The 88,023-nt window shown below is 64.7% G+C and carries 75 protein-coding genes (1 of these 75 running past the window's edge); 39 read left to right on the forward strand and 36 right to left on the reverse strand.

Annotated elements, in window-relative coordinates; all coding sequences use genetic code 11:
• From LQD11_RS05960 to lpxA, 4 genes are all read left to right on the forward strand, one after another.
• Positions 1–270, forward strand: the 3' portion of a protein-coding gene (locus LQD11_RS05960; protein WP_008932283.1) for an OmpH/Skp family outer membrane protein. It extends 264 nt beyond the left edge of the window; 270 of the gene's 534 nt are visible here — the last part of the coding sequence; the start codon falls outside the window, past its left edge; it ends in the stop codon at positions 268–270.
• A 15-nt stretch (positions 271–285) separates the two neighbouring features.
• Entirely contained in the window at positions 286–1,344 is a 1,059-nt protein-coding gene (gene lpxD / locus LQD11_RS05965; RefSeq protein ID WP_238616711.1) for a UDP-3-O-(3-hydroxymyristoyl)glucosamine N-acyltransferase, read from the forward strand.
• Between the two features lie 96 nt (positions 1,345–1,440).
• The gene (gene fabZ, locus LQD11_RS05970) at positions 1,441–1,887 is read left to right on the forward strand and encodes a 3-hydroxyacyl-ACP dehydratase FabZ (RefSeq protein WP_371200091.1); all 447 of its coding nucleotides are present in this window, start codon (positions 1,441–1,443) and stop codon (positions 1,885–1,887) included.
• Entirely contained in the window at positions 1,884–2,675 is a 792-nt protein-coding gene (gene lpxA, locus LQD11_RS05975; RefSeq protein ID WP_238616712.1) for an acyl-ACP--UDP-N-acetylglucosamine O-acyltransferase, read from the forward strand. Before fabZ ends, lpxA begins: the two co-directional genes overlap by 4 nt.
• Before the next feature lie 105 nt (positions 2,676–2,780).
• On the opposite strand, the gene LQD11_RS05980 is transcribed toward lpxA, so the two are convergent.
• From LQD11_RS05980 to LQD11_RS06010, 7 genes are all read right to left on the reverse strand, one after another.
• On the reverse strand, positions 2,781–2,945 hold the full coding sequence (locus LQD11_RS05980) for a hypothetical protein (protein WP_238616713.1): 165 nt from the start codon (positions 2,943–2,945) through the stop codon (positions 2,781–2,783).
• Positions 2,946–2,955: 10 nt separating this feature from the next.
• Positions 2,956–3,822: a PH domain-containing protein gene (locus LQD11_RS05985; protein WP_238616714.1), complete on the reverse strand. Its 867-nt coding sequence runs from the start codon at positions 3,820–3,822 to the stop codon at positions 2,956–2,958.
• A gap of 89 nt (positions 3,823–3,911) precedes the next feature.
• Positions 3,912–4,181 carry a hypothetical protein gene (locus LQD11_RS05990; RefSeq protein WP_238616715.1) on the reverse strand — a complete coding sequence of 90 codons (270 nt, stop codon included), beginning with the start codon at positions 4,179–4,181 and terminating at the stop codon, positions 3,912–3,914.
• On the reverse strand, positions 4,156–6,018 hold the full coding sequence (locus tag LQD11_RS05995; RefSeq protein WP_238616716.1) for a Na/Pi cotransporter family protein: 1,863 nt from the start codon (positions 6,016–6,018) through the stop codon (positions 4,156–4,158). Before LQD11_RS05995 ends, LQD11_RS05990 begins: the two co-directional genes overlap by 26 nt.
• Positions 6,015–7,208 (reverse strand): lipid-A-disaccharide synthase, encoded by a 1,194-nt coding sequence (gene lpxB / locus LQD11_RS06000; RefSeq protein WP_276315666.1) that lies wholly within the window; start codon positions 7,206–7,208, stop codon positions 6,015–6,017. Before lpxB ends, LQD11_RS05995 begins: the two co-directional genes overlap by 4 nt.
• Positions 7,201–8,295: a DegT/DnrJ/EryC1/StrS family aminotransferase gene (locus tag LQD11_RS06005; RefSeq protein ID WP_238616717.1), complete on the reverse strand. Its 1,095-nt coding sequence runs from the start codon at positions 8,293–8,295 to the stop codon at positions 7,201–7,203. Before LQD11_RS06005 ends, lpxB begins: the two co-directional genes overlap by 8 nt.
• Positions 8,296–8,350: 55 nt before the next feature.
• Positions 8,351–9,313: a Gfo/Idh/MocA family protein gene (locus LQD11_RS06010; RefSeq protein WP_238616718.1), complete on the reverse strand. Its 963-nt coding sequence runs from the start codon at positions 9,311–9,313 to the stop codon at positions 8,351–8,353.
• 115 nt (positions 9,314–9,428) lie between these two features.
• Between LQD11_RS06010 and rnhB the strand changes: the two genes are divergently transcribed.
• The 7 genes from rnhB (at position 9,429) to recD (ending at position 25,433) form a co-directional block, all read left to right on the forward strand.
• Positions 9,429–10,034 (forward strand): ribonuclease HII, encoded by a 606-nt coding sequence (gene rnhB, locus LQD11_RS06015; protein WP_238616719.1) that lies wholly within the window; start codon positions 9,429–9,431, stop codon positions 10,032–10,034.
• A gap of 135 nt (positions 10,035–10,169) precedes the next feature.
• Complete coding sequence (gene dnaE / locus LQD11_RS06020) at positions 10,170–13,685, forward strand: DNA polymerase III subunit alpha (protein WP_238616720.1); 3,516 nt, start codon at positions 10,170–10,172, stop codon at positions 13,683–13,685.
• An 88-nt stretch (positions 13,686–13,773) separates the two neighbouring features.
• Positions 13,774–14,730, forward strand: a complete 957-nt coding sequence (gene accA / locus LQD11_RS06025; RefSeq protein WP_238616721.1) for an acetyl-CoA carboxylase carboxyl transferase subunit alpha — start codon at positions 13,774–13,776, stop codon at positions 14,728–14,730.
• A 25-nt stretch (positions 14,731–14,755) separates the two neighbouring features.
• Positions 14,756–16,024 (forward strand): tRNA lysidine(34) synthetase TilS, encoded by a 1,269-nt coding sequence (tilS, locus tag LQD11_RS06030; RefSeq protein WP_238616722.1) that lies wholly within the window; start codon positions 14,756–14,758, stop codon positions 16,022–16,024.
• Positions 16,025–16,076: 52 nt separating this feature from the next.
• On the forward strand, positions 16,077–19,547 hold the full coding sequence (gene recC, locus LQD11_RS06035) for an exodeoxyribonuclease V subunit gamma (protein WP_238616779.1): 3,471 nt from the start codon (positions 16,077–16,079) through the stop codon (positions 19,545–19,547).
• Between the two features lie 10 nt (positions 19,548–19,557).
• Complete coding sequence (gene recB / locus LQD11_RS06040; RefSeq protein WP_238616723.1) at positions 19,558–23,325, forward strand: exodeoxyribonuclease V subunit beta; 3,768 nt, start codon at positions 19,558–19,560, stop codon at positions 23,323–23,325.
• Positions 23,316–25,433: an exodeoxyribonuclease V subunit alpha gene (gene recD, locus LQD11_RS06045; RefSeq protein WP_238616724.1), complete on the forward strand. Its 2,118-nt coding sequence runs from the start codon at positions 23,316–23,318 to the stop codon at positions 25,431–25,433. Before recB ends, recD begins: the two co-directional genes overlap by 10 nt.
• 169 nt (positions 25,434–25,602) lie before the next feature.
• On the opposite strand, the gene LQD11_RS06050 is transcribed toward recD, so the two are convergent.
• Complete coding sequence (locus LQD11_RS06050) at positions 25,603–25,959, reverse strand: 2Fe-2S iron-sulfur cluster-binding protein (RefSeq protein WP_200176023.1); 357 nt, start codon at positions 25,957–25,959, stop codon at positions 25,603–25,605.
• A 39-nt stretch (positions 25,960–25,998) separates the two neighbouring features.
• Positions 25,999–26,283 carry a 2Fe-2S iron-sulfur cluster-binding protein gene (locus LQD11_RS06055; protein WP_090209413.1) on the reverse strand — a complete coding sequence of 95 codons (285 nt, stop codon included), beginning with the start codon at positions 26,281–26,283 and terminating at the stop codon, positions 25,999–26,001.
• A gap of 386 nt (positions 26,284–26,669) precedes the next feature.
• On the opposite strand from LQD11_RS06055, the gene dacB reads away from it, so the two are divergent.
• The 3 genes from dacB (at position 26,670) to LQD11_RS06070 (ending at position 30,690) form a co-directional block, all read left to right on the forward strand.
• Positions 26,670–28,100: a D-alanyl-D-alanine carboxypeptidase/D-alanyl-D-alanine endopeptidase gene (gene dacB, locus LQD11_RS06060; RefSeq protein ID WP_238616725.1), complete on the forward strand. Its 1,431-nt coding sequence runs from the start codon at positions 26,670–26,672 to the stop codon at positions 28,098–28,100.
• A 117-nt stretch (positions 28,101–28,217) separates the two neighbouring features.
• Positions 28,218–28,493 (forward strand): late competence development ComFB family protein, encoded by a 276-nt coding sequence (locus LQD11_RS06065; RefSeq protein ID WP_008932304.1) that lies wholly within the window; start codon positions 28,218–28,220, stop codon positions 28,491–28,493.
• Positions 28,494–28,503: 10 nt separating this feature from the next.
• The gene (locus LQD11_RS06070) at positions 28,504–30,690 is read left to right on the forward strand and encodes a YgiQ family radical SAM protein (RefSeq protein ID WP_238616726.1); all 2,187 of its coding nucleotides are present in this window, start codon (positions 28,504–28,506) and stop codon (positions 30,688–30,690) included.
• Here LQD11_RS06070 and LQD11_RS06075 read toward each other — a convergent pair.
• A complete protein-coding gene (locus LQD11_RS06075; protein ID WP_008932306.1) occupies positions 30,687–30,872 on the reverse strand; it encodes a PLD nuclease N-terminal domain-containing protein in 186 nt (61 codons plus the stop codon). The genes LQD11_RS06070 and LQD11_RS06075 overlap by 4 nt on opposite strands.
• A 159-nt stretch (positions 30,873–31,031) precedes the next feature.
• Between LQD11_RS06075 and LQD11_RS06080 the strand changes: the two genes are divergently transcribed.
• On the forward strand, positions 31,032–31,232 hold the full coding sequence (locus LQD11_RS06080) for a tautomerase family protein (RefSeq protein WP_238616727.1): 201 nt from the start codon (positions 31,032–31,034) through the stop codon (positions 31,230–31,232).
• An 8-nt stretch (positions 31,233–31,240) separates the two neighbouring features.
• Positions 31,241–31,492, forward strand: a complete 252-nt coding sequence (locus LQD11_RS06085; protein ID WP_238616728.1) for a hypothetical protein — start codon at positions 31,241–31,243, stop codon at positions 31,490–31,492.
• Positions 31,493–31,505: 13 nt separating this feature from the next.
• On the opposite strand, the gene LQD11_RS06090 is transcribed toward LQD11_RS06085, so the two are convergent.
• Both LQD11_RS06090 and LQD11_RS06095 read right to left on the reverse strand, forming a co-directional pair.
• Positions 31,506–32,288, reverse strand: coding sequence for a ParA family protein (locus LQD11_RS06090; protein WP_008932309.1), 783 nt, complete (start codon positions 32,286–32,288; stop codon positions 31,506–31,508).
• A gap of 102 nt (positions 32,289–32,390) precedes the next feature.
• Complete coding sequence (locus LQD11_RS06095; protein WP_238616729.1) at positions 32,391–33,224, reverse strand: tetratricopeptide repeat protein; 834 nt, start codon at positions 33,222–33,224, stop codon at positions 32,391–32,393.
• A 401-nt stretch (positions 33,225–33,625) separates the two neighbouring features.
• Between LQD11_RS06095 and phoB the strand changes: the two genes are divergently transcribed.
• From phoB to ppx, 6 genes are all read left to right on the forward strand, one after another.
• Positions 33,626–34,318, forward strand: coding sequence for a phosphate regulon transcriptional regulator PhoB (gene phoB, locus LQD11_RS06100; RefSeq protein ID WP_238616730.1), 693 nt, complete (start codon positions 33,626–33,628; stop codon positions 34,316–34,318).
• 9 nt (positions 34,319–34,327) lie between these two features.
• Positions 34,328–35,695: a phosphate regulon sensor histidine kinase PhoR gene (phoR, locus tag LQD11_RS06105; protein ID WP_238616731.1), complete on the forward strand. Its 1,368-nt coding sequence runs from the start codon at positions 34,328–34,330 to the stop codon at positions 35,693–35,695.
• Positions 35,696–35,789: 94 nt separating this feature from the next.
• Positions 35,790–36,470: a TIGR00153 family protein gene (locus LQD11_RS06110; protein ID WP_238616732.1), complete on the forward strand. Its 681-nt coding sequence runs from the start codon at positions 35,790–35,792 to the stop codon at positions 36,468–36,470.
• A 34-nt stretch (positions 36,471–36,504) separates the two neighbouring features.
• Positions 36,505–37,755, forward strand: a complete 1,251-nt coding sequence (locus LQD11_RS06115) for an inorganic phosphate transporter (RefSeq protein WP_238616733.1) — start codon at positions 36,505–36,507, stop codon at positions 37,753–37,755.
• Between the two features lie 34 nt (positions 37,756–37,789).
• Positions 37,790–38,323 carry a SixA phosphatase family protein gene (locus LQD11_RS06120; RefSeq protein ID WP_238616734.1) on the forward strand — a complete coding sequence of 178 codons (534 nt, stop codon included), beginning with the start codon at positions 37,790–37,792 and terminating at the stop codon, positions 38,321–38,323.
• A 97-nt stretch (positions 38,324–38,420) separates the two neighbouring features.
• Positions 38,421–39,920, forward strand: coding sequence for an exopolyphosphatase (gene ppx, locus LQD11_RS06125; protein ID WP_238616735.1), 1,500 nt, complete (start codon positions 38,421–38,423; stop codon positions 39,918–39,920).
• A 3-nt stretch (positions 39,921–39,923) separates the two neighbouring features.
• Here the strand turns inward: ppx and ppk1 are convergent, their stop codons facing one another.
• The 4 genes from ppk1 to LQD11_RS06145 form a co-directional block, all read right to left on the reverse strand.
• Positions 39,924–42,002, reverse strand: coding sequence for a polyphosphate kinase 1 (gene ppk1 / locus LQD11_RS06130; protein WP_238616736.1), 2,079 nt, complete (start codon positions 42,000–42,002; stop codon positions 39,924–39,926).
• Between the two features lie 25 nt (positions 42,003–42,027).
• Positions 42,028–42,963, reverse strand: coding sequence for an ornithine carbamoyltransferase (gene argF, locus LQD11_RS06135; protein ID WP_238616737.1), 936 nt, complete (start codon positions 42,961–42,963; stop codon positions 42,028–42,030).
• A gap of 10 nt (positions 42,964–42,973) precedes the next feature.
• Positions 42,974–44,152, reverse strand: a complete 1,179-nt coding sequence (locus tag LQD11_RS06140; RefSeq protein ID WP_238616738.1) for an acetylornithine transaminase — start codon at positions 44,150–44,152, stop codon at positions 42,974–42,976.
• Between the two features lie 239 nt (positions 44,153–44,391).
• The gene (locus LQD11_RS06145; protein ID WP_238616739.1) at positions 44,392–44,976 is read right to left on the reverse strand and encodes a superoxide dismutase; all 585 of its coding nucleotides are present in this window, start codon (positions 44,974–44,976) and stop codon (positions 44,392–44,394) included.
• Positions 44,977–45,199: 223 nt separating this feature from the next.
• Between LQD11_RS06145 and LQD11_RS06150 the strand changes: the two genes are divergently transcribed.
• Positions 45,200–45,568 (forward strand): arsenate reductase, encoded by a 369-nt coding sequence (locus LQD11_RS06150; RefSeq protein WP_276315667.1) that lies wholly within the window; start codon positions 45,200–45,202, stop codon positions 45,566–45,568.
• The gene (hslO, locus tag LQD11_RS06155; protein WP_238616741.1) at positions 45,565–46,422 is read left to right on the forward strand and encodes an Hsp33 family molecular chaperone HslO; all 858 of its coding nucleotides are present in this window, start codon (positions 45,565–45,567) and stop codon (positions 46,420–46,422) included. The genes LQD11_RS06150 and hslO overlap by 4 nt, the downstream gene beginning before the upstream one ends.
• Before the next feature lie 3 nt (positions 46,423–46,425).
• On the opposite strand, the gene LQD11_RS06160 is transcribed toward hslO, so the two are convergent.
• Entirely contained in the window at positions 46,426–48,057 is a 1,632-nt protein-coding gene (locus LQD11_RS06160) for an inorganic phosphate transporter (protein ID WP_238616742.1), read from the reverse strand.
• Positions 48,058–48,183: 126 nt separating this feature from the next.
• On the opposite strand from LQD11_RS06160, the gene LQD11_RS06165 reads away from it, so the two are divergent.
• The 3 genes from LQD11_RS06165 to LQD11_RS06175 all read left to right on the forward strand — a co-directional run bounded on the left by LQD11_RS06165 (position 48,184) and on the right by LQD11_RS06175 (position 50,164).
• Positions 48,184–48,708 (forward strand): retropepsin-like aspartic protease family protein, encoded by a 525-nt coding sequence (locus LQD11_RS06165; RefSeq protein WP_238616743.1) that lies wholly within the window; start codon positions 48,184–48,186, stop codon positions 48,706–48,708.
• A 58-nt stretch (positions 48,709–48,766) separates the two neighbouring features.
• Positions 48,767–49,552, forward strand: coding sequence for an alkaline phytoceramidase (locus tag LQD11_RS06170; protein ID WP_238616744.1), 786 nt, complete (start codon positions 48,767–48,769; stop codon positions 49,550–49,552).
• 132 nt (positions 49,553–49,684) lie between these two features.
• The gene (locus LQD11_RS06175; protein WP_238616745.1) at positions 49,685–50,164 is read left to right on the forward strand and encodes a DUF456 domain-containing protein; all 480 of its coding nucleotides are present in this window, start codon (positions 49,685–49,687) and stop codon (positions 50,162–50,164) included.
• Between the two features lie 29 nt (positions 50,165–50,193).
• On the opposite strand, the gene LQD11_RS06180 is transcribed toward LQD11_RS06175, so the two are convergent.
• From LQD11_RS06180 to LQD11_RS06195, 4 genes are all read right to left on the reverse strand, one after another.
• Positions 50,194–51,273: a sulfate/molybdate ABC transporter ATP-binding protein gene (locus LQD11_RS06180; RefSeq protein ID WP_238616746.1), complete on the reverse strand. Its 1,080-nt coding sequence runs from the start codon at positions 51,271–51,273 to the stop codon at positions 50,194–50,196.
• Between the two features lie 47 nt (positions 51,274–51,320).
• Positions 51,321–52,208: a sulfate ABC transporter permease subunit CysW gene (gene cysW, locus LQD11_RS06185; RefSeq protein ID WP_238616747.1), complete on the reverse strand. Its 888-nt coding sequence runs from the start codon at positions 52,206–52,208 to the stop codon at positions 51,321–51,323.
• A gap of 18 nt (positions 52,209–52,226) precedes the next feature.
• The gene (cysT, locus tag LQD11_RS06190) at positions 52,227–53,060 is read right to left on the reverse strand and encodes a sulfate ABC transporter permease subunit CysT (protein WP_238616748.1); all 834 of its coding nucleotides are present in this window, start codon (positions 53,058–53,060) and stop codon (positions 52,227–52,229) included.
• A 93-nt stretch (positions 53,061–53,153) separates the two neighbouring features.
• Positions 53,154–54,176, reverse strand: a complete 1,023-nt coding sequence (locus LQD11_RS06195; protein WP_238616749.1) for a sulfate ABC transporter substrate-binding protein — start codon at positions 54,174–54,176, stop codon at positions 53,154–53,156.
• A gap of 466 nt (positions 54,177–54,642) precedes the next feature.
• Between LQD11_RS06195 and LQD11_RS06200 the strand changes: the two genes are divergently transcribed.
• Positions 54,643–56,187, forward strand: coding sequence for a sigma-54 interaction domain-containing protein (locus tag LQD11_RS06200; RefSeq protein ID WP_238616750.1), 1,545 nt, complete (start codon positions 54,643–54,645; stop codon positions 56,185–56,187).
• Between the two features lie 9 nt (positions 56,188–56,196).
• On the opposite strand, the gene LQD11_RS06205 is transcribed toward LQD11_RS06200, so the two are convergent.
• The 11 genes from LQD11_RS06205 to LQD11_RS06255 all read right to left on the reverse strand — a co-directional run bounded on the left by LQD11_RS06205 (position 56,197) and on the right by LQD11_RS06255 (position 67,818).
• Entirely contained in the window at positions 56,197–58,683 is a 2,487-nt protein-coding gene (locus LQD11_RS06205; protein WP_238616751.1) for a cation-translocating P-type ATPase, read from the reverse strand.
• A 42-nt stretch (positions 58,684–58,725) separates the two neighbouring features.
• On the reverse strand, positions 58,726–61,272 hold the full coding sequence (gene mgtA, locus LQD11_RS06210) for a magnesium-translocating P-type ATPase (RefSeq protein ID WP_238616752.1): 2,547 nt from the start codon (positions 61,270–61,272) through the stop codon (positions 58,726–58,728).
• A 15-nt stretch (positions 61,273–61,287) separates the two neighbouring features.
• Entirely contained in the window at positions 61,288–62,991 is a 1,704-nt protein-coding gene (locus LQD11_RS06215; RefSeq protein WP_238616753.1) for a lysylphosphatidylglycerol synthase domain-containing protein, read from the reverse strand.
• Positions 62,988–63,239 carry a glycosyltransferase gene (locus LQD11_RS06220; protein WP_238616754.1) on the reverse strand — a complete coding sequence of 84 codons (252 nt, stop codon included), beginning with the start codon at positions 63,237–63,239 and terminating at the stop codon, positions 62,988–62,990. The genes LQD11_RS06215 and LQD11_RS06220 overlap by 4 nt, the downstream gene beginning before the upstream one ends.
• 153 nt (positions 63,240–63,392) lie before the next feature.
• Positions 63,393–63,788, reverse strand: coding sequence for a hypothetical protein (locus LQD11_RS06225; RefSeq protein WP_238616755.1), 396 nt, complete (start codon positions 63,786–63,788; stop codon positions 63,393–63,395).
• 47 nt (positions 63,789–63,835) lie between these two features.
• Positions 63,836–64,120, reverse strand: a complete 285-nt coding sequence (locus LQD11_RS15565) for a DUF3240 family protein (protein ID WP_276315668.1) — start codon at positions 64,118–64,120, stop codon at positions 63,836–63,838.
• A gap of 114 nt (positions 64,121–64,234) precedes the next feature.
• Complete coding sequence (locus LQD11_RS06235) at positions 64,235–64,549, reverse strand: PepSY domain-containing protein (protein WP_238616757.1); 315 nt, start codon at positions 64,547–64,549, stop codon at positions 64,235–64,237.
• A 168-nt stretch (positions 64,550–64,717) separates the two neighbouring features.
• On the reverse strand, positions 64,718–65,290 hold the full coding sequence (locus LQD11_RS06240) for a cytochrome b/b6 domain-containing protein (RefSeq protein WP_238616758.1): 573 nt from the start codon (positions 65,288–65,290) through the stop codon (positions 64,718–64,720).
• A 64-nt stretch (positions 65,291–65,354) separates the two neighbouring features.
• On the reverse strand, positions 65,355–66,041 hold the full coding sequence (locus LQD11_RS06245) for a response regulator transcription factor (protein ID WP_238616759.1): 687 nt from the start codon (positions 66,039–66,041) through the stop codon (positions 65,355–65,357).
• Complete coding sequence (locus LQD11_RS06250) at positions 66,022–67,410, reverse strand: sensor histidine kinase (RefSeq protein WP_238616760.1); 1,389 nt, start codon at positions 67,408–67,410, stop codon at positions 66,022–66,024. The genes LQD11_RS06245 and LQD11_RS06250 overlap by 20 nt, the downstream gene beginning before the upstream one ends.
• Positions 67,411–67,506: 96 nt before the next feature.
• Positions 67,507–67,818, reverse strand: coding sequence for a PepSY domain-containing protein (locus LQD11_RS06255; RefSeq protein WP_008933013.1), 312 nt, complete (start codon positions 67,816–67,818; stop codon positions 67,507–67,509).
• Positions 67,819–68,001: 183 nt separating this feature from the next.
• On the opposite strand from LQD11_RS06255, the gene LQD11_RS06260 reads away from it, so the two are divergent.
• The 8 genes from LQD11_RS06260 to LQD11_RS06295 all read left to right on the forward strand — a co-directional run bounded on the left by LQD11_RS06260 (position 68,002) and on the right by LQD11_RS06295 (position 74,873).
• A complete protein-coding gene (locus LQD11_RS06260) occupies positions 68,002–68,742 on the forward strand; it encodes a tellurite resistance TerB family protein (protein WP_238616761.1) in 741 nt (246 codons plus the stop codon).
• A gap of 128 nt (positions 68,743–68,870) precedes the next feature.
• On the forward strand, positions 68,871–69,239 hold the full coding sequence (locus tag LQD11_RS06265; protein WP_238616762.1) for a hypothetical protein: 369 nt from the start codon (positions 68,871–68,873) through the stop codon (positions 69,237–69,239).
• A gap of 42 nt (positions 69,240–69,281) precedes the next feature.
• Complete coding sequence (locus tag LQD11_RS06270; RefSeq protein ID WP_238616763.1) at positions 69,282–70,799, forward strand: DUF1538 family protein; 1,518 nt, start codon at positions 69,282–69,284, stop codon at positions 70,797–70,799.
• Positions 70,796–71,143, forward strand: coding sequence for a P-II family nitrogen regulator (locus tag LQD11_RS06275; protein ID WP_238616764.1), 348 nt, complete (start codon positions 70,796–70,798; stop codon positions 71,141–71,143). The genes LQD11_RS06270 and LQD11_RS06275 overlap by 4 nt, the downstream gene beginning before the upstream one ends.
• Before the next feature lie 57 nt (positions 71,144–71,200).
• Positions 71,201–72,184: an MBL fold metallo-hydrolase gene (locus tag LQD11_RS06280; RefSeq protein WP_238616765.1), complete on the forward strand. Its 984-nt coding sequence runs from the start codon at positions 71,201–71,203 to the stop codon at positions 72,182–72,184.
• A 99-nt stretch (positions 72,185–72,283) separates the two neighbouring features.
• On the forward strand, positions 72,284–72,610 hold the full coding sequence (gene arsD / locus LQD11_RS06285) for an arsenite efflux transporter metallochaperone ArsD (RefSeq protein WP_238616766.1): 327 nt from the start codon (positions 72,284–72,286) through the stop codon (positions 72,608–72,610).
• Positions 72,607–74,319 (forward strand): arsenical pump-driving ATPase, encoded by a 1,713-nt coding sequence (gene arsA / locus LQD11_RS06290; RefSeq protein WP_238616767.1) that lies wholly within the window; start codon positions 72,607–72,609, stop codon positions 74,317–74,319. The genes arsD and arsA overlap by 4 nt, the downstream gene beginning before the upstream one ends.
• A gap of 71 nt (positions 74,320–74,390) precedes the next feature.
• On the forward strand, positions 74,391–74,873 hold the full coding sequence (locus LQD11_RS06295; protein ID WP_238616768.1) for an arsenate reductase ArsC: 483 nt from the start codon (positions 74,391–74,393) through the stop codon (positions 74,871–74,873).
• On the opposite strand, the gene LQD11_RS06300 is transcribed toward LQD11_RS06295, so the two are convergent.
• Positions 74,833–75,345 (reverse strand): aldo/keto reductase, encoded by a 513-nt coding sequence (locus LQD11_RS06300; RefSeq protein ID WP_338081475.1) that lies wholly within the window; start codon positions 75,343–75,345, stop codon positions 74,833–74,835. The two genes, LQD11_RS06295 and LQD11_RS06300, sit on opposite strands and share 41 nt — an antisense overlap.
• Positions 75,346–75,397: 52 nt before the next feature.
• Positions 75,398–75,634 (reverse strand): hypothetical protein, encoded by a 237-nt coding sequence (locus LQD11_RS06305; RefSeq protein WP_238616769.1) that lies wholly within the window; start codon positions 75,632–75,634, stop codon positions 75,398–75,400.
• A 764-nt stretch (positions 75,635–76,398) separates the two neighbouring features.
• On the opposite strand from LQD11_RS06305, the gene LQD11_RS06310 reads away from it, so the two are divergent.
• Entirely contained in the window at positions 76,399–77,439 is a 1,041-nt protein-coding gene (locus LQD11_RS06310) for an efflux RND transporter periplasmic adaptor subunit (protein WP_420828253.1), read from the forward strand.
• Complete coding sequence (locus LQD11_RS06315) at positions 77,436–80,600, forward strand: efflux RND transporter permease subunit (protein WP_238616770.1); 3,165 nt, start codon at positions 77,436–77,438, stop codon at positions 80,598–80,600. The genes LQD11_RS06310 and LQD11_RS06315 overlap by 4 nt, the downstream gene beginning before the upstream one ends.
• Here the strand turns inward: LQD11_RS06315 and LQD11_RS06320 are convergent.
• Both LQD11_RS06320 and LQD11_RS06325 read right to left on the reverse strand, forming a co-directional pair.
• On the reverse strand, positions 80,587–81,438 hold the full coding sequence (locus LQD11_RS06320) for a universal stress protein (protein WP_238616771.1): 852 nt from the start codon (positions 81,436–81,438) through the stop codon (positions 80,587–80,589). The genes LQD11_RS06315 and LQD11_RS06320 overlap by 14 nt on opposite strands.
• Before the next feature lie 19 nt (positions 81,439–81,457).
• Positions 81,458–82,951 carry a SulP family inorganic anion transporter gene (locus tag LQD11_RS06325; protein ID WP_238616772.1) on the reverse strand — a complete coding sequence of 498 codons (1,494 nt, stop codon included), beginning with the start codon at positions 82,949–82,951 and terminating at the stop codon, positions 81,458–81,460.
• A gap of 425 nt (positions 82,952–83,376) precedes the next feature.
• Between LQD11_RS06325 and LQD11_RS06330 the strand changes: the two genes are divergently transcribed.
• The gene (locus LQD11_RS06330) at positions 83,377–88,023 is read left to right on the forward strand and encodes an acyl-CoA dehydratase activase-related protein (RefSeq protein WP_238616773.1); all 4,647 of its coding nucleotides are present in this window, start codon (positions 83,377–83,379) and stop codon (positions 88,021–88,023) included.

Genomic DNA, 88,023 nt, shown 5'->3' on the forward strand with positions numbered 1-88,023 from the left:
CGCGCCGAACTTGAGCGTGAATTCCGTACCCGTTCCCGGGAGTTCACCCGCGCCCAGGACATGTTCCAGGAAGATCTGAATGTGCGGCGCAACGATGAACTGGCCCGGCTCCAGCGCCTGGTGCACAACGTGATCATGGAGATTGCCCGTGCCGAAAACGTGGACCTGGTGGTCACCGAGCGCACGGTCCTGTACGCCAGCGACCGTATCGATATCACCGGCAAGGTTCTGGAAGAGCTCCGCCGCCAGCATCAAAGAGCCCGCCGCTGATCCGGGGCGGAAGTGATGTCGGTTTCACTGAAAACACTGGCGCGGGCCATCGGCGCCGATCTGCACGGAGCCGGCATTGATGCCGGTGAACGTGTCCTGGACAGCGTGGCCCCGCTGGGCGATGCCGGTCCCGGTCAGCTGTGCTTCATGACCCATGATCGCTACCTGCCCGAGCTCCGTCGGACCCGGGCGGGAGCGGTCATCCTCAAGCCCGCGCATCTGCCCGAGTGCCCGGTGCCGGCCCTGGTCTGCGCCAATCCGCACCTGGGATTCGCCCGGGCGGCGGCCCTGTTGCATCCCGAGCCCGTACCCGAACCCGGCATTCATGCCAGTGCCGTGGTCAGTCCTCGGGCCAGGATTCATCCCTCGGTCAGTGTGGGGCCGCAGTGTGTCGTGGCGGCGGGCGTGCAGCTGGATGCCGACGTGGTGCTGGGTCCCGGCTGTATCATCGGCGAGAATGCCCATGTGGGCGAAGGGACCCGGATGCTGGCCCGGGTGACGGTGGGTGCCCGTGTCAGGATCGGTCGGCGAGGATTGCTGCACCCCGGGGCAGTGGTGGGTTCGGAGGGGTTCGGCTTTGCGAAGGACGGCGAGGCGTGGATCCGGGTGCCGCAGGTGGGTACGGTGATCATCGGTGACGACGTGGAGGTGGGGGCCAACACGACCATCGATCGCGGTGCGCTGGAAGATACCGTGATCGAGGACGGGGTGAAACTGGACAACCTGATCCAGGTGGCCCACAACGTGCATATCGGTGCCCACACGGCCATGGCCGGGTGTGTGGGGATCGCCGGTAGTGCCCGCATCGGCAGGCGTTGCTCCATTGGCGGGGGGGTCGGCATTGCGGGCCACCTGGAAATCGCCGATGGGGTGACGGTGACGGGCATGACCCTGGTGAGCCGTTCCATCTCAGAGCCCGGTGTCTATTCCTCGGGTGTGCCGTTCTCACCGGCACGGGAATGGAATCGCAGCCTGGCGCATTTGCGGCGACTCGATACCCTGTCACGGCGCGTCAAAGTCCTGGAAGAGCGGGCATCACGCCAGGGCGCCGGGGCTGACTCTGATAACGAATAATCGGTGGTTCGCAGGCAACGCGCAGGGTGGATCTGCAGGGGGCCTGCGAACGAATGACCCTATAAAGTACAAATAAGGAATGACAACTTGGATTCCATGAGCATACACGAGGTGCTGCGCTACCTCCCCCATCGTTTCCCGTTTCTGATGGTGGACCGGGTGACCGATCTCAAACCCGGTGAATATCTGGAGGGCATCAAGAATGTCTCCATCAATGAACCCTATTTCCCGGGTCATTTCCCCATCCGCCCGGTCATGCCGGGTGTCCTGATCCTGGAAGCCCTGGCTCAGGCCACGGGTCTGCTGGCCTTCAAGACCCAGGAACACCGGGGCGAGACCGACAAGCAGCAGCTGTATCTTTTCGTGGGCATCGACGAGGCCCGTTTCCGTCGCCAGGTGGAACCGGGTGATCAGCTCCATCTGCGGGTGGAACTGCTGCGCGTGGTGAGGGGTATCTGGCGCTTCAATGCCGAGGCCAGGGTGGACGGTGAAGTGGTGGCCACCGCGACGCTCATGTGCGCCGGGAAGGATCTGGAGTCATGATCGATGCCCGTGCCGTTGTAGACCCGGGGGCACGCATCGAGGAAGGAGTGCAGATCGGGGCCTTTTCGATCATTGGCCCCGAGGTGAGTATCGGCAAGGGAACCTGGATCGGACCCCATGTGGTGATCACCGGCAAGACCCGTATCGGCGAGGACTGCAAGATTTATCAGTTCGCGTCCCTGGGGGAGGCGCCCCAGGATCTGGGCTACCGGGATGAGGCCACCGCCCTGGAAATCGGTGATCGCACCGTGATCAGGGAGTACGTCACCATCAGTCGCGGTACCCCCAAGGGCGGTGGCGTGACCCGGGTGGGTTCCGACAATCTGATCATGGCCTATGTCCATATCGCCCATGACTGCCACGTGGGCGATCATGTCGTCTTTTCCAACGCGGCCTCCCTGGCCGGGCATTGTCAGGTGGGGGACCGGGCCGTGCTGGGGGGGTTCACCCTGGTTCACCAGTTCTGTCGGGTGGGCTCCCATGCTTTTACCAGCATGGGTGCGGCCCTGAACCGGGATCTGCCGCCCTATTGCATGGCTTCCGGCAATTACGCCCGTGCCGTCGGCATCAACAAGATCGGGCTCCGGCGTCGCGGTTTTTCCGGGGAGACCATCCGTGCGCTGCAACGGGCATTTCGGCATCTGGTGGACGGTCGGGACCGGCAGCAGGGCCTCGAGGCCGTGGCGCCACTGGCGGAGGTGCACCCGGAAGTGGCGGATTTCGTGGCATTTGTGCGGGAAAGTCCCCGCGGCATTCTGCGCACCGATCGGCGCCGTTCCACGGACTGACCGGCACCGCCTTCGCGGGCAAGGCCCGCTCCCAGGGTCACCCGTGTGAGTGTGACCCCGTGGGAGCGGCCCTGGCCGCGAATCAGCGCAGGCGCCGAGCAAACTTCAGGGCTCCCCGGACTCCCGTTTCAACGTCACATCCACGATTCTCACCTGCCTGATCGCCTCGATCTCATGGTCGGCGAACCACTGCTCCGCCAGCTTGCGAATGTCACCCAGACCGACCTTGGACAGGTCGATGTCCAGTTCCACGGTCACTTCCACTTTCACGGCGCACCCCTCAGAATGAACTGGTGACCACCCGACCGGACGGGTCCAGCATGTCACGCAAGGTTTCCGGATCTGCAATGCCGGGCAGCTTCAGACTCTGGCCACCATGGCAGATGATGCCCACCTTGCCGTAGCCGAGCAGACGACCCAGCCAGCTTCGGTAAATCCCCGCCGCCTTGATCTCGCCCAGTTCCATGACCCGGGTGCGGCGCAGCAGCGTGCCGGTCACGGTGATCATGCGCCGATCGGTGATGGAGACCTCCGTGTTGAGAAAAATGGCCAGTGCCCGGGCCATCATGCCCGGCAACACCGCCAGGTAGATGATGGCGGCGATGACCTCGCCCCCCAGGCCGAAGGGACCCAACACCAGCAGCAGGCACAGGGTCACGAGCTGGATCGGGGGCAGGAAGATGGCCCAGTGGGTGTCGGCCTGGAATACCAGGTGTTCTTCCTCGTCCAGCACGGTTTGGGTTACGTCCGCGCGCCCCAGGGAAAAGGACAGGATGGCCATGATGATGGCCGGCGGCAGCAGCAGGGTGCCGGCCACCAGCAGGGTGGTCCCGAGCGGGGTGCCGAAGAAATTCACCCCGGCAAAGAGGTTGATTCCCGCCGCCACGAGCACCCCCGCCGCGGTGAAATTGAGGCGGCGTTTCCAGCGTCTTTCGTTGCGCATGCGTTCGCAGCGATGTCGGGGCCACCAGCGCACCAGCAGGTTGATGAGGGTGACGGGAAACAGAATGATGAACAGGGTCAGGGAGATCAGCGCCCCTTGTCCCAGCAGGACCATGGATCCCATGAGGCTGGCCAGGGAACTCAGGGCCAGGGTGATGGGAATCCAGCGGGGAGATCGGGTGGTGTCCTTCGTTGTCGTACTCAAGTTGAGGCTCCAGTTAGGCACGATGGGACCCCGGACCGGGTCGAGCCTTCATTTTGCCTGATATCCGGCCCCGATGCCCATGCCCGGGATCAGGAGGGAGATGGATTCTGCGTGCGCCCCTTGAGTTCCCGCACCCGCTCCACGCCCTTGCGGCGCTGGGCGTAGATCACCTGCAGTTTCTGCGCAATCTCCTCATGTTCATCGCCCGGCGGTGTCTGTTCCAGCCTGGCGGTGAGATCCCGTTCCTTGGCCTTGAGTTTCTTCAACACCTTGCGGATGGATTTGAGTTCCTCACGCTGGGCGGTCTGATCCGCGCTGAGAAAACCGGCCAGCCTAGCCAGCAGTTTTTTCGTTTTCATCAGTGTGCGTCCGAGTCCTGGGATTGGAATTGCCCCCGGCCATCCGCGCAATATCCTGTTCATTCAGTGCCAGCTGACCTTCGGCGGACTGTTCCGCCCGCGTGGGAGGAAGCAGCAGTGCATGGCTGGCCTCGATCAGGTTCGAGCAGATCTCGAAGGCGTAGTTCTCGTCGTTCATCATCGACGTGGCGATGGAGGAGGACAGGCGTCTGCCACGGATCAGCTCATTGAGGTCCGCCGTGAAGCTGCGGCCGGATTTCTGCACCGACAGCTTAATGGCATCCAGTGACAGTCTGGTGACAGTCTCCGGGTCCTGGGTCCGGAGCTGGCGGATTTCCCGCAGTACCCTGGCAATCTGCAGTCGGATCACGTCATAGCGCTCCCGGATCAGCGGATTGGCGGAGAGACCGTGGCGGGAGAGGTTCTTTTGCAGGTGCTTGGTGGCCTTCACCGCCTCGACGATGTCACGACTGGCCTGTTGCAGGTCGTAGAGCTGTTCCACCGACTGTTGGGACAGCTCCCGGCCCTGGATTTCGCTGATGAAGGCGATGATGTCGCTGTGCAGGCTCTTGATCTTTGCCTCATAGACGTCGTCCACGTCCAGCGGGATGATGCGACGGGTATTTTTCACCGCGTCAGCCAGGGATTGATCCGAGTCGATCACGGAACGGCGCAGGCTGACCCCGTGGGCGATGAGGTCATGGGCGTTGTCATAGAGATGCCCCACCTCCTTGCGCAGGGCGCTGATGGCCGTGGCCGGTGTTTCCAGGGCACCGGGATAGAGATACAGGGGTTTTTCCCTGGATTTCGGGGCCGGATTCACATACTTGATCAATGCTCGCTCCAGTACGCCGGTGAAGGGGGCCAGCAGGATGACGCCCAGCAGGTTGAACAGGGTATGGAACAGGGCCAGCTTGAGCAGGTATTCATCGTCGGCCAGCCCGATCAGGGCGCCCAGGTGGTCCACTGCCCAGGCCATCTGTCCGATGAAGACGATGGCCACGGTCGCCGTCATGACGTTGAACAGGACATGGGCAATGGCCAGGCGCTTGCCGCCCAGGTTGGCGGTCATGCCGCCGATGGCGGTGGTGATGGCACTGCCCAGATTGGCGCCGATGGCCAGGGCCAGGGCGCTGTCATAGCTGATCTGACCGGTGGCCAGGGCGGTGATGATCACCAGCAGGGTGGCGTGGCTGGACTGCATGATCACCGTGATGAGCATGCCGATGCCGGTATAGAGCAGCACCCCCAGGATGCCGGGAATCACGTAGCCGGAGAGATCGAAGGCCCCCTGGAAGGCTTCGAAGCCTTCCTTCATGTAATGGATGCCCAGGAACAGAAAGCCTACTCCCAGGGCCAGGTAGCCGATACCCTGCAAGACCTTGGAGCGCTGCAGCAGGAGGATGACACCGACAACCAGGGCGGGCATGGCATAGCCGGCGATGTCCACTCGCAGGCCCAGGCCGGCAATCAGCCAGGCCCCGGTGGTGGTGCCCAGGTTGGCCCCCATGATGACACCGATGCCGGCCGCCAGGGTGATCATCTCGGCACTGACGAAGGAAATGGTGACCAGCGACACCAGGGTACTGGACTGCATCAGGGTGGTGCTGGTGATGCCGAAGGCGATGCTTTTCCAGAGCCGGTTGGTGGACGCCCGCAGCACCTGTTCCAGGGTGCCGCCGGTAAAGGCCTTGAAGCCCTTTTCCAGCGACAGCATGCCGAACAGGAACAGCGCCACCCCGGCGGCGATTTCCTTGAAGTCCGGACTGACCCAGAAGCCGTAACCCAGGATCAGCAGGAGCAGGGGCAGCGGGGCCTGGCGCCAGAACCGGATCAAGGGTGTCGCACCTCCCCGTCAACGGTGTCGAGCAGACGACCATGGTCGATCAGTTCCAGGGCCATCCTCGCCACCTTCCCGGAGCCGCCGCCTTCTCCCAGGCGTTCCCGTACCTCGCCCAGGGCATTTACCACCGAGCGGTGATAATCCTCGTCCATCAGCAGTCGCTCCACTTCCGCGCCGATGTTCTCCGCCGTGGCGGCATCCTGCACGAACTCCCGCACCACCGCGCGACCGGCGACGATATTGGCCAGGCCGATATGGGGAATCAGGATCAGGCGGCTCAGAATGGCGTGGGTGATGGGAGAGACCCGGTAGATGATGGCCATGGGGGTCCTGAGCAGGGCCGCTTCCAGGGTGGCCGTGCCGGAGGCGATGATGAGGGCGCGACTGACCGCCATGACATCATAGGTTTGCCCGCTCACCAGCCGGATGTCCAGGGACGGGTCCAGATGGGGTGCCACATCGCCGGCCACGTCCACGCCGGGGGCGAGGGGCATCACGAAACGGATATCGGGATGCCGTCGGCGCAGCCACCGGCAGGTTTCCATCATGATGGGCAGGTGGCGTCGCAGCTCCCCGCCACGGCTGCCGGGCAGCAACGCCAAGGGGGGATGGTCCGGGTCCAGACCCAGGTCCGCCAGGATCTTGTCCGGGGCGGCGGAGGGGTGGACCACGTCCACCAGGGGATTGCCCACATAGCGGACCGGGATGCCGTAACGCCGATAGACGTCCACCTCGAAGGGAAACAGCACGGCCATGGCATCGATCACCCGGCCGATGCGTTTCACCCGATGGGGGCGCCAGGCCCAGATCTGGGGGCTGACGTAAAACAGCACCCGGATGCCCAGGGCCTTGGCGGCCCTGGCCAGACGCAGGTTGAATTCCACGTAGTCCACCAGCACCAGCAGGTCCGGCGGGTCCGACCGCAGATGTTGCTTGAGGGTTTCCAGGGCCCGGCGGATATCCCGGTACTGGGCGATCACCTCCCACAGGCCCACCACCGCCAGACGTCCGGCATCCACGATCAGTTCCACCCCGGCCTCGCGCATGGCGCCGCAGCCCATGCCGGTATAGCGATTGCCGGGACGCAGGCCTTCCATGGCCCGGACCATGTTGGCGGCATGCAGGTCGCCGGAGACTTCGCCGGCGACAACCATCACATGCAGCGGTGTGTTCGAATCAGTCAAGGGCCCCCCGGATGATATCGGTGATCCGCACCAGATCCTCGTCACGGATCTCGGGATAGATGGGCAGGGACAGGCAGCGCTCGGTGACGGATTCGGTCACCGGCAGGTGGATCTGGGCGCAGCTATCGCCGAAGGCCTTCTGGCGATGCAGGGGGATGGGGTAGTACACGGCGCAGGCGATCCCGGCCTGCTGCAGGGCCTGCATGACGGCGTCCCGGCGGTCCGTTAGCAGGGTGTATTGATGAAACACGTGCACACCCAGGCCGTCCTCGAAGGGCGTGGTCACCGGTGTATCGGCCAGCAGTGCGTTGTAGCGGTGGGCGGCCCGGCGCCGTTCCTGGTTGAAGCGGTCGATGTGCTTGAGCTTGACCCGCAGGATGGCGGCCTGGATCTCGTCCAGGCGACTGTTGTAGCCGATGATGTCATGGTGATAGCGCACCCGGCTGCCGTGGTTTCTCAGGGTCCGTAACTGGTCGGCGTGCGCATCGGAACTGGTGGTGATCAGGCCGCCGTCACCGTAGCAACCCAGGTTCTTGCTGGGGAAGAAGCTGAAACAGCCGAAGGCGCCGGTGGTGCCGGTCTGGGCGCTGTTCACGGTGGCGCCGAAGGACTGGGCGCAGTCCTCCACCAGGATCAGGTCATGGGCCTTGCACAGGGCCTGGAGCCGGGGCAGGTCCGCCGGCTGTCCGAACAGGTGAACCGGCATGATGGCCCGGGTGCGTTCGTTGATGGCCGCCTCCACCTGGGCCACGTCGATATTGAAGGTGCGCGGATCGATGTCCACGAACACCGGCACGGCCCCCACATAGCGGATGGCCTCGGCGGTGGCGATGAAGGTGAAGGCGGTGGTGATGACCTCATCCCCCTCGCCGATACCGGCGGCGGCCAGGGCCAGATGCAGGGCATCGGTGCCGGAGGCGCAGGTGATGGCATGGGGCGTGCCCAGGTAGTCGGCCAGTTCCTGCTCCAGGCTCTGCACGTTGGGGCCCAGGATGAACTGGGTGTTTTCCAGGACCTGGGCGATTCCCGCGTCGATCTCGTCCTTCAACTGGTGGTACTGGGTCTTCAGGTCGACCATTGGAATCATGGTGTGATTTTTCCTTGCTTGAATGAATACGGTCTGTGCGGGAAGGGGGAGGGCGTCAATCGCGCCGGTCGCGCATGGGTGACCCCTGTCGGACCAGTTCGCTGATGCGGATGGCCGTTTCCAGGGCGCGCTGGCCGTCCTCGCCGGAGACCACCACCGGGGTGCCCTGCTGGATCGCGTCCAGGAAGGCGATGATCTCCGCCTTGAGGGCATCGCCCTCCTCGAAGAAGCTTTCCTCGCTGATGACCTCGGGGATGCCCGGGAACATCTCCTTGTCGCCCAGTCGATGCACCGACAACCCCCGGTTCTGGAAATCCACCGAGACATAGGCATTTTTCTGGAAGATGCGCATCTTGCGCTCGGTCTTGAGGCTGACCCGGCTGGAGGTGACATTGGCCACGCAGCCGCTTTCGAACTCGATGCGGGCGTTGGCGATGTCGATGGCGTCGGACAGGACCCGGGCGCCGCTGGCGGCGAGGGATTTCACCGGCGAGCGTACCATGTCCAGGATGATGTCGATGTCATGGATCATCAGGTCCAGCACCACGTTCACATCCGTGGCCCGGGGCTTGAAGGGGGCCAGGCGGTGGGATTCGATGAACAGGGGTTCGCCGCGTCGATCCGCCAGATCCATCAGGGCGGCGTTGAAGCGCTCCAGGTGTCCCACCTGCAGGATCACGCCCCGTTCCCGGGCCAGCCGGTTGAGGGCGGCGGCTTCCTCCACGGTGGAGGTGATGGGCTTTTCCACCAGCACGTGGGTGCCGTGTTCCAGGAAATCCTGGGCCACGGGAAAGTGCAGGGTGGTGGGCACGGCAATGCTGACGGCATCCACCTGGCCAAGCAGTTCGCGGTAGTCGGTGACGGCGCGACATCCGCATTGTTCGGCCACGGCGGCGGCGGTCTCGGCACTGGCGTCGGCCACCGCCACCAGCTCTGCATTGGGAAGGGCGGCGTATTTCTGGGCGTGGAACTTGCCAAGATAGCCGACGCCGATCACGGCGCATCGTGTGGAGGTCATGGGCGGTCCCGGTGGCTTGGTGAGCGGCGCGGCACGGGCCGGTGGCCCTGATGAGGTGCGCCTTGATAGCATGTCGTGCCTTCATTTTACTCCATGCATGGTGGGAACGACATCAATGACGCTTGATCCGGTGAACCTGGCCCAGGGGCCTGACGTGGCGGGTGTGGACGAAGTGGGCCGTGGTCCGCTGGCCGGCCCGGTGGTGGCGGCGGCGGTGATCCTGGATCCCGCCCGTCCCATCGAAGGATTGAAGGATTCCAAGGCCCTGAGTCCGGCCCGGCGCGAGGCCCTGGATGCACTGATCCGGGAACGGGCCCTGGCCTGGTCCATTGCGGTCTGCGGCCCGGCGGAGATTGATGCGCTGAACATCCTCCAGGCCAGCCTGCTGGCCATGCGTCGGGCGGTGGAGACCCTTGCCGTCGCGCCGGCCCTGGCTTTGGTGGACGGCAATCGCTGTCCGGAAGCGATGCCCTGTCCGGCCCGGGCGGTGGTGGGGGGGGACAGGACCGTGGCGGCCATCAGCGCGGCGTCCATCATCGCCAAGGTCCATCGGGATGCCCTGATGGTGGCCCTGGATGCCGAGCATCCCGGCTACGGGCTGGCGGGTCACAAGGGTTATCCCACTCCCGTGCATCTGGAAGCCCTGACCCGCCTGGGGCCGAGCCCCTGTCACCGGATGAGCTTTGCTCCGGTACGGCGGGCGGCCTGCCAGGCGTCCTGAATCCGTTATTCCCGCGCAAGCGGGAATCCATCGGCCGGTCACGGAGTGAAGCATCCTGGTCGGAAATACCTTTAACGCCCTTCCCCTGCTATCTTGTCCCCCCATGCCTGCTTCATGCCTCCAGATATCACAGCGATGACCCAGCCTTTCGTTCACCTCCACCTGCATTCCGAGTTTTCCCTCGTGGACGGCCTGGTCCGGGTGGGGCCGCTGGTCGCCGCCGCCAGGGGCGCGGGGATGCCCGCCTGCGCGGTGACCGACCAGAACAACCTGTTCGCCATGGTCAAGTTCTACAAGGCGGCCCTCAAGTCCGGTGTCAAGCCGATCATCGGCGCTGACCTGTGGGTGACCGCCGGCGAACCCGGTGAACCGCCCACCCGGCTGGTGCTGCTGTGCCAGAACGATCCGGGTTACAAGCGCCTCACCCGCCTCATCAGCCGGGGTTATCAGGAGGGCCAGCAGAGCGGCACGCCGATCCTGGAACGCGAGTGGTTCACCCGCGAGGCCTGCGAGGGTCTGATCGCCCTGTCCGGCGGCCGGGAAGGGGAGGTGGGCAGGGCCCTGCTGTCCAGAGACCCCGATACGGCCGGGCCGGCCTGCGATTTCTGGTGTGATGTCTTCCCCGGTCGCTTCTACCTGGAACTGATCCGCACCGGCCGGGAGGGGGAGGAGGATTACCTGCACGCCGCCGTGGCCCTGGCGGCCGAACGGAACCTGCCGGTGGTGGCCACCAACGATGTGCGTTTCATCAGCCCCGACGATTACGATGCCCATGAGGCCCGGGTCTGCATCCACGAGGGCCGGGTTCTGGACGACCCCCGACGGCCCAGGCTCTACAGCCCTCAGCAATACCTCAAGACCCCGGAGGAAATGGCGGAACTCTTCGCCGACATCCCCGAGGCCCTGGCCAACACGGTGGAAATCGCCCGTCGCTGCAATCTCGTCCTGACCCTGGGGGAGAACTATCTGCCGGAATACCCCATCCCCGCGGGCATGACCACGGACGAGTATTTCCGCCAGCTCTCCCATCGCGGACTGGACGAGCGCCTGGTGCGCCTGTTCCCGCCGGACACCCCGGACCGGGAGGAAAAGGAGAAGACCTACCGGGCCCGTCTGGACGTGGAACTGGACGTGATCTGCCAGATGGGATTCCCCGGCTACTTCCTCATCGTGGCGGACTTCATCCAGTGGGCCAAGGACAACGCCGTGCCGGTGGGACCGGGGCGAGGCTCAGGGGCCGGGTCTTTGGTGGCTTATGCGTTGAAGATCACCGATCTGGACCCGATCCGCTACGAACTGCTGTTCGAGCGATTCCTCAATCCGGAGCGTGTGTCCATGCCCGACTTCGATATCGACTTCTGCATGGAGAAGCGGGACAGCGTGATCGAATACGTGGCCCGGCGCTATGGCCGCGACAAGGTTTCCCAGATCATCACCTACGGTACCATGGCCGCCAAGGCCGTGGTGCGTGACGCCGGTCGCGTGTTGGGCCATGCCTATGGCTTCGTCGATCGCATCGCCAAGCAGATCCCGTTCGAGATCGGCATGACCCTGGACAAGGCCCTGGAGCAGGAGGAGGACCTGCGCCGCAGTTACGAGGAGGACGAAGAAGTCCGCGGCCTCATCGACCTGGCCCGCAAGCTGGAGGGGGTGGCCAGAAACGCCGGCAAGCATGCCGGGGGCGTGGTCATCGCCCCCACCACCCTGACGGATTTTTCCCCCTTGTTCTGCGAACCGGGCGGGCAGGGGGTGGTGACCCACTTCGACAAGGACGACGTGGAGGCCATCGGCCTGGTGAAGTTCGACTTCCTGGGCCTGCGCACCCTCACCATCATCGACTGGGCAGTGCAGACCATCAATGCCCGCCGGGCAAAGGCCGGCGAACCGCCCCTGGACGTCAACGACGTGCCCCTGGACGAGGACGGCACCTTCGGTCTGCTCAAGCGTCAGGAAACCACGGCGGTGTTCCAGCTGGAATCCCGCGGCATGAAGGACCTGATCAAGCGCCTGCAGCCGGACAACTTCGAGGACATCGTCGCCCTCGTGGCCCTCTACCGGCCCGGCCCCCTGCAGTCGGGGATGGTGGACGACTTCATCAACCGCAAGCACGGCCGCGCCAGGGTGGAATACCCCCACCCGGCCCTGGAGCCCATCCTGCGCCCCACCTACGGGGTCATCCTCTATCAGGAACAGGTGATGCAGATCGCCCAGGTGCTGGCCGGCTACAGCCTGGGCGGCGCCGACCTGCTGCGCCGCGCCATGGGCAAGAAGAAGCCCGAGGAGATGGCCAAGCAGCGGGAGATCTTCCTGACCGGTGCCGTGGCGCAGGGGGTGGAGGAGGCCACCGCCAGCTACATCTTCGACCTGATGGAAAAATTCGCGGGTTACGGCTTCAACAAGTCCCACTCCGCCGCCTACGCCCTGCTGTCCTACCAGACCGCCTGGCTTAAATGCCATTACCCGGCCGCCTTCATGGCGGCGGTGCTCTCCGCCGACATGGATCACACCGACAAGGTGGTGAACCTGATCGAGGAATGCCGCTGCATGGACCTGGCGGTGATCCCGCCCGACGTGAACACGTCAAGCCATGAGTTCACGGTGCGGGATGACCGGACCATCGTCTATGGCCTGGGGGCCATCAAGGGGGTGGGGGAGTCGGCCATCCAGGTGCTCATCGACAGCCGTCGGACCGATGGCCCCTTCGCCTCGCTGGACGATCTGTGCGTGCGGGCGGATTCCCAGAAGATCAACCGTCGCACCCTGGAGGCCCTGATCCGGGCCGGTGCCCTGGATTCCATCGGCCCCAATCGGGCGACCCTGATGCACAACCTGCCCCTGGCCATGTCCCGGGCCGAGCAGCACCGCCGGGACCAGAGCATGGGGCAGGGGGATCTGTTCGGCATGGCGCCGCCGCCGGAAGTGGAGGCGGTGGCTACCCCCGTGCTGCCGGAGTGGGAGGAAGACATCCGGCTGCTGGCGGAGAAGGAAACCCTGGGGCTCTATCTCACCGGTCATCCCATCACCCGCTACGAGGCGGAGCTGCGCCGCATCACCGGCAAGCGCATCGCCGATCTGCTCTCGGACCTGGCGGACAGCGCCCCCGGGCAGGGGACCGGAGAGACCCAGGGTCGGGGTCGGCAGCGGGAGCAGAATGCCCTGATCGCCGGTCTGGTGGTGGGCATCCGCCTGCGCAACGCTCCGTCCGGCCGCATGGCCTTCCTGACCCTGGATGACCGCAGTGGTCGTATCGAAGTGGGACTGTTCGGTGAGGATTACCGCCGTTTCCAGAGTCTGCTGGTGAAGGATCGCCTGCTGGTGGTGGAAGGCGGCGTGGGCATCGACGAATTCAGCGGCGGCGTGCGCATGCGCGGTCGGCAGGTGATGGACCTGGACCAGGCCCGGGAGCAGTTTGCCAAGCGGGTGGATCTGACCCTCAACGGCGGCACCGACCCGGCGCTGGTGGAGGCTCTGCAGGAAAGCCTGACGCCGTTCCGGGACGGTCCCTGTCCGGTCTTCGTCAACTACAGCAACGGCCGTGCCCGCGCCCGTTTCCGGCTGGGTGATGCCTGGCAGCTGCGCCCCACCGAGGAACTGGTGCAGCGACTCCGGGGCCTGCTGGGGGAGGAGGCCGTGCAGATTCACTATCGTTAGCCTCGCGGGGCTGCCTGCACAGGGCTGTCCCCAAACCGCCGGCCGTGTAGAATGGCCCCTTTCCCAAAACCGACCCAGACCAGCGCCGATGAATCCGGATTTCCTTGAATTTGAGCAACCGATCGCCGAACTGGAAGCCAAGATCGAAGAGCTTCGTTATGTCAGTGATGATGCCGAGGTCAACATCCAGGACGAGATCACCCGTCTCGAGTCCAAGTGCAAGAGTCTGACCGAGTCCATCTTCGCCAAGCTCAACCCCTGGCAGATTTCCCAGCTGGCCCGGCATCCCCGGCGCCCCTATACCCTGGACTATGTTGCCCACCTGTTCACGGACTTCGAGGAACTGCACGGGGATCGGGCGTTCGCGGATGATCCGGCCATCGTTGGCGGCGTGGCCCGGTTCGAGGGGCGGCCGGTGATGGTCATCGGCCATCAGAAGGGTCGCGACACCAAGGAAAAGATCCATCGCAACTTCGGCATGCCCCGGCCGGAAGGCTATCGCAAGGCCCTGCGACTGATGCAGATGGCGGAACGCTTCTCCCTGCCCATCTTCACCTTCATCGACACCCCCGGCGCCTATCCCGGCGTGGGCGCGGAAGAGCGTGGCCAGAGCGAGGCCATCGCCCGCAACCTGCTGGAGATGTCCAGATTGCGTACCCCCATCATCTGCACCGTGATCGGCGAGGGGGGGTCCGGCGGCGCCCTCGCCATCGGCGTGGGCGACAAGGTGCAGATGCTCCAGTACAGCACCTATTCGGTCATCTCTCCGGAGGGGTGTGCCTCCATTCTCTGGAAGAGCGCGGAGAAGGCCGCCGATGCCGCCGAGGCCATGGGCATCACCTCTGCCCGCCTCAAGGAACTGGGCCTGATCGATGCCATCCTGCCTGAACCCCTGGGCGGCGCCCACCGCGATACCGTGGCCATGGCCGACACCTTCCGCGCCGGCCTGCTGGAAGGCCTGGATGAGCTGCAGTGCATGGACATCGATGCCCTGGTGGCCCGTCGCCACGGGCGGATCATGCAATACGGCCAGGTGAAGGAATAATCCCTGCCCGATCCTTCATCCCGCCGTGCTGGACACCCTTGCCGCCGCTCTCGAACGCCTGCCGCCGGCCCCCTTCTGGCTGATCGGCCTGAGCGGCGGCCTGGATTCCCATGTCCTGCTTCACGGCCTTCATGCCCTTTCCGGGGCGCGTACCTTGCCTCCTCTGGCCGCCGTGCATGTCCACCACGGCCTGAGTCCCCACGCCGACCGTTGGCAGACCCACTGCGAATCCCTCTGCCGTGACCTGAGCATCCCCCTGCGGGTCCTGGTGGTGGATGCCCGGCCCGCCACCGGCGAGAGTCCCGAGGCCGCGGCCCGCGCCGCTCGCTACCGGGCCATCGCCGACGCCATGGAACCCGGTGCGATCCTGCTCACCGCCCATCATCGCCGTGATCAGGCCGAGACCCTGCTCCTGCAGCTTCTGCGCGGCGCCGGTCCCGCCGGGCTGGCCGCCATGCCCCGGCTCAAGCCCTTTGGCCCCGGCTGGCAGGCCCGGCCGCTGTTGGATCTGGACCGGGACACCCTCGCCGATCATGCCCGCAAGGCCGCCCTGACCTGGGTGGAAGACGACAGCAACGCGGACCCGCGCTTTGACCGCAACCTGCTTCGGCAGTCGGTCATGCCCCGGCTGCGGGCACGTTGGCCGTCCCTGGATGCCACCTTGTCCCGGGCCGCCCTGTTGCAGGCGGAGGCACAGGATTTGCTGGCCGAGCGGGCCAGGGAAGACCTGGAGCAGGTGCGGGGGCGTGTGCCGGGCACGCTCTCGGTGGCCGGTCTGGCCGGGCTGCGTCGTCCCCGGCTGCGCAACGCCCTGCGGGGGTGGTTGCAGGACAAGGGTCTGCCCATGCCGGGGCGTGCCCGACTGGAGAGCCTGATCGAACAGATGCTCAAGGCCGGTTCCGACGCCGGTCCCCGGGTGGCCTGGGAGGGAGCCGAGGTCCGCCGCTACCGGGATGATCTGTATGCCATGCGGCCGCTGGTGCCGGTGGATGCGGGGCGGGTGTGGCAGTGGACGCCCACCGCGCCCCTGCGGTTGCCCGAGTTGGGCATCACCCTGGATCCCGCCATTCTGCGGTCGCACTGGGCACTGGATCCGTCCACCCTGACGGCGCCGTTGACGGTACGTCTCCGGCGGGGCGGGGAGGTGATTCGCTGGCGCGGTCAGACCCGTTCATTGAAAAAACTGCTCCAGGAAGCGGGGATTCCGCCCTGGGAGCGTGATCGGTTGCCGCTGATTCATGTCGATGAGCAACTGGTGGCGGTCTGGGGTATGCTGCCGGGATCCCAGGACTGAACCACGGCAACGGAGTCTCGCCTTGACCGCAGCCCCCATCAACCCCGGTTTCATGGTGGTCCACGGCAACCGCCTGGAAGACCTGCGCGCCCTGGCCGTGGAATGGATGCGTCGCCACCCCCTGGCGCCGCTGGAAAACGAGACCATCCTGGTCCAGAGTAACGGCATCGCCCAGTGGCTCAAGCTGGCCCTGGCGATGGACCCGGACGGCCCGGAAGCCGGCATGGGCATCGCCGCCGCCCTGGATGTCCAGCTGCCCGCCCGCTTCCTCTGGAACGCCTATCGGGCCGTCCTCGGCGCCGAGGCCGTGCCCACCGAATCCCCCTTCGCCAAGGACCCGCTCACCTGGCGCCTCATGCGCCTGTTGCCCGAATGCCTGGAACAGCCGGCCTTCGCCCCCCTGCGCCGATTCCTGACCGATGATGCGGACCTGCGCAAGCGCCACCAGCTGGCCCTGCGCCTGGCGGACCTGCTGGACCAGTATCAGGTCTATCGGGCCGACTGGCTGGACGACTGGGCCGCGGGCAGGGACCAGGCGCGGGATCCTCGGGGCGTGCTGCGTCCCCTGGACGGGGAGGACAGCCGCTGGCAGCCGGCCCTGTGGCGCGCCCTGATCGAGGATATGCCCCCCGATGCCCGCAGCCTGAGCCGTGCCGGGGTGCATGTCCGGTTCATGGACCGGGTCCGTGCCCTGGAGGCCCGTCCCCCCGGTTTGCCGCGGCGGGTGATCGTGTTCGGCATCTCCTCGTTGCCGGCCCAGACCCTGGAGGCCCTGGAGGGATTGGCCCGCTTCAGCCAGGTGCTGCTGTGCGTGCACAATCCCTGTCGCCATTACTGGGCCGACATCATCAGCGACAAGGACCTGCTGCGTGCCCGGCGTCGCCGTCAGTCCCCCAAGGCCGGTATGCCCGATGTCATCGCCGAGGAGGACCTGCACAACCACGCCCATCCCCTGCTGGCGGCCTGGGGCAAGCAGGGGCGTGACTACATCCGTCTGCTGGATGAGCACGATGATCCCGGTCACTACCGCAGTCTGCTGGAGTCGCTGCCCTGGCAGCGCATCGACCTGTTCGAACCCCGGGGAGGCGAAACCCTGCTGCAGCAACTGCAGGATGACATCCTCGATCTGTGCCCTCTGGCGGAGACTCGCGACCATTGGCCCCCGGTGGATCCGACGGAAGATGATTCCATCCGCTTCCATGTGGCCCACAGTCCCCAGCGGGAAGTGGAGATCCTCCATGACCAGCTGCTGGCGCGGTTTTCCCGGGACCCGAGCCTGCGGCCCCGGGACATCATCGTCATGGTCCCCGACGTGGACCGGTATGCGCCCCACGTCCAGGCGGTGTTCGGCCAGACCCGCCCGGATGATCCCCGTCACATCCCGTTCTGTTTCTCCGACCAGGCCCGGCGGGGGCGGGACCCCTTCCTGATGGTGCTGGAACAGCTCCTGCGCCTGCCCGAGTCCCGACTGTCGGTGAGCGAACTGCTGGACCTGCTGGATCTGCCGGCCCTGCGCGACCGCTTCGGCATCGGGCAGGGGGATCTGCCGCGCCTGCGGGCCTGGATCGAAGGGGCGGGCATCCGCTGGGGCTTGGACGCCCGGCAGCGCTCCGCCCTGTCCCTGCCGGAAGGGCTGGAGCAGAACACCTGGCGCTTCGGCCTGCGGCGCATGCTGCTGGGCTATGCCGCGGGCAGTCCAGGCCCCTGGCGGGAGATTGAGCCCTACGACGAGATCAGCGGCCTGGATGCCGCCCTCATCGGTCCTCTCCATGCCTTGCTGGAGGCCCTGGACCAGGCCTGGCGGAGTCTTGCCGAACCGGCCACGCCGTCGGTCTGGGGGACACGCCTGCGCACCCTGATGCAGAATTTCTTCGCCCCCGCGCAGGAGCGTGAGCAGCTCATGCTGCGGCGCATGGACGAGGCCCTGGAGCATTGGGAAACCCTGTGCGAAACGGCGGGCATGGTGGAGGCCCTGCCGCTCACCGTGGTGCGGGAGCACTGGCTCGGTACCCTGGACGAGTCCCACCTGTCCCAGCGCTTCCTGTCCGGGGCGGTGACCCTGTGTACCCTCATGCCCATGCGCGCCATCCCGTACCGGGTGGTCTGTCTGCTGGGCATGAACGACGGCGACTATCCCCGTGCCCATGTTCCCATGGATTTCGATCTCATGGCCGGAGAGCACCGCCCCGGCGACCGCTCGCGCCGGGAGGATGACCGCTACCTGTTCCTGGAGGCCCTGCTGTCGGCCCGGGATCACCTTTATATCAGTTGGGTGGGACGGGGTATCCGCGACAATGCCTTGCAGCCACCGTCGGTATTGGTGAGCCAGTTGCGGGATCACCTGGCCGCCGGCTGGTGCCTGCGGGGCGAGGGCAATAATAACGGGGAAGCCCTGCTCAAGGCCCTGACCACCGACTACCCGTTGCAGCCCTTTGGCCGGGCCTATTTCCAGGGCGATGACGACGGACGCTTCACCTATGCCCGGGAGTGGGAAGCCCTACATGTCGGCGTGGGGGCGGGCCTTGCCCGCGAACGGCAATTTCCCCGCCAAGGGGAAGCACTGCCCCCACCGATACTGGAAGAGGCACTGCCCGCCGAAGACCTCGCAGCCTTTCTCAAGGACCCGGTGCGCAGCTTTTTCCGCCACCGCCTCAAGGTCCACTTCGACGAGGCACCGAGTGCCGGCGAAGACCAGGAGCCTTTCGTTCTGGATGGCCTGGACCATTGGCAGGCCTTGGATCATCTGCTGGGGGCAGCCCTGGCGGACGATGCCGATCCGGAGCAGGCCGCCGAGCGCCTGGAGACGGCCTTGATCGGCTGGCAGCGCAGCGGCCGGCTGGCCCTGGGAGAGATCGGGCGCCAGCAGGCCGACCATCTGCGGGCCGAGGCGATGAACCTGGTCGTCACCTGGCAGGCAGCGGTCCGGGCCTGCCCCCGGCGGTTGCCGCGCCCGGAACTGCTGCGTTTCGAGCACGAGGGCCGGGTGGTGGAAGGCTGGCTGCCCCGATTGCGTCTGGACGCGGCCGGGGAACGGGTGCATCTGTTGTACCGGGCCGGTACCTTGAGGGCAAATGTCAATCCCTTCAAGCGTCTGGACCAGACCTGCCTGGCCTGGGTGCAGCACCTGATGGCCCATGCCCGGGGACTCACCCTGCGCACGATGATGATGGGGCTGGACGACACCCTGTGCCTGGACCCGCTGCCGGCACAGGAGGCCCGGGACCATCTGCACACCCTGCTGCGGGCCTGGGAAACGGGAATGACCCGCCCCCTCCCGGCCTACTGCCGGGGCAGCAGTGCCTGGCTGGATGCACTGGAGCGGGACGGCAAGGACCCGGAAGAGATCCTGACCCGGGTCCATGAAGGGGACGGGTTCAGGGGGGGCGCGGTGGACCAGGACCCCTGGCTGGCCCGGGCCTGGCCGGATACCCGATCCCTGCTGGCCCAGCCGGATTTCCCGGCCTGGGCCCGCGACCTCTACGGCCCCCTGAGCCGGGCCGCCTATCTGCTGGGCAAGGATTGAGGCCTATCCCATGTCCCATGTCCAGGTTCTGGATCCCCTGCATTTTCCCCTTCACGGCAGCCGCCTGATCGAGGCCAGCGCCGGCACCGGCAAGACCTTCACCATTGCCGCCCTCTATGTGCGGCTGGTGCTGGGCCATGGCGGGGCGAACGCCTTTCCCGAGCCTTTGCTGCCGCCCCGGATCCTGGTGGTCACTTTCACCGAGGCGGCCACCCGGGAGTTGAGGGAACGGATCCATGCCCGGCTGATGGAAGCGGCCCGGGTGTTTCGTGACCCTCTCGGACGGTCGCCGGATGCGTTCCTGTCGGCCCTGCTGGCGGATCATCCCGACGCGGCTGAACGCGCCCAGGCGGCCCGCCGTCTGGAGCAGGCGGCCCAGTGGATGGACGAGGCGGCGGTATCCACCATCCATAGCTGGTGTTACCGGGCCCTGCGGGAACACGCCTTCGACAGCGGCAGTCTGTTTACCCAGAACCTGGCGACGGATCAGTCCGAACTGCTGGCCGAGGCGGTGCGGGATTACTGGCGCACCGTGGTCTATCCCCGCGGCGCGGCCGATTTCGGCCTGCTTCGGCAGGTGCTGGGTGACGGGCCACAGGCCCTGCTGCCCATCCTCTCACGGTTGCTGGCGGGAGATCCGCCCCAGGATGAGCCGGGTTGCCTGGACGGGATTCTGGCGGCGCGGGTGTCCCTGCTGGAACGCCTCAAGGCCCCCTGGCGGGATGACTTCGACACCCTGGCGGATCAGTTCCGCCATGGCCTGTTGCCCGTGCTCAACGGCAACAAGTATCGCAATTCCGATCGTCTGCTGGCGTGCATGCGCCAATGGGCCCAGGAACCGTCCCGGTTGCGCCCCGAGCCCCCGGGCAGTCAGGACCCGCTGGAACAGCTCAGCCGGTCCGGCATGAATGCCCGGCTCAAGAAGGGGGGCAGCCTGCCTGCTAATCTCCACCCGGCCTTTGAGCTGCTGGAGCAGGCGGATGAACTGGACCGGGATCTGGCCGCCGAGGTGCTGGGTCACGCGGCGGCCTGGGTGCAGCGGCGTTTTCGCCAGGCCCAGCGCCGTCGGGCCCAGCTGGGCTTTGATGATCTGCTGACCTGCCTGCGGGACGCCCTGGACGGACCCAACGGTGATCGTCTGGCCGTCACCCTGCGCCGTCAGTTTCCGGTGGCCCTGATCGACGAGTTTCAGGATACGGATCCGGTGCAGTACCGCATCTTCGAGCGGGTCTACGACCTGGCGGCGGGCACGCCGGATGCCGGGCTGTTCCTGATCGGTGATCCCAAGCAGTCCATCTATGCCTTTCGCGGCGCCGACATCCATACCTACCTCAAGGCTCGCCTGGCCACCCGGGGGCGTCATTACACCCTGGGTGTCAATTATCGTTCCACCGAGGCGGCGGTGGCCGGTTTCAACCGGCTGTTTGCCCTGGGAGAACGGGAGCATCCCCGGGGGGCGTTCCTGTTCCGGCCCGACCGGACCGCGGACAATCCGGTGCCCTTCCTGCCGGTCCGGGCCCGTGGTCGCGACACGCGCCTGCAGGTGCAGGGCCAACCCCTGCCGGCCCTGACCCTGTGGCATCTGGAGGGCGATGACACCCTGGGCAGACAGGCCTACATGGATACCATGGCGGTACGCTGTGCCGGGGCGATGGCGGACCTGCTGGCGGCCGGTCGCACCGGCGGGGCGGGTTTCACCCACCCCGCCGACCCGGACAATCCCGGTTTCACCCCCCTCAAACCCCGGGACATGGCGGTGCTGGTTCGGGACCGGGGCGAGGCCAACCTGATCCAGGCGGCCCTGCGTGCCCATCAGATCCGCAGTGTCTATCTCTCCGACCGGGAGTCGGTCTATCTCAGCCCGGAGGCGGGCGACCTGCTGCGCTGGTTGCGGGCCTGCGCGGAGCCGGAATCCGACCGTCTGCTGCGGGCGGCCCTGGCCACCCCGCTGCTGGACCTGTCCCTGACGGAACTGGACGCCCTCAACCAGGATGAACTGCATTGGGAACGCCGGGTGGAACAGTTCCGCGGCTACCGCCGGTACTGGCGCAGCCAGGGCGTGCTGCCCATGCTGCGGCACCTGATGCATGACTTCGAGCTGCCCCGGCGCCTGTTCAGTCAGCCCTTCGGCGAACGCCGGCTCACCAACCTGCTGCACCTGAGCGAGCTGCTGCAAGCGGCCGCCACGGAGCTGGAGGGAGAGCATGCCCTGATCCGCCATCTGGTGGAGCACCGGCAGGCGGACCGGCAGGCCGCTGAAGAGCAGATCCTGCGCCTGGAAAGTGACGAGGATCTGGTGAAGGTGGTCACCATCCACAAGTCCAAGGGGTTGCAGTATCCCCTGGTGTTCCTGCCCTTCATTGCCGGTTACCGGCCCGGCAACGGCGGCAAGCCGCCCCTGATCTACCGGGACGGTTCGGGGCGACGGGTGGTCAGTTTCACGCCCTCCCCGGAGGACCTTGAGCGGGCCGACGAGGCCCGTCTGGCGGAGGATGTGCGTCTGCTCTATGTGGCGGTGACCCGGGCCTGTCATGCTTGTTGGCTGGGGGTGGCGCCGGTCAAGGATCGCAGCCGGGACGGTGGTTTTCATCGCAGCGCCCTGGGCAGCCTGCTCGGGGGCGGCAAGCCCGTCGCGCCGGCCGAACTGCGTGCCCGGCTGGAAGCCCTGCGGGCCGATGATCTGCTGCCCACGGATATGTCATCGGTGCAGGCGCCGCCCATTGATGAGGTGATCCGGATCATGCCCGCCCCACCGGTGCCGGTGATTGCACCGGGCCTTCCGGAGCGGGCGCCGGTCACGGCGGGCATTCGCCCGGCCCGGCGGCCCCTGCGCCCGGCCCGGGAACATTGGTGGATCGCCAGTTACAGTGCATTAAGGCTCGTCGGCCAGGACCATCCGGTGCCGCGCCCCGATCCGGAGTCGGCCCAGGAGGAGCGTCTGCGGGAGGCCGTCGACGAGGCCGGATCCCCCCCTGCCGCGCCACCGGCCCGGAATGGCGCGGATACCCCGACGCAATCCCCATCCCCGGTGGTCGCGCCACCGGCGGATTTCCCCCGGGGTCCCGAGCCCGGCACCTTCCTCCACGGCCTCCTGGAGTGGATGGCCCGCACCGGCTTCGAGACCCTGGCCCGGGACCCGGCACCGCTGAGGGAACTGGTGGCCCGGCGCTGTCATCACCGGGGCTGGGAGCGCTGGATCGATCCGATTGACCAGTGGTTGCGGGATCTGCTGCGGCTCCCCCTGCAATGGGAGCCGGGCGGTGCGCCCCTGGTCCTGGGGCAACTGGCCCACTGTCAGGCGGAAATGGATTTCTGGTTCCAGGCCGGGCAGGTGGACACCCGGAGCCTGGACCGGCTGGTGACCCGTCATACCCTGGACGGCCGCCCTCGGCCGGCCCTGCTGCCGGATACCCTCAACGGCATGATGAAGGGTTTCATCGACCTGGTGTTCGAACACCAGGGGCGCTATTACGTGGCGGACTACAAGTCCAATTGGCTGGGGGATACGGCCGGCGCCCATGGCCCCGAAGCCCTGGCCGGCGCGGTGGCCGCCCGACGTTACGATCTCCAGTACAGCCTTTATTGTCTGGCGCTGCACCGGCTGCTGCGGGCGCGGTTGCCGGACTATGACTACGAACGGCACATGGGGGGCGCCCTGATCTTCTTCCTGCGCGGGCTGGATGCCGACGGCGGCGGGATTCACTTCGAGCGTCCGGACGCCGGCTTCATGGACGCCCTGGACGGCCTCTTTGCCCGGCGGGAGCAGCGATGCCCATGACACCGCAGACATTGCTGACCCACTGGCCGTCGTTGCGAACCCTGCTTGATCAGTGGACCGAACGGGGTTGGCTGCGCCCCCTGGACCGGGCCCTGGCGGTCTTTCTGCACGAACAGGTGCCGGATACCCCGCCGCTGGTGCTGTTGCTGGCGGCCCTGGCCAGCCACCAGCTGGGGCGTGGGCATGTCTGTCTGGACCTGGCGGCCCTGCTGGCGGACCCGGACCTGAGTCTGTCCCTGCCGCCGGAATCGGACGACGGGGTGTTGCCGCCCCCCCGTCCTTCCTGGTGTCTGGCGGGACTGGTGCTGCCGACCCTGTATCAGGCCCTGGCGCAGGTCCCGTCACTGGTGGCGGCGGGCGCGGGCACCACGCCCCTGGTGCTGGACGGGCAGCGTCTGTATCTGCGGCGCTACTGGCAGTACGAGCAGGGCATCGGGCAAGCCATCGGTGAACGGCTGGCAATGGGGGAAGGGCTGCGCCAGGCCCTGTCCGGCGAGCGCATGCGTCACTGGCTGGATCGGCTGTTCGGCCCGGTGGGGCCCGATGCCCCCGACTGGCAGCGTATCGCCTGTGCCCTGGCCGCCGGTGGCGCCTTTGCGGTCATCACCGGCGGGCCGGGCACGGGCAAGACCACCACGGTGGTGCGTCTACTGGCCCTGCTGCAGGCCCTGCATCTGTCGGGGCAGACGGAGGGCCAGCCCCTGCGCATCCGCATGGCCGCCCCCACGGGCAAGGCGGCTGCCCGGCTCAACAGTTCCGTGGCCGGCCGGGTGGGGGCGCTGCCCTTGCCGGATGATGACCTGGGTCGGCGTATCCGCGCCGCCATTCCCACCCAGGTCACCACGGTGCACCGGTTGCTGGGTAGCCGGCCCAACAGTCGCCATTTCCGCCATCATGCCCGCAACCCCCTGCCGGTGGATCTGGTGGTGGTGGACGAGGCCTCCATGATCGATCTGGAACTGATGAGCCAGCTGGTACAGGCGCTGCCGCCGGAGGCCCGCCTGATCCTGCTGGGGGACAAGGACCAGCTGGCCTCGGTGGAGGCGGGCGCGGTGCTGGGTGAACTCTGCGACCGGGCCGACGGCGGTCACTACTCATCCAGGATCCGGGACTGGTTGCACGGGGTCAGCGGTGAAGCATTGCCCCCCGCCATGGTGGATAGCACGGGCCGGCCCCTGGATCAGCACATCATCATGCTCAGACAAAGCCACCGCTTCGGCGCCGACAGTGGCATCGGGCGTCTGGCCAGGGCGGTCAACGGGGGGGATCCGGCCCAGGTGGCGGCGGTGTGGGACGGTGGGGACCGGCTGCCGGACCTGGCCCGGGTACCGTTGCGCGGTGACGGTGACAAGGCCCTGGAGCAGGTGTTGATCCAGGGAGGCGGGGATCTGTTCCAGGATGATGGGGCAGGGCAGGGGGAGCGGCCCCGAGGCCATGCCCACTATCTGACCGTGATGCGCGACACCGATCCCGGTGACGGTGCCTGTCGCGAAGCGGTGGATGACTGGGCCGGACGCATCCTGGGCGCTCAGGCCGAATTTCAGTGCCTGTGCGTAATCCGTGGCGGACCCTGGGGCGTGGAACAGATGAATCATCGCATCGCCCAGGCCCTGGGCAGGGTGGGTCTGCTGGCGCCGGAAGGGGTCTGGTATCCCGGGCGGCCGGTGATGGTCACCGGCAATGACTACGGCCTGGGGCTGATGAACGGGGACATGGGCGTTGCCCTGTCCATGCCGGATCCGGAAGCCCCGGACGGCCGGGTATTGCGGGTCGCCTTCCCGGCGGCGGACGGCAGCCCACGGGTGCGCTGGATTCTGCCCAGTCGCCTGGGGCAGGTGGAAACCGTGTTCGCCATGACGGTGCACAAATCCCAGGGGTCCGAATTCCGCCACACCGCCCTGGTCCTGCCGGACGCCCCCAGCCCCATCCTGACCCGGGAACTGATCTACACCGCCATCACCCGCGCCAGTCGGTGGTTCAGCCTGTTGATGCCCAGGGCGGGCATTCTGGAAGCGGGGGTGAAACGGCGGGTGCTTCGAAGCAGCGGACTCAAGGGGGCGCTGCTATCCACAAAACCTGTGGAAAACTCTGTGGAAACCATGTCATGAACCCGTCAAAACCCCCGTCCGGGCATGGGTTCAAAACAGATTGGCCAGAAAATGACCAGTGGGAAATTCAAACGACTCAACGGATTAGCATTTCCTCCGCTGTCGGAAATGTCAAGTCTTGACAATGGGTTGGCCCCGGTAAAAGCGCCGGGGCCTGTGCACAATCTCCCTAGCTGACGCCGTATTCCACCAGCAGGTCCTCGTCCCTGACGATCATCTGGCAGGCCAGACGCCATTGGGAGGGGATGTCGTCCACGGACATCTGCTCGATGTCATCGCTGCTGAGCTTGCCGAGTTGTTGCAGCACCGTCTGTTCCTTGGCGGTCAGCGGGCCACCCTTGGGGGTCTTCTTGTCCAGGTGGGTGACCTTGATCAGGCAGGTTCCGCATTCGCCATCCTGGCAGTCGAAGTTGATGGGCAGCTTGTTTTCCCGGGCGATCTTCAGGATGGTTTCGGTATGGCTACCGGCGACCGCGTACACGGTCTTGTCCTTGTAGTCCGGATGGGTGAAGGTGATGTTGGGCATGGGTGTGATCTCCTCAAGGTGATGAAACTGGATGCCGGATCAGACCGGGCGCACGGTGGCGTCACCGAGCACCTGGGCCTGGCAGGCCAGTCGCTGGTGCCGACCGGCGTTGTTTTCCCGCAGTACCTTGTGTTCCACCACGGAGGGTTCGGTGAGATTGTTCCAGCCTTCCTCCACTTCCATCAGGCAGGTGCCGCAATCACCTTCGCGGCAGCCATAGATGATCCCCGAGCCCACCTTTTCCGAGATTTCGATCACCCGCACCCCGACCGGGGCACTCACGGTGAGATTGATATCCTTGAACGTCAGTTTGGCCTTGGCCACGGTGCATTCTCCTCATTGTCGTCATGTCATGGCGAATCACTCGCAGCCGGGTTGAAGCAATATTTGTACCGTGGTCTTTTTGTTGTGTCTTTTTTATTATTTTTATTGATTTTCAATAATTTGTGTTTTTTTTAGTGAGCTTGGGCAAGACCCGGCGTATGTGAGCTTCAAGACAACCCGGATATTTGTCAGTGTTCTGACCCCGTCATTCCCGCGCAGGCGGGAATCCAGTGCCTGTCCAGGACTACGAATTCTGGGCTCCCGCTTTCGCGGGAGTGGCGAGGGGGGGAGCGACAATGGGAAGATGTCGATAGAGTTGCACTGCACAAGACTGTCCATATACGCTCCGGCCCATGTTCCCTCCCCTGTACCGAAGATCCTCCGCCATGTCGCTTGCCCGTGTCCTGGTATCCCTGTGTCTGTGTGTGTTCATGATGGCGGAGGCGGCGGCCCAGCCGCTGCCGCCCCAGGTGCAGCGACTGCTGGAGCAGTACCGGGTTCCCGCCGAGGGCATCAGCGTCCTGGTGCAGCCGGTGACGGGGGGCGCCCCGTTGCTGGAACACCGGGTGGATGTGCCGCGCAATCCCGCCTCCGCCATCAAGCTGGTGACCACCTATGCAGCCCTGGAAGTGCTGGGTCCGGCCCATACCTGGCAGACGGAAATCCATACCTTTGCCCCGGTGGTCAATGGCACCCTGCAGGGGGATCTCTACATCCGCGGCGGGGGAGACCCGTTTCTGGTGGCTCAGGAGGTATGGAAGATGGCCGGTGCCCTGCGCCGCACCGGTATCCAGCGCATTCAGGGCGACCTGGTCTTCGATCTGAGTCACTTCGACATCCCCCGCGAGGATCCCGGCGCCTTCGACGGCCAGCCCTTCCGGGCCTACAACCAGCCGCCCCATGCCTTGCTGATGAACTTCAATGCCATCAGCTTCCAGTTCCGTCCGGCCGAAGACGGGCGCTCCGTGCAGGTGGCAGTGGATCCACCACTGGCGGATCTGCGCCTGGACAACCGCCTGCGATTGGGTGGACAGTCCTGCGGCACCTTTCCCCAGGGCGTCGGCTTTCATGTGGCCCGGGAACAGCCAGTGCCCCGGGTACTGTTGGAAGGGGAGTTCCCCAGGGGCTGTGAGGACGTGAGTCTGCTGCGCACCGCCCTGCCGCCGGAAGAATATGCCTACAGTCTGTTCACGGAACTGTGGGGGCAGTGGGGGGGCACCCTGGAAGGGGGGTGGCGGCTGGGCCGGATCCCCGATCCCACGTCCCGTCCACGGGTGGTGCACCATTCCCCGCCGCTGGGGGATCTGATCCGACCGGTGAACAAGCACAGCAACAATGTCATGACCCGTCATATGAAGCTGGCCCTGGGGGCCCACCGGTATGGCGGTCCGGCCACCCTGGAAAAGGGCTATGCCGCCATTCGGGAGGTTCTGGAACGGGAAGGGATCGACACCCGGGGGCTGGTCATGGACAACGCCGCCGGTCTTTCCCGCACCAACCGGATCACGGCCCGCCAGCTGGCGGGGGTGCTCATGGCCGGACGCCGGAGTGCCTACATGCCGGAGTATGTCTCGTCCCTGGCCCTTTCGGGCATGGACGGCACCCTGCGTCGCCGCTTCGTGGGCCAGCCCGAGGCCGGGCGGATGCACCTGAAGACCGGTTACATCAATGGTGTGTCTTCCGTGGCCGGGTATGTGCGCACCGCCGGTGGACGCGATCTGGTGGTGGTGGTCTTGATCAATCATCCCAACGCCCACCGCTGGGCCGGTCTTGAGATCCAGGATGCCCTGCTGCGCTGGGTGTATCGTCAGGGGTAATGACACGGTCGTATGAGCCGAGCCTGATATCTACGCCGTTGAAGCTGCGCTACTATCCGGGTAACCGGCGGATACCGGTTGGCCCCATGCCTGATTGCGTTTCTGGAGGAACTCCCAATGATCGGCGGTATTCAAAACTACTACGAACACTTGGTGTACGACCGTATCCGTCACGTCCTGCTGGAGTCCGGTGATCCGCTGGATACCGTGCACATGGACGACCTGGCCTGCGTGGCCCTCAATCGCCTGCCGCCCCGTTACCTGAGATTTTCCGTGGATCTCACCACCCGCCTGACCGACGAGGACTGGGACGTGATCAACCGCCAGGTCAACGAGGCGGTGGACTATGCCTTCCGTACCACTCACCGGCGCCAGGAACTGCGCGAAACCTGACGATTCCTAGATGACCCCCTCTGCCGTCTTCAGACCGCTTTTTTCCTACCGCCCCTACTGGGCCGCACGCTTCGGCGTCGCGCCCTTCCTGCCCATGTCCCGGCACGAGATGGATCAGCTGGGCTGGGACAGCTGTGATGTGATTCTGGTGACCGGTGATGCCTATATCGATCATCCCAGCTTCGGGGTGGCCATCATCGGTCGCCTGCTGGAGGCCCAGGGTTTCCGGGTGGGGGTCATTTCCCAGCCCGACTGGCGTTCCTCTGAGCCTTTTCAGGCCCTGGGCCGGCCCAATCTGTTCTTCGGCGTGACCGCGGGCAACATGGATTCCATGGTGAACCGCTATACCGCCGACCGCCGCCTGCGCAGCAACGATGCCTACAGCCCCGACGACGAGGGTGGCCGGCGGCCGGACCGGGCCGTGATCGTCTACAGCCAGCGGGTGCGGGAGGCCTATCGCGACGTGCCCGTCATCATCGGCGGGATCGAGGCCAGTCTGCGACGGGTGGCCCACTATGACTACTGGTCCGACAAGGTCCGCCGCTCCGTATTGCTGGACTCCCGGGCCGATCTGCTCATCTACGGCAATGGGGAGCGTGCCCTGGTGGAGGCGGCCCATCGTATCGCCAGGGGGGAACACCCCAGAGACATGAAGGATCTGCGCGGCACCGCCTTCTTGCTGGATACCCCGCCGGGAGACTGGCATGTGCTGGACTCCACTCTGGTGGACCGGCCCGGGCCGGTGCAGCGACATCGGGACCCTTACTGCGAGGAGATTCCGGAGCAGTGCGGCCCGGGTCAAGCCGTGGCCTGGGGCAAGGCCGCCGGTGCCCAGGTCATTCGCGTCCAGCGGCGTGCCTTGACGGCCCACCCCCGGGAACGGACCGTCATCCGTCTGCCCGACTGCGACACGGTGCAGGATGACCCGGTGCTCTATGCCCACGCCTCGCGCCTGATCCACCTGGAAACCAATCCGGGCAATGCCCGTGCCCTGGTGCAGGGACATGGGGACAAGGACCTGTGGATCAATCCGCCGCCGATTCCCCTGAGCACCATCGAGCTGGATCAGCTGTTTGACCTGCCCTTTGCCCGCGCCCCCCATCCCGCGTATCGGGGGGCGCGCATCCCGGCCTGGGAGATGATCCGGTTCTCGGTGAACATCATGCGTGGCTGCTTCGGCGGCTGTACCTTCTGTTCCATCACCGAACATGAGGGGCGCATCATCCAGTCCCGCTCCGAGGACTCCATCGAACGGGAAGTGGACGAGATTCGGGACAAGGTGGAGGGATTCACCGGGATCATCTCGGACCTGGGCGGGCCGACGGCCAACATGTACCAGCTCGGATGCAAGGACAAGGCCATCGAAGCCCATTGCCGCCGTCTGTCCTGCGTGCATCCCCGCATCTGCCGCAATCTGAATACCGATCACGGGCCGCTGATCCGGCTGTATCGTCGTATCCGCCAGCGTCCCGGGGTGAAGAAGGTGCTGATCGCCTCGGGGTTGCGTTACGACCTGGCCCTGGAGTCGAAGGAATACATCCGCGAACTGGTCACCCACCATGTGGGCGGGTATCTGAAGATCGCTCCGGAGCATACCCAGCCCGGCCCCCTGTCACGGATGATGAAGCCGGGCATCGAGGTGTACGAGCGGTTTCGGGCGCTGTTCGAGCGCTTCAGCCGGGAGGCGGGCAAAGAACAGTATCTGGTGCCGTATTTCATCGCCGCCCATCCGGGCACCACCGATGAGGACATGCTGCATCTGGCCCTGTGGCTCAAGCACAACGGCTTCCGTCTGGATCAGGTCCAGGCCTTTCTGCCGGGTCCCATGGCCCTGGCCACCGCCATGTATCACGCCGAGCGAGACCCGCTCAAGCCGGTGACCCGGGGCAGTGAACGGGTGTCGACCGCCAAGGGATTGCGTCAGCGCCGGCTGCACAAGGCATTCCTGCGCTACCACGATCCGGAAAACTGGCCACTGTTGCGGGAAGTCCTGCAGCGCATGGGGCGGGCCGACCTGATCGGCAACGGCAAGCGCCACCTGGTGCCCCGGTTCCAGCCAGCGGGAACCGGAACCACGGGGGAGGGGCGTCGGCGACCGGTACAGGCCGCCGAGCGCCCCGCGTCGCGGCGCAAGAGTCCCCGCGGTCCGGCACCGGATCGCGGTGCGGTGGCCGGCCGTACCCGCAAGCGTCGTTAACGCCCCGCCTTGGGTCCCAGCAGCAGCCAGAGGATGAAGCCGATGACCGGCAACAGTAGCAACAGGACGATCCAGAGCACCTTGGCCCCGGTGCCCGCACGGCTCTGAATGGTGCTCACGATTGCCCAGATGACGGCGATCAGCAGGATCAGGCCCAAAAGACCGGTGACTTCAAAGCCCATAAACACCTCCGTTGCATGGATGGAAAGAGACGTTCCCCTGCCACCATACCCGGACCGTGTTGCTCTGGCCAGACTCCGCCGCCGTTGGCATCATGGCGTTGATGCCGGTATCCTCGCCGATGACAGGCGTTTGATTCATCAAGCAGCGGAGTCCAGTCCATGCCCTATGTCAACATCAAGATCACCCGTGAAGGCGCCACCCCGGAGCAGAAGGCCGAGTTGATCCGCGGCGCCACCCAGTTGCTGGTGGATGTGCTGGGCAAGAACCCCAAGACCACGGTGGTGGTCATCGATGAAGTGGACACCGACAACTGGGGCATCGGCGGCGAGACCGTGACCGTGCTTCGTCGGCAGGGCTGAGGTGGATCATGCGGCACCCGTTCAAGCGTTCGGGCAGTGCACCGGGTCCCGGGGGACGCCGGAAGAAGACCGACATGGGTCTGGTGCTGGTGGGGCTTTTGCTGATCGGCGTGGGCCTGTTCACCCTGCTGGGCGGGGAGATCTGGATCAGCCGCCTGACCGTGGGGGAAGGGCAGGGCATCGGCGGAACCGCCGCCCTGGTGGTGGGCGGCATCTTCATCGGCCTGGGGGCCTTCTTCCTCAAGGAATCCCGCAAGTAGCGAGTCCGTCGTTTCAGGCGTGACCGTTGAGCAGTCGGTACAGGGCCTGATACTCGGCGGTCAACTTGTGGTTGGGCGCCAGATGGATCATGGGGCGGGCATGCTGGTGGGATTCACGGATCTTCACCGAGGCCGACAGGTAGGTGGCCAGTACCGGCAGGTTCTCGCTGATCAGTTCGTCCACCAGCGCCCGAGGTAGGTTGGCGCCGGATTGGAAGTGATTGACGATGATGCCTTCCACCTGCAACCGGTCATTGTGGTCTTCCTGGATCTCCCGCACGTTGTCCAGCAGCTCGTACAGGGCGCGGCGGGAAAAATCGTCGCAGTCGAAGGGAATCAGGCAGCGTTCCGAGGCGATCAGGGCTGAACGGGTGAAGAAGTTCAATGCCGGCGGGGTGTCCATGTAGATGCAGTCATAATCCCCGGCGATGGCGTCCAGGGCGTCGCGCAGCTTGTAGATCTTGTAGCGGGACTCCAGCTTGGTTTGCAGGTTTTCCAGTTCCCGGTTGGCGGGCAGGATGCTCAGGTTCTCGAACGGGGTGGGACTGACGAACTGGGCCAGGGAGGCGGTGCGTCCGGTGAGCCGCATCAGGCCCAGGGTGGAGGCAAAGAAGTCCGCCATGGTGTGCTTGCAGGTATCGGCGGCCTGTCCCATCAGGTAATGGCTGGAATTGCCTTGGGGGTCCAGGTCGATGACCAGCGTCCGCAGGCCGTGACTGGCGCTGATGGCCGCCAGGTTGCAGGTGATGGTGGACTTTCCCACCCCCCCTTTCTGATTGAAGATCACGCGTCTCATGTACTGCTCCCAACCGGAATGGCGCATGGACAGGGTGTCCATGCCTCAGTTGGTGGGGCAGTTTAGACAAAGGCGCCCCCGGGGTCGAGGACTGTCGGACCCTCAGTCCGGCTGTCCATGGGACAGCGCCCAGGTCACGGCCCGGCCCCGGCCCTCCTGGATCTGCTCCGGCGTGGCCCGGGATTCCAGCGTCCGGCGCAGTTCCATCCCCAGTTCGTCGCCCCCCGCCGCCGCCAGATTCGACCACTGGATGGCGGCCACGGGGTCGGCGGTCACGCCCCGACCTTCCGCGTGCATCATGGCCAGCCAGGCCTGCATGCGGGGGTGACCCTGGTGAGCACCCTCATGGGTGTAGTGGAAGGCCTTGTCGTCATCCGCCGTCACGCCGCCGATTCCCTCGATATAGAGTCGTGCCAGGAAATACAGGGCCAGCACTTCACCGGCTTCCATGGCCGGCAATAGCAGGGCCTCCGCTGCCAGGGCGAGATCCGGATCGCGTCCTCCGAGGGCGTCGGCGATCCAGATGGAGGCCAGCGCCACCCGGGCGGGCGCATGCCCTTGGTCGATGGCGTATCGAAACCAGTCTTCCGAGGTTTCCCGGTCCCGTGGGACCAGTTCGCCCCTCAGATGGATCCAGCCCAGATGCATGGCATAGGGCAGGGCGCCCGCACGGGCGGCCTGGCCGTACCAGTACACCGCCTGTTCACCGTCGGGTGCCGTTCCGTGACCGTGTTCGAACAGCCATCCCAGGTAGGCCATGGCGGTGGGTGAACCCTGCTCGGCGGCCTGCATGAACAGGGCTCTGGCCTGATCATGGGCCGGCGGGTCCTGCGCCAGGTACTGATGGGCCTGTGCCTCTGGATCCGGATCCGGTGCCGGATTTGCCGAAGCGGCGCTGGTCGACAGCAGCAACAGGGTTAAAAGCAGGATGCGCATGGCGTTCTCTTGAGGGTCTGATAATGTCATTTCGTGCCGGAGTGAAAATCCTGGGCTCCCGCTTTCGCGGGCGCGACGACCCACCGTCGGCGGGAGTGCCGATCCATCATCGGCGGTAGCGCCGACCCGTGAGGGAGCGGCCCTGCCCGCGAGGCCCGTCATTCCCGCGCAGGCGGGAATCCAGTTTTCGAGCCATTCAGAGAATGGTTTTGCCTCCGGTCATTCCCGCGCAAGCGGGAATCCACTCCTTAACGGATTCGTCACTTTAATCCTGCAATGTGTCCGTGGCATGACATCCCGAAAAGGGGGGGCGGTGGCCGCAGTCATTGTAATGTCACCGTCATGTCATAAATTCTCGTTGTAATAGCCGCGTCAAAGACAGGCTGAAGGATGATGAACACATGACCGAGAAGACCATATTGTTGGTCGAGGACGAGCCGGCCATTCGCGAGATGGTGGGTTTTGCCCTGTCACGGGCCGGATTTCGCATGGTGGAGGCCGGTGATGCCAACGAGGCCCATACCCGATTGGCGGAACGGTTGCCGGATCTGGTGGTGGTGGACTGGATGCTCCCCGGCACCAGCGGCATTGATCTGGCCCGACGTCTCAAGCGCGAGGAATACACCGCCGAGCTGCCCATCATCATGCTCACCGCCCGTGGCGAGGAGGACGACAAGGTGGGGGCTCTGGAGGCCGGCGTGGATGACTACATCACCAAGCCGTTTTCCCCCCGGGAGCTGGTGGCCCGAATCAAGGCGGTATTGCGGCGCAGTATCCCGGAGGAACAGTCCAGACCCATCACCGTGGACGGCCTGACCCTGGACCCTTCCAGTCACCGGGTGACCGTGGACGGTGAGGCCCTGGAGATGGGACCGACGGAATTTCGCTTGCTTCACTTCTTCATGACCCATCCCGAGCGGGTTTATTCCCGTTCCCAGTTGCTGGACCGGGTCTGGGGGCGCAATACCTATGTGGAGGAGCGCACGGTGGACGTCCACATCCTGCGCCTGCGCAAGGTGCTGGCCCCGTCCGGCTGCGACCGTTTCGTGCAGACGGTGCGCGGTGCCGGCTACCGTTTTTCCCTGCAGGCGTAGGCCCGGCCCATGCTCCTGGATTCCCGTTCAGGCAGTCCGTGGAAGGTGGAATTCTGGCGCCTGTCCGGTTTCATTCTTGCCGGTCTGGTGCTGGGTGCCCTGTTCGGTCACCTGGCCTGGATGCTGGTGCTCGCCTTGTCCGCCTATACGGGCTGGCAGTTGCGTCAGTTGCACCGTTTCCATCGCTGGATCCAAGTGGGCAAGCGATCCGAGCCGCCCCATGCCAGCGGGGTCTGGGGTGATCTGATCTACGAGCAGTACCGGCTTTACCAGCGCAACCGGCGGCGCAAGAAGAAGATCGCCAAGCTGCTCAACCGCTTTCATGAGTCCAGTGCCGCCATGCCGGATGCCACGGTGATCCTGGGTAGCCGCTTCGACATCGAGTGGTTCAACGGCGCCGCCATCAGTCTGCTGGAACTGGAGTCCCCCCGGGATATCGGTCGACGTGTCACTAATTTGCTGCGTCATCCCGAGTTTGTCCGCTACATGTACTCCGGCGATTACAGCGACGCGGTGGAGTTCCCCCGCGGTCCGGACGAGCGGGTCATGCTCTCTGCCCGCATCGTGCCCTACGGTGACAAGCAGTTCCTGCTGTCGGTGCGGGACGTCACCCGTCTGCACATGCTCGAATCCATGCGTCGCGACTTTGTCGCCAATGTCTCCCATGAGCTGCGCACCCCGCTCACGGTCATCGCCGGTTATCTGGAAGCGCTGGCGGATGAAGACTCTCTGGAGCCGGAGATCCGGCGCTCCCTGCGTTCCATGGAGTCCCAGGCGGTTCGCATGCGGCGCATTATCGAGGATCTGCTGACCCTGTCCCGACTGGAGACCCGGGACACCGCGGCCACCGCGCAGTCACCGGTGAGCGTGCCCGCCCTGATTCACGGCATCGAGGAAGAGGCGCGCATGCTGATCGGGGAGCGGGGGCAGCATCTGACCTTGGAGGTGGACGAGGGTCTCTGGTTGCGAGGGTCCAATACCGAGCTGCACAGTGCCTTTTCCAACCTGGTCACCAACGCGATCAACTACACGCCCGATGGCGGCACCATCAGCGTGCACTGGCACGAAGATGAGCATGGCGCCCGTTTCCAGGTCCGGGATACCGGTATCGGCGTCCCTCCCCAGCATGTCCACCGTCTGACGGAGCGCTTCTATCGGGTGGATTCGGATCGCAGTCGCAACACCGGCGGCACCGGACTGGGTCTTGCCATCGTCAAGCATGTGCTGCAGCGTCACGGCGCCCGCCTGCAGATCGAGAGCACGCCGGGGGAGGGGAGCACCTTCACCTGTCATTTCGGGCGTGACCGGATCGTGCGGCGCGGCAGTGAGGCCGCCCGGGCAGAGCGGGCCAAGGAGGTATCGGACGGATCAATATGAATATTTCATGACAGCGATGTGAATGCGGGATCTGAAACTCCCGTCCGGCGTCATAATTCCGTTACAATCGCTGTTTTCCAGGTCTGGTCACCCCATGCCTCCAAAGAGTTATTTTTTCGATCTGTTCGGTAAGTCACCGGTCCGTCCCCTGCAGCTTCATGCCGAAAAGGTGCAGGCCTGTGTGGCTGAACTGCCTGCCTTCATGGAGGCGGTCATGGCTCAGGACTGGGAACAGGCCGAAGTCCGGCGCAATCGCATCGCCGAACTGGAACACGAGGCGGACCTGCTCAAGAAAGATCTGCGTCAGCACCTGCCCAAGGGCATGATGCTGGCCATGTCACGCCGGGACATCCTGGAAACCCTCACCGTCCAGGACGGCATCGCCAATACCGCCAAGGACATCGCCGGCCTGATCCTGGGCCGCCGGATGACATTCCCCGACAATCTCCACCCCCTGCTGAGGGATTTCCTGAGCCGCTGCTCCGAGGCGACCCGCAAGGCCTCCCAGGCCGTGCATGAACTGGAAGACCTGGTGGAGACCGGCTTTCGGGGGCATGAAGTGGATGTGATGGAATCCATCCTCAAGGAGCTCGATACCATCGAGCACGATACCGACCGGATCCAGATCCGGGTCCGTGCCGAACTCTTTGCCATGGAACGGGCCCTGCCGCCGGTGGATGTGATCTTCATGTACCGGATCATCGACGAGATCGGTGACCTGGCCGACCTGGCACAGCGGGTCGGTAGTCGCCTGCGACTCATGCTGGCCCACTGATCCCCTTCAGACCTGCAAAAAAACTGACAATCCTATGGAATACGCGACGCTATTCATCGTCCTGGCGTGCATCTTCGGCTTTTTCATGGCCTGGGGTGTGGGCGCAAACGACGTAGCCAATGCCATGGGCACCTCGGTGGGATCCCGTGCCCTGACCATCAAGCAGGCGGTGATCATCGCCGCCATTTTCGAGTTCGCCGGCGCCTGGCTGGCGGGTGGGGCGGTGACCCAGACCATCCGTTCCGGGATGCTGGACGCCAATCTACTGGCGGGGACACCGGAGATCCTGGTCTTCGGCATGCTGGCGTCCCTGCTGGCGGCGGGGACCTGGTTGCTGGTGGCCTCCATCTTCGGCTGGCCGGTGTCCACCACCCATTCCATCGTAGGTGCCATCATCGGCTTTGCCATCGTGGCCATCGGCATGGAAGCGGTGCAATGGGGCAAGGTGGGCGCCATCGCCATCAGTTGGGTCCTGTCGCCGGCCCTGTCGGGAGTGGTCGCCTTCGTCCTCTTCCGCAGTGTCCAGATCCTGATTCTGGACACACCCAATCCCCTGGACAATGCCAAGCGCTACGTTCCCTACTACATTTTCCTCGCCGCCTTCTTCACCGCCCTCATCACCCTGCTCAAGGGGCTGACCCATCTGGGGATGGACCTCACCACCTTCCAGAGTTACGGCATCGCCGCCGCCTTTGCCCTGATGACGGCGGGCCTGGGACTGCTGGCCATCCGCCGCCTGCGTTTCGACCCCGCCGATGACCGGGACTTCCATTTCAGCAACGTGGAAAAGGTCTTCGGCGTCCTGATGCTGGTGACCGCCTGCGCCATGGCCTTCGCCCATGGTTCCAACGACGTGGCCAATGCCGTCGGTCCGCTGGCGGCGGTGGTCAGCGTGGTGCAGAGCGGGGAAGTGTCTGTGCATACCCCCATGCCCATGTGGATTCTGCTGCTGGGTGGGGTCGGCATCGTGTTGGGTCTGGTGACCTACGGCCATCGGGTGATCGCCACGGTGGGCACGGGCATCACCCAACTCACCCCCAGCCGCGGCTTTGCCGCCACCCTGGCGGCGGCCATGACCGTGGTTCTGGCCTCCGGCACCGGGCTGCCCATCTCCACCACCCATACCCTGGTGGGTGCCATCCTGGGGGTGGGTCTGGCGCGGGGGATTGCAGCCATCAACCTGAGCGTGGTGCGCGCGATCTTCATGTCCTGGATCATTACCCTGCCGGCCGGGGCACTGCTGTCCATCCTCTTCTTCTTCATCATCCGGGCTGCTTTCAGCTAGGCTGGTCCCAGGCACTTGCAAGGGAGATCAATCCATGCCGCAGATGAAGACAGGCCATCCGCTTCGCCATCTGGTCCTGGTGCGCCACAGTCAGGCCGGTGATGCCGCCGAGTTTGCCGCCACCGGCCAGGGGGATCACCTGCGCCCCCTGACGCAAGAGGGTATCAGCCGCATGCGTCGAGCCGCTCGGGGCCTGCACCGTTTGGTGGAAGGGCCGGTGGGCATCGTCACCAGCCCCTATAGCCGGGCGGCCCAGACCGCCCAGATTCTGCACGAAGTGTTCCCCGACGCCGAGATCGCGTCCGCGCCGACCCTGATTCCCGAGGCGGACCCGATGCAGTTCGCCGACTGGGTGCACGAACAGTCCTGCCCGCCGACCCTGCTGGCGGTGGGGCACGAACCCCACTTGTCCCTGCTGGCCGGCTGGCTGTTGGCCGGGGAGCGGCGATCGCTGGTGCGAATGAAAAAAGGCGGGGTCTGCTGCCTGGACGTGAGCCTGGGCATGCAGCCGGGGCGTGCCACGCTCCACTGGCTGCTGACCCAGGGGCAGTTGCGCAAGCTGGCCTGACAGGCTCGCCCGGCTGTTATCCTCCCGACATGTTCCCTTGCTAGACTCGACCCCTTGAGGGGCGATCATCGAGGCCCCGCAAGAGAGGGAGATTTTCATGTTCCGACGCCGTAAGCCCCCCGAGACCGTCGCCGCCGTCGATCTGGGTTCCAACAGCTTTCACATGATCGTGGCCCGCGTCCGTGACGGCGAAGTGCACATGCTCGACCGTCTGCGGGAGTCCGTGCGTCTGGCCAGCGGTCTGGACAACCGTGGCTTCATCGGTCCCGAGGCCGTGACCCGGGCCCTGGACTGTCTGCAGCAGTTCGGCCAGCGGGTACGTGACCTGCCTTTGGGCAGCGTGCGCGCCGTGGGCACCAACACCCTGCGCAAGGCACGCAACGCCGAGGAGTTCCTGGAACTGGCCACCCGTGCCCTGGGGCATCCGATCGAAGTGATCGGCGGTCGCGAGGAAGCCCGCCTGATCTATCTGGGGGTGGCCCACAGCCTGGCGGATGACGGCGGCCGGCGGTTGGTGGTGGACATCGGCGGCGGCAGTACGGAGCTGATTCTGGGGGAGCGCTTCGAACCCAGTCACACCGAAAGTCTGCACATGGGGTGTGTGAGCATGGGGCGGCTCTATTTTCCCAAGGGCATTATCACCGAAACGGCTTGGCGTGCGGCCGAGATCGGTGCCCGGTTGGAGCTTCAACCCATCGAGGAAACCTACCGGCGTGTGGGCTGGCAGGAGGCCCTGGGGGCTTCGGGCACCATGCTGGCGGTGGACAGGATCATGCGGGAGCAGGGGTGGAGCCGGGAGGGCATCACCCTGGAAGGGCTGCACCTGCTGCGTCAAGCCCTGATCAAGGCCGGGGACATGGCCAAGGTGGAACTCAAGGGCCTGAGCGAGGAGCGGCGCCCGGTGCTGCCCGGCGGAGTCGTGGTGCTGATTTCGGTCTTCGAGGCCCTGGGCATCGGGCAGATGCGGGTCTCTGATGGCGCCCTGAGGGAGGGGTTGGTCTATGACCTGTTGGGGCGCATCAGTCATGAGGACGTTCGCACCCGTACCATCGACGGGATCATGAAGCGCTTTCAGGTGGAGCCGGATCATGCCCGGCGGGTGGAGCAGACGGCCCTGCGGCTGCTGGATCTGGTGGCGGAGACCTGGGGACTGGATCAGGACCATGCCGACAGCCTGGCTTGGGCGGCGCGTCTGCATGAGCTGGGGTTGTCCATCTCCCACAGCCAGTTTCACAAGCATGGGGCCTATATGGTGGAGAATGCGGACCTGTCCGGCTTCACCCTGGAGGGGCAGCGGCGGATCGCCTTGCTGGTGCGTGCCCATCGGCGCAAGTTTCCCGTCAAGCTGTTTGACGATCTGCCCATCCTGGAGCGTCGTCCCATGCTGCGTCTGGCCGTGTTGCTGCGTCTGGCGGTATTGCTGCACCGATCCCGCACGGACACGGTGCCGGCCCTGGACGGGCTCAAGGCGAAGGATCAGGGTCTCAAGTTGCGGTTTGCCCCGGGTTGGCTGGAGGCCAATCCCCTGACCCGGGCGGATCTGGAGCGGGAGTCAGGCCACCTCAAGGCCGCCCAATTCAAACTCAAGGTGGAGTGAAGCTCAGCTGGTGAGCTTGCCGAGCAGTTCATCCTGGGCCGAGCGGGGCTTGTGGTTGGAGGCCGCCTTCAGACGCCGGTAGCTGCCGTCCTGCTGCAGCGCCCAGGCCTGGGTGTTGTCCGAGATATAGGCCAGCAGGGATTCCTGCAGCACCCGGTCCCGCAACTCCGGCACCTCCACCGGAAAGGCCACTTCCACCCGGCGGAAGAAATTGCGTGGCATCCAGTCGGCACTGGACAGGAAGATCTCCGGTTCACCGCCGTTCTGGAAATAGAACACCCGGGAATGCTCCAGAAACCGCCCCATCACCGAGCGTACCCGGATATTGTCCGAAATCCCCGGCACCCCGGGCCGCAGGCAGCACACCCCACGCACCACCAGGTCAATTCGCACCCCTGCCTGGGAGGCCCGGTACATGGCCTGGATCAGCCTGGGCTCGATCAGGGAATTCATCCGGGCCAATACCCGGCCGGGCTTGCCCGAGCGCACATGCTCGATCTCCCGCTCGATCCGTTCCAGCATCCCCGAATGCAGGGTGAACGGGGCCTGCAACAGCTTCTTCAGCTTGGACACCTTGCCCAGGCCCGTCAGCTGCTGGAAAACCTTGTGTACGTCCTCGCCGATCACCTTGTCGGCGGTCAGCAGGCCGTAATCGGTATAGGCCCGGGCGGTCCCCGCGTGATAGTTGCCGGTACCCAGATGCACATAGCGCCGGATCCGATCCTTTTCCCGGCGCACCACCATGGCCAGCTTGGCGTGGGTCTTGTAGCCCACCACCCCGTAGGTCACGTGGGCACCGGCATCCTGCAGACGGTTGGCCAGCTGGATATTGGCCTCCTCGTCGAACCGGGCGCGCAACTCGATCACCACCGTGACCTCCTTGCCCGCCTGGGCGGCCTGCATCAGGATGTCCACCAGTTGGGAACGCACGCCGGTACGGTAGAGGGTCTGCTTGATCGCCAGCACGTCCGGGTCCCGGGCCGCCTGGCGCATGAATTCCACCACCGGCACGAATGACTGATAGGGATGGTGCAGCAGCACATCCCCGCGCCGGATGGTGTGGAAGATATCCGCCGACCCGGTCAGGACCGGGGGTAGGGCGGGCACGAAGGAGGGGTACTTGAGATCAGGGCGTTCCACCAGTTCATGCACGGCCATGAGCCGGTTCAGGTTCACCAGTCCATTGACCTGGTAGAGGTCGTCCGGTCCCAGCTTGAACTGGCGCAGCAGGAACTCCGCCACCTTGGTCGGACAGTTGTCCGCCACTTCCAGCCGTACCGCTTCGCCGTAATTACGCTGGGGCAGTTCCCCTTCCAGGGCCATCAGCAGGTCGTCGATCTCCTCCTCGTGGACAAACAGATCCGAGTTGCGGGTGAGCCGGAACTGGTAGCAGCCGGTGACCGTCATGCCCTGGAACAGCTCGCCCACGTGGGCGTGGAGGATGGAGGATAAAAAGACGAAATCATAGTCCCCCTTGGCGATTTCCCGGGGCAGGCGGGCCAGGCGAGGCAGGGAGCGCGGGGCCTGGACCACGGCCATGCGGCTTTCCCGACCGAAGGCATCCTTGCCTTCCAGGGTGACGATGAAGTTGAGGCTCTTGTTGAGGATGCGCGGGAACGGGTGGGCCGGGTCCAGCCCCAGCGGGGACAGCACCGGCAACAGCTCACGGTCGAAGAAATCCTTGACCCAGGCGGCCTGTTCGTCGCTCCAGTGAGTGCGGCGCACGAAGTGGATGTTTTGCTCGGCCAGGGCCGGGATCAGGATGTCGTTGAGGGTGGCGTATTGATCGTCCACCAGTGTGTGCGCCAGCTGACCCACCCGGGTCAGCTGTTCGGTGGCGCTGAGTCCGTCCGGCCCGGGAGTGTTCACTCCAAGCTGTAATTGCTGCTTGAGTCCCGCCACCCGGATCTCGAAGAACTCATCCAGATTGGTGGACGAGATGCACAAAAAGCGCAGCCGTTCCAGCAGCGGGATGGTTTCCTGTTTGGCCAGTTCCAGAACCCGCTGATTGAAGGCCAGCAGGCTCAGCTCACGGTTGAGGTAAAGTTCCGGATTGGTCAGGTCGATCTCGGTCTCGGTCATCCGCACAGTCTATCCCATCAGTAAGTCATTCCTGTGACAACGCCTGCTGTCTGCCATTGCCCACCAGCAGGAATTCCATCAGCGCCTTCTGGGCGTGCAGGCGGTTCTCGGCCTCGTCCCAGACCACGCTTTGCGGGCCTTCCAGTACCTCGGTGGAGACTTCCTCTTCCCGGTGGGCGGGCAGGCAGTGCATGAACAGGGCATCCGGCGCGGCCCGGGCCATCAGGGCGGCATTGACCTGATAATCCCCGAAGGCCCGACGGCGGGCGGCCTGTTCCTGTTCCTGCCCCATGCTGGCCCAGACATCGGTGACGATCAGATCGGCCCCTTGTGCTGCTGCCATGGGGTCCCGCACGATGGCGGCGCTGCGGCCGGCGGCGGCCAGGATCACCGGGTCCGGATCATAGCCTTCCGGAGAGGCAATGCGCAGTTCAAACCCCAGACGCTCGGCGGCGTGGATGTAGCTATGGCACATGTTGTTGCCATCCCCCACCCATACCACCGTGCGACCGGCAATGTCGCCCCGCAGTTCGAACCAGGTCTGCAGATCCGCCAGCAGCTGGCAGGGGTGTTCCAGGTCGGTGAGACCATTGATCACGGGCACCCTGGCGTTGGCGGCGAACCGCTCCACCTTCTCATGTTCGAAGGTGCGGATCATGACGATGTCCACCATGCGGGAGAGGACCCGGGCCGAGTCCTCGATGGGTTCGCCCCGACCCAGCTGGGTATCCTTGGGCGACAGGAAGATGGCATGTCCTCCCAGTTGTTGCATGCCCACTTCGAAGGAGACGCGGGTACGGGTGGATGATTTCTCGAAAATCATCGCCAGGGTCTTGCCCTTGAGGGGTTCGTAGGCCTCGCCCTGCCGCAGTTGCGCCTTCATCTGCATGGCGCGGTGGATCAGGTGACGCAGTTCCTCGGTGGACAGGTCCAGCAAGGACAGAAAGTGACGCACAGCCATGGGCATTTCCTCAGGCGGCCTGGGCCGCGAACCGTTCCACCAGGTCAGAGACGATATCCACGATCTGGTCCGCCTCGGGCCGGTCGATGATCAGGGGCGGCAGCAGACGAATGACCCGCTCCGCGGTGACGTTGATGAGGAGGCCGGCCTCCAGGGCCAGGCCCACCAGCTCGGCGCAGGGACGATCCAGCTCGATGCCCAGCATCAGGCCCTTGCCGCGGATGTCCCGCACGGCGGGGTGCCGGCCGAGGCGATTCCGGAAGGCCGCCACCAGAGACTGCCCCATGGTGTCGGCATGCGCCAGGAGGGCCTCTTGCTCCAGGGTGTCCAGCACCGCCAGGGCGGCGCGGCACACCAGGGGATTGCCGCCGAAGGTGGTGCCGTGGGTGCCGGGGGTGAACAGGTCGGCGGCCGCGCCCGCCGCCAGGGTGGCGCCGATGGGGACACCGTTGCCCAGGCCCTTGGCCAGACTCAGCACATCCGGGGTGATGCCTTCGTGCTGGAAAGCGAACCAGGTCCCGGTACGGCCGATGCCGGCCTGGATCTCGTCCAGCATCAACAGCCAGCCGGCGCGGTCGCAGAGCGTCCGTAGCCCCTTGAGATACCCTTCCGGGGGAATGCGGATGCCGCCTTCGCCGGTGATCGGCTCCACCAGGATGGCCACCACGTCCGGGTGATCCGCCAGGACTTCCACCGCCGCCAGATCACCGTGGGGCACGCGGATGAAGCCTTCCACCAGGGGGGCGAAACCTGCCTGAATGCGGGCATTGCCGGTGGCGGTCAGGGTGGCCAGGGTGCGGCCGTGGAAGCTGCCTTCCATGACGATCACGGTGGGGCGGGCGATGCCCTTGTGATGGCCATGCAGGCGGGCCAGCTTGATGGCGGCCTCGTTGGCCTCGGCGCCGGAATTGCAGAAGAAGGCCCGATCCATGCCGGCCAGCGCGGTCAGGCGCTCGGCAAGTCGGGTCTGTTGGGGAATCTCGTAGAGATTGGAGGTATGAATGAGTTGTCCAGCCTGTTCGCACAGGGCTTGGGTCACGGCCGGATGGGCATGACCCAGGCCGCAGACGGCGATGCCGGACAGGGCATCCAGATAGCGCCGGCCCTGATCGTCCCACAACCAGGGGCCCTCTCCCCGTACGAAGGCAACGGGTTGGCGCTTGTAGTTCCGCATGAGGGCGTCTGACATTCGGCTTGCTCCCCTCCAAAAACGAAAAAAGGCAGCCCATGGCTGCCGGCTGTTCACGGGCGCTCGGGGCGCCGGTTAGGTAATGACTGAAACGCCCATCATACGATGCCCTGACGTGGGGCGCAAAGGCCTTGGCGTCGTCATGGATATGGTGAACCCGGAAAGCCCGCGCCCACGGAAAGATGCGTGGGCGCGGGCCTGTCCGCGAATGGGGGTTACCGGACTGGTGTCCTGGTCTTTCAGCCGAAGTTGTCGGCGACGAAGTCCCAGTTCACGACATTGAAAAAGCCCTCAATGTACTTGGGCCGGGCATTGCGGTAGTCGATGTAGTAGGCATGTTCCCACACATCCATGGTCAGCAGCGGGGTTTTGCCGGCCTCGGTGATCGGAGTGGCGGCATTGCTGGTGTTGACGATCTCCAGGCTACCGTCGGCATTCTTCACCAGCCAGGTCCACCCGGAGCCGAAATTGCCCGCGCCGGCGGCGGCAAACTTCTCCTTGAATTCGGCAAAGGAACCGAAGGCGGTGTTGATGGCCTCGGCCAGGGCGCCGGTGGGCTCGCCGCCGCCGTTGGGGCTCAGGCAGTTGAAGTAGAACGTGTGGTTCCAGACCTGGGCGGCATTGTTGAAGATGCCGCCGGCAGGGGCCTTTTTGACGATCTCTTCCAGGGACAGGCTTTCGAACTCGGTGCCGGTGATCAGCTTGTTCAGGTTGGTGACATAGGTCGCATGGTGCTTGTCGTGGTGGAACTCCAGGGTCTCGGCGGAGACGTGGGGTTCCAGGGCGTCCTTGGCGTAGGGCAGTTCAGGCAGTTGGTGCGTCATGGCGATGTTCTCCTTGTGACTGCCTCGGGCAGTTCATGTTTTGGAAAGAGTCTAAACATAGGGCACAACCAGGGTACAATGCAAACCTTGACCGTTTGCGTCGGGTCATGCAAGCCCGGGTCGGCACAGGCAAGATCCAGACCGTACATCGGGCCACCACAGACGGGGCCGGTCCCGCTAGAATAGCCCCTTTGATTCACTCATCAGGAGCTTGTTCGGCCACATGTCAGGTTTGAATGCACCGCATCCATGTCGCATCTACGGCATCAGGAACTGCGACACCATGAAGAAGGCCCTGGTCTGGCTGGACAATGCCGGAATCGCCCATGAATTCGTCGATTACAAGAAAGCCGGTGTCGTTGCCGACAGACTGCCGCATTGGTGTCGCCAGGCGGGCTGGGAAACGTTGATCAATCGTCGCGGCCTCACCTGGCGCCGCCTGGACGAGATGGAGCGGGAAGGTCTGGACGAGACTCGGGCCCGTGAACTGATGACACGGCATCCCACCCTGATCAAGCGACCGGTGCTGGAATGCGGGGAGACGGTTCTGGTGGGATTTGATGCCGAACGGTATCGGGAGGTTTTGTCGTGAGCCTTGATGTATTGCAGCGTTTCCTGCTGGACGATCTGGACATCCGGGGGGCGGTCGTCCGCTTGGGGCCGGTATGGCGGCGGATCATCGCCGATCGCCACTATCCGGAGCCGGTGAACCGGTTGCTGGGCGAGATGTGCGTCACCTCCCTGTTCGTCACCGAAGCCCTCAAACAGCCCGGCCGTGTGACGTTCCAGGTCCGTGGTACCGGGCCGGTCTCCCTGCTGGTGGTGGACTGTGACGAGCGCCTCAACCTGCGTGCCCTGGCCCAGTCCGGCGATGACATCGAGCAAGGTACGGCCCGCACGCTGCTGGGAGACGGTCAGCTGGTGCTGTCCCTGGACTTGCCCAGCATGCGTCAGCCCTGGCAGAGCGTGGTGCCGTTGGAGGGGGAGGGCATCGGTGACATCTTCGAACATTACCTGAGCCTCTCCGAACAGTTGCCTTCAAGACTGTTCCTGGCGGCCACCGCCGAAGGGGCGGCGGGCCTGTTCCTGCAGAAACTGCCCGCCGCGGACACCCGTGACCCCGACGGTTGGAACCGTGTCGAGCAATTGGCCGCCACGGTGACCGACGACGAACTCATCAGTCTGGCCCCGGATGCGCTGCTTTCCCGCCTTTTCCCGGAAGAGGTGGTCCGTATCTTCGATGCCCGCACAGTGATTCACGAGACCCCCGAGGACTGGGACAAGGTGCGCGCCATGCTGCGTTCCCTGGGACGGGAGGAAGTGGAGTCGGTGTTGCAGGAGCAGGGCGCCGTGATCGTCCGGGACGACCTGGCCAACCGGGAATATCGGTTGGATCGGGACGCCATCGCGGCCATCTTCGATGAGGCACCGCCCACGCTGCATTAAGCCTTAGAGCATGTACCCTCGAATGGTGAAGAACAGGAACGCCGCAATCAGGGCCGTCGAGGGGACGGTGATCACCCAGGCGGCGACAATCCGGATCACCAGGGACCGCTTGACCAACTCCTTGCGATAAAGCTTGCGAATGCGCTTTCTTTCCCGCTTCGAGATGACGGTGGCCTCGGTTCGCGCCCGGTTCTTCGCCTTGAGTGCTTTGAGCATGATGCCGCGCTCGCGGATGTCGGCTGCCTTGAATGCGCGCATGAAGCGGTCGAGGGATTCCCGTTCCTCGTCCGCATGGTGTTCCCGTATCTCTGCAAGGATCTTGTCGTAGTTTGTTTTCAGGTACTCGCGCAGGAAACCGACCCCCATGACCGCACCAACGGCCACGTGCGTCGTACTCACGGGGAGACCGAGTTCGCTGGCAATCAATACGGTGATGGTCGCGGACATCGCAATGCAGTAGGCCCTCATCTGGTCCATTTCGGTGATTTCGCTGCCGATCGTGCGGATGACGCGGGCACCGAACAGCCACAGACCCACCGCCAGGCCCAGCGCCCCGATCACCATCACCCAGAGCGGGATGGGGGCCGCCTGGGTGATTTCCGCGCCACCGGTACGGGTGACCTCGACGATGGCGGCCAACGGACCAATCGCGTTGGCGACGTCGTTGGATCCATGGGCAAAACTCAGCATGGCGGCGGCAAAAATGAGCGGAATGTTGAATAGTCGGTTCACCCCCGTCTTGCTGTTTTCCACTTCTCCGATGCGAGTCAGCAGCGCCTTGACCAGTGCATAGGTCAGGAGTGCGACAACCATCCCGACGATCACCGCCGTGTGCAGATCCACTTTCATGATCCGGCTGAAGCCCTTGAGCATCATGTAGACGCCGAAGACGCCGCCCATGAATGCCACCAGCACCGGCACCCAGCGCATGGCGGCCGCATTCAGATCGGACTGGTAAGTGATGGTTCGCTTGATGACATACAGAAGGAAAGCGGCAATCCCCGCGCCCATCATGGGCGAGATGACCCAACTCATCACGATACGACCGATCACATCCCAGTTGGCGATGGCAAAGCCCGCCGCGGCGATGCCGGCACCGGCCACGGCACCCACGATGGAATGCGTGGTCGATACCGGAGCCCCCATGGCGGTGGCAATGTTGATCCAGATGGCGGCCGCAAGCAGTGCCGCCATCATCACCCAGAGGAACGTGTCCGGGTTGGCGATCATTTCCGGATCGATGATGCCGCTGCGGATGGTGTTCACCACCTCGCCACCCGCAATGATGGCGCCCATTGCCTCGAACACGCCGGCGATGGCTAGCGCCCCGAGCAAGGTGATCGCGCCGGAACCCACCGCGGGACCTACGTTGTTGGCGACATCGTTGGCGCCGATGTTCATCGCCATGTAAGCCCCGATGATCGCGGCGAACACGACAAAACCCGCGCCGGCGGCTTCACCCAGCGTCAGCTTGGCATAGACCGCGACTCCGATCAGGAAGAGGATGGCAATGCCAAAGCTGATCGATCTTCCCAGTCCGGATTCTCCGGCATGCTTGCTTCCGTCTTGCCCACCGACGAGGGGTGGCTGCAAGCCGCCGTCCCCGGTGCCGTTCGCTGATGAAGTGTTGGCCATGCTCGGATCTCCCCATGCCTTTGCTGTTTTCCGTCGACGCCGCTCGGCGACGCCCTTGCATCAAGGTGGCACTTTGTAACGGGATTGTTATCCTTTTGGCAACTTCCATCCGTGAGCAGGGCCGTCATGAACAACGATCAATCCGCACGTCGTGCCGGCTGGATCATGCTGGCGTTGTTCTGGATGCTGGTCTTGGCGACCGGCACGTGGTTCTACCATGGGGTGCTGGAGCGACAGCACAATCCCAATCTGCACCTGCTTGGTGATGCCGGTGAGCACGGTGCGGGCATCGTCCTGCACCGGAACCGGTCAGGACACTACCTCGCCACCGGGCGGATCAATGGCGAGCCGGTGCATTTCCTGTTGGATACCGGCGCCACCTATGTGGCCGTGCCCGCCTCCCTGGCGGAGCAGTTGGGTTTGCAATCCACCGGCAGGGCTTGGTTCGAGACCGCGAATGGCCGCGTCCAGGGCGATCTTACCGTGCTGGATGAGGTACGCCTTGGGGATGTCGTGGTACACCGGGTCCGGGCCGTCATCATGCCGGACATGAGCGGCGACAGGGCGCTTCTGGGGATGAGCTTTCTGAATCATTTCGACATTCGCGTCCGCGACGGGCGCATGGAACTCTCGCCCCCTGGAAGTCTTTGACCGGGTGCGCAAGAGAGATTGAGCACCGAGGCTCGGGCCGCGGGAGTATGCTGTCCCCATGAGGATGCACTGGCGCACGGGTCTTCTGCTGGGAGTGGGGTTTCTGGTCGTGACGGGCTTTCTCGCCCTGCCACCCATCCCGCAGCCCGAGAGCTACCATGATTTCGCGGCCGACAGGACCTGGCTGGGTATCCCGAACTTCCCTGACGTGGCCTCCAATCTGGCCTTTGTGGTGGTGGGCGTACTGGGAGTGATCTGGGTGGGCCGTCATCCTCACCGGTTCCGCGAGGCGCGACAGTCCTGGCCCTATCTGGCCTTTTTCAGCGCCGTGATACTGGTGGGCATCGGCTCGGGTTACTACCACTGGGCCCCGGACCATGGGCGGCTTTTCTGGGACCGTCTGGCCATGAGCCTGGCTTTCATGGCCATCCTGGCCGCCATCATGTCGGATCGGCTCGCTGATCAGCGGATCATGGTGGTTCTGCCGGTGTTGCTCGTGTTCGGTGCCATGGGCGCCATCCACTGGTACTGGACCGAACTTCAGGGAGCCGGGGATCTGCGCCTCTACATGCTCACCCAGGCCCTGCCTCTGGTCCTGGGGATGTTGCTGGTGCTGCTCCATCCCGGCGCCTACACCCGCGACGCGGATCTGCTGGTGGCAGCCGGTTGGTATCTGCTGGCACTGGCTGCCGACAGGCTCGACCATCCCATCCATGAGCTCACCGGTGGAGTCCTGAGTGGCCACACCCTCAAGCACCTCCTGGCCGCCCTGAGTGTGTACTGGGTCCTGCGCATGCTGCGTCGCCGTCGGTGGCGCCCCTTTCGTCCAGCTCCGGATCAATGATGATGCTGTTCGAAAGGCATTGGGCCTGCCGTTGGCATCAAGTTTTTCAGAAGTAGGGCCAGGGCAGGGTGGAAACCTCAGGGGCTGGTGTACGATTGACCCGGTACACCCCTATCCACTGATAGCCTCCCCATGCTTGCCATTACCTGGTTCCTTGCCGTTCTGCTCATCATTCTGGGGCTTGTGGGACTTGTCCTGCCGGCGTTGCCGGGTCCGTTGCTCTTGTTTGCCGGTTTGTGGACCGCGGCCTGGGCGGAGGGGTTCGCCCACGTGGGTACGAAAACCTTGATCGTGCTGGGTCTGCTCGCGGCCCTGGCCTTTCTGGCGGACTTTGTGGCAGGTGCCTTCGGTGCCCGGCGCTATGGGGCATCCGGCCGCTCCATCCTCGGAGCCACCCTGGGAGCCGTGGTGGGGATGTTTTTTGGACTCATCGGTTTGTTGCTGGGTCCGTTTCTGGGTGCCGTGTTGGGTGAGCTGTCGGCCCGTCGCGACTTGGTGGCCGCTGGGCGTGCCGGTTGGGGGGCCACCCTTGGGCTGATATTGGGTACCGCCGCCAAGCTGGCTCTGGGCATTACCATGGTGGCGTTGTTTTTGGCAGTGCGGTTCTTATAGGGATGGCGGCCCACCCGACAGGCCCGCAATCAGCCGGTGGCCCGCGTGCCGTTGTCCATAAAGACGCGGCTGTTGAGGGGCCGCACCCAGGTGTCCGAGCCCCGGGACAAGCCCAGGGACCTGAGCCGGCTCTTGGGCAGCTCGGCGTGGATCAGGTCCTTGCCGCCCGCCACCTTGAGTTCGAGGCGGGCAGTTGGCCCGACCACCGTGATGCCTTCGATCACGGCCGCCAGTGCGCCTTGTGCGCTGCCGTCCGGCAGGATCTCGATGTCGTGGGGACGGACATAGGCCAGTCCGTGGCCTTGCGGCTGATCTTCCGGTGTTGAAGTGGGCAGGGCCAGATCGCCGATGCGGGCCTGTCCGTCCTGGACCCGGGCGTGGAACAGGTTGACCTGGCCCAGGAAGCTGAACACGAAGGGATTGGCGGGGTGATCGTAGACTTCCTCGGGGGTGCCTTCCTGTTCCACCCGGCCCTGGTTCATCACCACGATCCGGTCCGATACCTCCAGAGCCTCTTCCTGGTCATGGGTGACGAACACACTGGTGAGATGGATCTCGTCGTGGAGGCGGCGAAGCCAGCGCCGCAGTTCGGCGCGCACCTTGGCGTCCAGTGCGCCGAAGGGTTCATCCAGCAGCAGCACCTTGGGTTCCACCGCCAGGGCGCGGGCCAGGGCGATGCGCTGCCGCTGTCCGCCGGAGAGCTGGGAGGGAAGGCGGTTGGCGGTCCAGTCCAGCTGTACCAGTTCCAGCAGGCGCATGACCCGTGTCCGGATCTCGGCCTTGCCGGGTCGCAGACGCCGGGGTTTGACGGTGAGGCCGTAGGCCACGTTGTCGAACACGGTCATGTGCTTGAACAGGGCGTAATGCTGGAACACGAAGCCGACGCCCCGCCGACTGACGTGGACATCGGTGGCATCCTCGCCATGGAAACGGATGCGTCCCGAGTCGGGAAATTCCAGGCCGGCGATGATGCGCAGCAGGGTGGTCTTGCCGGATCCGGAGGGACCCAGCAGGGCGGTGAGCTGACCCTCGGGAAGGGACAGGCTGACGTCGTCCACGGCCACGAAATGGCCGTAGCGCTTGTTGATGTGTTCGATTTCAATGCTCATGGGCTGTCCGCGGGATGTGGTCTGTCTGAAAGTGAAAAGGGTCGGGGTCACGCTGCTGCCTGGTGGCGTTGGCGTTCGTCACGCCACTCCACCAGGCTCTTCACGGCGATGGTGACGATGGCCAGCCCCGCCAGCAGGGAAGACACGGCAAAGGCGGCGGTGAACAGATACTCGTTGTAGAGCACCTCGATGTGCAGGGGCATGGTGTTGGTCTCGCCGCGGATGCGTCCGGAAACGATGGCGACGGCACCGAATTCCCCCATGGCCCTTGCGTTACACAGGATCACCCCGTAGATCACCCCCCATTTGATGTTGGGCAGGGTGACGCGCCAGAAGGTCTGCCAGCCGTTGGCGCCCAGGGTGAGGGAGGATTCCTCCTCCTCCTTGCCCTGTTGCTGCATGAGGGGGATCAGTTCCCGGGCCACGAAAGGCATTGTGCCGAAGGCGATGACGATGATGATCCCCGGCACGGCGAAGATGATGCGCAGGTCATGTTCCGCCAGCCAGGGACCCAGCCAGCCCTGACTGCCCAGCAGGATGACGAAGATCAGGCCCACCACCACCGGGGAGATGGCAAAGGGCAGATCGATCAGCGTGATCAGCACGGATTTGCCGCGGAACTCGAACTTGGCAATGGCCCAGGCGGCCATGACGCCGAACGCCAGGTTGAGCGGCACCACGATGGCCACCACCAGCAGGGTGAGGCGGATGGCGGCCAGGGCATCCGGTTCGGTGATGGCGGCGTACCAGACCTGCAGACCCTGCTCGAAGGCGCCGTACAGCACCACGGCCAGGGGCAGGACCAGAAACAGGCCCAGAAAGGTCAGGGCGATGCCGATGAGCAGGCGGCGGATCCAGGCCGGCTCTTCCGTGGCCCGTTGCCAGGCGGGGGCCTCGGAAGACAGTGGGGGAATGGGGGAGGCAAGGCTACTCATGGGATCTCTCCGGCGGGGTCAGCGGCGGGTGTGGCGGGCGGTCCACCACTGCAGGGCATTGATCAGCAGCAGCAGTACGAAGGCGGCCAGCAGCATCACGGTGCCGATGGCGGCCGCGCCGGGATAGTCGTACTGCTCGGCCTTAGCCACGATCAGCAGCGGCGTGATCTCGGTGCGAAACGGCAGATTGCCGGCGATGAAGATCACCGAGCCGTACTCTCCCAGGGCCCGGGCGAAGGCCAGGGCAAAGCCGGTGAGCAGGGCGGGCAGCAGGGCCGGCAGGATCACCCGCCGCAGGGTGGTCAGGCGGTTTGCGCCCAGAATGGCGGAGGCCTCTTCCAGTTCCCGGTCCAGGTCTTCCAGTACCGGCTGCACGGTACGCACCACGAAGGGCAGGCCGATGTAGGTGAGGGCCACCACCACGCCCAGCTGGGTATAGGCCACGCGCAGACCCAGGATCTCCAGGTATTGCCCCACCCAGCCGGTGGAGGCGTACAGGGTGACCAGGGCGATGCCGGCCACGGCGGTGGGCATGGCAAAGGGCAGATCCACCAGGGCGTCGATCACCCGCTTGCCGAAGAACCGGTAGCGCACCAGCACCCAGGCGACGATGGCGCCGAACACCAGGTTCAACAGGGCGGCGATCAGCGAGGCGCCGAAGGACAGCTTGTAGGAGGCCACCACCTGCCGGTGGCTGACGGCCTGCCAGAAATCCGCCCAGCTCATCTGGGCGGTATACAGCAGGAAGGCGCCGATGGGGATCAGCAGGATCAGTCCCAGGTAAAACAGGGTGAAACCCAGGGTGATCCCGAACCCGGGAATCACGCTGGGTTGTCGCAAGGCCAGTGTCATCACTCACGCTCCATGAGATAAGGTTTGATCGGATCCCATCGCCCATCAGTGGGCCGGTCCCCGCGTGGGAGCCGACCCACCGGCGAACCGGTGTCAGTGGATCTCGGCCAGAATGCGGTCGAACACCCCGCCGTCGTTGAAATGGGTGTCCTGGGCATTGCGCCAGCCGCCGAACCAGTCATCCACGGTGTGCAGCTTCACTTCGGGGAAACGGTCGGAGAACTCCGCCAGGATCCCGGGATTGGAGGGGCGGTAATAGTGTTTGCCCGCCAGCCGCTGGGCCGTCTCGCCATACAGGAACTCCAGGTAGGCCTGGGCGGGTTCGCGGGTGCCCTTGCGGTCCACGTTGCGATCCACCACGGTCACCGGCGGTTCGGCCAGGATGCTCACCGATGGCACCACGATTTCGTACTGACCCCGACCCAGCTGTTCCACGGCGAGGAAGGCCTCGTTCTCCCAGGCGATGAAGACATCGCCGATGCGCCGCTGCACGAAGGTGTTGGTGGCGCCGCGGGCCGCGGGATCCAGCACCGGCACATTGGCGTAGATGTCGCGTACGAATTCGTAGGCCTTCGCCTCATCGCCATACTTTTCCAGGGCATACCCCCAGGCCGCCAGGTAATTCCAGCGGGCGCCGCCGGAGGTTTTGGGGTTGGGGGTGATCACCTGGACGTCCTTGCGCACCAGGTCATCCCAGTCGCGGATGTTCTTGGGATTTCCGGCCCGCACCAGCAGGACGATGGTGGAGGTATAGGGAGAACTGTTTTGCGGCAGGCGGGTTTGCCAGTCTTCGGGGATGAGTTGGGCCCGGTCGTGCAGGGCATCCACGTCGTAGGCCAGGGCCAGGGTCACCACGTCGGCATCCAGGCCGTCGATCACCGAGCGGGCCTGGGACCCGGAGCCGCCGTGGGACATGCGCACGGTGACCCGCTGACCTGTTTCGGCCTCCCAGTGGGCGGCGAAGGCGTTGTTGTATTCCCGATAGAACTCCCGGGTGGGGTCATACGAGACATTCAGCAAGGTGACAGCCTGCTGGGCCAGGGCACCTCCTGACAGCCCCAGTGCCAGGGCGGTGACGCCGGAGAGGGCGAGGCGGGAAAAACGGGATCTGGGCATGATGAAAGGACTCCGTCAGTGTTGCTATGGGTTGGGAAACATTGAATCCGTCGTCTTCCGTCATCCCTGCATAAGGAGGCCGTGACGGAATTTTCAGCCTGTGCAACTGGTGGATTCCCGCTTTCGCGGGAATGACGCACAGTCAGGAACCTGTCGTGGTTGTCCTTGCTGCGGTCTGCCGCTTTCGCGGGAATGATGCAGTGCGGAACCCGTCTCGGTTGCCTTTGCTGCGGCCTGCCGCTTGGGCGGGAACGACGGATTCAGGCTCCCTGGAATATTTCTTTTTTTTCTATCAATGAGAGATTGCTTGCACTTAATTGAATATCAAAAGGCGTGCCAATTGAATAAATCCACTGATAACAATGTTTTATCGCTATCAATCAGCGGTTCGATAGAAAAGGTTGTTTTATAAAGCGATTTTTTGGTGATATAAAACGATTGATCTTTTTATTTGGTGAGAATCCTGATGGAATCCTTGTTGCTGACTGTTTGGCACGAAGTGGCCTCCCACGAACCCATCGCTCCCAGGCTGGAACGCTTGCGGGATTCCCTGCGGTTGCAAGTGCCGATACGCCAGTTGCAGTTGTTCCAGCTTCAGGATGAGCATCGCCTGACCCAAGTGGCCTGTGCGATCGAGGGCTCGACGAACGGCACCCTGCCGACTCTGGAAATCCCGGGGGTTGGGGAGTGGTGCCGCACCGGAGACATGCTGGAGCTGGGGGGAGTGGGAAGGTCGTCTTCCATGGAACGCGCCTTCGCGGCCTTGCACGACGGGGTGGCGCTGATCTGCCCCCTGAGGATTGAGGACCAGCCCGTGGGCGTGCTGCTGGTGGTACCGGAGTCCCGGAGTGGCCTCGCCCCGGAACAGCGTGAGTGGCTGGAAGCCTTGGCCCTGCCCATGGCGGTGATCCTGGAGCGGCATCTGGAGGCCCGCAAACGGGATGCTCTGGAGCGAGCCGTCCGGGCGGATCAGCAGGCCCTGGAACAGCGGCTGGGCGGGCGCACGGACGATGGGCGTATCGTCGGGGCCGAGGGGGATTTAAGACCCGTCATGGAGCGGGTCATGCTGGTGGCGGATGCCGATCTGTCGGTTTTGTTGCTGGGCGAGACGGGGTCGGGCAAGGAGGTCATCGCCAGGGCCATTCATGAAGGTTCCCGGCGATGCGGGGCCCCGTTTGTTCGTGTCAATTGCGGTGCGATCCCGGCGGAGCTGATCGACTCCGAACTGTTCGGCCACGAGCGCGGCAGTTTCACCGGCGCGGTATCCCGGCGGCAGGGGTGGTTCGAGCGGGCGGATGGGGGCACCCTGTTCCTGGACGAGATCGGTGAACTGACCCATGCTGCCCAGGTGAGACTGCTTCGCGTGCTGCAGGAGGGGGTGATCCAGCGGGTAGGTGGTCACGACGCGGTGCCGGTGGATGTGCGCATTGTGGCGGCCACGCACCGGGATCTGGCCGCCATGGTGGCGGTCGGGAGCTTCCGAGAAGATCTCTGGTATCGGGTGGCGGGTTTCCCCATCCATATCCCCCCTCTGCGCCACCGTCCCAATGACCTGCCCGCCCTGGCGGAGCACATGGCCTGGCGTTCTGCCCAGCGTCTGGGGCTGCCGCTGGTACTTCCCACCGCGGAGGACCTGCGCCTGCTGGCGGCCTACGAATGGCCCGGGAACGTGCGGGAGCTGGCGGCAGTGTTTGATCGCGCGGTGGTGCTGGGACAGGGCAAGCGGCTGGCACTCACCTCGGCCCTGGGGCAGTCCTTGCCGGGGGGGAACATGGTGGCGCCGCGTCCGACAGAATCCGGCCCGGGAGCGGGCGGACAGACATTCCCCACTCTGGAGCAGGTACAGCGAGCCCATATCGAGGCCGCCCTGGTCCGCACGCGGGGACGTATCTCCGGCCCAGCGGGGGCCGCAAACCTTCTGGGTCTCAACCCGAACACCCTGCGCTCGAAGATGCGCAAGCTGAAGGTACGCCGGACGGTCCTGGCTATCATGGAGCGCGATTCGGCTTGATAAGGTTGACTACTGGCATGATCTCGCTCTGTTTTCGTGTCGGTGGACTCCAATACAGACAAGCACTGCGGCCAGGGCCCCCCCTGCCATGGCGATCAACCAGTCGTCCCAATGCAGTGGATGCAAATGCAAGATCTCGCGAAGGATCGGTGTGTGAATGAATGTCGCCGCCAGGGCCGGGGATCCCACCACCAGTGACCACGCCATGATCCCGCGCATGTTGCTCAAGGCGGCGGTGATCCCGGCGCCGGCCATGATCAGTGCGAGCAGGGCCATGGTCCTGGCATGGTCCACGGCATGATCGGCACCCAGGCTACGGATATAAGTGCCCAGTACCAGGAGCGTCACGACACTCCCCACCATCACGATGGTCCACCATTGCCGGTTGTCGAAGAACCGCTCCCGGATTCCCTTGGACGGTGGCGGTCCGAGGGGACGATGCGAATACAGGTTCTGAAACACCAGTAGCGCCGTGGGATGAATGATCAGTTCCAGCCACACGATGTGGATCGGCAGATAGAGGAGGGGATAGCCCAGCAGGGGGATCAGGGCGGCGGTGGCGACCAGTGGAATATGGATCATGAGCAGGTACTGAAAGCTCAGTTGAAGGTTGGTGAACAGCTGTCGCCCCTCGCTGATCGCACCCACGATACTGCGGAAGTTGTCGTCCATCAGCACCAGAGAGGCGACCTCGCGCGCACTCCGGGTACCGCGCTCGCCCATGGCGATGCCGACATCGGCGGCCTGCAGGGCCGGCACATCGTTGATGCCGTCGCCGGTGACCGCGACGATTTCCCCTGCCGCCTGCAGCCCGCGAACCAGTGCGAGTTTCTGTGCCGGGACCGCCCGGGCAATCACGTCAAGGTCTTGCGGTGTGAGGTCCTGGCCCTGGCCCGTGCGCTGCGCCAGTTCGTCACCCGTGATCAGGCGCGGCGCGCCTTCCCCCAATCCGATCTCGCGGGCAATGGCCAGCGCGGTATGGGGATGGTCGCCGGTGACCATGATGATGTGGATGCCGGCTGCCCGGCACGCCTGTACCGCTTCGCACACCCCGTCGCGCACCGGATCCTCGAAGGCCAGCAGACCGGTGAACGTCAGTCCCCGGTCCGGTTCGTCGCCCTTCCATTGTTCGGCGTCGAGCATGCCCCGTGCGCAGGCGATCAGCTTGTGTCCCGAGCCGGCGTATTCGTTCACCCGGTCCATCCAGTGGTGCCTGACATCGGCGGACAGCGCGCAGAGGTCCAGCACCACTTCGGGCGCGCCCTTGACCGCAACCACCAGGCCCCCCGCCTGTTCCCGGACGCTCGTCTCGCGGCGCCGAGTCTCGGTGAAGGGAAACAGGGCGCGCGGGGAGACGCCCGGCCATGCCGGCGCAAGGGCAAGCACTGCTTCGTCCATGGGGTCGCCGCTGTCCGGGCGGGAGGCGGCGGCCGCGGTCTCCAGGAGCCGGGTTTCGGAAACCTCCGCGGCAGGCTCCAGGTGCGTCAGTTGCAGGCGCCCCTCGGTGAGGGTGCCCGTCTTGTCCGAGCAGATACAGGTCACGCGACCGATGTTCTCCACGACCACCGCCCTGCGCACCAGAGCGCGGCGCCGTGCCAGGCGATAGACCCCGGCGCCCAGGAAAATGGCGAGCACCACGGGAAACTCCTCCGGCAAGGCAGCGATCGCGAGCGTCAGGGCGCTGAGCAGGGCGTCGAGCAGGCCATGTCCCTGATGGTAACGTAGCCAGGCCAGCGTCAGGCAGATCGCACCTGAGACGATCACCAGCGTCTGAACGAGGCGACCGACCGCATGCTGCAAGGGGGTGAGTGGGTGCGCGCCGGCAATTGCCGAACGGACAATTTCACCATAGAGGGTTTCGGCACCGGTGAAGACGACCCGTAGTTCCGCGGACCCGGTCAGCACCCGTGTTCCGGCAAGCCCCCAGTGGTGATCCTCCACCGGCGTTTGCGCACCGACGGTCGGCGGTACGGCCAGTGCCTGCTTGCGCACCGGGTAGGCCTCCCCAGTCAGGGTGGATTCGTCCACTTGCAGTGCGTCGCAGTGCATCAGCAGGCCGTCGGCCGGGAACGAGTCCCCGGAACGGACCATCACGCGATCACCCGGCACGATCTCCTCGGCGGGCAGGGTCCGTTCCTCGCCATCGCGCCACACGCGGGCTTGTACCGCGAGCCGACCGCTCAGGCCCTGTACCGATGCCTGAGTACGCCGGTGCAGCCAGACATCCATCCCCATCAGGGGGATGAGGGCCAGCAACAGGACCACTGCCTCGATCGGTTGACCGACGATCCAGAAGAGCGCGCTGGTGGCCATCAGAAACCACAGCATGGGGTCGTGCAGTGTGTCGCGCAGGGTGAGGGTCCAGGCCCGGCCTGTTGCGGGAATGATCGTGTTTGCGCCGTATCGGTGAAGCCGCGACGCCGCCTCCGGCCCGCTGAGTCCTTCCAGCGTATCATGGCCTCCTTCCAGCCGTGCCCACGGGACATTGCGACGCATTTTTGGACCCCCTGGTTCCCGGTTCTGAGTATATGCAGTGACTTACCGAAAGAAGATCCATCGCTTGGCGGCCTCGGTCGCCACGATATAGCCGGCACACACCAGCAGCATCGTGGCAAGGATCAGGCCGGGTAAGGGAACGAACCCGAACAGGGCGGCGACGGGACCCAGGTAGGGGATGGTCAGTGCGGCCAGGAACACGAACACCGTGGTACCGAGCAATACCCGGGACGGGGGGCTGCGCCAGGCGGCCAGCCGTGTGCGCAGTACCATCACCACGGCCAGTTCGGTGATCAGTGAGACGACGAACCAGGCGGTGTGGAAGGTTGACTCGCCCGCCTCGAACACCTTCAGCAGGATCATGAAGGTGATCAGGTCGAAGATCGTGCTGACCGACCCGAACATCAGCATGAAGCGCCGCAGTCGACGCATGTCCCAGTGTTGCGGCCGTTCCATGTCCACGGCGTCCACCCGGTCGGTCGAGATCGCCACCGAGGGGAGGTCCGACAGGAAGTTGTTGAGCAGGATCTGCTTGGCAAGCAGGGGCAGGAACGGCAACAGGGGCGTGATGAGCGCCATGCTCAGCATGTTGCCGAAATTGGCACTGGTGGTGATGCCGATGTACTTGAGCGTGTTGGTGAACGTGCGCCGTCCCTCCATGACGCCCTGGCGCAGAACCTTCAGGTCCGGTTCAAGCAGGATCACGTCGGCACTTTCGCGGGCCACGTCCACCGCGCCCTCCACCGAGATGCCCACGTCCGCCGCATGCAGGGCGGGGGCGTCGTTGATACCATCTCCCAGATAGGCCACGCTGTGTCCGGTGTGTTGCAGGGCCCTGACAATGCGTTCCTTTTGCTGGGGATCCACTTCCACGAACAGATCCACTGCCCGGGCCTGTTGCCACAGGGCTTCGTCCCTCATGCCGGCGAGTTCCGCACCGGTGATCATGGTCTTGCTCGGCAGCCGGAGGCTGTCGGCCAAGTGGGCGGTCACATGGCGGTTGTCGCCGGTGATCACCTTCACCTGTATGCCTAGGGAAGCCAGGGTTTCAAGGGTCTCGGCGGCATCGGTCCGGGGCGGGTCGAGAAACAGCAAAAACCCGCGGAGGGTCATGTCCTTCTCGTCGTCCCGGGTGTAGCGGGGGCGCGCCGTCACCAAGCGGGTTGCCAGCGCGAGTACGCGATAACCCTCGGTTCCCCGGGCTTCGAACCAGGCTATCAGCCGGGTCCGTTCCGCCACATTCAGGGGATGCGGGATGCCGTCCCGGGAAATCGTGGTGCAGATGTCCAGGATGTTGGCAAAAGCGCCCTTGGTGACGATCAGGTGGCGCGAGGGTGAGTCGTCGTCGGTGATGACGACGGTCAGGCGGCGGCGAGAGAAGTCGTAGGGGATCTCGTCGATCTTGCGATGAGATTCGATCGGGGGAGGGGCGTCGGCGCAGGCCTTTAGGATGGCGGCATCAAGAGGATTGTCGATGCCGGTTTCCAGGGCTGCGTTGAGATAGGCCAGCCGGCGCACTTCTCGTGACGGACGCCCCGCGTGGTCAACGGCTTCGCTCAGGGTGATCACGCCTTGTGTGAGGGTGCCGGTCTTGTCGGTACAGAGCACATCGATATTGCCCAGATTCTCGATGGATTCCAGGTGCCGGACGATGACGCCGCGACGGGACATGGCCCGGGCACCGTGGGACAGAGTGACGGTGATGATGGCGGGCAGCAGTTCCGGCGTGATGCCCACGGCCAGTGCCACGGCGAACAGCAGGGACTCGATGGCGGGACGTTCCAGCAGGTGGTTGACTGTCATGACGAACACCACCATGACGATCATGATGCGTACCAGCACAAAGCCGAAATGGCGCACGCCCCGGGAAAATGCGGTTTCGGGGGGTCGTTCGGCAAGGCGCTCGGCGATGGCGCCGAAGGCCGTGTCGGCCCCGGTCCGGGTGACGAGCATCCGCGCCGTGCCGCTGCGCACCGAACTGCCTAGATACGCACAGTTCGTGCGTTGTGCGAGCGGCGTCAGCGCGGCGGTGATTCCCGGTCGCTTCTCCACGGGAAAGGATTCACCCGTGAGGCCGGCTTCGGCCACGAGAAAATCCCTTGCCTCCAGAATGACTCCATCCGCCGGTACGAGATTGCCCGCGGACAGGAGTACCACGTCGCCGGGCACCACGCGGTCCACGGGCACGGTCAGGGCCTGGCCGTCGCGCAGGACCTGTGTGGTCAGGGCCAGCCGCTGGCGTAGCGTGGCAAGCGCCGTCGATGCCCGAAATTCCTGGATGAATCCAAGCAGTGCGCTGCCCAGCACGATGGCCAGGATGATCGCCGCCTCCACCCAGTCGTGGACCAGCAGGGACACCAGGGCGCCAAAGGCCAGGATCAGGATCAGTGGACTGCGAAACTGCCGGGCAAAGATCCGCCAGGCGGACGGTGTGCTGTCCCGGCTCAGGGGATGCTGGAGGGTCCGGTCCATCCGCTCCGCCGCCACCTCCGGGGACAGCCCCTGCCAGGAACTGCCGAATTCCCGGAACAGCTGTCCGATCTCCCGGCTCCAGTAGGCGTCTTCTTCATCTGGCGGATGGCGTGCCATCACGTTCCCCGAAGGTCAGGCAAGAGCCCGCCGCACGAACCACAGGCCGGGCAGCATGGGCAGCCAGAGTGTCAGGCCACGCAGTAGGATCGTGGCCGTGAGCGCGGCCTCCAGCGGAACGCCAAGCAGGTTCAGCATGACCAGGCAGGTGGCCTCAAAGGTGCCAAGACCCAGGGGTACCAGCCCTAGGGTGGCGGCGATGGAGGCCATCACGAAACTCGGCAGGGCGACCCAGAACGAGACTTCCAGCCCGATGGCGTGCAGCAGGACCCACAGGGTGGCAGCATCCAGGACGAAGATGGCGATCTGAAACAGTGTGACCCGGACCATGAGCAGCGGACTGCGGACAAGGTCGAGAGGGACGTGGACCGCGTCGTCAAGGAGGCGCTTGATGCGGGGCCAGCGGGACAGAAAGGACGGCAGCATGCGATCCCCCCGCAGCTGCAGCCCGATGGCTCCCGCGGGGATGAGCAAGGCCACCAGCGCGAACAGACCCGTCAGCGCCATCACCCACGGTTCCAGGGCATGGTAGTGCCACATAAGGATCAGGCTGGTCACGGCCATCAGCAGGAAGGCGAGGTAATAGCTGACCAGGCCCAGGAGCAGTACCGCCATGCATGGTGCCATAGGGATGCCCCGGCGGTGCAATGCCGCAACGAGAAACCCGGTACCGCTGGCACCACCGCTTGGCAGCGCCTGGTCCGAGAACAGCTTCGCCACTCCGAGGGGCACGAGCGTGCCGAGACGAATGTGAACATGGGCGCCCCGAAAAGCCTGGTGCCAGATGCCCGCGACCAGGACATAGGTCAGCAGCTGGAGGGCCAGGGCGATCAGCAGCCAGCGCGGCCTGGCGTTTTGCGCCAGTTCCAGGAAGGCTTCCAGTTCACTCAGGTGGGTGCCGACGGCGATGATGCCCGCGATGAGGGCCAAGCCGATGAACCAGGATTGCAGGGCATGGGCAGTGAAGTGGGGTGGGCGCGAGACGTTGTTCCGCTCTTCGTCGGCCATCGGTGTCAGCAGGGGTGGAGGCTCGGCCATGGTGTGCGCCGCTCGACCGACCTGTTGTGCCGCGGTGCGATGCGCGGCTTCGAGGGCGCTACTGATTCGTGTCTCCCAGTCCCTGATCCCGGGGCCGCCGAGCCCAGTGGGGACATGGATCGGCTCGCCGAAAATGAGTGCCACACGGGTGAACGGGACCGGCAGGCTCATGTGGTCCCAGCGTCGCCATGCCGTCCATTGGTGTCGTCCGACGGTGGCCGCTGGAATGATGACGAAGGCCAGGTCGGATGCCAGCCTGACCGCTCCCGACTTGACCCTGCGCGCCGGGCCGAGGGGGCCATCGGCGGCCAGGGCAATGGCCTTGCCGGCGGTCACGGCAATCTGCCGGAGTGCCTGTGCCGAGGTGTGGTTATTGCCGGGCAGGATCATGCCCTGATAGCCGAACCGACGACAGATCTCCATGATGATCCGGCCCCGGAGTGAATCGCTGGTGAGAATCGCGGCCTTGTGTCCGCGCAGCAGCGGAAACAGCGGCAGATACCCGCCATGCCAGAACACCAGCAATACCCGACGGTCGTCGGCGAGCAGCTTGCTCAGCGGCTCCAGTCCCCGGGTTTCCAGGCGCCAGGTGGCGCCCAGCAGACGCAGCAGCGTGGCAATCAGCAGGCCGAGCAGATGGACCGCGGTGTCGGATGGGGGAGAGAGGCACGATCGTTTCATGGATTGCGCGTCGGCATGGTCGCTGCGTCGCCGAGCGCCTGGGCTAGGGAGAAATCGCTGCCGTGAAAGTGCCTCAGCACCGGTACCCGAAGTACATCCGGCTCGTCGGCCGGCATGTGGTCAAAGGCCGGGGCGACGATCAGCACGCGATGTCCCTGCCGGCGCAGCCCCGTGCACAGGGTCTGCACGCTGCGGGCGACGCCGCCTACATGGGGTGTATAGGTATTGGTGAACATCAGGACGTTCACAGCACCCCCTTGTGCTGCTTGAACGCACGCCGATATGTGCCCTTCTGATATTAGTCCATGCATCACGCAAGTTGAGGGGTTGGGCGGTGATCGGGGTGTTCGCGACGCCTTGGCAGGTTGTCGCGGGTTGCGTCATGCTGGGCTGAGGGAGGATCAGGGTTGATGGCTGAGTCTGATCCTCTGGCCGGCCTCCGGCGCCACCGGAAGCCAGGTACCGAACCGGGCGGAGTACGCCTGGCGGTTTTTGCGCATAGGGTAGGCGTCGGCTTCGGCCAGCAGATGGCCGTCCTGGGCTAATACCTCGATGTGGATGGTTCCGGGAATGGCGCCGCGGCGGTGGATATCATGGGCGATGGTCCCTCTGACCTGCAGACCTTGTTCGTATTGCATGACCCGGACGGGGCCGAACCTATAATCGGTTGAGTCGATGGTCTCGACTTCGAGTGTGCTTTGCGTGATCTGTTCGGGTAGCAGGCTACATGCCGGTGCCAGCGCCGAGAGGCCGAGGGCCAGCAGGATGGGTAACAACAACCGGTGTCTGTCTTGCATGTTGATCTACCTTTTCGGGGATGAATGGGTTGGATGAAAAACGGGACCTAGAGCCTTCCCTGGTCCAGGACGGGAACCCGCCAGTGGTGGATGCCGCTGCCGGAAAAATCCCTGCCGAGGTCGGTCAGCAGGGTTTGGAGTGTTTCGGGGGGCAGGTGGATCAGGAACATGGTCCTTGACGTGTATCCCGACACCTGCTCGGCCAGTGTCATAGGGCCGCCGCTATCACCTGACCCAGTGTGGTCGGCGCTTGTCGCCGTACTCGCCAGCACAAGGCACAGGGGAAGCAGCACGTTCAGGGACACTCGTTTGAAGCTGGGATGCGTTTTCATGGCCACAGCGTAGGCTCGCAAGCTTAAATCAACCTTAAAGGACAGCCGGCTGCTTCCCGGTGCCAGCGGACCATCCGGCTTTTCCGGCCGGGTGGGTGCGGTTGGAAGGATTTTTCAGTGCATGCCGGAGTCATGTCGCAACAGGCGTCCGTCTTCCGCGTCCACGGTCATCCGGTGCAGGACACCATCGACGCCGAGCGTCTTGATCCTGTAGACGTATCGCCCCTGTTCACGCTCCAGGTGGGATTCGATGATCTGTCCGTAGGCGGTCTTTCCGGATGCTTTGAGTACATGGTCCATGGGCTGGATCCGGTGGTCTGCCTGGAGCTGAACTACTTCCAGGGGATCAATGGTTTCCGCCGTCAGCCCCACCGCAGGGATTAGCAGGGCCGCAAGCAGGGCAAGGGGGATGGTTTTCAAGGTTTTCATGGCGGGTACTCCTAGGGATCAACCTCAACCGGTAAATGTGTCGATCAGGATTGTGCTTCGCAGGCTCGGTGTCAGGTACGGAAGGCGGGAGTCCGGGGTTTTCAGTCTGTGACTGGATTCCCGCTTTCGCAGGGACGACAGGGATGGCGAGCGCAACGTCCGAAGGGCCTATTCAGAGCGTCTCTTGCGGCCGGTGATCATGGCGCGCACCAGATTCTCCTTCTGGGCCAGGCTGCCTAGCAGCACACCGATGAGATGGATCAGCACCAGGCCCAGGGTGAAGTTGGCAAGGAACTCGTGGATCTCCTCCACCGCTTCCGCCGCGCCGTGGCCGGCGCCGGCCATAAGTCCGGCCAGGGGGCCCGCCGATTCCTCGGCTCCCAGGGTGGCCATGCCGCTGACGGCGAGGCCGATGAGGCTGATGAACATCAGCACATACACCCAGCCCGCCAGGGGGTTGTGACCCCGGTGGTATTCGGGTTGTCCCCGCAGCAGTCCGCGCACGTGGGCCATGACCTCGCCGGGAGGCCGCACGAAGTCCCGGAAACGGGCGTGAGTGCCGCCGATGAACCCCCAGGGAATGCGGGCCAGGACCAGTAACAGGACCGCGTAGCCGGCCAGGGTGTGTACGTCCATGAGGTCGTCGCCGACCACGTAGGCGGTGATGAAGGCACCGGCCAGACCCCAATGGAAGATGCGCAGTACGGGGTCCCAGACCGGGATCTGATGGGGGGTGTTCATGGTGTTGCTGCCCTCATGTTGTGTGGAGATGGGGGCAGTGTGACGCGGCAAGCTTAATCCACGCTTAATTCTTCTCCCGTTCCGGACGGGGAGGGGGCGACCGCAGATAATAGCCCTGGCCGCGACGGGTCTGGATGAGATCCGGGCCCAGTTTCTCCCGCAGCCGGGAGATGTACACCTCCAGTACGTTGCTGTCCCGTTCGCTCTCGTATTCGTACAGATGCTCCGCCAGCCGGGTCTTGGACAGCACCTGGTCGGGATGACGCAGGAAGTAGCGCAGCAACTTGAATTCGGTGGCGGTGAGGGGCAACTCGTCGGGGCCGTCCACCAGCACCTGACGCTGCTCGTCCAAGCGCCAGGGACCCAGTCGCAGGGTGGTGTCCCGTACCGGCGCCGAGCGGCGCAGCAGGGCCTGGATACGGGCCAGCAGCTCTTCCACATGAAAGGGCTTGCCCAGGTAGTCATCGGCCCCTTGTCGCAGTCCTTCCACCCGCTCTCGCCAGCTGTTGCGGGCAGTCAGGATCAGCACCGGGGTGGTGATGCCGGTCTCGCGCCAAGCGGCCAACACCGCCATGCCCGGTAGGTCGGGCAGCCCCAGATCCAGCACGATCAGGTCATAGGGTTCCGTTTCTCCCAGATGCCGGCCGTCCACGCCGTTCAGGGCCAGGTCCACCGCCAGCCCTTCCCGTTGCAGGCGCCGCTGCAGGCGCGACCCCAGTTCCACATCATCTTCAACGATCAGGATTCTCATCAAACTGTTCCCGTAGTGTGTTCGGGGCGGGGCTTGAGGATGACGGGACCGGGAGGGGCAGGGTCACGTTGACCCGCAGCCCGCCCAGGTCGGGGGAGGCGTCGTAAGTGATTCGGCCCTCGTACTGGTCCACTACGTCCTGCACGATGCCCAGACCCAGTCCATGTCCGTCCCCCCGTTCGTCCAGAGGGCGGCCCGGGCGCCCCAGCAGCGGTATGTCCTCCGGGGAAATGCCGGGGCCGTCATCCTCAATGATCGCCTGCAGGGTGTGTTCACGGGTCGGGCTCACTCTCACCCGGACCCGGGAGGTTGCCCAGCGACAGGCGTTGTCCAGCAGATTGCCGAACATCTCCAGCATGTCTTCTCCATCCAGCGGCCAGGTGCCGGTGGTCACTTGCAGTTGCATCGTCACCCGGTGACGGTGGAGACGGTCCAGGGCCTCCACCAGGTCGGTCAGTTCCTTGCGGGCGTCAAAGCCGGCCCCGGGATGTCCCCGGCCGGCCAGACTGGCGCGACGCATCTCCCGTTCCACGGTTTCGTGCATGGCGCGCAGCTGCCGCCGGAGGGTCCAGGCGGTGTCTTCATCGCCACGGGCCGAGAGTTCGTCCGCCAGTTGGGAGAGCACGGCCAGGGGGGTCTTCAGGGCATGGCTGACGTTGCCCAGCGCCCGGCGGCTGCGGGTCAGGCGCAGGCCGTGGTGACGGATGAGCCGGTTGACGGCCTCCAGCATGGGGGTGATCTCCCGGGGCGCGGGCAGGTTCACCGGTACCGCCTCGCCGGTCTCCAGTCGGCGGCAGGCGTCCACCGCCGCGTCCAGGGGGCGCAATGCGCGCTGGATCACCAGAAATTGCAGCAGCAGGGCCAGCCCCAGAGCCGCCAGGGTCATGGCCATGAAACGCCCTTCCAGTTCGTCCACGGCGGTCTGCATGGGCCCCAGCTCCTGGGCAACCGAGATCACCACGGCCTCGCCGTCGATGCGATAGCCGCGGCTGAGCACCAGCAAGGCCTGACCCGCGGGCCCCTCCATGCGGGTGAGCCACTGCTCGCCTTCCGGTACCGGGGGAGATGCCAGGTCTTCGTCCCAGAGGGAGCGGGAGCGCACCACCGTGTGGGGGGACTGAATCCGGAAATAGTGCCCGGAGAGCGGGGTGCTGTAGATGATGCCCAGGGTGCGGTTGAAGGCGGCAGGCCCTTCCTCGCTGTCCAGCAGGTGTACGTACAGGGTATCGGCGTCATGTTCCAGCCGGTCCACCAGATAGCCGTCCACCAGGACTCGGGACAGGGTCTTCAGACCCAGCCCCTGGGCCGCCAGCAGGGCCAGCAGGCAGAGGGCGGCCAGCAGGCTCAAGCGGAATTTGAGGGAGTTCATTGCCTTGTGCTCAAAAAGACGGTGCGCCCGTCCATGGACGGGCGCACCGGGACCGGGACAGCCGCCGGGACTTCAAGTGCCGTGTCCGGATCCTGCTCAGCGGTCTCGTTCACGCTTGATCAGACTGGCGTCGCCGGCATTGAGATAGAGCTTGTGACGTACCCCGTCGGCATCGAGGATCTTGAGTTCGTACACGTAACGGCCGTCTTCCCGTTCCAGTTCGGCCTCAATGAACTGCCCCGGCACGATCCCGGCGGCCTGTCTGAGTACCTCCTCCATGGGCATGATCTCCCCGGCGGCCCGCAGGCGCAGGATCTCGTTGTGCTCCATGCGGTCCCCGGCCAGGCTCAGCCCGGGGGCAAGCAGGGCAAGGCAAAGAAACGGTGTGGTCAATGATCGGATATGCATGGGCGTGCGCCTCTGGCTGTGGATGTGGAGGGCAGTGTGCCACCGTAAGCTTAAATCAAGCTGAATTCGAGCTGACGATTCCGGTCATCGATGCCCTTGACCCGTTTTCAACAATTGCCGAAGTGGCGATTTGGTGTCAGATTGAAGGCCCGCTGCCGCGCAGTCCTTCAACGAGGGTAAGACATGAACGCCAGCAAGATATTGGACCAGTTGATTCGGCAGGCCGGTGGTCAGTCAGGCGGCGCTCGGCAAGGTGCGGGAGGCATGGATCTCAAGGGTGTGCTGGATAGCCTTTCCCGTCAATTGGGTAGCGGAGAGGGATCTGCCCAGCAGGGCAGCGGTGGTCTGGGCCTGGATATGAAAAGCGTGCTGGGTGGTGGTGCGCTGGGACTGCTGTTGGGTTCCAAACGCGGTCGCAAGCTCGGTGGCAAGGCACTGAAGTACGGTGCGCTTGCCGGCGTGGGCGCGTTGGCCTGGAAGGCGTGGCAGAACACGCAAGGGTCAAATCAGGTGTCTTCCATAGGCGGAGAGCCAGTGGAACGCCTGTCCGGGCCGGCGCGGGAGCATCGAAGCCTTGAGCTCTTGCAGGCGATGATCATGGCGGCCCGTGCCGACGGTCATATCGATGATCAGGAACGTGCGTTGATCACTGAACAGATTGATGCGCTAGGGGCGGATCAGGAACTGCACGCCTGGGTTGAGCGCCAGCTCTCCGCGCCCTTGGATGCCCGGGCGTTGGCGGCCCGGGTTGACTCACCCCAAGCGGCACGTGAGATGTATCTGGTCAGCGTGGCAATCGTGGATGAGCAAAATCCGATGGAGCGGGCCTGGCTCGATCAGCTGGCCCAGGCTCTTGCGTTGCCCAAGGATGTTGCCGATGAACTGGAGCGGCTCGGGCGCGACCAGGTCGCGGGGACATCCTGAGCGCGTCACTGGATCCCATACGCCCCTATCATGCACGGTTGGTCCCTCGCGCGTTCTAGGTAAAGGAAAAACGACCGGGTGGTTATGCTATCTTCGTTCCAGGTTCAAAAAGCGGTGGAGACTGGGCCTTGGAGGCGAAACTGCTGGTGGCCGTGGTGGCGGACGAGCTTGAGGAGGCGGCACGGGAAATTGCCCGGGAGGAGGGTGCTCGCGGGATGACGCTGATCTCCGCGCGTGGCCTGAATTTCCCGGAACACATCACCTTCTTCGGTCTGACCTACTACGGTATCGAGACGGTCCTGGTGGCGTTGCTGGACGAAGCCACGGCGATCCGGATCGCGGAGCGGATGAACATTGAATTGAAGCTGCTGGAACCGTTCAAGGGTCTTGCCTTCTGCCTCCCGGTGGAAGGTGTCGGCGGGATCGACATCGAGGCGCTGCATCGCCACATCATCGAACTCGGCCCGGTTGACCGCCTGGAAGACAGCCCTCGCTGAAGCCTGCCCCATCCTCTCCCTTCACCAGACAAAGCCACGCCCGTGAACCAACTCAGGGAATTCCTGCACTTACTGAACCATGCGTTCCGAAATCTGCTGCCGATCATCCTGGTGGTCGGCATCTTTCAGTTCCTGATCATCCGTCAGGTCCCGGACCAGTGGTTGCCCATGGCCATCGGTCTGCTGGTGGTCGTGCTGGGTGTTGCGTTGTTCCTGCAAGGGCTTGAGCTGGGGATTTTTCCCATTGGCAAGAACCTGTCCAACGAGTTCGCGCGCAAAGGCTCATTGCCGCTCTTGATGATATTCGGCTTTTGTCTGGGGTTTGCCGCCGTGGTGGCGGAACCTGCGTTGATCGCGGTCGCAAGTCAGGCGGAGATCATCAGCGAAGGCAGGATCAGTGCGATGATATTGAGGTTGCTTGTCGCGGTATCCGTCGGCCTGGTGGTGGCACTGGGCGTGGTGCGGATTCTGCTTGGGCACAGTCTGCACTGGTACATGATCATTGGCTATGTCGTGGTGGTGATCGTGACTTTTTTCGCACCGGAGGAGATCGTCGGGCTGGCGTATGACTCCGGTGGCGTGACCACGAACATCGTGACCGTGCCACTGATCGCGGCCCTGGGGATCGGCCTGGCGGTATCGGTGCGCGGTCGCAATCCCCTGATTCACGGTTTCGGACTGGTCGGGCTGGCGGTCATGGTGCCGATGATCTCGGTGCAGATCTACGGGATCATCGTGTACAGCTTCGGTGAGGCTCGGGAGGTGACCCAGGGTATTGTGGAAGCGGTGGCGGACCCGGTGGTCACCGAGGTGGTTCAGGAGATCGCCGGCAGCGTGGTATTGGGCATGCTGCGCGACCTGATGATCATGTTCCGCGACGTGCTGCCGATCATCGCGGTCGTCCTGATCTTCCAGTATCTGGTGATCCGCAAGCATATTGCCCATCTGCACAAGGTGATGGGAGGTTTCCTGCTGGTGATCGTCGGCCTCTACGCTTTCGTGGTGGGCCTGAAGATGGGGCTGTTTCCCATCGGCCAGACCATGGCCGAGCAGTTGATCGGACTGGACCGCTGGCTCTTCGTATACCTGTTCGCCTTTGCCATCGGTTTCGCTACGACCATGGCCGAACCCGCCCTGATCGCCATCGGTCAGAAGGCAGAGGAGGCGGCGAAGGGCCAGCTCAACGGCAACGTGATCCGCATCCTGGTCGCGGTGGGTGTCGCGATCGGGATTACCATCGGGGTGCACCGCATCATTGCCGGCGATTCGATCCACTATTACATCATGGCCGGTTATGCCGTGGTGATCCTGCTGACCTTCCTGTCCCCGAAATACATCGTGGCACTGGCTTACGATCTGGGTGGCGTGACCACTTCCGAAGTGACCGTGCCGCTGGTGACGGCGCTGGGTATCGGTCTGGCCACGCACATCGAGGGGCGCAACGTGATGATCGACGGTTTTGGTCTGATCGCGTTCGCCTCCATCTTTCCCATCATGTCCGTGATGCTCTACGCCATCGCGGTTGAACTCGCCAAGCGGTGGAGAGAGGCTGAATCATGAAATTTGCGGTACTTGTCGCGATCATCGCTGATGACCTTGAGGAAAAGGCCATCGACATCGCCAAGAAGGCGGGTGCCGGCGGAGTGACGATGCTGGATGCCCGCGGGATCGGTGCCAAGGAAAAGAAGACCTTTTTCGGACTCACCTACGAGGGCTCTCAGAGTGTGTTGATCTGCGTGCTGGAAAAGAAGCTGTCGCTGCGGGTGATGAAGGCACTGACGGCGGAACTCGAACTGGCCAGACACTCCAAGGGGGTGGTCTTCACCGTGCCGTTGGATCACATCGCCGGCATCGACACCCGGCAGCTTGAGAGTTTCGAGGCGCGTATCAAGGACGACATCTGATCCGTGGCTCGACCGGCATGGTGTTCTGCGGGTGGTGAATGCAGGAGAAACATAGCGATGAATGCCAGCAAGATAGTGGTGGCCCGTACCCCCGTGCTCTCACTCATCCTGGTTGGGCTGATGATCTACTCCCTCACCGTGGCCATGGCGGATGAGGACCGCCCCATCGAACACATTCTTGAGCCACGGGCTATCACGGAGCAGATTCATTACTTTTACGGCTCCCTGGAAAACCGAACCCAGGCCAACCAAGGCATGAATAATAATGTGGGTTTCGTGATCACCGACGAGGGGGTGGTACTGATCGATAGCGGTCCCAGTCGCCACGTGGCCCAGCGCATCGAGCAGGCCGTGGCTGGACTGACCGACCACCCCATTACCCATGTGATCAATCTGGGCAGTCAGGATCACCGCTGGCTGGGCAACGATCACTTCCTCTCCAGAGGGGCCGAGATCCTGGCACTGGAACGCACCGCCTCCACCCAGGCAGAGTTCGCCCGGCAGCACCTGGAGCGTCTGATGACCACCCTGGGCGCAGCCGCCATGGCAGGGACCGAGCCGCGTCCCGCTCCGGCGCCCATCCCCGCTGATGATCATGAATTCGAGCTGGGCGGGGTGCGCTTCAAGATGGTTTATGCCGGCGACGCCCACTTCCCTGGGGATATCCTCCTGCATCTGCCTGATCATGGCGTGGTTTTTGCTGGTGATGTGGTCTATACCGAGCGCATGCTGGGCATTCATCCCTGGAGCAATCCGGTGGAACAGCTCAAGGCCTTCGAGACGATGGCTTCCTGGGAGCCGGCAGTGATCGTTCCCGGCCACGGTAAGGCCACCGATCTGGCCACGGCGCAGCGGGATACCGGCGATTACCTGGCCATGCTGGTGCGCGAGGTCAAGGAAGGTCTGGTGCACTGGGAGACCCTGGACGAAGTGGTGACACGCCTGGCGGACCTGCCGGAATTTCGGCACTTGCGCCATTACGACGATTGGCACCGGATGAACATCAATCGTACCTATCTGTTCATGGAGGTCGGTTTTTAAAGCCTCGGGCGTTTCATGCGATCTATACATTCGCTTGCCCGCATATATGAAATGGCGTATTCTCTGGCCGTGTTGTCATCCACGACGAGGGACTCACCCATGACCGAGATCACCGTATTCGATCCCCCCCAGTGCTGTGCCAGCGGCGTTTGCGGACCCAGCGTGGACCCAAAGCTCTCCAGACTGGCGGGCGACCTGGCCTGGCTGCGTCAGTCCGGGGTGACCGTGACTCGCTACAACCTGGCCCAGCAACCGGGGGCCTTCGTGGAGAACGCCGCCATCCAGGCCATTCTGGAGAAGGACGGCGAGGACGCCCTGCCGGTATTTCTGGTGGACGGAGAAGTGAAGAGTCAGGGCGTATACCCGGATCGGGAGCAACTGGCCCAATGGACCGGGCTGGAGACGGAATGCGGCAAGAGCGCATGAATTTCCTCCACCCCCCCACCCGACATCTCTTCTTCACCGGCAAGGGCGGCGTGGGCAAGACCTCACTGGCCTGTGCCAGTGCCCTGGCCCTGGCGGAACAGGGCAAAAAGGTCCTGCTCATCTCCACCGACCCGGCTTCCAACGTGGATGAAGTGCTGGAGACCCCACTCTCCGATTCACCGACCCCCATCCCGGCGGTTCCCGGCCTCCAGGCCCTGAACATCGATCCGGAAAAAGCCGCTGCCGCCTATCGCGAACGGGTGGTAGGCCCTTACCGGGGCAAGCTCCCGGAGGCGGTGGTGAACAGTATGGAGGAACAGCTCTCCGGTGCCTGTACCATGGAGATTGCCGCATTCGATGCCTTCGCCGCGCTATTGGGCGATGCCCAATCCACCCGGGACTTCGATCATCTGATCTTCGATACCGCGCCCACGGGGCATACCCTGCGCCTCCTGTCCTTGCCCAGTGCCTGGACGGGATATATCGAAACCAACACCTCCGGCACCTCCTGTCTGGGTCCCCTGGAGGGACTGACCAACCAGAAGGCGATCTATGCCCAGGCCGTGGATAGCCTGGGAGACGGCAAGCGCACCACACTCATTCTCGTGAGCCGCCCCGAAGCGGCGGCCCTTAAGGAAGCGGCCCGTTCCAGTGGAGAACTGCGGGAGTTGGGCGTGACCAACCAGCATCTGGTGGTGAATGGTCTGTTTCAGGCAGTGGATGCGGAAGATCCGGTGGCCCGGGCCCTGGAGGCACGGGGGCGCCGGGCTCTGACGCACATGCCTGCGTCGCTCCGGGATCTGCCTCGAAGCGAACGCCCGCTACGTGGACGCCCCCCCATGGGCCTGGAAGGCATGCGTATTCTTCTGGCGGAGGCGGAACCCCCGCTCGAAGCCACTGAATCGGTTCAGGCACCCGAAGGTGAGACCTTCGAGACCCTGGTGGAGTCCCTGGGTCGCCGCGGCCATGGCGCCATCATGACCATGGGCAAGGGCGGCGTGGGCAAGACCACCCTGGCGGCCCGTATCGCGGTGACCCTGGCCCGTCACGGCCACAAGGTCCACCTGACCACCACGGACCCGGCAGCCCATGTGGAGGCTGCCGTGGGCGAGATCCCCGAAGGCATGACCATCGGGCGGGTGGACCCGGCCCTGGAGACCCGGCGTTATCGGGAAGAGGTCATGGCCTCCGCCGGCAAGGGTCTGGATGAGGAGGGGCGCCGGTTGCTGGAAGAGGACCTGCGTTCTCCCTGCACCGAGGAAATCGCCGTCTTCCAGGCTTTTGCCAGGACCGTCGATCAGGCCCGGGATCAGTTTGTGGTCCTGGACACGGCTCCCACCGGTCACACCATCCTGCTGCTGGATGCCGCGCAGGCCTACCACCGGGAGTTGGGGCGCCAGAGTCAGGGTGTGCCCGAAGCGGTGGAACAGTTGTTGCCCCGGTTGCGGGATCCAGCCTTTACCCATGTGGTGATCTGCGCCCTGCCCGAAGCCACTCCCGTGCATGAAGCGGCGGCCTTACAGGCCGATCTGCGTCGAGCCGGTATCGAACCCGCCGGCTGGATCGTCAATCAGGCACTGAGCCCGTTGAAGGTGAGCGATCCCATCCTGCGAGCACGTCAGGCCGCCGAGGGTCGATGGCTCCGGGAAATCCTTGAGCAGCATCACCGAAGACTCGTCGTGGAACCCTGGAGCGAGATCCACGACTGATCATACAGAGATTTGAGCATCATTCGTCGAGGCGCCAACCCGGCTCCCGATCACTGAAGGGCCTGTCAACGATGAACATCCTTTTCCTGTGCACCGGTAATTCCTGCCGCTCCATCCTCGCCGAGGCCACCTTCAATGCCCTGGCTCCACAGGGTTGGCGAGCCATGAGCGCCGGCAGCCAGCCCACCGGGACCGTGCATCCCCGTTCCCTGGCTTTGCTGGAGCGGGAGGGTATCCCGACCGAGGGGCTTCGCAGCAAGTCCTGGGAAGATCTGCCGGAAACGCCGGATGTGGTGATCACCGTCTGTGCCGGCGCGGCCGGAGAGACCTGCCCGGTATACCTGGGATCGGCCCTGCGTACCCACTGGGGTGTGGACGATCCGGCCAAGGCCACCGGCACGGAGGAGGACATCAACGCCGCGTTCGAGCAGGCTTACCGCATCCTGAGGCATCGGATCAAGGCCTTTCTGGCCCTGAGCCAAGATAATCAGCTGGCAAGTGATCAAGAGGCCTTCAAGGCCGCGTTGGATCAGATAGGGCGGCAAAAACCCTGAACACTCCGGGGGGAGTCCTGCCCCCAGATGACTTCGGGTACCTGCTGGTGGGTGAAGCTGGCCTTCCACGAAGGGGCCGACCTGATCGAACCGGCTTGAAAGCCGCTTCGAAACGCTCCCGGGCAAAGTGGTCCAGGGCCCGGACCGCCGCCAGATACTGGTCAAATCGGGACGATTGGAACTTGGGATCGGACTGGCGCAGGTCGTCGCCGTCGAAGCGTGTGTCGGGTCCCATGCGACCGCTGAGCAGGCCCCGGCAGAGTGCGCCATAAGCCAGGATCGTGATGCCGTTTTCCCGGCAGTAGGGCAGGACATCCGCTTCGATGCCCCGTTCGAAGAGGTTATAGGGTGGCTGGCAGGCGTGTAGGGGACCGATGTCGCGGAAGGTGTCCATCTGCGCGGGACTGAACGCGCAGGGCCTGTATCTCGTCATCGGACTTGAGCTTGTCCCAGGAGACTTCATCAATGGCATGCATCCTGACCTGGCATCTGGTGAGCCGGATTTCCGGCCATGGAGATGCCCGCTACAGGGTGATGAGAATGCCGCCAGCGGCCAGGATGATCACCACTGCCCAGGCGGGCAGTTTCCAGACGCTGAGCAAGAGAAAGCCTGTGAGCGCCAGGGCAAACTCCTGGGGACCCAGGATGGCGCTGGTGAAGACCGGGTGATAAAGGGCAGCCCCCAGGATGCCGACGACAGCCGCATTGGCACCGCGCATCAGTCCCAGCGCGAAGCCCACCTGGCTGCTGGCCGGCCCCAAACTCAGTGCGAAAGTAGCTCAGGTGGGCGATGGGCCCACCAAAGGAAGTCAATCCCAGCAGCAGAAAGGCGCTGAAGACTTCTCTGACGCGACCGCCAGCACGTGGTGAATCAATCATTGCTCGGACTCCTTGTCGCCCTGGGGGGAGCGCCAGTTTCGTCATTCATGGCTTCCCCACTGGCAGTCGCAGGATCCCATTGCCACACGTCACCTGGCGGTGGGCACTGGTGGCCGGGATCCCTGGCTCCAACGCACCGCAGTTGAATATGCAAGTAGTGGTTTTGTCGTCAGGCCGGGCTCGCTCCTCCAAGTGATGACTCGCCAGGTGATCGAGAAAATGTACTGCCTGAAGTCTCCGCCGCCGATGGAGTTCATGACCCAGTCGTCGCGGTGAGGTATTTCCTCGGCCATGGCGGGAGAGATCAGTGCGATGCACGCGGCCGAAGCCGCCAGAGTTGCAGTGAACGAGCGCATAGAATCTCAATTTTTGGCAGAGTAAACAATGGGTTGCTTGCACCCTCCAGTATGATCTTTACACTCCCGAAGCTAGTAGACATGGATGTTTTGGTCAAGTCGTAGCAGATACGGATGTGTGTTGAAGACTTCCCACTCACCATGATGGAAGGCTTTCAGTGCCTGGACTCCATCGCCGGTCCCCACCCCCCATTCAGGCTGCGTCGCGGCCCTGACTTCGGTACCATCGAAGAGACAGCCGACTCCCCGATGCCTCCATGTCCCTCATGTCCCCTCGGCTTTGCAGCCGCTTGATCCTCCTCCTCCTCTCGGCTGCTGCCCTCTGGCTGACTGCCTGCGGCGAGACGAATCAAGGAAATAACGCCGAAGAGGCCGAACGTGGTGTCCCGGTAGCAGCCGCCGAGGTCCGGCCCCGGGATCTGTCGCGTAGCCTCACCCTTTCCGCCACCATTGAACCGCGGGTCGTCATCCGCCTGGCCAGCCGCACTCAGGGCACCATCGACCATGTGCATGTGGAGGCGGGTGACCGGGTGGAACGGGGTGATCTGCTGCTGGAACTGGACCTCTCCGAACATCGGGCCGAGCTGGCCCGTGCCCGGGCCCAGGAAGAAGAGGCCCAGCTGGAATACAACCGCAGCCAGCAACTGCGTGGCGAGGGTGTGGTCAGTGATGCCGATTTCCAGCGGGCTCGGGTCGCCCTGCAGATCCATCGCAGCCAGCGTCAGCTCTGGGAGACCCGCATCGCCTACGGTCGGGTGATGGCCCCGCGGGGTGCCGTGATCACCGACCGCTTTGTGGAACCCGGTGAGACGGTGGAGGCCCAGGACACCCTGTTTGAGCTGGCGGCCTTGGATGAGTTGGTCATGCGCCCCGGCGTTTCCGAGAGGGACGTGGTGCACCTGGAAGTGGGTCAGAGCCTGCCCATCACCCTGGATGCCCTGCCCGATGAGACCCTGGAGGGGCGTATCCGGCGCATCTTCCCCATGGCCCAGCCCGGCAGCCGCCTGGTGACCGTGGAGGTGGCACTGCCCGCCGATGCCACCGGGCGGGGTGTGCGCCCCGGTTTTCTCGGGCGCATTGCCACCCGGGTGGATGCCCGCCCCGAGGCCCTGGCTGTCCCGGCTGCGGCCGTCGGCGAGGATGACGAGGGGCGCTATGTGTATCTGATTCGCGATGAGCGCCTGGAACGTCGCACCATCGACATCGGCGTGAGTCGGGGCCAGTGGACCGAGGTGCTGGAGGGCCTGGAGGATGGTGATGTGATCCTGGCCACCAATCCCATCGACATGAGTGACGGCACCCGCGTGCGCATCGTCGGGTGGCGGGGATGAATCTGTCCCATCTGTCCATCCGCCGGCCGGTCGGCACCCTGGCCCTGGCCTCGGTGGTGTTCGTGCTGGGCCTGTTCTTCGTGGACCGACTGCCCATCGACCTGTTGCCCAATATTGAATATCCCCATATCCGTGTGACGGTGAACCACCCGGGCGTGGCCCCGGAGGTGATGGAGGCGCAGGTTACCCGGGTGCTGGAGCGCAACCTGGCGGCCACCGAGAACCTCACCCGCATCTACAGCCGGGCCTCGGAGGGGCGCACCAACGTCAACCTGCTGTTCGAATACGGCACCAACCTGGACCTGGCCCTGCAGGACGCCTCCCGGTATCTGGAACTGGCCCGCACCCAGTTGCCACCGGATATCGAGCCCCCCCGACTGTACAAGTTCGACCCCTCTCAGGATCCGGTCTGGCAGGCGGGTTTCAGTTCCACGGTGCGCTCCGAGGTGGAGGTGCGCGACTGGGTGGAGCATCGCCTGGCGCCGCAGTTGCTGGCCATTCATGGCGTGTCCGGCGTCGAAGCCGCCGGGGGCATGGTGCGGGAGATGGAGGTGATTGTCGACCAGGTGCGATTGCGATCCTATGGCCTGACCATGAAGGATCTCATCGACACCCTGGAGGCGGAGAACGTGGATATCGCCGCCGGCTGGGTGACTGGCGAGCGCTTTGATGTGATGGCCAAGACGGATGGGCTGTTCACCTCGGTGGCGGACATCGAGAACGTCCTCATCGATCTGCCGGGGGATACCAGTCAGCGTATCCGCCTGTCGGATGTGGCCAGCGTGCGGGACGGGCATCGGGAGCAACGGCTGTTCGTGCGCCTCAATGGCACGCCGGCGGCGCAGATCTCCGTGTTCAAGCTGCCCGAGGCCAATACGGTGGAGGTGGTGGATCAGGTGCAGGCCACCCTGGCGCGCCTGGAACGGTCCGGTTACATCCCCGAGGACATCGCCTACCAGGCGACCACCGATCCGGCCTTCTTCATTCGCGGCGCCATCGGCAGTGTGGCCACGGCGGCCATCCTGGGCGGGGTGCTGGCCATGCTCATGGTACTGCTGTTCCTGGGGAGCCTGCGCAAGGGGTTCGTGATCGGGTTGTCCATCCCCATCGCCATTATGGCGGCTTTTGCCCTGATGGGGGCCAGCGGCCTCACGCTCAACATCATCAGCCTGGGTGGGCTGGCCCTGGGGGTCGGCCTGCTGGTGGACAATGCCATCGTCATGCTGGAGAACATCTACCGGCATCGGGAGCAGTTGGGCAAGTCCTCCCGGGAATCGGCCCTGGATGGCTCCCGCGAGGTGGTCTCGGCCATGACTGCCTCCACCCTCACCAACCTGGCGGCGGTGCTCCCCTTCCTGCTCATCACGGGCATCGCGGCACTGATCTTCAGGGACCTGATCCTCACCATCGCCTTTGCCATCATCGCCACCCTGGCCGCCGCCCTGACCCTGGTGCCGATGCTGGCGGCCCTGCTGGGTGAGGTGCGATTCGCGAGCGGTCTGGAGCACAGCCGTCCACTGCGTGCCTTCAATCGAGGAATCGGCCACCTGCGGCGTGGCTATCGACGCCTCCTGCCCCGGGTATTGCGTTGGCGCTGGGCCGTGGTGGGGCTGGCCGGCGTGGCCCTGGTGGGGGCCTGGCTGGTTTCCACGCAGCTGGGAAATGAGTTTCTGCCCCAGGTGGATGACGGCAACGTGAGCGTGCGCATGGTGTTACCGCCGGGGACCCCGCCTCAGGAGACCGATGCGGCGGTGCGCCAGATCGAGCAGCGTCTGCAGGGTCTGCCCCATGTGGAAACGGTGTTCAGCATGGTGGGGGGGCATCTGAGCGGGGGCATCATCAACGAGCGACCCGGCACCGCCAACCTGCGTGTGCAGCTCACGCCTGCCAGGGACCGCCCCGGTACGTCGGCGGGTGAGTGGGTGGCCGATGCCCAGCAGGCACTGGATGAGCTGGATCTGCCGGGGGCCCGCATCAGTGTGCGGCCCCCCTCGATTCCCGGGCTGCGATTCGGCACGGGTGACGCGGATCTGGAGGTGGGTATCGTCGGCGAGGATCTGGATCAGTTGCAGCGACTGGCGGGAGAGGTGAGCGCACGGCTGGAGGGAATCGCAGGTCTGGAAGGCGTGGAGGTGGGTCGCGAGGACCGCAGCCCGCTGCTGCGGATCATCGTCGATCGGGAGCGGGCGGCGGACCTGGGACTGCGTGTCTCGGAAGTCGGCGGGGCCATTCGCGACGCCGTGGACGGCGCCGTTCCCACGCGGTTTCTCACCCAGAATCAGGAGTACGATGTGCGCGTGCGCCTGCCCCGGGAGAGGGTGGCCGACACCGAGGCCCTGGGGGGCATGCTGCTGTTCCGCCAGGGGGGTGAACCGGTGCTCCTGCGCGATGTGGCCCGGTTTGAACTGGGCGAGGGGCCGGCCCATATCGAGCGGGAAAACCAGAGCCGCATCGCCCGGGTGAACGGGGACATCAACACGGCGGTGGCGGACACCGGCACCATCATGGCGCAGGTGGAGGAACGCCTGGCGGATCTGGAACTGCCGGATGATTACAGCCTGATCTTCTCGGGCCAGTGGGAGACCATCCAGGAAACCCAGCGGGAGTTGCTGACCGTGGTATTGCTGGCGGTCTTTCTGGTGTTCGTGGTGCTGGCGGTGCAGTACGAGCGCCTGAGCAATCCCCTGGTGATCCTGTCGGCGGCGCCCCTGTCGCTGGTGGGGGTGGTGAGCATATTGTGGCTCACGCAGACGCCCCTGTCGGCGCCGGTGATGATTGGTGTGGTGCTGCTGATCGGCATCGTGGTGAACAACGCCATCCTTTTGGTGGAGTACATCGAGATCGGTCGACGGGTGCAGGGCCTGGGGTTGGCCCGTGCCGTGGTGCGCGCCGGCAGCGTCCGCCTGCGGCCCATCCTGATGACCACATCGACCACCGTGCTGGGCATGACACCGCTGGCCACCGGCATGGGTTCGGGCACGGAGATCATGCAGCCCCTGGCCCTGACCGTGATCGGGGGGCTGCTGGTGTCCATGTTGCTGACGTTGCTTGTGGTGCCGTGCCTGTATCTGATCCTGGGAGGGGCTGCGCAGGGGATGAAACGGATGCTGATGGGGCACTCCGCCCCCTCATCCCCTGGTCTCTCCACTACCGCAGGATGATCAACGGAATCGGCGACCGCATGATCATGTTGGTGGTGGTGCTCCCCACAAACCAGCGCCGTAGCCGGGAGTGGCCGTAGGCCCCCATGGCCAGCAGATGGATGTCGTGTTCCTGGCGGTAGGCGCAGACCGCTTCAGCCACATCACCGGTGCGGATCTGTGCGCGTACATCGAAGCCATTTTGAGCCAGCATGCCGCGGGCGTTGTCCAGGCGTGAGCGGTTTTCCTGATTGTCGTCGCCCACCATCAGAATATGGGCCTCCAGTCCCTTGAGCAGGGGGCTCTCAGAGACTTTTTCCACCACGGTATGCGCCGTGGCGCTGCCATCGTAGGCGATCAGGAAACGCTCCGGCTCCCGGTATTCCAGAGGGGCCACCAGCACGCCGCGCTTCAGGGTGCGGATGATGCTCTCCAGGTGGCTCCCCACATGCTGTTTGAGCATGTCGCCATCCTTGCCCTGCTTGCCCACCACGACCAGACGAGCCTCCTCCTGGATATTGTCCAGGGCTGCGGTGACGCCATCATTGCGCAGCAGGCTGCCAGGGTCGTCGACGCCATTGGCGCGAACCCGTTCCAGCGCATCGGACAGGATGGCGCGCCCCTGTTCCCGCAGCAGCTTGCCGCGCTGCTCCTCGGCCTCCACCATCTGCTCCAGCAGGGCCTCCCGACTCCCCAGGCTGAGGTTGCCGCTCAGGTCCCGCTTGGCGTCCGCATGAGGGTTGTGGATCACATGCAGCAGGGTGAGTGGCGAGTTCATGCGCCGGCTCGCCCAGGCGGCGTAATCACACACGGACAACGACGAGCGCGAGCCATCGATACAGGCAATGACCTTGTTCATAGGGGCATCCTCCAGCAGGTTAGTGGCCCATGAGCCGGTCAGCGGCATCGGCCTTGTCGTGTGCGGCGTGACGGTCGACGATGGTGGCGGTGGCCTCATTCATGCCAATGATCTCCACCTCGACACCCTCACGGCGGAAGTTGATGACCACGCGGTCAAGGGCGGCCACGGAACTGATGTCCCAAAAGTGTGCCCGGGACAGATCAATGGTCACCTTATCCAGATCCTCCCGGAAATTGAACGCTTGCATGAACTTCTCCGTGGAGGCGAAGAAGACCTGCCCATACACGCGATAGGTGCGGTGCAGGGTGTGTTCATCCGGGCGGGTGTCGGTGTCGGCGCCCACGAACATGAACTGGCTGACCTTGTTGGCGAAGAACAGGGCTGCCAGCAACACGCCCGACAGCACGCCCAGGGCCAGGTTATGGGTGAACACGGTGACCGCCACGGTGGTGATCATGACGATGTTGGTGCTCAGCGGGTGGCGCTTCATGTTCTTGATGGAGGTCCAGCTGAAGGTGCCGATGGACACCATGATCATCACCGCCACCAGCGCGGCCATGGGGATGATGCCCAGGATTGGGCTGAGAAACACCACCATGATGAGCAGATAGATGCCCGCCATGAAGGTGGATAACCGCCCCCGGCCACCGGATTTGATGTTGATGACTGATTGCCCGATCATCGCGCAGCCCGCCATACCGCCGAAGCTGCCGGCGACGATATTCGAGATGCCCTGGCCCTTACACTCGCGGTTCTTGTCGGTGCGGGTGTCGGTGAGGTCATCGACGATGTTCTGGGTCATCATGGACTCGAGCAGGCCCACCACGGTCAGTGCCAGAGCGTAGGGCAGGATGATCCACAGGGTTTCCAGGTTCAGCGGGATGTCCGGCCAGAGGAAGACAGGCAGGGTGTCGGGCAGTTCGCCCATGTCGCTGACCGTGCGGATGTCCAGATTCAGCAGCCAGGCCAGCAGGGTGAGTACCACAATGGTCACCAGGGGCGAGGGGATGGAACGGGTCAGGTAGGGGAACAGATAGATGATGGCCAGCCCCAGGGCAGTCATGGCGTACACATGCCAGGTGACCCCGGTGAGTTCGGGGAGTTGCGCCAGGAAGATCATGATGGCCAGTGCGTTGACGAATCCTGTCATCACCGAGTTGGAGATGAAGCGCATGTAGCGACCCACCTGCAGATAACCTGCGATGATCTGCAGTATGCCAGTCAATATGGTAGCGGCCAGCAGGTATTCCAGCCCATGTTCCTTCACCAGGGTGATCATGAGCAGGGCCATGGCCGCGGTGGCCGCCGAGATCATGCCGGGTCGGCCGCCGGTGAAAGCGATGACGACCGCGATGCAGAACGAGGCGTACAGACCCACCTTGGGGTCCACACCCGCAATGATGGAAAAGGCAATGGCTTCCGGGATCAGGGCCAGGGCAACCACCAGGCCAGAGAGCATGTCACCGCGTATATTGGAAAACCATTCCTGCTTGATGCGGGTGAGGTTCATGGATGATGTCCTGTCATTGCGAATTCGTTGTCGGCCGGGCCCGGATCATTGCCAAATGACGTCACGCGGCCCCGTCTGTAATGGTCGGGGCCACGAAGTACGCGGTTGAAACGGTTTTGTCAGGGCGTTTCTGCGAGGGGGCGTTGCCCGGGCGTGGCCGGGATCCAGTGTTCCAGCGACGGTCCTCAGGGAGTGCCGTGGGGAGGCCAATGAAAAAGGGGCAGGAGTCTACACGACGGGCAGGTCTTTGGCCAGCTTGTCAAGCCTTGCACTCAGCTGAATGAGGATAAGGATACACTAAGCTTTCGTCCTGCCTTACCCCATCCACTTTCGGATAATTCATTGTCCATGATTGGCTGGATCAAGATTGTGGTTTCACACCGGTGAGCGTTCACGCCGCCCTCAAGATGAACCACAATTGGAGCATGTCGCGAAAAGATTCGACCAGGCTGTACATCGACGCTGGCGTCAGCCAGGTCAGGGCGGTGTTGTACGTCCAGGGTTCAGCAGCGCGTGAATGGCAGCTGGAGACCGGTCACCATCTGCCCAGACAGGTACGCGAGAGTGGACTGCAGGACGCGAGTCAACGGGCTGCGGTGCGCCTCACGGGAAAACTCGCCGAGCCGGTGCGCCAATTGCTGGGATGCGGCTCCGCCGTCCTGCCCGCCGCCGCCTTGTGGGCAGCCCTGCGAGCGCGCCAGCAGCGTGACCACGCCGGGCAGCGGATGGGTCTTCTGGAGATCTCCGCTTCCGGCTACCTGGCTCTCAGTTTGGACCTTGATGGTGGCGCCGGGGACGCCGGGCTGGTGACGCACCCACGCTGTGGTGCCGGCTCGGGCACCAACCTCAGCCGTGTTCTGCAAAAACTGGATGTCCCCGCACAAGACGTGGATACGGTGCTTGCCGAGTATCTGGGCGAGACGGGCCGGGAGCGGCGCATGGCCCTGCCGGTGCGAGCCGACCGTTGTGGTGTGTTCGGGGCGTCGGCCACCATCTCCGACAAGAACCAGGGTATCCCTGTGGCCCATGCCCTGGCGGTCACACTCAAATCCGAGGTCAACAAGGCCTGTCGACGGCTGCCCCTGCCCGTGGACCGGGTGCTGCTGAGTGGCGGTCTGTTCCGATGGGCCTTTGCCCGGGATTGCGCCCGGGATGCCCTCGGCGACGCCGGTGTGCGCCATATCACCCACCTCCCTGACGCCAACCTGGCCCTGGAAGGTCTGCGGGCCCTGGATGAATCGGAACCGGACCCGATGATCCCGTCAGCACCGCCCGATCCCGTGAGGCTGGCCTTCGACTACCCGGCCTTTCACACCCTGGAAGCGCAACTCCAGGAACGACAACAGTTGCATCGCCAGCCGGTAACGGCCCTGGATCCACAAGGCTGGCCCCCGGGTCATCCGGTGAACATCGGCCTGGACGTGGGCTCCACCATGGCCAAGATGGTGGTCAGGGCCGCCGACGATGGCCGCCTGCTGCACGCCGCGTCGCAGAGCAATGCTGGCGAGACCATCGCCACATTGAAGGCCCTGTTCACCGCCCTGTGCGACGCCGGTCACCGTGAACTCAACGTGGGGCGCATCGGCATCACCGGCAGTGCCCGCTACCAGGTACGCGAAGCCCTCACCCGGCTCTACCCGACGCTGGATGGACGGGTCACGGTGATGGTGGAAAATTATGCCCACGCACGGGGCTCCCTGGAGGCCGCTCGCGAGCACGTGCGCCATCTGGCCGAGGCCGGGCATGATGTGGACACCCGTTGGTGCATTCTGGTGGACATCGGCGGGGAGGACACGAAGATCTCCACCCTGCTGCTGGAAGGCGGTGACCTGTTCGACAACGCCATGAACATCAAGTGCTCCGCCGGCACCGGCAGCCTGATGGACACGCTGGCCAGCCTGTTTGGTCTGTCTTCCGCCTCCGAGGCCTATGCACAGGCCCGCTCGGCCCCGGGCGCCCATGATCTGGATGCCACCTGCTCGGTGTTCCTTCTGGAGCATGCCCGTACCCTGCAGGCGCGTGGTGTGGGTAATGACGTGATCCTGGCCTCCGCCTGCTGGGCGGTGGTGGAGAACATGGCCCGCACGCTATGGAACCAGATCCACCTGCCGCCGCGTTCCGTGGTGCTGCTGCACGGCCAGCCGATGCTGGGCCACCCCCTGCCCACGGCGGTGATCAGTCGCCTGCAGCGTCTGACCGGGGAGAAGGTTTACGGCCTGATCCCGCCCTTGCCTGGCCACCGGGCCTGTCTGGGCTTGTTGCCGGCAGCGGATGAGACCGCTGATGCCGTCACCCTAGACCTGGACACCTTCATCCAGCGTCAGTACGACAAGCACATCATCACCTGCAAGGGGGCCGTGTGCGGGGATCCTGATGCCCGCTGCCATCGCACCCTTCTCAAGACCCTGGATCCGCAACAGGGCACACTGCGCCTCACCCTCGGCGGCTGCAGTGCCATCAACGAGGCCACGGGACGCAAGAAGGTCCGGGACGCACCCCGGGTGGCCGACCCCTACCAGACGCTCTGGCGGCACAGCCATGAGCGGTTGCCGCAAAGCCAGGCGCCGGATCGCCTGATCATTCCCCGCGCGTTCGCCGTGTCCGAATGGGCGGGGTTTTTCGCCGAACTGTTCACTCAACTGGGCGTGCCGGTACACGTGGACACGCCGCGGACCGAGGATGTGCTGGCCGGGCAGTCGCGATTCCGCGTCGATACCTGCGCCCCGCATCTGGGGGTGGTGGGCCAGCTGATCCGGCTGGCCGCCGAGCCCCACGGATACATCCTGGCGCCGCAGATCGAGTTCCTGCCCCTCAATGGGGCCGGCCTCGGACGCAGTTGCACCATCAACCAGGGGGGACTGGCCACTGCACGGGCCATGGCTCAGGAGGCGCAGCCCGGGGCACGGATCCAGCTGTTCCACCTGAACCTGCGCCATCCCGATCCTGCCGCGCTGGCGGCGCAGTTGCTGCCGCAGCTGCGAACCGTTTTCGCGCACTATCACCTCAAGATGGATCTGGCGCGTCTGGAAACGGCCATCGGGCAGGCGCTGGCCGGTCAGCGGGCCTGGCGCCAGACGCTTCAGGATACCCTGGCCGACCAGCTGGAAGAGGCCCTCCTGGGGCACGGGCAGGAGGTTGCGCTGGTCCTGGGCCGGGAATACATCCTCACCCCGGGGCTTTACGACAGTCATGCCGGCCGCCTGCTGCGTGACCGCGGACTGGTCCCCGTGCCCGCGCATGCCCTGGATGTGACGGTGGATGACGATCTGACCCACCTCTACTGGCGCAATCCCCAGGTCATGGCCACCCTGGTGAGGGCGGTCAGTCGGGGGCAGCTGCATGCCCGGCTGCGACATCGGCGATTGCAGCGCGTGTTCCGGCAACTGGAGGCCCCGGACCGCCAGCCGCTGGCCCTGGTCTTCGTCTCCACCTTCCTCTGCGGGCCCGATAGCGTCAGCCTGCCGCTGATGTCGGAATTTGCACGGCAAAGGCCCTTTCTGCTGATTCAGTCGGATGCGGCCATCCAGGAACTCGCCCACCTGGAAAACCGGGTCAACACCCATGCCCAGCAGGTGCGGCAGTACCTGTCCCAGGGGGTATGGCAGGCTCCGGAAGAAGGCTTCGAGGTGCGTACCCTGCAACGGCTCACGGACCTGTCCGACGGTATCGATCCGACCCGCGACGTGCTGGCACTGCCGACCCTGGCCGACAATCGTTTCGTGACTTCAGTGCTGCAGAGCACCCCGCTGACCTGCCTGGACAACTACGACGACACCTACGACCTGGAGGCCACCATCCGCCATGGCCGCGCCGCGGCGGGCGAGTCGGTTTGTGCCCCGCTGGCCGCCGTCTATGGAGACACACTCGCCCTGGTGGAACGGTTCCGCCGTTTGCGCCGGGATCCAGAATCCCCGCTTTACGGTAAACGCCGCCTGCTGGTGTTCAACAACAAGGGGATGGGGCCCTGTCGCCAGGGGCAGTATGTGGAAACCCACAAGCTCCTGTTCCATCGGGATACGGGTCCGCTACGCGACCAGGCCGGCGAGGACGAGGTGGAAGATCTGCTGAGGTTTCTGGTGGGGCTGGAAGATCAGGGGTTTGACGTGGGCCTGGGCAGGACGGTGTTGCTGCGTTGCATGCAGGGCGCGGTACTGCAGGGGGTCTGTCACCAGCTGCTCTTCGAGGCGGCGGCCCGCTGCCCCGACACCGACGCTCTGGCGCGTTTGCGAGGGGAATACCGGGCCTTGACGGCGACCCTCTTCCAGATCCAGCGTGAGTGCAAGATGCCGGAGGGGGCGTTGACCTGGTGGCCGGCATGGCACCGTCACCGCCGTTCGCTGCAGCGGCCACTGCGGGATTTTGCCCGGCGCTGGGTGACGCATACACCGCCTGCGGCATCACTGTTGAAGATCCACGTGGAAGGCGAGACGTACATGCGGGTGGCCCAGGTGGAGGCCCTGTTCGACTGTCTGCTCAGGCTGCTTGGGCCAGGCCGTTTCCACCTGACCTACACGCCCGTGTGGTCCTACCTGGACTACAAGAATGCGAGTCGGCGTTGGCGCAGTCTGGAGACGGTCCGCGAGAGCCATGTACGCTTGTCCCGCGCCACTGATCCGGGCACCCGGTCATCGCTGCGGCGCCTGCGCAACGCCCGCGCTGGCCGTTTCCTCGGGGCCCTGGGGGTGGAATGGGGGTTCCGCCACTGGCTGGCCCGCCCCCTGTACCGGGCGGCAGGATTACCGCTGCCGGAGAGCATGGCGCAGGCACTGGCCCGGTCACGGCGACTGATTCCAACCGGCCGGCCCGGCGGGGAGTTATCCCCCTATGTGGGTGAGACTCTGGGCAAGCTGGAGGCCGGTTACGACATTGTCTTCAATGTGGCCCCGGAGGGCTGCATGGTGTCCAGCATGGGCGATGCCATGAGCGGTCGTCTCATGGAGGAGGCCGGCGGTCAGGGCCGCATCCAGCCCCTGTTTTCCGCCCAGGGCACTCTGGATGAAGATCAGGTCTCCCGGATCCTGCTCCAGAAACTGGGCCCGGAACGGTTCTATCGCGGGAGGAATTGCGGGTGA

The sequence above is a fragment of the Ectothiorhodospira shaposhnikovii genome, assembly GCF_022227765.1.
Taxonomy (GTDB): domain Bacteria; phylum Pseudomonadota; class Gammaproteobacteria; order Ectothiorhodospirales; family Ectothiorhodospiraceae; genus Ectothiorhodospira.

Coding starts and splice junctions, on each gene's coding strand:
- lpxD (WP_238616711.1), top strand. CDS start 286: ATGTCGGTTTCACTGAAAACACTGGCGCGGGCCATCGGCGCCGATCTG.
- fabZ (WP_371200091.1), top strand. CDS start 1,441: ATGAGCATACACGAGGTGCTGCGCTACCTCCCCCATCGTTTCCCGTTT.
- lpxA (WP_238616712.1), top strand. CDS start 1,884: ATGATCGATGCCCGTGCCGTTGTAGACCCGGGGGCACGCATCGAGGAA.
- LQD11_RS05990 (WP_238616715.1), bottom strand. CDS start 4,181: ATGAAAACGAAAAAACTGCTGGCTAGGCTGGCCGGTTTTCTCAGCGCG.
- LQD11_RS06005 (WP_238616717.1), bottom strand. CDS start 8,295: ATGATTCCAATGGTCGACCTGAAGACCCAGTACCACCAGTTGAAGGAC.
- LQD11_RS06010 (WP_238616718.1), bottom strand. CDS start 9,313: ATGACCTCCACACGATGCGCCGTGATCGGCGTCGGCTATCTTGGCAAG.
- rnhB (WP_238616719.1), top strand. CDS start 9,429: ATGACGCTTGATCCGGTGAACCTGGCCCAGGGGCCTGACGTGGCGGGT.
- dnaE (WP_238616720.1), top strand. CDS start 10,170: ATGACCCAGCCTTTCGTTCACCTCCACCTGCATTCCGAGTTTTCCCTC.
- accA (WP_238616721.1), top strand. CDS start 13,774: ATGAATCCGGATTTCCTTGAATTTGAGCAACCGATCGCCGAACTGGAA.
- recC (WP_238616779.1), top strand. CDS start 16,077: ATGGTGGTCCACGGCAACCGCCTGGAAGACCTGCGCGCCCTGGCCGTG.
- recB (WP_238616723.1), top strand. CDS start 19,558: ATGTCCCATGTCCAGGTTCTGGATCCCCTGCATTTTCCCCTTCACGGC.
- recD (WP_238616724.1), top strand. CDS start 23,316: ATGCCCATGACACCGCAGACATTGCTGACCCACTGGCCGTCGTTGCGA.
- LQD11_RS06050 (WP_200176023.1), bottom strand. CDS start 25,959: ATGCCCAACATCACCTTCACCCATCCGGACTACAAGGACAAGACCGTG.
- dacB (WP_238616725.1), top strand. CDS start 26,670: ATGTCGCTTGCCCGTGTCCTGGTATCCCTGTGTCTGTGTGTGTTCATG.
- LQD11_RS06065 (WP_008932304.1), top strand. CDS start 28,218: ATGATCGGCGGTATTCAAAACTACTACGAACACTTGGTGTACGACCGT.
- LQD11_RS06070 (WP_238616726.1), top strand. CDS start 28,504: ATGACCCCCTCTGCCGTCTTCAGACCGCTTTTTTCCTACCGCCCCTAC.
- LQD11_RS06075 (WP_008932306.1), bottom strand. CDS start 30,872: ATGGGCTTTGAAGTCACCGGTCTTTTGGGCCTGATCCTGCTGATCGCC.
- LQD11_RS06080 (WP_238616727.1), top strand. CDS start 31,032: ATGCCCTATGTCAACATCAAGATCACCCGTGAAGGCGCCACCCCGGAG.
- LQD11_RS06085 (WP_238616728.1), top strand. CDS start 31,241: ATGCGGCACCCGTTCAAGCGTTCGGGCAGTGCACCGGGTCCCGGGGGA.
- LQD11_RS06090 (WP_008932309.1), bottom strand. CDS start 32,288: ATGAGACGCGTGATCTTCAATCAGAAAGGGGGGGTGGGAAAGTCCACC.
- LQD11_RS06095 (WP_238616729.1), bottom strand. CDS start 33,224: ATGCGCATCCTGCTTTTAACCCTGTTGCTGCTGTCGACCAGCGCCGCT.
- phoB (WP_238616730.1), top strand. CDS start 33,626: ATGACCGAGAAGACCATATTGTTGGTCGAGGACGAGCCGGCCATTCGC.
- phoR (WP_238616731.1), top strand. CDS start 34,328: ATGCTCCTGGATTCCCGTTCAGGCAGTCCGTGGAAGGTGGAATTCTGG.
- LQD11_RS06110 (WP_238616732.1), top strand. CDS start 35,790: ATGCCTCCAAAGAGTTATTTTTTCGATCTGTTCGGTAAGTCACCGGTC.
- LQD11_RS06115 (WP_238616733.1), top strand. CDS start 36,505: ATGGAATACGCGACGCTATTCATCGTCCTGGCGTGCATCTTCGGCTTT.
- LQD11_RS06120 (WP_238616734.1), top strand. CDS start 37,790: ATGCCGCAGATGAAGACAGGCCATCCGCTTCGCCATCTGGTCCTGGTG.
- ppx (WP_238616735.1), top strand. CDS start 38,421: ATGTTCCGACGCCGTAAGCCCCCCGAGACCGTCGCCGCCGTCGATCTG.
- ppk1 (WP_238616736.1), bottom strand. CDS start 42,002: ATGACCGAGACCGAGATCGACCTGACCAATCCGGAACTTTACCTCAAC.
- argF (WP_238616737.1), bottom strand. CDS start 42,963: ATGGCTGTGCGTCACTTTCTGTCCTTGCTGGACCTGTCCACCGAGGAA.
- LQD11_RS06140 (WP_238616738.1), bottom strand. CDS start 44,152: ATGTCAGACGCCCTCATGCGGAACTACAAGCGCCAACCCGTTGCCTTC.
- LQD11_RS06145 (WP_238616739.1), bottom strand. CDS start 44,976: ATGACGCACCAACTGCCTGAACTGCCCTACGCCAAGGACGCCCTGGAA.
- LQD11_RS06150 (WP_276315667.1), top strand. CDS start 45,200: ATGTCAGGTTTGAATGCACCGCATCCATGTCGCATCTACGGCATCAGG.
- LQD11_RS06160 (WP_238616742.1), bottom strand. CDS start 48,057: ATGGCCAACACTTCATCAGCGAACGGCACCGGGGACGGCGGCTTGCAG.
- LQD11_RS06165 (WP_238616743.1), top strand. CDS start 48,184: ATGAACAACGATCAATCCGCACGTCGTGCCGGCTGGATCATGCTGGCG.
- LQD11_RS06170 (WP_238616744.1), top strand. CDS start 48,767: ATGAGGATGCACTGGCGCACGGGTCTTCTGCTGGGAGTGGGGTTTCTG.
- LQD11_RS06175 (WP_238616745.1), top strand. CDS start 49,685: ATGCTTGCCATTACCTGGTTCCTTGCCGTTCTGCTCATCATTCTGGGG.
- LQD11_RS06180 (WP_238616746.1), bottom strand. CDS start 51,273: ATGAGCATTGAAATCGAACACATCAACAAGCGCTACGGCCATTTCGTG.
- cysW (WP_238616747.1), bottom strand. CDS start 52,208: ATGAGTAGCCTTGCCTCCCCCATTCCCCCACTGTCTTCCGAGGCCCCC.
- cysT (WP_238616748.1), bottom strand. CDS start 53,060: ATGACACTGGCCTTGCGACAACCCAGCGTGATTCCCGGGTTCGGGATC.
- LQD11_RS06195 (WP_238616749.1), bottom strand. CDS start 54,176: ATGCCCAGATCCCGTTTTTCCCGCCTCGCCCTCTCCGGCGTCACCGCC.
- LQD11_RS06200 (WP_238616750.1), top strand. CDS start 54,643: ATGGAATCCTTGTTGCTGACTGTTTGGCACGAAGTGGCCTCCCACGAA.
- LQD11_RS06205 (WP_238616751.1), bottom strand. CDS start 58,683: ATGCGTCGCAATGTCCCGTGGGCACGGCTGGAAGGAGGCCATGATACG.
- mgtA (WP_238616752.1), bottom strand. CDS start 61,272: ATGGCACGCCATCCGCCAGATGAAGAAGACGCCTACTGGAGCCGGGAG.
- LQD11_RS06215 (WP_238616753.1), bottom strand. CDS start 62,991: ATGAAACGATCGTGCCTCTCTCCCCCATCCGACACCGCGGTCCATCTG.
- LQD11_RS06225 (WP_238616755.1), bottom strand. CDS start 63,788: ATGCAAGACAGACACCGGTTGTTGTTACCCATCCTGCTGGCCCTCGGC.
- LQD11_RS15565 (WP_276315668.1), bottom strand. CDS start 64,120: ATGAAAACGCATCCCAGCTTCAAACGAGTGTCCCTGAACGTGCTGCTT.
- LQD11_RS06235 (WP_238616757.1), bottom strand. CDS start 64,549: ATGAAAACCTTGAAAACCATCCCCCTTGCCCTGCTTGCGGCCCTGCTA.
- LQD11_RS06240 (WP_238616758.1), bottom strand. CDS start 65,290: ATGAACACCCCCCATCAGATCCCGGTCTGGGACCCCGTACTGCGCATC.
- LQD11_RS06245 (WP_238616759.1), bottom strand. CDS start 66,041: ATGAGAATCCTGATCGTTGAAGATGATGTGGAACTGGGGTCGCGCCTG.
- LQD11_RS06250 (WP_238616760.1), bottom strand. CDS start 67,410: ATGAACTCCCTCAAATTCCGCTTGAGCCTGCTGGCCGCCCTCTGCCTG.
- LQD11_RS06255 (WP_008933013.1), bottom strand. CDS start 67,818: ATGCATATCCGATCATTGACCACACCGTTTCTTTGCCTTGCCCTGCTT.
- LQD11_RS06260 (WP_238616761.1), top strand. CDS start 68,002: ATGAACGCCAGCAAGATATTGGACCAGTTGATTCGGCAGGCCGGTGGT.
- LQD11_RS06275 (WP_238616764.1), top strand. CDS start 70,796: ATGAAATTTGCGGTACTTGTCGCGATCATCGCTGATGACCTTGAGGAA.
- LQD11_RS06280 (WP_238616765.1), top strand. CDS start 71,201: ATGAATGCCAGCAAGATAGTGGTGGCCCGTACCCCCGTGCTCTCACTC.
- arsD (WP_238616766.1), top strand. CDS start 72,284: ATGACCGAGATCACCGTATTCGATCCCCCCCAGTGCTGTGCCAGCGGC.
- arsA (WP_238616767.1), top strand. CDS start 72,607: ATGAATTTCCTCCACCCCCCCACCCGACATCTCTTCTTCACCGGCAAG.
- LQD11_RS06295 (WP_238616768.1), top strand. CDS start 74,391: ATGAACATCCTTTTCCTGTGCACCGGTAATTCCTGCCGCTCCATCCTC.
- LQD11_RS06300 (WP_338081475.1), bottom strand. CDS start 75,345: ATGCCATTGATGAAGTCTCCTGGGACAAGCTCAAGTCCGATGACGAGA.
- LQD11_RS06315 (WP_238616770.1), top strand. CDS start 77,436: ATGAATCTGTCCCATCTGTCCATCCGCCGGCCGGTCGGCACCCTGGCC.
- LQD11_RS06320 (WP_238616771.1), bottom strand. CDS start 81,438: ATGAACAAGGTCATTGCCTGTATCGATGGCTCGCGCTCGTCGTTGTCC.
- LQD11_RS06325 (WP_238616772.1), bottom strand. CDS start 82,951: ATGAACCTCACCCGCATCAAGCAGGAATGGTTTTCCAATATACGCGGT.
- LQD11_RS06330 (WP_238616773.1), top strand. CDS start 83,377: ATGTCGCGAAAAGATTCGACCAGGCTGTACATCGACGCTGGCGTCAGC.